123 protein-coding genes, 1 tRNA gene and 4 pseudogenes (1 of these 128 running past the window's edge) are annotated in these 115343 nt (G+C 35.2%); 69 read left to right on the plus strand and 59 right to left on the minus strand.

Annotation, left to right across the window (positions count from 1 at the left end; genetic code table 11):
* The first annotated feature begins 41 nt into the window (after window positions 1-41).
* Complete coding sequence (locus tag QW128_00005; GenBank protein MEM3831974.1) at window positions 42-209, plus strand: hypothetical protein; 168 nt, start codon at window positions 42-44, stop codon at window positions 207-209.
* Window positions 210-218: 9 nt separating this feature from the next.
* Here QW128_00005 and QW128_00010 read toward each other — a convergent pair.
* From QW128_00010 to QW128_00020, 3 genes and pseudogenes are all read right to left on the minus strand, one after another.
* Window positions 219-341 (minus strand): annotated as a pseudogene (locus QW128_00010) (macro domain-containing protein).
* A 181-nt stretch (window positions 342-522) separates the two neighbouring features.
* A complete protein-coding gene (locus QW128_00015) occupies window positions 523-1254 on the minus strand; it encodes a P-loop NTPase (GenBank protein ID MEM3831975.1) in 732 nt (243 codons plus the stop codon).
* A complete protein-coding gene (locus tag QW128_00020) occupies window positions 1251-1673 on the minus strand; it encodes a hydrogenase maturation nickel metallochaperone HypA (protein MEM3831976.1) in 423 nt (140 codons plus the stop codon). Before QW128_00020 ends, QW128_00015 begins: the two co-directional genes overlap by 4 nt.
* A 321-nt stretch (window positions 1674-1994) precedes the next feature.
* Here QW128_00020 and QW128_00025 point away from each other — a divergent pair, with 321 nt between their 5' ends.
* From QW128_00025 to QW128_00035, 3 genes are all read left to right on the plus strand, one after another.
* Entirely contained in the window at window positions 1995-2156 is a 162-nt protein-coding gene (locus QW128_00025; protein MEM3831977.1) for a hypothetical protein, read from the plus strand.
* Window positions 2157-2226: 70 nt separating this feature from the next.
* The gene (locus QW128_00030; GenBank protein ID MEM3831978.1) at window positions 2227-3402 is read left to right on the plus strand and encodes a TRC40/GET3/ArsA family transport-energizing ATPase; all 1176 of its coding nucleotides are present in this window, start codon (window positions 2227-2229) and stop codon (window positions 3400-3402) included.
* 1 nt (window position 3403) lies between these two features.
* The gene (locus tag QW128_00035; protein ID MEM3831979.1) at window positions 3404-3652 is read left to right on the plus strand and encodes a hypothetical protein; all 249 of its coding nucleotides are present in this window, start codon (window positions 3404-3406) and stop codon (window positions 3650-3652) included.
* A 54-nt stretch (window positions 3653-3706) separates the two neighbouring features.
* Here the strand turns inward: QW128_00035 and QW128_00040 are convergent, their stop codons facing one another.
* Together QW128_00040 and QW128_00045 are read right to left on the minus strand one after the other, a co-directional pair.
* Window positions 3707-4027, minus strand: a complete 321-nt coding sequence (locus QW128_00040) for a hypothetical protein (GenBank protein ID MEM3831980.1) — start codon at window positions 4025-4027, stop codon at window positions 3707-3709.
* Between the two features lie 25 nt (window positions 4028-4052).
* A complete protein-coding gene (locus tag QW128_00045; protein ID MEM3831981.1) occupies window positions 4053-6665 on the minus strand; it encodes a penicillin acylase family protein in 2613 nt (870 codons plus the stop codon).
* Between the two features lie 88 nt (window positions 6666-6753).
* Here QW128_00045 and QW128_00050 point away from each other — a divergent pair, with 88 nt between their 5' ends.
* Window positions 6754-8067, plus strand: coding sequence for a M20/M25/M40 family metallo-hydrolase (locus tag QW128_00050; protein MEM3831982.1), 1314 nt, complete (start codon window positions 6754-6756; stop codon window positions 8065-8067).
* 76 nt (window positions 8068-8143) lie between these two features.
* Here QW128_00050 and QW128_00055 read toward each other — a convergent pair whose 3' ends face one another.
* Window positions 8144-8836, minus strand: a complete 693-nt coding sequence (locus tag QW128_00055) for a hypothetical protein (GenBank protein ID MEM3831983.1) — start codon at window positions 8834-8836, stop codon at window positions 8144-8146.
* 85 nt (window positions 8837-8921) lie between these two features.
* Here QW128_00055 and QW128_00060 point away from each other — a divergent pair, with 85 nt between their 5' ends.
* On the plus strand, window positions 8922-9998 hold the full coding sequence (locus QW128_00060) for a nitric oxide response protein (GenBank protein ID MEM3831984.1): 1077 nt from the start codon (window positions 8922-8924) through the stop codon (window positions 9996-9998).
* A 5-nt stretch (window positions 9999-10003) separates the two neighbouring features.
* Window positions 10004-10648, plus strand: a complete 645-nt coding sequence (locus QW128_00065; GenBank protein MEM3831985.1) for a helix-turn-helix domain-containing protein — start codon at window positions 10004-10006, stop codon at window positions 10646-10648.
* 191 nt (window positions 10649-10839) lie between these two features.
* On the opposite strand, the gene QW128_00070 is transcribed toward QW128_00065, so the two are convergent.
* From QW128_00070 to QW128_00080, 3 genes are all read right to left on the minus strand, one after another.
* The gene (locus QW128_00070) at window positions 10840-11031 is read right to left on the minus strand and encodes a DUF2249 domain-containing protein (protein MEM3831986.1); all 192 of its coding nucleotides are present in this window, start codon (window positions 11029-11031) and stop codon (window positions 10840-10842) included.
* 324 nt (window positions 11032-11355) lie between these two features.
* Complete coding sequence (locus tag QW128_00075) at window positions 11356-12546, minus strand: thiolase family protein (protein MEM3831987.1); 1191 nt, start codon at window positions 12544-12546, stop codon at window positions 11356-11358.
* Between the two features lie 129 nt (window positions 12547-12675).
* Window positions 12676-13101 carry a DUF2258 domain-containing protein gene (locus QW128_00080; GenBank protein ID MEM3831988.1) on the minus strand — a complete coding sequence of 142 codons (426 nt, stop codon included), beginning with the start codon at window positions 13099-13101 and terminating at the stop codon, window positions 12676-12678.
* Window positions 13102-13277: 176 nt separating this feature from the next.
* Between QW128_00080 and QW128_00085 the strand changes: the two genes are divergently transcribed.
* Genes QW128_00085 through QW128_00095 form a run of 3 tightly spaced genes read left to right on the plus strand, consistent with a single transcriptional unit; the run spans window position 13278 to window position 14909 of the window.
* On the plus strand, window positions 13278-13748 hold the full coding sequence (locus QW128_00085; protein ID MEM3831989.1) for a DUF4430 domain-containing protein: 471 nt from the start codon (window positions 13278-13280) through the stop codon (window positions 13746-13748).
* A gap of 3 nt (window positions 13749-13751) precedes the next feature.
* Window positions 13752-14309 carry a hypothetical protein gene (locus QW128_00090; protein ID MEM3831990.1) on the plus strand — a complete coding sequence of 186 codons (558 nt, stop codon included), beginning with the start codon at window positions 13752-13754 and terminating at the stop codon, window positions 14307-14309.
* 45 nt (window positions 14310-14354) lie between these two features.
* Window positions 14355-14909 carry a TlpA disulfide reductase family protein gene (locus tag QW128_00095; protein ID MEM3831991.1) on the plus strand — a complete coding sequence of 185 codons (555 nt, stop codon included), beginning with the start codon at window positions 14355-14357 and terminating at the stop codon, window positions 14907-14909.
* 211 nt (window positions 14910-15120) lie between these two features.
* Here QW128_00095 and QW128_00100 read toward each other — a convergent pair whose 3' ends face one another.
* Both QW128_00100 and QW128_00105 read right to left on the minus strand, forming a co-directional pair.
* A complete protein-coding gene (locus tag QW128_00100) occupies window positions 15121-17619 on the minus strand; it encodes an SMC family ATPase (GenBank protein MEM3831992.1) in 2499 nt (832 codons plus the stop codon).
* A gap of 9 nt (window positions 17620-17628) precedes the next feature.
* Window positions 17629-18828, minus strand: coding sequence for an exonuclease SbcCD subunit D (locus QW128_00105; GenBank protein ID MEM3831993.1), 1200 nt, complete (start codon window positions 18826-18828; stop codon window positions 17629-17631).
* A 289-nt stretch (window positions 18829-19117) separates the two neighbouring features.
* Here QW128_00105 and hxlB point away from each other — a divergent pair, with 289 nt between their 5' ends.
* On the plus strand, window positions 19118-19720 hold the full coding sequence (gene hxlB, locus QW128_00110; protein ID MEM3831994.1) for a 6-phospho-3-hexuloisomerase: 603 nt from the start codon (window positions 19118-19120) through the stop codon (window positions 19718-19720).
* A gap of 116 nt (window positions 19721-19836) precedes the next feature.
* On the opposite strand, the gene pheA is transcribed toward hxlB, so the two are convergent.
* Entirely contained in the window at window positions 19837-20670 is an 834-nt protein-coding gene (pheA, locus tag QW128_00115) for a prephenate dehydratase (protein ID MEM3831995.1), read from the minus strand.
* A 522-nt stretch (window positions 20671-21192) separates the two neighbouring features.
* On the opposite strand from pheA, the gene QW128_00120 reads away from it, so the two are divergent.
* From QW128_00120 to QW128_00145, 6 genes and pseudogenes are all read left to right on the plus strand, one after another.
* Window positions 21193-22239 (plus strand): hydroxymethylglutaryl-CoA synthase, encoded by a 1047-nt coding sequence (locus tag QW128_00120; protein MEM3831996.1) that lies wholly within the window; start codon window positions 21193-21195, stop codon window positions 22237-22239.
* Between the two features lie 5 nt (window positions 22240-22244).
* Complete coding sequence (locus QW128_00125; protein MEM3831997.1) at window positions 22245-23396, plus strand: thiolase domain-containing protein; 1152 nt, start codon at window positions 22245-22247, stop codon at window positions 23394-23396.
* A pseudogene (locus QW128_00130) lies at window positions 23397-23513 on the plus strand (zinc ribbon domain-containing protein).
* Between the two features lie 6 nt (window positions 23514-23519).
* Window positions 23520-23804, plus strand: a complete 285-nt coding sequence (locus QW128_00135) for a Zn-ribbon domain-containing OB-fold protein (protein MEM3831998.1) — start codon at window positions 23520-23522, stop codon at window positions 23802-23804.
* An 81-nt stretch (window positions 23805-23885) separates the two neighbouring features.
* Window positions 23886-24815, plus strand: coding sequence for a pyridoxal phosphate-dependent aminotransferase (locus QW128_00140; protein MEM3831999.1), 930 nt, complete (start codon window positions 23886-23888; stop codon window positions 24813-24815).
* Between the two features lie 90 nt (window positions 24816-24905).
* A complete protein-coding gene (locus QW128_00145) occupies window positions 24906-25583 on the plus strand; it encodes a protein-L-isoaspartate(D-aspartate) O-methyltransferase (GenBank protein MEM3832000.1) in 678 nt (225 codons plus the stop codon).
* On the opposite strand, the gene QW128_00150 is transcribed toward QW128_00145, so the two are convergent.
* The 6 genes from QW128_00150 to QW128_00175 all read right to left on the minus strand — a co-directional run bounded on the left by QW128_00150 (window position 25569) and on the right by QW128_00175 (window position 29889).
* On the minus strand, window positions 25569-26867 hold the full coding sequence (locus QW128_00150) for an FAD-dependent oxidoreductase (GenBank protein MEM3832001.1): 1299 nt from the start codon (window positions 26865-26867) through the stop codon (window positions 25569-25571). The genes QW128_00145 and QW128_00150 overlap by 15 nt on opposite strands.
* 5 nt (window positions 26868-26872) lie before the next feature.
* Window positions 26873-27220, minus strand: coding sequence for a 4Fe-4S dicluster domain-containing protein (locus tag QW128_00155; protein ID MEM3832002.1), 348 nt, complete (start codon window positions 27218-27220; stop codon window positions 26873-26875).
* Window positions 27221-27283: 63 nt separating this feature from the next.
* Window positions 27284-27877, minus strand: coding sequence for a lysine exporter LysO family protein (locus QW128_00160; GenBank protein MEM3832003.1), 594 nt, complete (start codon window positions 27875-27877; stop codon window positions 27284-27286).
* Entirely contained in the window at window positions 27874-28146 is a 273-nt protein-coding gene (locus QW128_00165; protein MEM3832004.1) for a LysO family transporter, read from the minus strand. The genes QW128_00160 and QW128_00165 overlap by 4 nt, the downstream gene beginning before the upstream one ends.
* Window positions 28147-28236: 90 nt before the next feature.
* On the minus strand, window positions 28237-29466 hold the full coding sequence (locus QW128_00170; GenBank protein MEM3832005.1) for a M20 family metallo-hydrolase: 1230 nt from the start codon (window positions 29464-29466) through the stop codon (window positions 28237-28239).
* 84 nt (window positions 29467-29550) lie between these two features.
* Window positions 29551-29889 carry a hypothetical protein gene (locus QW128_00175; GenBank protein MEM3832006.1) on the minus strand — a complete coding sequence of 113 codons (339 nt, stop codon included), beginning with the start codon at window positions 29887-29889 and terminating at the stop codon, window positions 29551-29553.
* A 50-nt stretch (window positions 29890-29939) separates the two neighbouring features.
* On the opposite strand from QW128_00175, the gene QW128_00180 reads away from it, so the two are divergent.
* A complete protein-coding gene (locus QW128_00180; GenBank protein MEM3832007.1) occupies window positions 29940-30767 on the plus strand; it encodes a SagB/ThcOx family dehydrogenase in 828 nt (275 codons plus the stop codon).
* Window positions 30768-30924: 157 nt separating this feature from the next.
* Here the strand turns inward: QW128_00180 and QW128_00185 are convergent, their stop codons facing one another.
* Genes QW128_00185 through thrC form a run of 3 tightly spaced genes read right to left on the minus strand, consistent with a single transcriptional unit; the run spans window position 30925 to window position 33520 of the window.
* On the minus strand, window positions 30925-31977 hold the full coding sequence (locus tag QW128_00185; protein MEM3832008.1) for a HesA/MoeB/ThiF family protein: 1053 nt from the start codon (window positions 31975-31977) through the stop codon (window positions 30925-30927).
* A gap of 40 nt (window positions 31978-32017) precedes the next feature.
* Window positions 32018-32299: a MoaD/ThiS family protein gene (locus QW128_00190; GenBank protein ID MEM3832009.1), complete on the minus strand. Its 282-nt coding sequence runs from the start codon at window positions 32297-32299 to the stop codon at window positions 32018-32020.
* A 6-nt stretch (window positions 32300-32305) separates the two neighbouring features.
* Window positions 32306-33520: a threonine synthase gene (thrC, locus tag QW128_00195; GenBank protein ID MEM3832010.1), complete on the minus strand. Its 1215-nt coding sequence runs from the start codon at window positions 33518-33520 to the stop codon at window positions 32306-32308.
* Window positions 33521-33756: 236 nt separating this feature from the next.
* On the opposite strand from thrC, the gene QW128_00200 reads away from it, so the two are divergent.
* The 3 genes from QW128_00200 (at window position 33757) to QW128_00210 (ending at window position 35576) form a co-directional block, all read left to right on the plus strand.
* A complete protein-coding gene (locus tag QW128_00200) occupies window positions 33757-34341 on the plus strand; it encodes a CBS domain-containing protein (GenBank protein ID MEM3832011.1) in 585 nt (194 codons plus the stop codon).
* Between the two features lie 226 nt (window positions 34342-34567).
* Complete coding sequence (locus QW128_00205) at window positions 34568-35125, plus strand: AAA family ATPase (protein ID MEM3832012.1); 558 nt, start codon at window positions 34568-34570, stop codon at window positions 35123-35125.
* 1 nt (window position 35126) lies between these two features.
* The gene (locus QW128_00210) at window positions 35127-35576 is read left to right on the plus strand and encodes an RNA-binding domain-containing protein (protein MEM3832013.1); all 450 of its coding nucleotides are present in this window, start codon (window positions 35127-35129) and stop codon (window positions 35574-35576) included.
* Here QW128_00210 and rnz read toward each other — a convergent pair.
* The 6 genes and pseudogenes from rnz to QW128_00240 form a co-directional block, all read right to left on the minus strand.
* On the minus strand, window positions 35573-36475 hold the full coding sequence (gene rnz / locus QW128_00215; GenBank protein MEM3832014.1) for a ribonuclease Z: 903 nt from the start codon (window positions 36473-36475) through the stop codon (window positions 35573-35575). The genes QW128_00210 and rnz overlap by 4 nt on opposite strands.
* Entirely contained in the window at window positions 36472-37482 is a 1011-nt protein-coding gene (locus QW128_00220) for a hypothetical protein (protein MEM3832015.1), read from the minus strand. The genes rnz and QW128_00220 overlap by 4 nt, the downstream gene beginning before the upstream one ends.
* A 91-nt stretch (window positions 37483-37573) precedes the next feature.
* The gene (locus QW128_00225; protein ID MEM3832016.1) at window positions 37574-37780 is read right to left on the minus strand and encodes a hypothetical protein; all 207 of its coding nucleotides are present in this window, start codon (window positions 37778-37780) and stop codon (window positions 37574-37576) included.
* Between the two features lie 11 nt (window positions 37781-37791).
* Entirely contained in the window at window positions 37792-38238 is a 447-nt protein-coding gene (locus tag QW128_00230; GenBank protein MEM3832017.1) for a ribosomal protein L13e, read from the minus strand.
* A 13-nt stretch (window positions 38239-38251) separates the two neighbouring features.
* Window positions 38252-38701, minus strand: a pseudogene (locus tag QW128_00235) (50S ribosomal protein L15e).
* A 188-nt stretch (window positions 38702-38889) separates the two neighbouring features.
* Complete coding sequence (locus tag QW128_00240) at window positions 38890-39111, minus strand: hypothetical protein (GenBank protein MEM3832018.1); 222 nt, start codon at window positions 39109-39111, stop codon at window positions 38890-38892.
* 360 nt (window positions 39112-39471) lie between these two features.
* Between QW128_00240 and QW128_00245 the strand changes: the two genes are divergently transcribed.
* The 6 genes from QW128_00245 to QW128_00270 all read left to right on the plus strand — a co-directional run bounded on the left by QW128_00245 (window position 39472) and on the right by QW128_00270 (window position 44850).
* Window positions 39472-39837 carry a GNAT family N-acetyltransferase gene (locus QW128_00245; GenBank protein MEM3832019.1) on the plus strand — a complete coding sequence of 122 codons (366 nt, stop codon included), beginning with the start codon at window positions 39472-39474 and terminating at the stop codon, window positions 39835-39837.
* A gap of 376 nt (window positions 39838-40213) precedes the next feature.
* Window positions 40214-40771, plus strand: a complete 558-nt coding sequence (gene thpR / locus QW128_00250) for an RNA 2',3'-cyclic phosphodiesterase (protein ID MEM3832020.1) — start codon at window positions 40214-40216, stop codon at window positions 40769-40771.
* 8 nt (window positions 40772-40779) lie between these two features.
* On the plus strand, window positions 40780-42123 hold the full coding sequence (gene cca, locus QW128_00255) for a CCA tRNA nucleotidyltransferase (protein MEM3832021.1): 1344 nt from the start codon (window positions 40780-40782) through the stop codon (window positions 42121-42123).
* Window positions 42077-42886 carry a hypothetical protein gene (locus tag QW128_00260; protein MEM3832022.1) on the plus strand — a complete coding sequence of 270 codons (810 nt, stop codon included), beginning with the start codon at window positions 42077-42079 and terminating at the stop codon, window positions 42884-42886. The genes cca and QW128_00260 overlap by 47 nt, the downstream gene beginning before the upstream one ends.
* A gap of 110 nt (window positions 42887-42996) precedes the next feature.
* Window positions 42997-44337 (plus strand): adenylosuccinate lyase, encoded by a 1341-nt coding sequence (gene purB, locus QW128_00265; GenBank protein MEM3832023.1) that lies wholly within the window; start codon window positions 42997-42999, stop codon window positions 44335-44337.
* Between the two features lie 9 nt (window positions 44338-44346).
* Window positions 44347-44850, plus strand: coding sequence for a THUMP domain-containing protein (locus QW128_00270; GenBank protein ID MEM3832024.1), 504 nt, complete (start codon window positions 44347-44349; stop codon window positions 44848-44850).
* On the opposite strand, the gene QW128_00275 is transcribed toward QW128_00270, so the two are convergent.
* The 5 genes from QW128_00275 to QW128_00295 form a co-directional block, all read right to left on the minus strand.
* Window positions 44840-46999 carry a DEAD/DEAH box helicase gene (locus tag QW128_00275; GenBank protein MEM3832025.1) on the minus strand — a complete coding sequence of 720 codons (2160 nt, stop codon included), beginning with the start codon at window positions 46997-46999 and terminating at the stop codon, window positions 44840-44842. The two genes, QW128_00270 and QW128_00275, sit on opposite strands and share 11 nt — an antisense overlap.
* 19 nt (window positions 47000-47018) lie before the next feature.
* Window positions 47019-49061: a minichromosome maintenance protein MCM gene (locus tag QW128_00280; GenBank protein ID MEM3832026.1), complete on the minus strand. Its 2043-nt coding sequence runs from the start codon at window positions 49059-49061 to the stop codon at window positions 47019-47021.
* Window positions 49054-49602: a hypothetical protein gene (locus tag QW128_00285; GenBank protein MEM3832027.1), complete on the minus strand. Its 549-nt coding sequence runs from the start codon at window positions 49600-49602 to the stop codon at window positions 49054-49056. Before QW128_00285 ends, QW128_00280 begins: the two co-directional genes overlap by 8 nt.
* A gap of 90 nt (window positions 49603-49692) precedes the next feature.
* Complete coding sequence (locus QW128_00290) at window positions 49693-50991, minus strand: replication factor C large subunit (protein ID MEM3832028.1); 1299 nt, start codon at window positions 50989-50991, stop codon at window positions 49693-49695.
* Complete coding sequence (locus QW128_00295) at window positions 50991-52847, minus strand: replication factor C small subunit (protein MEM3832029.1); 1857 nt, start codon at window positions 52845-52847, stop codon at window positions 50991-50993. The genes QW128_00290 and QW128_00295 overlap by 1 nt, the downstream gene beginning before the upstream one ends.
* A gap of 55 nt (window positions 52848-52902) precedes the next feature.
* Between QW128_00295 and QW128_00300 the strand changes: the two genes are divergently transcribed.
* The 3 genes from QW128_00300 to QW128_00310 all read left to right on the plus strand — a co-directional run bounded on the left by QW128_00300 (window position 52903) and on the right by QW128_00310 (window position 55321).
* Window positions 52903-53679: a hypothetical protein gene (locus tag QW128_00300; protein MEM3832030.1), complete on the plus strand. Its 777-nt coding sequence runs from the start codon at window positions 52903-52905 to the stop codon at window positions 53677-53679.
* Between the two features lie 159 nt (window positions 53680-53838).
* Window positions 53839-55047: an ORC1-type DNA replication protein gene (locus tag QW128_00305; protein MEM3832031.1), complete on the plus strand. Its 1209-nt coding sequence runs from the start codon at window positions 53839-53841 to the stop codon at window positions 55045-55047.
* Window positions 55037-55321: a winged helix-turn-helix domain-containing protein gene (locus QW128_00310; GenBank protein MEM3832032.1), complete on the plus strand. Its 285-nt coding sequence runs from the start codon at window positions 55037-55039 to the stop codon at window positions 55319-55321. The genes QW128_00305 and QW128_00310 overlap by 11 nt, the downstream gene beginning before the upstream one ends.
* 15 nt (window positions 55322-55336) lie before the next feature.
* Here the strand turns inward: QW128_00310 and QW128_00315 are convergent, their stop codons facing one another.
* The 6 genes from QW128_00315 to QW128_00340 form a co-directional block, all read right to left on the minus strand.
* Window positions 55337-55534, minus strand: coding sequence for a hypothetical protein (locus QW128_00315; GenBank protein ID MEM3832033.1), 198 nt, complete (start codon window positions 55532-55534; stop codon window positions 55337-55339).
* A gap of 726 nt (window positions 55535-56260) precedes the next feature.
* Window positions 56261-58105 carry a beta-propeller domain-containing protein gene (locus QW128_00320; GenBank protein ID MEM3832034.1) on the minus strand — a complete coding sequence of 615 codons (1845 nt, stop codon included), beginning with the start codon at window positions 58103-58105 and terminating at the stop codon, window positions 56261-56263.
* A gap of 464 nt (window positions 58106-58569) precedes the next feature.
* Window positions 58570-58923: a hypothetical protein gene (locus QW128_00325; GenBank protein ID MEM3832035.1), complete on the minus strand. Its 354-nt coding sequence runs from the start codon at window positions 58921-58923 to the stop codon at window positions 58570-58572.
* A gap of 155 nt (window positions 58924-59078) precedes the next feature.
* Window positions 59079-60122 (minus strand): cysteine synthase family protein, encoded by a 1044-nt coding sequence (locus QW128_00330; GenBank protein ID MEM3832036.1) that lies wholly within the window; start codon window positions 60120-60122, stop codon window positions 59079-59081.
* Window positions 60123-60128: 6 nt separating this feature from the next.
* A complete protein-coding gene (locus QW128_00335; protein ID MEM3832037.1) occupies window positions 60129-60371 on the minus strand; it encodes a sulfurtransferase TusA family protein in 243 nt (80 codons plus the stop codon).
* Between the two features lie 12 nt (window positions 60372-60383).
* On the minus strand, window positions 60384-60773 hold the full coding sequence (locus tag QW128_00340) for a hypothetical protein (protein MEM3832038.1): 390 nt from the start codon (window positions 60771-60773) through the stop codon (window positions 60384-60386).
* 411 nt (window positions 60774-61184) lie between these two features.
* On the opposite strand from QW128_00340, the gene QW128_00345 reads away from it, so the two are divergent.
* From QW128_00345 to QW128_00355, 3 genes are all read left to right on the plus strand, one after another.
* Window positions 61185-61655, plus strand: a complete 471-nt coding sequence (locus tag QW128_00345) for a peroxiredoxin (protein ID MEM3832039.1) — start codon at window positions 61185-61187, stop codon at window positions 61653-61655.
* A 35-nt stretch (window positions 61656-61690) separates the two neighbouring features.
* Complete coding sequence (locus QW128_00350) at window positions 61691-62446, plus strand: SDR family oxidoreductase (protein ID MEM3832040.1); 756 nt, start codon at window positions 61691-61693, stop codon at window positions 62444-62446.
* Between the two features lie 352 nt (window positions 62447-62798).
* Complete coding sequence (locus tag QW128_00355; GenBank protein ID MEM3832041.1) at window positions 62799-63416, plus strand: 6-carboxytetrahydropterin synthase; 618 nt, start codon at window positions 62799-62801, stop codon at window positions 63414-63416.
* A gap of 224 nt (window positions 63417-63640) precedes the next feature.
* Here the strand turns inward: QW128_00355 and QW128_00360 are convergent, their stop codons facing one another.
* The gene (locus QW128_00360) at window positions 63641-65203 is read right to left on the minus strand and encodes a hydantoinase B/oxoprolinase family protein (GenBank protein ID MEM3832042.1); all 1563 of its coding nucleotides are present in this window, start codon (window positions 65201-65203) and stop codon (window positions 63641-63643) included.
* A gap of 5 nt (window positions 65204-65208) precedes the next feature.
* Window positions 65209-67173 carry a hydantoinase/oxoprolinase family protein gene (locus QW128_00365; GenBank protein ID MEM3832043.1) on the minus strand — a complete coding sequence of 655 codons (1965 nt, stop codon included), beginning with the start codon at window positions 67171-67173 and terminating at the stop codon, window positions 65209-65211.
* 116 nt (window positions 67174-67289) lie between these two features.
* Between QW128_00365 and QW128_00370 the strand changes: the two genes are divergently transcribed.
* Window positions 67290-67511, plus strand: a complete 222-nt coding sequence (locus QW128_00370; protein MEM3832044.1) for a hypothetical protein — start codon at window positions 67290-67292, stop codon at window positions 67509-67511.
* Between the two features lie 6 nt (window positions 67512-67517).
* Window positions 67518-69017 carry a sodium:solute symporter family protein gene (locus QW128_00375; GenBank protein MEM3832045.1) on the plus strand — a complete coding sequence of 500 codons (1500 nt, stop codon included), beginning with the start codon at window positions 67518-67520 and terminating at the stop codon, window positions 69015-69017.
* 254 nt (window positions 69018-69271) lie between these two features.
* On the opposite strand, the gene QW128_00380 is transcribed toward QW128_00375, so the two are convergent.
* A tRNA-Ser gene (locus QW128_00380) sits at window positions 69272-69362 on the minus strand.
* A 389-nt stretch (window positions 69363-69751) separates the two neighbouring features.
* Between QW128_00380 and QW128_00385 the strand changes: the two genes are divergently transcribed.
* The 7 genes from QW128_00385 to QW128_00415 all read left to right on the plus strand — a co-directional run bounded on the left by QW128_00385 (window position 69752) and on the right by QW128_00415 (window position 76968).
* On the plus strand, window positions 69752-71644 hold the full coding sequence (locus QW128_00385) for a helicase C-terminal domain-containing protein (protein ID MEM3832046.1): 1893 nt from the start codon (window positions 69752-69754) through the stop codon (window positions 71642-71644).
* 54 nt (window positions 71645-71698) lie between these two features.
* Window positions 71699-72367: an ERCC4 domain-containing protein gene (locus QW128_00390; GenBank protein MEM3832047.1), complete on the plus strand. Its 669-nt coding sequence runs from the start codon at window positions 71699-71701 to the stop codon at window positions 72365-72367.
* Window positions 72368-72705: 338 nt separating this feature from the next.
* Window positions 72706-72891: a helix-turn-helix domain-containing protein gene (locus tag QW128_00395; protein MEM3832048.1), complete on the plus strand. Its 186-nt coding sequence runs from the start codon at window positions 72706-72708 to the stop codon at window positions 72889-72891.
* Entirely contained in the window at window positions 72858-74006 is a 1149-nt protein-coding gene (locus tag QW128_00400; protein MEM3832049.1) for a transposase, read from the plus strand. The genes QW128_00395 and QW128_00400 overlap by 34 nt, the downstream gene beginning before the upstream one ends.
* Before the next feature lie 65 nt (window positions 74007-74071).
* Entirely contained in the window at window positions 74072-75433 is a 1362-nt protein-coding gene (locus QW128_00405) for a UbiD family decarboxylase (GenBank protein MEM3832050.1), read from the plus strand.
* Entirely contained in the window at window positions 75399-76568 is a 1170-nt protein-coding gene (locus QW128_00410) for an aconitase X catalytic domain-containing protein (GenBank protein ID MEM3832051.1), read from the plus strand. The genes QW128_00405 and QW128_00410 overlap by 35 nt, the downstream gene beginning before the upstream one ends.
* Window position 76569: 1 nt before the next feature.
* The gene (locus QW128_00415; protein ID MEM3832052.1) at window positions 76570-76968 is read left to right on the plus strand and encodes a DUF126 domain-containing protein; all 399 of its coding nucleotides are present in this window, start codon (window positions 76570-76572) and stop codon (window positions 76966-76968) included.
* Here QW128_00415 and QW128_00420 read toward each other — a convergent pair.
* A complete protein-coding gene (locus QW128_00420; protein MEM3832053.1) occupies window positions 76965-78230 on the minus strand; it encodes an HD domain-containing protein in 1266 nt (421 codons plus the stop codon). The genes QW128_00415 and QW128_00420 overlap by 4 nt on opposite strands.
* 39 nt (window positions 78231-78269) lie before the next feature.
* Entirely contained in the window at window positions 78270-78881 is a 612-nt protein-coding gene (tmk, locus tag QW128_00425) for a dTMP kinase (protein MEM3832054.1), read from the minus strand.
* 111 nt (window positions 78882-78992) lie between these two features.
* Here tmk and QW128_00430 point away from each other — a divergent pair, with 111 nt between their 5' ends.
* Window positions 78993-81311 carry a DEAD/DEAH box helicase gene (locus tag QW128_00430; GenBank protein ID MEM3832055.1) on the plus strand — a complete coding sequence of 773 codons (2319 nt, stop codon included), beginning with the start codon at window positions 78993-78995 and terminating at the stop codon, window positions 81309-81311.
* A 260-nt stretch (window positions 81312-81571) separates the two neighbouring features.
* On the opposite strand, the gene QW128_00435 is transcribed toward QW128_00430, so the two are convergent.
* Complete coding sequence (locus QW128_00435) at window positions 81572-81940, minus strand: Sjogren's syndrome/scleroderma autoantigen 1 family protein (protein ID MEM3832056.1); 369 nt, start codon at window positions 81938-81940, stop codon at window positions 81572-81574.
* Between the two features lie 68 nt (window positions 81941-82008).
* On the opposite strand from QW128_00435, the gene QW128_00440 reads away from it, so the two are divergent.
* From QW128_00440 to QW128_00455, 4 genes are all read left to right on the plus strand, one after another.
* Window positions 82009-82278 carry a UPF0147 family protein gene (locus tag QW128_00440; protein MEM3832057.1) on the plus strand — a complete coding sequence of 90 codons (270 nt, stop codon included), beginning with the start codon at window positions 82009-82011 and terminating at the stop codon, window positions 82276-82278.
* A gap of 72 nt (window positions 82279-82350) precedes the next feature.
* On the plus strand, window positions 82351-83739 hold the full coding sequence (locus tag QW128_00445; protein ID MEM3832058.1) for a DUF402 domain-containing protein: 1389 nt from the start codon (window positions 82351-82353) through the stop codon (window positions 83737-83739).
* 135 nt (window positions 83740-83874) lie between these two features.
* Window positions 83875-84288: a DsrE/DsrF/DrsH-like family protein gene (locus tag QW128_00450; GenBank protein ID MEM3832059.1), complete on the plus strand. Its 414-nt coding sequence runs from the start codon at window positions 83875-83877 to the stop codon at window positions 84286-84288.
* Between the two features lie 10 nt (window positions 84289-84298).
* On the plus strand, window positions 84299-84535 hold the full coding sequence (locus tag QW128_00455; GenBank protein MEM3832060.1) for a sulfurtransferase TusA family protein: 237 nt from the start codon (window positions 84299-84301) through the stop codon (window positions 84533-84535).
* 14 nt (window positions 84536-84549) lie between these two features.
* Here QW128_00455 and QW128_00460 read toward each other — a convergent pair whose 3' ends face one another.
* Window positions 84550-84861, minus strand: coding sequence for a hypothetical protein (locus QW128_00460; protein MEM3832061.1), 312 nt, complete (start codon window positions 84859-84861; stop codon window positions 84550-84552).
* A 649-nt stretch (window positions 84862-85510) separates the two neighbouring features.
* Here QW128_00460 and QW128_00465 point away from each other — a divergent pair.
* Together QW128_00465 and QW128_00470 are read left to right on the plus strand one after the other, a co-directional pair.
* Window positions 85511-85867: a helix-turn-helix domain-containing protein gene (locus tag QW128_00465; protein MEM3832062.1), complete on the plus strand. Its 357-nt coding sequence runs from the start codon at window positions 85511-85513 to the stop codon at window positions 85865-85867.
* Window positions 85851-86537, plus strand: a complete 687-nt coding sequence (locus tag QW128_00470; GenBank protein ID MEM3832063.1) for a transposase — start codon at window positions 85851-85853, stop codon at window positions 86535-86537. Before QW128_00465 ends, QW128_00470 begins: the two co-directional genes overlap by 17 nt.
* 175 nt (window positions 86538-86712) lie before the next feature.
* Here the strand turns inward: QW128_00470 and QW128_00475 are convergent, their stop codons facing one another.
* The 7 genes from QW128_00475 to QW128_00505 form a co-directional block, all read right to left on the minus strand.
* Window positions 86713-87597, minus strand: coding sequence for a hypothetical protein (locus tag QW128_00475; protein ID MEM3832064.1), 885 nt, complete (start codon window positions 87595-87597; stop codon window positions 86713-86715).
* A 371-nt stretch (window positions 87598-87968) separates the two neighbouring features.
* The gene (locus tag QW128_00480; protein ID MEM3832065.1) at window positions 87969-88622 is read right to left on the minus strand and encodes an NAD-binding protein; all 654 of its coding nucleotides are present in this window, start codon (window positions 88620-88622) and stop codon (window positions 87969-87971) included.
* A 269-nt stretch (window positions 88623-88891) separates the two neighbouring features.
* On the minus strand, window positions 88892-90325 hold the full coding sequence (locus QW128_00485; GenBank protein ID MEM3832066.1) for a TrkH family potassium uptake protein: 1434 nt from the start codon (window positions 90323-90325) through the stop codon (window positions 88892-88894).
* Between the two features lie 598 nt (window positions 90326-90923).
* Entirely contained in the window at window positions 90924-91601 is a 678-nt protein-coding gene (locus tag QW128_00490; GenBank protein MEM3832067.1) for a DUF1122 family protein, read from the minus strand.
* Window positions 91602-91678: 77 nt separating this feature from the next.
* Window positions 91679-93772, minus strand: coding sequence for a ferrous iron transport protein B (gene feoB, locus QW128_00495; GenBank protein ID MEM3832068.1), 2094 nt, complete (start codon window positions 93770-93772; stop codon window positions 91679-91681).
* Window positions 93769-93990 carry a FeoA family protein gene (locus tag QW128_00500; GenBank protein ID MEM3832069.1) on the minus strand — a complete coding sequence of 74 codons (222 nt, stop codon included), beginning with the start codon at window positions 93988-93990 and terminating at the stop codon, window positions 93769-93771. Before QW128_00500 ends, feoB begins: the two co-directional genes overlap by 4 nt.
* Complete coding sequence (locus QW128_00505) at window positions 93968-94231, minus strand: FeoC-like transcriptional regulator (GenBank protein MEM3832070.1); 264 nt, start codon at window positions 94229-94231, stop codon at window positions 93968-93970. The genes QW128_00500 and QW128_00505 overlap by 23 nt, the downstream gene beginning before the upstream one ends.
* A gap of 462 nt (window positions 94232-94693) precedes the next feature.
* Between QW128_00505 and QW128_00510 the strand changes: the two genes are divergently transcribed.
* Window positions 94694-95089, plus strand: a complete 396-nt coding sequence (locus tag QW128_00510) for a helix-turn-helix domain-containing protein (protein MEM3832071.1) — start codon at window positions 94694-94696, stop codon at window positions 95087-95089.
* A gap of 38 nt (window positions 95090-95127) precedes the next feature.
* Here QW128_00510 and QW128_00515 read toward each other — a convergent pair whose 3' ends face one another.
* Window positions 95128-95490 (minus strand): PadR family transcriptional regulator, encoded by a 363-nt coding sequence (locus QW128_00515; GenBank protein ID MEM3832072.1) that lies wholly within the window; start codon window positions 95488-95490, stop codon window positions 95128-95130.
* Window positions 95491-95572: 82 nt separating this feature from the next.
* On the opposite strand from QW128_00515, the gene QW128_00520 reads away from it, so the two are divergent.
* The 6 genes from QW128_00520 to QW128_00545 all read left to right on the plus strand — a co-directional run bounded on the left by QW128_00520 (window position 95573) and on the right by QW128_00545 (window position 99362).
* Window positions 95573-95755, plus strand: a complete 183-nt coding sequence (locus tag QW128_00520) for a hypothetical protein (GenBank protein MEM3832073.1) — start codon at window positions 95573-95575, stop codon at window positions 95753-95755.
* A gap of 129 nt (window positions 95756-95884) precedes the next feature.
* Entirely contained in the window at window positions 95885-96136 is a 252-nt protein-coding gene (locus tag QW128_00525; GenBank protein ID MEM3832074.1) for a 4Fe-4S binding protein, read from the plus strand.
* Window positions 96133-97278, plus strand: a complete 1146-nt coding sequence (locus tag QW128_00530; protein ID MEM3832075.1) for a 2-oxoacid:acceptor oxidoreductase subunit alpha — start codon at window positions 96133-96135, stop codon at window positions 97276-97278. The genes QW128_00525 and QW128_00530 overlap by 4 nt, the downstream gene beginning before the upstream one ends.
* Entirely contained in the window at window positions 97278-98120 is an 843-nt protein-coding gene (locus tag QW128_00535) for a thiamine pyrophosphate-dependent enzyme (protein ID MEM3832076.1), read from the plus strand. The genes QW128_00530 and QW128_00535 overlap by 1 nt, the downstream gene beginning before the upstream one ends.
* Window positions 98117-98662 (plus strand): 2-oxoacid:acceptor oxidoreductase family protein, encoded by a 546-nt coding sequence (locus tag QW128_00540; protein ID MEM3832077.1) that lies wholly within the window; start codon window positions 98117-98119, stop codon window positions 98660-98662. The genes QW128_00535 and QW128_00540 overlap by 4 nt, the downstream gene beginning before the upstream one ends.
* A 295-nt stretch (window positions 98663-98957) precedes the next feature.
* On the plus strand, window positions 98958-99362 hold the full coding sequence (locus QW128_00545; protein MEM3832078.1) for an EamA family transporter: 405 nt from the start codon (window positions 98958-98960) through the stop codon (window positions 99360-99362).
* Between the two features lie 31 nt (window positions 99363-99393).
* Here QW128_00545 and QW128_00550 read toward each other — a convergent pair whose 3' ends face one another.
* Window positions 99394-100776 carry a RuvB-like helicase gene (locus QW128_00550; protein MEM3832079.1) on the minus strand — a complete coding sequence of 461 codons (1383 nt, stop codon included), beginning with the start codon at window positions 100774-100776 and terminating at the stop codon, window positions 99394-99396.
* 107 nt (window positions 100777-100883) lie between these two features.
* Here QW128_00550 and QW128_00555 point away from each other — a divergent pair, with 107 nt between their 5' ends.
* The 4 genes from QW128_00555 (at window position 100884) to QW128_00570 (ending at window position 104763) form a co-directional block, all read left to right on the plus strand.
* Window positions 100884-101396 (plus strand): hypothetical protein, encoded by a 513-nt coding sequence (locus tag QW128_00555; protein MEM3832080.1) that lies wholly within the window; start codon window positions 100884-100886, stop codon window positions 101394-101396.
* Complete coding sequence (locus QW128_00560; GenBank protein MEM3832081.1) at window positions 101335-101976, plus strand: transposase; 642 nt, start codon at window positions 101335-101337, stop codon at window positions 101974-101976. Before QW128_00555 ends, QW128_00560 begins: the two co-directional genes overlap by 62 nt.
* Window positions 101977-102052: 76 nt before the next feature.
* Entirely contained in the window at window positions 102053-102652 is a 600-nt protein-coding gene (locus tag QW128_00565; protein ID MEM3832082.1) for a DUF429 domain-containing protein, read from the plus strand.
* A 365-nt stretch (window positions 102653-103017) separates the two neighbouring features.
* Window positions 103018-104763: a cation:proton antiporter gene (locus QW128_00570; GenBank protein ID MEM3832083.1), complete on the plus strand. Its 1746-nt coding sequence runs from the start codon at window positions 103018-103020 to the stop codon at window positions 104761-104763.
* 28 nt (window positions 104764-104791) lie between these two features.
* On the opposite strand, the gene dcd is transcribed toward QW128_00570, so the two are convergent.
* The gene (dcd, locus tag QW128_00575; GenBank protein ID MEM3832084.1) at window positions 104792-105328 is read right to left on the minus strand and encodes a dCTP deaminase; all 537 of its coding nucleotides are present in this window, start codon (window positions 105326-105328) and stop codon (window positions 104792-104794) included.
* 126 nt (window positions 105329-105454) lie between these two features.
* Between dcd and gcvT the strand changes: the two genes are divergently transcribed.
* Complete coding sequence (gene gcvT / locus QW128_00580; GenBank protein ID MEM3832085.1) at window positions 105455-106549, plus strand: glycine cleavage system aminomethyltransferase GcvT; 1095 nt, start codon at window positions 105455-105457, stop codon at window positions 106547-106549.
* Between the two features lie 2 nt (window positions 106550-106551).
* Window positions 106552-107502: a hypothetical protein gene (locus tag QW128_00585; GenBank protein ID MEM3832086.1), complete on the plus strand. Its 951-nt coding sequence runs from the start codon at window positions 106552-106554 to the stop codon at window positions 107500-107502.
* Window positions 107503-107579: 77 nt separating this feature from the next.
* Here QW128_00585 and tsaA read toward each other — a convergent pair whose 3' ends face one another.
* Window positions 107580-108077, minus strand: coding sequence for a tRNA (N6-threonylcarbamoyladenosine(37)-N6)-methyltransferase TrmO (gene tsaA / locus QW128_00590; GenBank protein ID MEM3832087.1), 498 nt, complete (start codon window positions 108075-108077; stop codon window positions 107580-107582).
* Window positions 108078-108239: 162 nt separating this feature from the next.
* A complete protein-coding gene (locus QW128_00595; GenBank protein ID MEM3832088.1) occupies window positions 108240-108860 on the minus strand; it encodes a helix-turn-helix domain-containing protein in 621 nt (206 codons plus the stop codon).
* Window positions 108861-108984: 124 nt separating this feature from the next.
* Between QW128_00595 and QW128_00600 the strand changes: the two genes are divergently transcribed.
* From QW128_00600 to QW128_00630, 7 genes and pseudogenes are all read left to right on the plus strand, one after another.
* Window positions 108985-110463 (plus strand): cytochrome ubiquinol oxidase subunit I, encoded by a 1479-nt coding sequence (locus tag QW128_00600; protein MEM3832089.1) that lies wholly within the window; start codon window positions 108985-108987, stop codon window positions 110461-110463.
* On the plus strand, window positions 110464-111609 hold the full coding sequence (locus QW128_00605; protein MEM3832090.1) for a cytochrome ubiquinol oxidase subunit I: 1146 nt from the start codon (window positions 110464-110466) through the stop codon (window positions 111607-111609). It abuts the gene before it with no gap.
* 142 nt (window positions 111610-111751) lie between these two features.
* Window positions 111752-112306, plus strand: coding sequence for a CoA pyrophosphatase (locus QW128_00610; GenBank protein ID MEM3832091.1), 555 nt, complete (start codon window positions 111752-111754; stop codon window positions 112304-112306).
* Window positions 112307-112524: 218 nt separating this feature from the next.
* Window positions 112525-112716: pseudogene (locus QW128_00615) on the plus strand (helix-turn-helix domain-containing protein).
* A gap of 34 nt (window positions 112717-112750) precedes the next feature.
* A complete protein-coding gene (locus tag QW128_00620; protein ID MEM3832092.1) occupies window positions 112751-113953 on the plus strand; it encodes a transposase in 1203 nt (400 codons plus the stop codon).
* A gap of 42 nt (window positions 113954-113995) precedes the next feature.
* On the plus strand, window positions 113996-114439 hold the full coding sequence (locus tag QW128_00625; GenBank protein MEM3832093.1) for a hypothetical protein: 444 nt from the start codon (window positions 113996-113998) through the stop codon (window positions 114437-114439).
* Window positions 114439-114765, plus strand: coding sequence for an ASCH domain-containing protein (locus QW128_00630; GenBank protein MEM3832094.1), 327 nt, complete (start codon window positions 114439-114441; stop codon window positions 114763-114765). Before QW128_00625 ends, QW128_00630 begins: the two co-directional genes overlap by 1 nt.
* 18 nt (window positions 114766-114783) lie before the next feature.
* Here the strand turns inward: QW128_00630 and QW128_00635 are convergent, their stop codons facing one another.
* Together QW128_00635 and QW128_00640 are read right to left on the minus strand one after the other, a co-directional pair.
* Complete coding sequence (locus QW128_00635; GenBank protein ID MEM3832095.1) at window positions 114784-114954, minus strand: ribbon-helix-helix domain-containing protein; 171 nt, start codon at window positions 114952-114954, stop codon at window positions 114784-114786.
* A 332-nt stretch (window positions 114955-115286) separates the two neighbouring features.
* On the minus strand, window positions 115287-115343 hold the end of the coding sequence (locus QW128_00640; protein MEM3832096.1) for a hypothetical protein. It continues 294 nt past the right edge of the window; the window shows 57 of its 351 coding nt (coding positions 295-351); its start codon lies off the right edge, out of view — the gene reads right to left on this strand; the stop codon is at window positions 115287-115289.

A 115343-nucleotide genomic window follows, 5' to 3' on the forward strand; every position in this document is an offset into this window, starting at 1 on the left:
CAGAGCAGATAGGTTTAAATATGGTTTGCTCATACGTTTTAGTGTCCCCTCTGCTCTGGAAGCATGACTTCCTATGGGGATGGGTGGGCTGGGGGTTGACCTTCAGATGTGGGGATGTCGGGTTTACCCCGAAAGCCCTCGATGAGCTAATCGAGAGGAAAGAGTTAAGTAGGAATAAAAGCAACAATTCACTATGCATTCCTACTTAACCCAGAACCCACACCACCACCCATAATTAAAAGACTGTTTGCCGGATTAACGATTGCATCGCAGGATTCTTCGGTAATATCACCTGAGACAATCTCTAAAACAATATTATGATTAAGAATTTTTGTATACATTTGAACTCATTAATTATATTATGCAAAATAATTATAAAGTTTATTTCATACAAACTGTGAATATGCTCTTCAATTTAAAACAGAGAGATAAACTGTTCTTAAAAATGATACCACATTTTTGATATTCCTTCTGTACTTAAGGATAAGGATGCCATACTTAATTCCAATGTATTTAAGATCGTCAAAGTAATGTGCTTAATTTTTTAATAATCTCACCATTGTATTCGTGAATTCTGCCGACAAAATCTTCTATATTTGGATCGATAGGTATTTCGATTAGACTAACATTATATCTTTCTGAAAGTTTTTTTGCGTATGTGCTATCGCCGAATGGTCTAATTATAGTGTTCTCATAGTTTATATAAGCCATGTTCACTACTAGGTATTTTGGTGTAACCTTTATGTCATTTAAGAATTGCAATAATTGTTCTACAGTTTTAATTGATACTTTTGATGGTGTTGTTACTATCATTGGATTATACTTAGTCACTCTATTCAATATTAGAATCTCATCGCTCAATCCTGGTGGCATATCAAATACCACATGCTCAGCATTTCTGAGGTCAGAATATGATATTAATGATTCCATCACATCTCCCCTATTACTTCCTGGTAGTATCACATACCTGTCTTTGACTATCCCATTCAGAGTTATGATTCCAAGACCTTGTATGTAAAATGGTGCTATACCATCCCTCGTTATATTATGAAGTTTATTCTCTATTCCAAATAATTTTGCTGAGGACATACCGTGTATGTCCAAATCTATTAATACTGTTTTCTCCCTCTTTGAATGAAGGACTGCAAATAGTGCAGAAATTAAACTTTTTCCTACACCGCCTTTTGCACTCATTACTGCAGTAACCTTCTTAGTTTTGAGCTTTTCTCGCGCCAAGATCGTTAGTGGATTCAACTTTTCTCCACCTCTATCTTATCTATTGTAATACTTTGGGATGAAACTTCTATATCATGAGATCCACAATAAGGACAAACCAAAAATGCCGGAACTAACGCTGGCATTAAATGTAATGGATATTCTTCCCCGAAATTTAATTTTATTTTTTCAATTTGATCACCAACGTCATTAACACTAAACGTACTATCACAGTTTTCACATTTAAACACAGGTTCCTTGATGTTTATTTCCAACAGTGTACCACTAAAAGAATATTCTCCTTTCATCATATCAAATGCCTCTCTTAACACATCCACATCAAGCATTGAGAAAGAAGGTACAGAAATCACCACCTTCTTAATCTCTATCACCCTATTTTTTGAACTCCATTGTACTAAGGTTCTAATAACCGATTCAGCAACAGACCACTCGTGCACGATAAGCACCACCACATTACATTTGAAAAACAAAGAAATAAACATTATGATTAAAGAACGAGAGAAATATTACATGTTTTTATACAGTTGAAGAGGTTATAAAATACTTAGCACAGATCACTTCAAGGTGTTAGAATTTTTAGCAACATTATCATACGGGCCTAGGAGCGCATCAAGATTAGAAAAACCGACAGATAGTTACTAAAGATTTTGAATTTGTATGCATAAAAGCATCAAAAATAGGATAATCAGTAGATTTAGTGCTTTAAATATGAAGATAAATTTATTTAGTGTTTTCGTATATAGTTAGAGGGAGAGGTAATGGTAGAATATGTTTGTGAGCGTTGTGGAAGAGTTTTAACGGAGGATGATCTCAAGGCAGTGTCTAGTGAGACTACAATGTATTATATGTGTCGATATTGTAATGGCAGAGTTCTCTACAAACCTAGAAGGCCAGTGGCGAAGGTTGTTAAAGCTATTTAATTTAGAATTGTCTAACTTGAATTCTTCATGCTCATCGTTAAGGTTAAATTAATTTCGATGGTGGTATGCGATGAGAGTCATATTTTTTACTGGTAAAGGTGGTGTTGGTAAATCTGTTATATCTAGTGCTACAGCATTAAGGTCTTCTGAATTAGGACATGAAACTTTGCTGGTCTCTACTGATCCCGCGCATACGTTGTCTGATATATTTGGTTTTAAAATCAATTCTCAAGAGACACAAGTGAAAGAACATTTAGATGCTATTCAAATAGACCCTGTCTATGAGGCTAGTAAACATTATTCCGCTCTGTTTGAATTTATTAGTGAGGTTCTAAAGGCACGCGGGGTTGATGAAATAATAGCCTATGAGATAGCAAATTTTCCAGGAGCTACTGGTGCTGCTGCATTATTAAAGCTTGTGAACTATGTTGAAGAAGGTAGGTATGATACAATAATACTAGATATGGTCCCATCCGGTGATGCATTAAGGTTGCTCTATCTGCCATATTTAATTGGTAAATTAAGTAGAAGATTCATGGGAATTGTTGCACCAATTGCAGATATTAGCAGAACTGTGGCATCTGTAGCGGGTGTTCCTGTTCCATCTAAAGATGTGATAAAAACCCAAATAAAACTTCTTAATTTACTTGAAGAGGTACATAATATTCTAGTGGATCATAGTCAAGTGAGTTTGAGATTGATCGTTAACCCTGATTTATTTAGCATAGAAAATGCAAAAAGAACATTTGTACAAGCATCAATATATGATATCAATACAGATTTAGTTATAATCAATAAAGTATTACCGAATACGATCAAAGACGAGTATCTAAAGAACTGGCTTGAGCTTCAGAATAATTATATAAGAAAATGTGAAGTAGACTTTCATCCTCTTCCATTAAGAAAAATATCGTTTTTAAAAGGTGAAGTCAGAGGTTTTAATGATTTACAGATGTTAAGCAGAGAACTCTATGGTGATAGCGATCCCACGACAATATACTTTAAGGGTGAAGGAATAAAGGTATTGAACAAAGAAAATGGTGTCGAGATAATATTACCTGCGCCCCTAGTTAAGAAAGAAGATCTAGAAATAGAAAGATTTGGTGATGAGTTAATAATTCATGTCGAGACCTTCATGGGCAGATCAACAATATTACTACCATTACCCTCAATTGCGTACAAGTATTCTCTGAAATCTGCAAAACTTATTAATAGCAAAATACATATATATTTCGAGGCTGATTAGCATGGAAGAAGAAAGGAAACCGCAATTTCCCTTTATTATCCTACCACTACCAATACCAGATTTGTATGAATTAATAATAAAATACTGGCCCAAGGGATCCGAAGAATCTCTCAAACATCTTATAAACGCAAACATCGAATTTCTGAAAGCAATAGAATCCATACTTAATAATAGCATTAAAAAACTAGAAACAATGAAAACAGAAATCGAGAAGAAAGAAGAAAAAAGGGAACGAACAAAAGTAGAATAAAAAAAGTATTTTTAGATAATTCTTATTGTAGTTAAACTCCATTCAAATAGAGACTCATCTCTTAGATATTAGATTTTTCACTATTGTAGTTACTAGACTTGAGAAACCAGCAACTAGTGAAGGTATGAAAATAAATATCATTATCAAAATTATTGAGGGTATATCAGCAACCTGACTTATCAATGATAACAATTTCTGGTTTTGATCTAACAAAACAACATACAATGTGCTTATTGTCCATGATATCAAAGTTCCGGCAAAACCTATAATAAACGATTTAAGTTTTTGAGAGAGAAATAGACCACTGATTATTCCAGCTACTATTACAAATCTCCAATTATTAGTTATTAATGGTAATGCATAGCTCAAGATCATGACAAATATTAAAAGAATAACACTTTTATATTTCATTTGCATCATCCCCAAGGAAAATAGATGCAGAGCTTTTTGGTAAAAGAGTTATGGTTTCTTCTATTATTTCTGATGGTATTTGTTCAGGATTATTCTCTAAGAGCAATCTATTATATTTATATGTAAGCCACTCATCAACGAAATCACTGTAATGATTGTTTACTGGGTTTTCGCTCTGTCCACCAGGATAAACTCCATACGCTACTGGTCCTGTTTTATTCATAACAACAATCATCCTCCAACTTGGACCATGTTTTACTGGACCGTAAAATATGTTAGAGAATGGTGCAGCCATCAAAGTGAAAGGATCACCATCCTCAGGTAAAGGACCGATACTAAGCGGTTTTAATTGCGAGATATGTTCAAGGTATAATGTATGATACCTACCCCAAGTCCAATTTTCACCTAACTTTGACCTTAATTCTTCAACAGCGTTAATTAAAGCTTGAGAAGCTTTTTTATAGAAATTACCATCAAACCATTGTGAATTAGGTTCATTGAGTGCAAGGTAAAGTACTGTACCTGGATATGGATATTGATTAACTCTAATTCCAATTTCTCTATATTTAGTAATAAACGTTATATTATAAAATGAAGATAACCAGAACCACCAAACTGATGGAGCTTCTAAATCTTTTAACATAGAGTAATTCCAATTCTTGAGCAGGTATACGGCTTTTTGCACATCAGGATTACTGGATGGATATTTCTCCATCGATTTCAGGATAAGAGGAACAAGCATTTGAGCATACCAATCATGAACACTACTCTGAGCTTTCATCATATCATTTAATGTCAATAAACCTGGTTTACCTAATATCATATTTATAGTTTGAGCTCTAGCACCAGGATCCCACCAACCACCAAGTATAAAGTACGGATAATACCTGCCTATACTCATTTGATTTGGTGCGGCTAAGTATCCTTGCTGCGGATTAATACTATGTGGCAGATCTTCAAACGGTATATAACCTGCCCACTCATAATTACCAGTACCGTTCAAGACACTTCTAGATCCAACAACCTTTACTGTATCTCCATTTGGTAGTTTAACTATTCTGAATGGGAACTTACCTGGTTCAATTACAGCAATAGTTCCATATGCATCAGCATACATAAAATTTTGCGAGGGAACATCCCATAATTGTAGCGCATTAAAGAATTGTGTTACATTTTGAGCTTTCATTACATTAATTATTGCTATAGCCTCGTATGTTGCTTTCATGCCTATCCATTCAGCTGATATTGTGAGACCTTTCTTAGTAAGAACTGGTCCATGTATAGTCTCGTTTACTGGTAATATGATCGTATGTGCATCTTTTACATTAATCACCTCTTTTATAACTTTAAAAGTGCGCCACGATCCATTATACCAGTATTCATTAGGATTTGATGGATTTGTTTTCTCTACATAAAAATCTAATACACTTATTTGAGTGTTAGTCAGCCCCCAAGCAATTTTATTATTAAAACCTATTATAATAGCAGGTATACCTACTAAGGTAACACCGTATGCACTAATATCTGGTGAATGAAGATCAGCTTCATACCATAATGATGGCAATTGGAGTTGTAAGTGTGGATCATCCGCAAGCATTGCAAGATTGTTTTCTGATTTTGATGGCGCTATAGCCCAATCGTTACTACCCATAGAATAAGCTAACATGTTATACAAATTATTTTCATACGATTGAACACCTTGTGATTGATTAGTGTATGGATCACCTGCGAGTGCAAGAATCGATTCAATAGCTTCAGTTAGTTTATCTTTGAATGCTGTATCATTAAAGTTGAGACCTGTAGCCCATTGGGAATACCAGTTAAGATTTAAAAGATAGTCAGGCGGCACGTTAATTTTCTTACCATTTATTGTCCCATTGCCCGGAACTACAGTAATATTTTCTTCATAGTATGGATATATTGGATAAAGTTTTAAGGTTTCTTTTGCCCCAATTTTTGTAGCTATTAATGAATATTTCAATGGTTCAAAATAATTTGTTAAGGACCATGCCATGAGCTTTGCAAAAGCAATCGAATCCGTTGGCGTCCATGGATCAGGCTCGTAGTTGAGCAATCTAAACATAAGCGGTAATTTTCCTGATTCTTTGGCTAATTGCATATATACATTAACACCATCAGCGTAAGCCTGATACAATTTATAATAACTTGGATATTCATTTCTAATATAGGACGCAGTTATATTTGCTGCTCTCCACAATCCTATAATTCTCATAAATATATCATTATTAATAGCATTCTTACCCACAATCTCTGCTAAACGTCCTTCTGCGGCTCTCCGCTGAATATCCATCTGCCACAATCGATCTCTTGCATGCATAAAACCTATGGCATAAAAAAGATCATAATCATCATTCGCATATATATGAGGAACCCCTCTCTTATCTATGATAATCTCGACATTACTATGAAGACCTTGAAGTACAAATTTATTCCCGCTCACAGGTGAAGTTGAACTCCAAACACCGTTAGAAATGCTCAACAAGCTCATGATTAAATTGATAGGTTCCAAAAATACTAAAAAAACAATTATTAATACCACGAAAATAGCAACAACAAGGTTCGTGAGTTTCCTGTAATTCATGAATAAAATAAATGAGTACAACGCATATAAGTTTTAAGGTGTCAGACACAAGTTTATAAATATTTTATAGTATAATTTAATGATAAACATGTCAAAAGTCATTGAGATTACTAAATTATTATCAGGCCTTTTAAAGATTGATACTACAAATCCTCCTGGTAATGAAACAGAAGCAGCAAAATATCTATCAGAATGGTTAGCTGAAAGAGGTATTAGATCAGAGATTATAGAATGTGATAAGAATAGAGGTAATCTTATAGCAAGAATACATGGAACAAAAGAGGGGCCTTCGTTATTATTACTTTCACATTTAGATGTCGTTCCTGCCGATCCATCACGATGGAGGGTTCATCCATTCTCTGGCGCAATTAAAGATGAATATGTTTGGGGACGAGGCGCATTAGACATGAAAAGTATGGTTGCGCTCGAAACTTATATTTTTGCAGAGTTAGCATCTATGAATAAACAACCAAAAGGTGACATAATATTTGCTGCAACCGCCGGTGAAGAACGGGGAGGGATTGGTGTTCAATGGCTTTTAAGCAATGCCAAAAATAAGATACTAGCGGACTATGTTATTAATGAAGGTGGAGGTGATGGAATCCAAACGAAAAATGGATGGCTTTTCAGCATACAAGTGGCTGAGAAAGGTGTTTTCTGGCATAGGATAAGGACCAAGGGAACACCGGCACACGGATCAATACCAACGCTGGGAATAAATGCGATAGAAAAAATGAACATCATACTCTCTAGATTATTATCGTTCAAACCAAGAATAGAGCTCACAGAACAATCCAAAAAATATATTGAAACATTACTAAAAATGGAGGAATTATTAGAGGACAATCTCACCGAAAACAATTTGGATTTATTGCTCAATAAATTGGCAGAAAAAGATAAAGGATTATCAGAATATCTAAGAGCGATGACAAGGATCACAATGACACCTACAATAATAAAGGGAGGAGTAAAAGAAAATGTGATACCACATGAATGTGAATTAATTATAGATTGTAGAGCAACACCAGGACATACAAGCGATAGCATTAGAAAAATCATACAAGATTTATATAGCGAACTTGAATATGATTTTGAGTTTATCCATGTATCAGAACCCACGTGGTCACCCATCAATACATCATTATTTAAGATACTTAAAAATTCAATTAAAAAATATGTAGCAGACGCTCAGGTTGCTCCGCTCATGGTCACAGGCGGAACAGATTCTAGATACTTTAGGACACTTGGAATTCCAGCTTATGGTTTCCAACCATTAATGATTGAAGGGTCATACTCAGAATGGGCAAAATTAATCCATGGTGACAATGAAAGAATTTCAATAAGAAACTTAGAGTTTGGATATAAAGTACTTAGCGATGCAATAAAAACATTCATGTATTAATATTCTTAATACCTTCAAGCATATAAACTCGATAGATAATTGTTGCGAATGTTCACCATTTAAATAGAGAAAAATATTAAAATCTAATCAATTGAGAAAATATTAGTATAATTAAAACAAGTGAATATTGTATACCGGTCTTTCTTCCTAGTTTCTTTATTTCTGACCCTGATTTTAACTTTTCACCAGGTTTAAAAAATCTGATAGTTGGTTCTATTAAACTCAAAATCAATATTGGTTGGAATGCTGAAAGAAAAATTAATACCAGTAATAAAGGAAACCACACATTTCTTACATAATTGGCGCTAATTGTTTTATAGGGAAGTTTATATTCAATATAAAGTGACTCTGTAAAAGAGTACGATACCCATATTGCAAATATAACAATATTAGTAAATTTTATCACACCCATTATCTCAACCCAAGGAAGATATAAGGAAGCTGATCCTGTTAAGGCTAACACATTTGACCATTCACGGACCTTCAAATAAGCCATAATGACAGATGCAATATAAAAAGCACCTGGTATGAAAAGAAATACGTTAAATAAGAAAATATAGGGTATCATATTAAGTAATATAAGAAACCAGTCTATTATATTAAGTTCATTATTCAGAACTTTACTGCGCAATTTATCAATAGTGATAGTGTGCAAAATCGATAAGAGAAATATAATTAGTGAATAGATCATTTTTGATGAAGAAATTAAAGCTAGCATGTAAGTCATTATAATTAGTAAGAGTACACCAGTAGACTTCACAACGTTCATATATCGTATAACATAATGTATTTTAAAATATTTAGCCCTTATACATAAGGGTCAAACATTTATGTGATAGTATGATTTATGATATGTGAGAACTGGGCTTATTCTAATGGTTTTAGGAGTTTTACTTTTACTACTTGGAGGTATTCCTGCAGTATTACGTTTCATATTTATACAAACTCTTAAAATGGACGTACAAATGTACACAAACATCTTAAATACACCATTATTCTATGGTCATTGGTTTCTAATGGTTTATGGATTCTTTATGTTATTAATAGGTAACGAGATACTCATAGCATTAAGTAGAGAATGGTCAGGAAAAATTGCCAGTAATGAATATATATTATTCTTTGGCATAATGGTAGTATTAGCAACACTACTTTACGATTTTTTAAGATTAGATATCATACCGTTTATTCTTGAGGTCATGGGACTTCTTATCCTTCTTAAATACTCAGCGATATACCTTACACCATCCAAAATTGGTCTTCGACCTATATTGTATAATTATTTGATAGTATCAACATTAATAATAACGATTTTTGTAATAATTTTCCAAATGTTTTATCGTATGCCACAGTTAGCAATAATATTTCCCACTGCAATGATTTTTGCTGTGATGTCGAGAGATATAGGATTAGTACTAGGAGGAAGTGTTGTTAATCAAAAAGAAATGAGCATTTCTTATATTTTTCTGGTAGTAGGAATTCTGCTTCATCCTTTCTATTTCTATCTAACCTCATTCTTCTTAATCTCAGCTTGGATCATTTCAGTTCATGCTACTAAGATTTACACATCACGAGGAATACGATATTCAAAAATTCATTTAGCCACCGCATGGATCTGGCTTTTAACTTCAGCAATTCTATCATGGAGCTATGATGCGTACATTCACACAATCACAATAGGATTTCTGTTCAACACAATATTCGGAGTTGACGTTGTTCTCATAGACCTACTTCTAGGAATATTAGATAGACGTCTTGTCATTAAACGTTCATATATACCATACTTATTAGTTAATGTGGGCACTATTATGAGAGTAGTATATGATTTAAACATAATGTCTCCACTACTATTGCTCGCGACTCCATTACAGGGCATTGGAATTTTATCATTTTACCTTCTAATGTTCTCACAAATATTTTTACAAAGGAGATGAAGGAAATGGTAAAAGAGAGAGCTCTAAAAGTAAGAGGACCTGTAGAAATTAAACTTAATATAGAAAGGCGAGACTGCCATATTACACAAGCTGTGGGAAGTCAAATAAATTCTATTGAAAAAATAATACCCGGAAAAGAAAACACAAACCATCTGATCAAGATTGAACTTACACGCTCTATACGATATAAACTAATGGAAAGTCCTGCAAAAATAATTAACCTAGGTAATAACTACGTGTGGGTAAAAACTCCAAGTTGTTCATCATGTAAATTTTTTAGTCAAAGTGATGTGCTAATTTTAGACGCAATACCAATCAACGAGTATGCGATAACATATAGAATTGTAGTACCATCATTTACAGTCTTAAAAAGTATGTTAAAATCCTTAAACGATCTAAATTTAAAACCGAAGGTTTTAAATAAAAAAGAGGTTACAATCAGTGACGAGACCAATAGATTAACTCCTAGACAACTTCAAGCACTAATTTTAGCTTATAAAAGAGGCTATTTCGATGTGGACAGGCAGATCACCCTAACTGAGATTTCAAAACTCATGAATATATCACCATCATCAGCGCAAGAAATACTACGTAGAGCACTAAAAAAAGTAGTTGAAAAATACTTATCCAAACTAAATAAGAGCACCTAGAATTACTTGAACCTATTAATAAAGAATTCATCAACTTCTTTAAAGTAATAAAACCTTTTATTTATTCAAAATCCTTGTAAAGGCTGTAATATTTTTGTAACCTGTTATTTACTTATCTTTTCTTTAAACGTGAAACTCATATTATATCACTCAACTGATAATGATTCATATGCTAATGCATCGAAATCAGGTCACTTCGTAACCAGTTCATAATAAAGAGGCTTTGGCTCATGATCATTAAACAAAATAATAGTGGAACCGCTCGATAATTCATTGAATTTGTTGAAAATGATTTCATGTCTCTTATAAGGCGCTATTCCGAGAACATCAATCATCACAAAATCTCTCTCAACCATTATGCTATCATAATAGTATGCTATCATAATAGTCTAACTCTTTTCACAAACATCATTATGAACATTCTCACCAACCTCCTTCTCAACGGGTCTTATAATGTGATTATGATTTCCCTCTGGCACTCTTTAACCAAACATCATCTTTACAGTATATGTGATCTAAAAGGACTCAAAACAAACTTGCTGATAAGAGTTTCATCATTAAACATTCTGAAAACTAACTCCTTGAGTTTAGGATGTTCATTCACAACATGCTGAAACCAGTCTTTTCAGCAATTTAATTCTTCCTTTCAGAGCTAAAGTTTTAGTTTCTCTTACCAAATTCCTGTAGATCCGAATTGATGAGGAGAATTAGAGTCTTTCTATCATCATAGAGAATGCCCCTCCTCCTCCGTGGCATATGCCTGCTAATCCGCGTTTAAGACCTTTTTGTTTGAGTGCGTAGATAAGTGTTGTTAATATTCGTGCACCACTAGCTCCTATTGGATGTCCTAGTGCTATTGCACCGCCATGAATGTTAATTTTTTCTAGTGGGATGTTTAGGTCTTTAGAGACTATTAGTGGTACAATTGCGAACGCTTCGTTAACTTCAACTAGATCTACGTCATTCGCTGTCATGTTGAGTTTTTTAAGCAGTTTTTGAATCGCTGGTACGGGAGCTTCTATGAAATTCACAAGATCTATAGCAGCAGAAGCATAACCTAATATCTTAGCTAATGGTTTTAATCCCATTGATTTAGCTTTTTCCATGCTAGTTACGATGACTGCTGATGCACCATCGGAAATTTGTGATGCATTACCTGCAGTGGTTATCCCGTCTGATGAGAAAAACGGTTTTAGTTTTGATAGCTTTTCTACAGAAGTATCATATCTAATACCTTCATCTCTGTCCAGCATAATTTTTTCTCCATCCTTGGTTATATCGATGGGCACCATTTCTTCTTTGAAATAGCCTTTAAGTGTTGCTTCACCAGCTTTTTTGTGACTTTCGTATGCGAAAGTATCAGCTTCTTCTCGTGTTATGCCCCGTTTTTTAGCTATTTGATCAGCAACTAAACCCATGGGATTGCCGTAATAATCCTCAAGTCCATCGTGAGTTAACGTATCTATCAGTGTGGGACCGCTTTTATACATAACTTTCCATCCCCATCTAACATTTGCTGGAACTAGAAATGGTGCATTACTCATGCTTTCTATTCCTCCGGCTACAATAACTTCTGCATCACCGGCTTTTATTGCTTGAGCAGCTAAAGCAACAGCTTTGAGTGATGATGCGCATACCTTATTTACTGTATAGCCTTCAGTATTTTCAGGTAGGCCTCCAAGGACACCTATAACTCTAGCTGGATTTTGACCAAGGCCAGCTCCCACAACATTTCCCATAATAATTTCATCAACCATTTTCGGATCAATGCCAGCTCTGTTAATTGCTTCTCTGACAACTATTACGCCAAGTTCCATTGCAGAAAGTTTAGCTAATGATTGACCGAATTTTCCGACAGGAGTTCTAACAGCACTCACAATAACAACATCATTGCTCATGTTAATACACAATATATTCCTCATAAATATTGAATATATTTCTATTGTAAAGAAAATTTTACTTATTAGATAACATTGGATAACAAAATCATCCCTCTAACAGGCTTAATTCTTGTTTATTGAGAACTGTTACATGCTTAATATTTCTTTTATTTTGTTCAATGTTTCTCTCAATTTTTGGTTTTCATTTCTGAGCTTTTCAACCTGGTTTTCAAGCTCCTTAATACGTGATTCGAAACTGGTAGTTATTTCATGTTGAGACACATAACGATCAATTCGAATGTTGCTAAAGGATACTTTGTTAGAATCCTTATCATACGTTGCTGTGAGTGTAATTCTGATAAGGTCACCTTTACCAAGCTTCATCTCTTCTACTAATTTACGGTATAATTCTTGGTTAAGTTCAGTAACATCTCTCATTATAACATCTTTAGGAACTTGTTTACCTAATAGAACGAATGCAGCTCGTCTCAATTTATTAGCATATATAGCAGTTGGAATAACTCCTGTCCTTAACTCAACACTAACTTGTTCACCTTCTTTAGAAACGGACATTAACCATCAAGTATATATTATGAAACCTCATATATAAACTTTTTATTATTTATAGAAAACATAAAACACGCTTGTCGTAGTCTTTTATTTACTTTAAAGAGGATATTGTTGTTTTTATTGATGTTATACAGTTAACTTTAAATGCTTGGTTGGATTATCCAGACTTGGTGAATAATATGAACATCTTAAGGATTTCGATAGTAGTTTTGTTTATATGGGCAATAATTTCAACAGCGTTTGCTATCAATTATTACTTTCTTTATCTGCAAGATGAATCTCTTATAAGTAGTATTAGGACTAAAGTGCCAACTGTAAGTGTTAATCTTTTAATAAAATTCGATAATGGTACTAAAAAATGGTACAATAATACAACAGTTTCATTGGGTTCTTCACTGTTCAATGTGACTAAAAAGGTTGCTAGTGTGAATTATACTCAGTATTCGTTCGGAGTATACGTGGTTGGAATAAACGGTGTGTTTGAAAATAAACAACAGAATAAATATTGGTTCTGGTGGTATTACTCAGGGAATTCTTGGTACATGGGTCCTGTCGCTGCAGATAGATATATTGTATCAAATAATGAAATATTAGCATGGGTGTATAGTCCAGTTAATGCAACAACATGGCAACCTCTAGTGAAACCGTAGGAAGTGGTTGTTATAAACAGATCTTTAAAAATTGCTACAATATCAATTTTAACAGCAACAGCAATAACTATTAGGATCACTAAAAATTGGACAATAGGAGCTTTCCAATTTATTAATATAGCGTTAATTTTTGGGTTTATCGGATCAATACTTTTAGATCCCTTAAGTGGAGGTCTTGTAGCGCTTCTTTCTCAATTAATTTCTGATCTGTTTATTTGGCCAGGACCATGGACACCAATAACATCATTCACAGCTTTTGCCACAGCTATGTTAGGTAGTTTGTCCAAACGTATAAAGTATGAAGAATTTCAAGTGATCATCCTTTATCTCTGTGTCTTTTTTTATGATATTATTACATCAACATTAACTTACCTTATTTCTGGGCTTTCGCCGATCAATTCTTTAGTTGTAGGTTTAATAGGACTTTTTCTACCTGTTGAAGGGGGTTGGATGTTTGGTGTTGGACCAATAACAGAATTCACCACATCATTTTTAACAGTAATGCTTATGAAAATATTAAAGAGAAATGGATTCAACACAATGCAATTTATTCAAAGTTAAATGTTTTAGTTAAATTTATCTAATTAAATTTCTATTTATACCAAAATGGTGAAGCCGAAAGGAAAAAATAGGAAAGAGAAAAATCAGAATTTCATTGGCTTTATTGCACTTTTATCCGTGGTTATCTTTCTTATAATCGTTATGTATATTATGCAAGTAATGAACACACAAAACACTCCAGTCATGGTTTCTAATAATATTTTGAGCATTCCTCTTGTTGGTACCGATGGCCGAATTTATACTCTCAGTAATTTTACTGGAAAAATTACGCTTATAGAATTTATGGCTACATGGTGTCCTCACTGTAAAAACATGATTCCTGTCCTTAAGCAAGTGTATTTTGAATTTAAGAATAAAATAAACATTGTCTCCATTGGACCGGATGCATCTGATAACCTAGATACATTAAGAACATATAAGAGTGAATATAACATAACATGGACAATACTTTGGGATAATGGTGGAGTACTTGCGAAAAAAGTGAATCTTCAAGCATATCCAACATTTATGATACTTAGTAAAAATGGTGAAGTATTATGGAGTAAGGTTGGTGAAATAAGTGCAGACGATCTAAAAGCAGTAATCTCATCGCATCTCTGAGAATCTTTAAAATAATTTAGCTTAACAGGAAATACTACAACATTAATTAATAAGATGAATGAATTATTTAATGCTTAAACATATTATGAATTATAGTCTGTCTCCGTGAAGGTGATGTTAACGTTATCATTTATTCTTTCTGTTTCTATTACGGAATTGGATAATATAAGATAGAAGAGCGATATATCGATGAAAGTGCTAGAGAGGTTAGCTAAAGCTCTTGAATTCTATTGTTTTCAATTTTTATTGTAGATTGTGAGTCGTTACGTTCGATTGTTACTATCATGTCAAAGATTGGAGCATCAGCCAACTCACCGATATGTGATATGACAACAACAGTGCTGAAATTTTCTTTAAGCTTCCCTAGTATATCTAAAAATGCGTTGCGTCTTTCTTCATCTAATGCACTTAGACCCTCATCTATGATTAGAAAATCTGGTCGACGTAATCCGTGTTGTTCTGCTACTGCACTCATGATTCCTAAACGTAGTGCAAAACCTATAGCTGTTCTTTCTCCCATTGATAGAGCCTCAAGTTTTCTTTGAATCATGCCTTCTTGGACGCTGGCATGTATACCACCAGAATCGATACTTAGTTTTAGCGTGAAACGATTACCTAAGAACAGGTTAACATATTCTTGGGCATAATATTCAACTCTTTTAACATAGTAAGATATTAATTTTGCAGGAAAATTACGTTCCATAAATACGTTATCTAATGCTCTGTGGATTTCTAATTCATGCTCTATTTCTTTTAATTTCATTTCCATCTTTTCATATTCTTTACGCTTTTGTGCTAATTCATTAAGTGCGTCGTTGATCCCTTTTATTTGACCATCGATTTCTCCAATTTTTCTGCTTTTCTCGTCTCGCTCTTTTCTTAGTTCATCTAGTTTTAATGTTAGTGAGTCTAATTCTTTCTTTAATACTTCATAATTTTTAGTATTGTTCTCAATATCTTGACACTCTTTATTGAGATTTTCAATTTCTCTCTTTTTCTCGTTTATTCTTTCCTTTAAAATTTTTAACTCGTTTTCTAATGTTGAACGTTCATTTAATTTTTCTCTTAACTTCTCTAATTCCATCTCATTACTTTTAATATACTGCTTAATAATTTGTGGATTTGTGATGGTAAGAGATTTAATTTCTTTTTGCAATGATTGGTTAATTTCAGAAATTTTCTTCTTAATTTCTTCGAGCTCCCTCTGTTTTTGTGTTATTTCTCTCTCAAGGTCTTCTAGGTTCTTTTTCTTTTCAATGAGGTCATTCAGTCTTTCCATTAAGAGATTTTTTGAACCAATCCTACGTGTTAATTCTTTTTTTATGTCTTCTAAACGCTTTATTTCTTGATTTTTTTCTTTTTGCTGTTCTTCAAGGTATTCTATATGATAGTTTAGCCCGTTAATTTCTTCTTCATATTTTTTAATCAGTTCATTTCTTTTTTGGATACTTAATTCTGATCCACATACAGGGCAATGAACCACAGTCTTTTCGTTGCCGGTCTTCATAAGTATGTTTTTGTGATTTAGTATATCGTTTAACTTTGACTTGTATTCACTGAGATTCTTAATTATAGTCATATTTTCATTGTTAAGTTCGTTATAACGTTTTTCTATATCAGTAAACACCTTCTCATCCTTTTCTATTTTGTCTAATTGATCCTTGATCTCATTAATTTTGTTTACTTCCTTCTTTATGTTATCGTGTTCCTTAATAGCTTGTTTTAATGAAGATTCCAAGAGTTCTCTCTTTCTTTCGAATTCTTGATATGTCTCATAGTGTTCACGCAAAATTTCTAATTCTTTAGTAATAATCTCAATTTTTTCATCAATATTCACAGTTTCTTCTAATTTTTTCTCTATTTCTCGTTTCTTTTCTTCACTACTGTTTATATCGTTCTTTAAGCTTTCTACCTTTCGTTTCTTATCATCAGCTTGTCTTCGAAGTTCTTCCTGTACTCCTACTTTAGATCTTAAATCTTTCTCATTCTGACTTAGTCTCTCATATATTGCTTCAACCTCCTCTAGCTCTTTTTCTTCTAGTTTTTTCTCTATTTCTAATTGCGATAATGTGTTTCGTAGAGTTGTTTCTTTTTCGAGTTCTCTTTTGATTAATAATAAATTAGAGGAGAGTTTCTCATTTTCTTTTTCCAATCTATCTTTCTCTTCTTTAATTCTCTCACGCAATGGATCAAAATTTATGTTAAATATATTTAGAAAAAGATTACGACGCTCACTTGAAGACGCTTCGCTAAGTATTTCGACTTCACCTTGTCTAATGACTACTGTAGAATGAAATGTCTTTTGATCCATCCCGAGTAATTCAATGATTTTACTATTAACTTCTTTAACAGTATCTGCCCTACGAACTTCTTTGTTATTGACGATCTCAGCCAATTCGGCCGTAGAACTCCCATCTTTAATGATACTACGTCTAATTATATATTTTGAAGATTGACCCTGGGGTGATTTATAGGTAAATGCTAATTCTACATAAGATTCTCTCATACCTTGGGATATTAATTCATCTCGTTTTCCTCTGTGGCTGATAGCATCAGGCCCGTACAATGCGAATGCAGGTACATCTACAAAAAGTGTTGTTTTCCCAGCACCATTCACTCCTCTACAAAAAATCATTCTATTACCTAAGAGGACTTCATGACTACCCTTAAATACTGTAAAATTTTTAATCCTTATATGCTCGATTCCCATGCTATCACCCTATATATATTCGAACTCTCTTAACAGCTTAAGACCTCTTTCAATAACTACATCCCTAATACTTGAATCAACAACATTTTTTACGTACTCCTTAAACATCTCTTCCAGATTACCTGCCTTAGGCGTCTCAGCAACGTTTGCATTCTCACTTAACATCTCATATTCTAACCTTGCATCATAGACGTTGAATGAATCTAAATACCTTAATATTGCTTCAGGTTTCATTTTCTCCTTTTCTTTGTTTCCAACTTTTAAAATTAATTTTACGAGTGAATCACGCAAATCCTTTTTCCTCCTTAGCTCATCACTAATATAATCTAATGAATGACCCCTGGCATCAATATAAATGACGTGCATGGGGCGTATGTCTAGTTCTATAGGTTTCCATTGTAAACCACCGTTCTCTTCTTTAATATCAATAAAGTATTTTTTCTCATTATATTCACTAAAATCAACACGTTCTATCGAACCAGAATATACAACGCTCACATCACCAATTTTGCGATCTTGGTGTTTATGAACATGGCCCATGGCAACATACGACACTAAACCATTTTTTACTAACATGTTCACAGGAAACCTTACCTCATTTTCAAGAAACGCTAATCTTCTCTCAGAACCATAAGTAAAACCTTCTAACGATAAGTGTGCTGCTATAACAGTATAATCAGAATCTGATTGAGCGTCTAACTCGTTCTTTAAACGATCCTCCACAGAATTTTTTAGCATTTCAACATCAGTACTGGGTTTACCTGTTACTCTTGGCCTTACATATGGTATACCAATGATTTTAATATTTTTCCCGCTCTTTCCCTTGACAGTTATCGACGAAATTCTTGGAAGATAATGGAAAAATTTTTTAACTGGAGCTTCACTCCCAAGAATCGTATCTAATGCATCAAGAAACGTTCTCTGTTCCGGTATCTGAGAGGCATCATGATTTCCTCTAATTGTTACAACATGAATTCCATTAGAAATTAAATCCCTAATGAACACTGAAAATTCATACATAACCTTATTTGTAGGACGTGGATGATGAAATACATCACCAGCTATAATAACAACATCTGAATTATTTTTTATTGCATACTCCTTTATTTTATTTAAGCTTCTGATGAAATCTTGTAATCTATCAGCCCTGAAATCACTCGGCTGGACACCTAGATGTAAATCCGCAGTATGAATTATTCTTGTGTTCACACTTTCTTAAAAACAGAAAATACTTAATAAAGTTTTATAGTGTTCCTAAAACATTCAATCGCACTGCGCACAAAATTTCATCTGGTATGTTTATCCATAATAAACTTAACAGAACATCATTAATCATTATACAAGAAGGGAGGCTATTAATTTCTAATTTATGGAATGAATCTAGATAACCTTATTTTCTGGAGCATTTTTTGTTTAATTGGTGAAAAAAAGTGACCCCCGATCAGGGGATACAGATTTATAAGTTACTCCCGAATCGGGAGTTTCTTAGGTGATTTCTATGGTCGAATGGACAAAAGCTGCAGTGAACGAAATTATTGAATTTGTTAAGAAATCTCAAGAGTTAATCGATTGGTCTCAAGTTAATGATATGATAACTCTTCTACTAAGGACGAAGATGAGGGATCGTTCTGTTCTTGTAATAGGTATGGGACGTTCGGGGTTTGTGGGTAAAGCCTTTGCCTTAAGGCTTATGCACTTAGGGTTCAGAGTATACGTATTTGGAGAAACTATAACACCAGCAATTGGAAAAGATGATGTAATTATTGCAATCTCAGGATCTGGAGAAACAAACGTTGTAATAAGAGCCGCAGAAGTTGCCAAGAGTATAGGTGCAACAGTAATTGCAATAACATCAAGACCTGAGTCGCCTCTAGCAAAAATATCTAATAAAATAGTAACCGTACCAGGTAGGACGAGATTAGCCAGCGAACAAGATTATTATGTTAGACAACTTATAGGAGAACACGAACCACTAGCTCCATTAGGAACACTTTTTGAAATAACAGCAATGATATTATTAGATGGCATGATAGCTGAACTAATGAAGAGACTTGGGTTAACAGAAGAAGAATTAAAAGCTAGACATGCAACTATCGAATAAAGAAGATCGTACTAGTTTTAAACTTCTTTTCTAGCTCCATGAATAGCTTGTCTTAGCTATTTTTGTTGCGATTCAATAATAGATCGCAAAATTCCTATCGTAAGTAATCCTTAACTCTATATGAAGCTGTTAGATGCAGGATAAGATCCTAGAATCTTTATAATGCTAGTAACTTGCTGTAATTCTTGGAGTGCTGATGAAACTTCTTTATCAAATCTGTGTCCCTCAAAATCCACATAAAATAAGTATTCCCATGGTTTTCTTTTTGATGGTCGTGATTCTATTCTTGTTAAGTTTATATTTCTTTTAGCAAAGGACTCTAGTGCTCTGTATAATGCTCCTGGAACATGATGCACTCCAAATATTATCGATGTTTTATCAGAACCAGTGGGATTTTTAATGTCCTCAGTTCCAATGATCAAAAATCTCGTATAATTGTTTATATTATTTTCAATACCTTCCATAAGAATAGCAAGACCATATATTTCAGCAGCCCTTTTAGATGCTATTACTGCAGAGTGTATATCATTCTTTTCCCTTAACAATTTTGCTGCCCCAGCAGTATCATAAACTGCAATCGGATTAAGCCTATAACGTGTAATAAATGAACTACACTGTATTAGTGCCTGTGGATGTGAATAAACATCTTTTATATCATCAAACATAACACCTGGTAATACTAAAAGATTGTGCTTTATTCTTAAAATAATCTCTCCTCTAACCATAAGTGGATACTCAAAAAGTAAGTCATGGACTTCACCTATCGCACCCTCTAAAGAATTCTCAATAGGAATCACAGCGAAATCACACTCATTCTTTTCTACAGCATCAAACACCTCTCTAAAACTCTTATAACCAATCGGTTCAGAATTAGGAAATCTACTAAGTAATGCCTCTTCACTGTATGCTCCGTGTTCACCTTGAAATCCTACCCTAATTTTATCACGCATTAAGCTTTAATAAATGATCACTAAATAAAAATTTTTCCGCACATTAGATGAAGGAAACTATAGTGAATGGAACTGCATAAATAATTATTCACGAGCATTTTGCTGCGATATTTTAGATTTATAACATAAAATCAATGAAAAATTTCACAAAACATATACTATCAGAAGTCTCTGTTTAAGTTCTGAGGTAAATATTGTCAATAGATTTAAATAATTGCATAACTTATTGAGCGAATCACTATCAAGCGATACTGAATTAGAAGGACTTTGCTCCTGAAGTGTTGATAGTTCCACATAGTTTTGCATGATTTGTTATTGAATTTAAGCCTATCGACAATCTATTTCACGGTTGAAAGCGTAGGCTTTCTTATTTCATGTAATTAAAAGTGGCAGATAATCGCTTAAGAAAAGAATTATTACTTTATATTTTTAAGATTAGTATTTAGTTTTATCTATTTTGGTTAATATTGATTATCATTTAAGATAAGCATATATTTTTGTAATAACTTCATAACTGTGGCGATGCTCATGGTATCGGATGTTGCAATAATAGGTTATGGGGTTTATATACCGATGTATAGAATACCTCACAAGGAAATCGCTGAAATTTGGGGTCGTGGTGGTCGAGGTATACCACCTAATGAGAAAGCCGTTGCAGGTCCTGATGAGGATACTGTGACTATTTCTGTAGAGGCTGCGATCAATGCACTTAATAGAGCTAAAATTGATCCACAAGATCTTGGCGCGGTTTATGTTGGCACGGAATCAAAACCTTATGCCGTTAAGCCAACTTCTACTATAGTTGCTGAAGCTATAGGTGCTACACCAAATCCATTAGCAGCAGATTTTGAGTTTGCATGTAAAGCAGGAACTGAAGCGTTCATAGCAGTTTTAGGGTTAGTTGCATCTAACAATATTAAAGCTGGGATGGCAATAGGAGCTGATATTGCGAGAGGAAGACCTTCAGACGAGCTAGAATACACTACTGGTTCTGGTGCTGCAGCATACATTTTAGCACAAAATGACAACGATGCGATAGCTAAAATTGAGGGTATGTATACATACGTTACTGATACGCCAGATTTTTGGAGACGTGAAGGGCAGTATTTTCCGATGCATACTTATAGGTTCACAGGTGATCCGGCATATTTTACACATATTGAGAATGCTGCAAAGGGTCTTATGAATAAATTAGGACTAAAACCGTCAGACTTTAGATTTGTCTCATTTCATCAACCTAACGTGAAATTTCCGTTACAGGCTGCTGAAGACCTTGGTTTCACGCTAGATCAAGTAAAACCAACACTTCTTAATCCTGTTATAGGCAATGCATACGCAGGATCATCACTTTTAGGCCTGGCAGCGGTATTAGATATTTCTAAACCTGGTGATAGGTTATTGGTGGTTTCTTTTGGTTCTGGGGCAGGGTCTGATGCTATTAGCATAATCGTAGAGGATGGTATTGAAACAAAGAGAGACTTAGCATTGAAAGTTACAGATTACATCTCCAGACGAGTGCAAATCAGTTATGGTCATTATGTTCGTTTCAGAGAGAAATTAAAGGAGTGAGCGAGATGAGAAACGTAATAATAAGCGGTACAGGATATGTACCCATAAGCGAGCACTGGTCAAAACCCCTTAGGACCTTAATGGCTGAAGCTGGTTTTTTAGCTCTCAATGAAGCAGGAATTTCAAGACCTGATCTAATAATCGTAAGTAGTGCATTTGCAAGCAGACTGCAAGAGCAATATCAATTAGGCTCATTAATAGCTAACTACATGGGATTGGGGGGCACACCAGCTATGAGTGTTGAGGCCGGAGATGCATCAGGTGGTGTTGCCTTTCACATAGGCTATATGGCTGTTCTATCAGGTCTCTATGATCATGTTCTCATAATAGGTGGTGATAAACTTAGCGATGAATTACCAGCAAAAATTGAGAGCGTGATAGCATCAATGGAAGATAGAGAGTACATCGCATATCAAGGAGCCACGTATGCAGGTTTAGCAGCACTTGTTTACAAAGAATATCTCAAAAAGTATGGAATAAAAAATGATGATGTGGCACTCATGGCAGTTCACGATCATTCTATGGCTGTAGGTGTTTCGCATGCACAGTACCCGTTCCCAGTAAAGCTTGATAAAGTACTCGCATCCCCTATTATAGCTGACCCAATAAGATTATTTGAAAGTTTTGGTTTTGGTGACGGTGCTGCTGCTGTAGTTCTTTCAGTATCGGATCAGGTGAAAAATGATACATTGGTAGCAGTAGAAAGCTCAGCAATGGCTACAGCTGATCAGTATAACATTGCACAACGAAATGACATTACATCATTTTACTCATCACTAAAAGCTGCTGAGCAAGCTTACGCTAAAGCAAAAATAACGCCTGAAAAAATTAACGTAGCCGAAATACATGATTCATACACGATATTAGGTATAATTGCTCTTGAAGATTTAGGGTTTGCAAAACACGGAGAAGCTACAAAATTACTTAAAGAAGATCAACTAACACCAGGAGGAAAAATACCTACTAATACTTTCGGAGGGCTTAAAGCTAGAGGGCATCCCTTTGGTGCCACAGGTCTCTATCAAATTATAGAAGTCACTAAACAGTTAAAGGGAGAAGCTATACATCAAATACCTAAAGCTGAATATGGTTTAGTTCATAGTGTTGCTGGTATAGGTGGTACAGCTACAGTAAGCATTTTAAGGAGGGTTAAATAGATGAGCGTTCCTAGGTATTGGGCTGAAAGAATTACGAGATATAGGATGATTGGTAACAAGTGCAAAAGCTGTAGTAAGGTATACTATCCTCCAAAATCCTCCTGCGATTGTGGTTCAGATGACATGGAGTCATACCAGTTACCAAGAAAAGGCGTACTGATCAATTATACATGGATTTATACAGTACCAGAGGAGCATAAAAAGCAAGAGCCATACCCCATTGGTCTTATCCAATTAACAGATGGCACAAAAATATTAGCACAACTAACAGACGTTGAACCAGAAAAACTTAAAGAGGGAATTGAGGTTGAGGCGGTATTCAGAAAGATGAGCGAGGATGGCAATAAGGGTATTATACAATATGGAATAAAGTTCAGACCAGCATTAAAATCCACGAATAAACATTAAGATTTTTTAAAAGTAATTGCCTAATGTCAAAATAAAGTTTAACTTTAATAATGTGTTATAAATAGTTATATAAGATGCATTATGGTTGATTTATTTGACTGGGAAGAACAAAAAGCTGAAATAAATCTATCGTGGAGTAGTATAGAAGGATTTGAAGAACTTAATAAATTGCCCAAGGATAATAATGAACCTGAAAAAATTCTTGCCGAATGGTATAATGTTTCATCTGAGAATATTGTAATCGTACATGGTGCTCAAGAAGGTATGTTTTTAACTTATCTTGCTTTGAAACCTAATAAAGTTGTTATACCGTTGCCAAGCTATCCTCCAATTTTTGAACAGGCCCAAGCATTAGGAATTAAAATTGAGTATTCAGAAATCAAACCTAAGGTAGAAAAATCTATTATTGCATTAGCTAACCCTAATAATCCTACAGGTTTATACTTAAATCCTGATGAGATCGTTTCCAACAATCTAGTAATAATAGACGAAATATTCAAATATTTCATCGATGATAAACCATACTTCCATGATAACGCTATAATAATATCAGGCACAAGTAAATTTTTTGCAATAAGAGGAAGAAAAGTTGGATGGATAATTGCCAAAAAGGAACTCGCAGAGAAAATAAAGAAAATAAAAGATCTAGTAACACCAGAACCTTTATACGAAAAAGAATTAATAAAGTATATATTCAAAAATTTTGACTTCTTTAAAGAACGAAGCATAAATATTATAAAGGAAAACATGAAGATACTCTATCAGTTCAGTGACACACGTTTTAAAATCATTCACAATCCCTACATGCCAGTGGCACTTCTCACAAAAGATGCTCTAAATTCTATGGACTTTTGTAGAAAACTCCTTAAAGAGACTGGAGTTCTATTTACACCTTCAAAATTTTTCGGTATCGATGGAGGTTTTAGAGTCTCGCTTGGTTCTAAAGATCCAAGCATACTCAAAGAAAGCCTGATCAGATTAAAAAATTTCAGCGATAAATTTTTTGGATAAACGTTTTTTGTGATTTTAATAGTGTTTGATGTTATTTTCATGTGTTAGAATATATATACTACTGGATGATAGTTTAAATTAGAGAGATAGATGTACAATAATTTACGTAAAAAAGCTGAAAAAGTAATTAAGGGTCTTTATGAGGAGGGGTTTATTAAACGGAAGATTGTACTTGAGGCTATGCTTAAAATTCCAAGGGAGGAATTCGTGCCTCCTCAGTACAAGGATTATGCATATGTTGACACACCGATTCCCATAGGAGAGGGGCAGACTGTATCTGCATTACATATGACTGCTATGATGTGTGAATATGCTGAGTTAAAACCTGGTATGAGAATCTTAGAAATAGGTACTGGTTCGGGTTACATGGCTTCTGTTTACTCAAGTATAGTATGTTCTCAGGAACCTGGAATCGTAATAACACTAGAGATTTCACCGTATTTAGCTAAAAGGGCTTGGAAAAACATAGTGAGGTTAGGCTATGGAATGTTTATTGATGTGATAGTTGCAGATGGAAGTATAGAGCCTCCTTTAAGGGGAAATTTTGATGCAATAATTGTTACTGCTGCGGCTTCTCATATTCCTGAAGAGCTTGTTGGAAAGTTAGAGAATGGTGGTAGACTAGTTATACCTGTTGGAACACCAGATTTTTATCAAGAGCTAATGTTAGTTCATAAGGATGCCGAGGGAAAAGTTCATATAAAAAGTTTAGGAGCTGTTGCTTTTGTCCCACTTAGAGGACTAAAAGGTATCTCATATGGAACCTAACGTAATTAATAGGTCTCTTATGAGATTTGATGTCGAGACGCCTTTCAAATGACGAAGTATTGTAGACATTAGCTTAGCTTTAGGATAAATTCCCACTGTTGTAAGGTCTCTGAGTATCTCAATAATAATCTCAGGATATTCTTTGTATAGACGTGGGTTTTCCATAATACGCCAAACTCCGGAGAACATATCAATTTCTTTTAGTGTTTCTTTCATTTTTTCCTGATATAAGGAAAGAGTTTCTGCATCAAATTTACCGATTTCTTTACCTTTGATCGCTGTTTCACCTGCAGCAATTCCTGAGGTAATTGCCAGGTCCATGCCTCGTAGGTTAAATACTGAGTTTATTATTAGACCAGCTGCATCGCCTACCACCATAACACCATTACCATAAAGTTTGGGTCTGTGAGATTTTGATAATTCTGGTATTAGTTTTGCTGAATATTCTACAACCTTACCACCTCTTAATAATCTTGATATTGGTGGCGTTGAGATAAATTTGTTCAGTACTTCATGGGAATCTATGGCTGAGCCCTCTGCTATTTTATTTATTGCTGAATCGAGTTTTATTGTTATTAAGACTGAAACAGTATCTTTGTTGGTGTATAATACACCGCCTCCAGCAATTCCATGAGTAAAATCACCAAAATAAAGTTGCGCTGCTCCGTCATCATCTCCAGTCAGTCCAAATCTTTCTTCAATAATGTTCTTTGGCAACTCTACAACCTGTTTTATTCCTAAGAGAAAATCGCTTGAGTCGTATGGTTTTCTTAAACCTGCCTGTTCTGTGAGTATTGATGAACAACCCTCGGCTATTATCACCATGTCCGATGGAACCTTATCACCACCAGATACTATACCTTTTACGAATCCATTTTCAATTATAAGGTTATCAACTCTTTGATCAGTTATTATTAGTGCCCCAGCCTTTTCTACTTCACTAGCAAACCATGCATCAAATTTAGCCCTCAGAACAGTATAACTATGTCTTTCATTAACTAGAGATTTATCAGAAAACTCAAAAGTAATTGTTGCATCCTTCCATATGAGGCCAAATAGTTCTTTGGTCACAGGCCTTTCTACGTTCGCTCCATCAGGAAAATTTGGAAAAATCTTTTTAATGCTGTGAGTGTATAGACGTCCACCGACCACATTTTTTGATCCAGGTTTATGTCCTCGTTCAACCACAAGTACGTTAAGACCAGCTTTAGCCATGACGTAAGCTGCAGATAAGCCAGCAACTCCAGCGCCAACAACTATGGCATCAAATTTCTCAAATCCCATTTCAATCACCCATACTTGTACATGATACCTTTTCCTCCGCGTGGAGGAACCCATTTAATGTTGCCATAGGGACAAATGTAAGGTGCAGCACCACATTCAATGCAATTTTCATAATTAAATGTTATTGTTCCATCATCTTTCGGTTCATAAACTTTAGCCGGACAGAGATGAATACACCATTTTGCTTTACATTTTTTACAGACTTCTAAATCTTTCACTTCGATATGTGATTTTGTGTCAATCTCATAAGTTACTAGCCCAAGTTTTTCTTCTACTTTAGCAATGAGATTTGATACTTCAGACAAATTAAACACCACAAATGAATAGCGCGATGTAGTATATATTTTTGACATAATGATTCATGCATTAAACAATAATTTATATAAATTTTAAACAAATTATATGAATACTTTAAATTAAAGCGATGCAAAAAATGGCACTAATAATGTAGCAAGAAATGTGAGTAAAGTTCCGCTTATTATTGATGGTAATGAATTTTCTATCCCAGAGTAGCGTATAACAAATGGAAGTGTTGTATCCATAGACGTAGCACCGCCACTCGCTATTATAGTGGTTGCTCCAAATTTTTTACCTAAAATAGGTGAAAGTATCATAGTGAAAAGTTCTCTAAAAAGGTTAGAAAGAAAACCTAGTATCCCAGCTTCAACACCGAGAAGTCTAAAGAGAACAGGGCCGGTAAATGTGTACCAACCAAATCCCGCTACAATAGAGAGTGCTACTTTTGGTTGAATCCCTAAAATATAACCTATAAGAAATCCGAACGTTAAAGTTCCTATGATTGATGATATAGGTGCTATTAAAGTTTCTAAGCTTAGTTCTTTAAATTTCTTTGACAGACTTTTATCAATACCTATACCAAGACCAATAATAAATATTAAACCATAAAGTGCTATTGTCTCTAAATTATCTATTAAAAAAGTGTCGCTGAAATGAATTAATCGTCCAATCAAAAATCCTATCATTAAAGATATGATGGCCACTTTAATCATTTTATATACCTCGTGATGATATACGCTACTATGGCGCTTCCTAAAATTGATACTAAAGCTAATACTAAAGATTCAAGTCCTAAGAGCGTAAGACTCTGAATAACCATTTCACTGTTGCCTAATTTAACACCTATAAGAAAAAGTAATGCAGCAACAAAAAATATTAGGTATTTATCGGCATTTATCTGTAAATGTGCATGCCTCATAATACGACCAACAACAAATCCTAAAAACAAGATCATGATTATGTTCAATACGAAATAATCCATAATCCTCACCTTTAATGTACGATTTATTTTTTATATTTAAAGTTGTATTTTTGAAATATTTTCATTCAACGTGCCCCTGTTTAGTTTAATTTATATTATCGATGCTAATGCAAAAACTTTGGCGTCTGCAACTATATTCCCAATTTTCGAGTATTCATTAGGTTGGTGTGCAACTTCATCTAATGTGCTCCATACTGCTGCAGGTATTCCTTGTTTTCTAAAGAATGCAGCTACAGTTCCCCCACCTATGCCCATAAGCTTTGGTTTAAAACCTCTAAGCATTTCTATGGCTGAACTTAATCTCTTTACAACATCACTATCACCAGGTGTTGGTGGAGCTGGATCGTTTCGTTGAACTATCTCGATATCAATCTTAACGTTATGTTTTTGTTCATATTCTACTTTGAGCTTATTCATTGTTAAGAGTACATCATCTATATTATATTCTGGTAAAATTCTGCAATCGAAATATATAACATCCGTTCCTGGTATCGTGTTAACATTATCCACGTTCTTCTCCTTCCTAGTAGGTTCAAAAGTTGATTCAGGTGGATCAAAAAGTTGATTTTTTGTGGTATATTTGTTATGAAATATTTCATCCAATTCTAGTGCATATTTCATCCCTATCCTGTGCGCATTAAGCCCTTTGTGAGGCATGCTTCCATGGGCTTGTCTTCCACGCGTTGTGATTTTGAACCAGAGTATACCTTTTTCTGCTACTTCTATCATGGAACCATCAGGACTCCCAGCATCAGGAACAATAACTATGCTTCCCTTATTAAATACATTATGCTCGATAAGATGCTGCACACCATAGACGCTTCCAGCTTCCTCATCAGATACGAATGCTAAGCCTAAATTTACTGATGGTTTTATATTAAGTTCTAAAAGAGTTTTTGTGGCAAGAAGAATTGATGCTATTGCTTGACCATTATCTTCTGCTCCCCTGCAAATAATTTTTCCATCCTTTATAATAGGTTTAAACGGATCGGCATCCCATAATGATCTATCACCTTCAGGTACAGTATCCATGTGTGCTAGTAACCAAAGAGTATGCGAAACATCATTACCTCTAATGCGCGCCACAATATTAGGTCTAATACCTTCTGTAACTCTCTCATCCTTGGCATCATATCGTTTTATCTCATCAAAATTATACTTTTCAAGAATTTTTTGAATAACTAATGCTCGCTCATATTCACCATTTCCTCCCATGGAAGGATTAACAGCTTTTATATTAAGTATTTGGATAAACTCCTCCAGTGTGGAATTTAATAAATCATTAATTTTCTTATCGATCTTTGTAATTACGTTGTTCAAACTAAACACCAAAACACGATAACAAAATACCTCTAAATAAACATAAAGGAAACACTTAAAGTTTAGGAAGATTAGCAAGAGGGCTCACAGCATGAAAATGAGTATTATCTGTATCATGAACATTAAACCTATTATTAACACAATCACTTCGCTAAGATCTAATAATAATTTATTTTTAATAAATCTGTGTAGCATTACATTAACACCTGCAACTGTATGAATTAAAGCAAGTATTGCAATTATAATTTGTAGTTCTTCTAAATGCAGTATGCTGCATATTTTTATATCCTCTAGCAATCCTAGTGTCAATTGTTTAACGATGTTGGTTTTTGTAAGACAATAACCTGATATAAGGATTAAATAAGCCCCTATAATTAATGGAAACGATGTGAGGTCTAGAATTGCCACGTATATTTTCCTCATGAGATTTTTATAGGTGCTAAGTTTATAAACTTGTTTACCCTATTAAATTTGTGGAAAAAAGAAGAACTCTTCTAAAACTTTTGTTACTTTCACCATTAAGTAGGTTTATTGGTTCAGTAATGATAGCTTTAGGTTTAGGTGCTTATACTGGAGCAAAAGTGTATTACAAAACTTATTATGTTTCAAGAAAAATTGAGAATACAAATAAAATTATATTACCATTTCCAACGTTGATTGGAATGATGAGTGTTGAGGAGGCCCTAGCTTCACGAAGATCCATTAGAGAGTATACTGGTGATCCAGTACCATTAGAAAAACTGTCCCAAATACTTTGGGCTGCTTATGGGATAAGCGAAGTAAGGTGGGGACTAAGAACAGCTCCGAGCGCAGGTGCATGCTATCCTCTAGAAATTTATGTAATGGTCTCTTCCAATGGTGTAATTTCTGATGATGAATACATAGCTGCTGGGATCTATCATTACAATGTGCAAACTCACGCACTTGAACTCATTAGACCAGGCGATTTTAGAGAGGATCTTTATAAAGCTGCGTTAGAACAAGAATGGGTAAGAAAAGCACCAATAAGCATTGTTATAACAGCTATTTATGAAAGAACAACACAACGATATGGTGAAAGAGGAAGAATTAGGTACGTCCACATGGATCTAGGACACGTAGGTCAGAATATTTATCTTCAGGCAACAGCGCTATCTCTAGGAACAGTTGCAATAGGTGCTTTTCATGATGACGATGTAAGAAAGATTATAGGATTGCCTGAGTATGAGGAACCATTATATATAATGCCATTGGGTGTTCCATTGTGGAGGCACAGATTATCACAAGAGGAACTTAAAAACTTTTATAGCAAACATCGATAAAAATTTGAAACAAATTTTTGCTTCGTAAATAAAATAATTAAAAATTAGTGCTTAATGCTGATCTAAAAGATGCTTCAACTGAAAATCTCGTTCTTTTAGGATGGAATAATAAATTATCAATAAGCTTAACATCATCTCTTGTGTAGGTGTTTTATTTTCAGACGTTGATGAGTCTTTTGTATGTTGTCAGTATTTTTTCCTTTGTTTGCTGGTCAACTTTTCTAACTTTTGCTATAAGTGTCCCACTTTTTAGTAATGTTACGTCAAAACCCTCTTCAACGTTGAATGTTATGCTTAAGTTACTAGTTAATAATGGTTTCCATCCCTCTTTGATCCCTCTTTCTTTTATTCTAGATAGGTCTACGTTTTTAATTATTTTATTTACGAAGTATACACCTGAACCATCTCGTGCACAACTTGCCTCAATTTCTTCTATTTTTATAGGCTCAGGTTTCTTTTCTGGGTTTATTCCGCACACAGGACATTTTTCGTTTCTGTTAATATTAAGCGTTACAAAATCCATTGTTCTTAGGTCAATGTACATGAGTTTGTTTTTTAGCATTGGTTCTTGGTTCATTATTATTCTCAAAGCTTCCGAGACTGCTATGCTTGCTACTATGAATGTTGTACTTGGGTGCACTCCTACGATTGCACATTTAGGCAATGTGCTCTCATCATAAATTCCACCGTAAAAACATTCTAAGCATGCTGTCTCTCCTGGGATTATAGTTGTGACATTTCCATACATTTCTAATGCTGCAGCAAATATGTATGGTTTTTTCAATTTTACTATCGTTCTGTTTATTATGTATCTTGCTCTTAAATTATCTAAACCATCTAGAACTACATCTACGTCTTTGATTATATTCTCGGCATTTTCTTCCGTAAGAGGCTCAGCTATTGCTTCTATTTCCATTCTTGGGTTCATCTCTTTTAATCTTTTTTCTGCTACTTCGACCTTTGGTCTATCTACGTCTTTTCTAGTATAGAGCGGTTGTCTGTGCAGATCTGTTTTTGAGACAACATCTCTATCTACAATTTTTAAATATCCTAACCCCATGGATGCTAGAAGTATTGCTGCTGGACTTCCTAACCCTCCAACTCCTATTAGTGCAATTTTTCCATTCTTTATCTTTTCTTGTCCAATTAAACCTATATCTTGTAATACGATTTGTCTTGAGTACTCATCAATTTCCTCGTCACTCAGCAAAGTTATTCCCCAGTTTATATGTTAAACTAGACTTATTTTTTTATCCACCTACTGCTATTGGTAATATGTAAACCTCATCATTCTCATTCAACTTTGTTTCAGTACCATTGAGTGTTTGGATATTTTTACCATTCACAAAAACACCGATTGTTGGTTTTATTTGTTGGTTTTCATCTAATATTAAGTCTCTTAGCGTCACACCGTAAAGATCTATTAATTTATTTATTACATCTTTAACTTTGTTTGCATCCATATTAATAATCATGCTTCCTTTCACCTTTTGTGCTATGATTGAGTAGAGTTTTACCCTTACATTAACCATCTAACGTCACCACTTTGCTATTCTGCTTTCAATAACTTGTAAATTAGCTTCTATCGGATTAGCTTTTAATTTCATTGCTTCTTGCTCGAAGATCTCAAGTGACTTAAACCCTGAACCTGTCATCAAGCAGACAACCTGTTCATCATACTCGATAATACCATTATTAATTAATTTTATTAATGCTGCTGTTGTTATTGCGCCAGCAGGTTCTGCGAACAAACCTTCATATTTTGCTAAGATTTTCATCGCGTTCACTATTTCTTCGTTAGTAACATCAACAGCTAGTCCCTCGCTTTCTTTAATAGCTCTTATTGCATACCGACCATCAGCCGGAATACCAATAGCCAAACTCTTAGCTATTGTCTTACAGTCACTAATACTAATCTGTCCAGTTTTGTAAGCCGAGACTATTGGTGAACAACCTTGAGGCTGAACACCTATTAGAGATACTTTTTTATTGTCAATGAGATTAAGTGATTTTAACTCATTTATCCCTTTCCATATCATGTAAAGAAGAGCCCCACTAGCCATTGGTACGATAATTTTATCTGGCAATGACCAATTAAGCTGTTCTGCGATTTCATATACCAATGTTTTTGATCCTTCTGTATAATAAGGCCTTAAATTTATGTTTGCTAATCCATAAAGCCCATTCTCTGCCAACTGCAATGTTAAAAAGTTTAATTCGTCATAGTTTCCGTTTACTAAAAGTACATTGGCTCCATAGGTTATCGCTTGGATTATCTTGCTCAGTTCAGTATCACTCGGAACTAAGACAAACGATGGTAATCCGACTCTACTTGATAATGCTGCGACTGCTGCTGCTAAGTTGCCTGTAGACGATGTTCCAATAGCTTTAAAATTAAATTCTAAGGACTTAATTACTGCAATTGATGCAGGTCTATCTTTGAACGAACCAGTGGGATTCAATGTATCGTTTTTGATGTAAAATTCCTTCAAGCCTATTAGCTGGTTTAATCTTGATGATTTATAAAGTGGAGTAAAACCTATATCGATAAATTGTTCTGGTATCGCCCTAACTGGTAAGAATTCTCTATATCTCCACATATTCTTTTCTCTATTTTTTAGATCATCAATCGAGAATTTTATATCCTTAAAATTGTATACTACTTCTAAAGGCCCTAAACATTTCTCACACACGAATCGCACTTCTGGTTCGTAAGTTGTTCCACACTCTCTACATTGTAATTTGAAACTCATTAAATCCACCTGATGTATTGCAATTAAATTAATGCTAATAATTTTGTTTGAAAAAAATATTCCGAAAAGAATAGCTCATGCTTGTTTCATCTAGATTTCAAATAATAATATTTAAGAATAATATAATAAAATAACATTCGCATAATGCATGGCTTAGTAATGAACATTGCCGATTTTTATATAAATAAAACATTTTTAAAATTAAGCTTAAATTTTGAGCCTAATAATAAATATCAATGTTACCAGAGCTTTTAGAAATCATAAAGCTTAGGAAAAAGTTGGGTTTAACTCAGAGAGAGTTAGCGAAATTATCTGGAGTAAGTCAATCGCTTATTGCAAAAATTGAATCCGGCAAGATTGTTCCATCATATTCGAAAGCAAAAATCATTTTCGATACGTTAGAAAATCTTGAAGAAAAAGTCTTTAAAGCAAACATTAAAGCCGGTGATATAATGAATAAGAAGGTTGTTGGTGTTAAATCTAATGATAAGGTTATCAAGGCATCTCAAATAATGTTAAAGCATGGTTTTTCACAGTTACCAGTCTTCAGTAAAGGACGTTTAGTCGGCAGTATATCTGAAAAGGATATAATGAACCTTTTATCAAAAGGTTTAAAAATGGAAGAGCTCTCTAACATCCGCGTTTGTGATGTGATGGATGAGCCTTTCCCACAAGTTCCAGTAAAAACCCCCTCATCGGTCATCAACACTCTTCTTCAAATGTTTAACGCAGTTTTAGTAGTGGATAAAGGTAAAATCGTGGGAATAATAACAAAGGCTGATGTACTAAAAGTTATGGAAATTAATTCTCTCCACAGTTGAAACTGGGATTCTTTATTCCTTGTCTTTAAAGCTTTATTATAATTCCACGTTCATTAATTTAAAAGTACTCAAGTACATTATACAGAAAAATTCGACGAAAAGCTTGACTTTTGCTTTCATTGAGTTTGTCTCGAATCTTTAGAGTAAGAAGAATGTCAAAAAGTCATAGCTCTTTTGTTGAGTGAAACTATTTTAGCACATACTGAGTTTTGATTTGTGGGCGCAAATGAAGAAACGTATTATAGCAATAACAGGTATGCCTCTAGCTGGTAAGACTGAGGTGTCTAAAGTTGCAGAACGATTGGGATTATCTGTAATTAGTATGGGAGAGGCTGTAAGACGTGAAGCGCTAAAGAGAGGTATAAAATTTGATGGAGAATCGATAGGTAAGTTTATGTTAAAGCTCAGAGAAGAAATGGGACCAGATGCTGTGGCGAAATTATGTTCAGAAACTATAGAAGAGATTGATGGTAATGTAGTAATTGTTGAAGGTGTTAGAAGCCTCTATGAAATTAATTATTTTAGATCACATTTCGGAAGTGTTCAAATAGTGGCGGTTCACGCGTCTCCAAAGATACGATTCCAGAGGGGATTATTGAGGGGAAGGCATGATGATCCGAAAACATTAAACGAATTTGAATTAAGAGATCTGAGAGAATTAGAGGTTGGAATTGGTTCTGTAATAGCTTTAGCAGATTACATGATAATAAATGAAGGACCTTTAGAAGATACGATAGAAATGGCTGAAAAAATTTTCATAAGACTTATAACGGAGGCTAATTAAGATGAAGATTACAGTAAAGGTTGAGGCCAGATTTACTGAAGATGAAAATAAAGTTTTAAAAGCATTGTACAATGTATTTACTCCTGAAAAAATTGATATAATAGAAGGCGAAAATGGAAAAATCATTATAGCTTTTGGTAGTGATATTAATAGTTTGCAGAAGCTTAAAGAACTCATAAGAAAATCATACATATTAGATGCTGCACGTAAAGTAATTAAATCGGCGTCAAAATTTAAGCAAGGCATTATAGAATTTTATCTTAACAAACAAGCAGCATACATGGGTAAGATCTCGTTTTCTGCACCTGAAAAAGAATCAGCATTAGGCCCAATTATTATAACAGTAGAAACTAATAATTCTTATGAGTTTTTAGATTGGATAGCACCAAAAAGCAGAGAATCACAACGACAAGAAGCAGAACTTGAACGAAAAATGCAAGAAAAATTTTAAGCTATGTGAAGTGTTAAGAAATCATTAGCTATTAACGTATTATAAAAGGTACTGCGAGCTTCATTAAGTATCAGACCCAGGTTTTGATAACGATTACTTATATGTGTCAAAATAAGCAATCCAACGTTAGCATTTAAGGCAATGTTTGCTGCTTGTTTCACGGTTGTATGATACGCAACCTTTGCCAGATTAGCATCATCTTCAATAAATGTAGCTTCATGGATTAAAATGTCAGCATTCATAGACGATTTAATAACATTCTCAGTAGGTAATGTATCGCCACTATATATAATCCTTGACCCGTGCAATGGCCTCCCGAGAACATCCTCAGGTCTTATGATCTTATTGCCAACTTTTACACTCTTTCCCTCTTTTAGCATTTTAAGCTCAGGTCCAGGCTTTAACCCCAAATTCAAAACTTTATTCATATCCAACTTGCCAGGTCTATCATTAGTTCTTAATATATAACCATAGGCTTCAACACCGTGATCTACAGAAATAGCCTCAATGGTATACTTCTTTTCGATTATAGAAGTGCCATGCGATACTTCATACACAAGAATCTTAAACTCAGACTCTAGAAGAGCGGGCTCAATAACCAAATTGATGTAAGATGCTATACCTTTAGGGCCATAAATTTCTAATGGTTGCTTTCTACCTAACATAGCCATAGTTCTAATTAAACCAGGTAGTCCTAATATATGATCACCGTGCATGTGAGTTATTAAAATTTTCATAACTTTTTGTAGACTTAAACCAGCATACAACATTTGACGCTGGGTACCTTCTCCAACATCCATTAATATTAGATTACCATCAATATTGAAAGCGATAGAAGGCAGCGATCTATCTTTAGCAGGAATACTAGCAGCAGTACCTAAAAACGTTAATATTATCATCCTGGCTCCACCACTCTTATATTACGTGTTAAACTTCTATGAATCCTTATCTCAAAAGAATCCTTACATACAAACTTAAGCTCATCCTCAATATCTTTAACGTTAGATCCTTTAAAAGATCCATAAACAATCTTACTAGCTGAAAAAGACTGCTTAAGCAATTCCCTTACCAAGTCTTGGTGCGATCTACCCATCGTAGAAGCATCCTTGCCATATGGTGGGTCAGTAACAATCTTTGAAAAGTATCTCAAAGGAATATAGGCAGCATCACCTCTAATAATATCAGCATTCCACAAACCATAAAAACGAATATTTCTTAATGAACCCTTACACATCTCCCAATTAAGATCAATGCCAATCATTCTAATATTCATCAAACATCCTTCAATGAGCAATCCTCCTGTTCCACAAAAAGGATCCACCACAATATCATCTTCCCTAGCTTCAGAAAGATTCATTAAGGATCTAGCAAGCCAAGTCTCCATAGCAGATGGATGGAAAAATGGTCTTTTACTAGGCCGTCGTTCCATAAACTTTCCACGGTCAACAGAACCTCTCTCCAGCAATAAAACAAATATATCACGACCAAATAATCCAACGAACTTATATTTGGGCTTATTCAAATCAACACTAAAACCCTTAGACGCGATTACAGATCCTAACATACTCTCTAATTTACCAACATCAACTTGGTTCCTAGGAACACCAACGCGTTTTATCCTAACTAAGAAACTGGAAACGGGTAACGATAAAGTAGTCTTTCTCATCATTTCAATTATTTCATTAACAATTGGTTTACTAATAAAAATTATGAGACCACCCAAACGAACCATAGATGCCCTTTTCACAACATAATCGATCAACTCGCTGCTTGATCTAATAATTACTATTCTATCATAAACACCAACAATGTTATATGAAAGACCACTGGAATTACACAACGCTTTGAGCTCGCCAAAAGGAATTCCATCATACCCATCAATCAAAAGAAATCCTATTAAACTCATTACTAGCTACTTAACTTTAAGATAAACTCTCTTTAATTTTTTTTCTAAATCAAACGATTACCAAATAACATATTCCATAGAATATGATTATCTAAAATCTAAGACGCTCAAGTCTTATTCGATCTCTGTTTATTTTTTTCCACTCTTTATAGTGTTCAGCACAAAGATAGACGCGTCTAGTACTGCCGTGCTCCACTTTAGAGATCATAGGACCAAGATTATTTATCGAAATTGATCTTACAGCTACATTTGCGCAACCTTTCACCATGCAATGAACACCATTATCAATCTTACCCATTGATTTCACCATCAACCATGATAGTACATCGAAGGAGTTTTCCTAGGTTTTCTAGCCATCTTCCATTTCCTTTTATGACTCTCTTTATATCTGGATTTTACAATTCCACGCGACTTTTTTCCTGCATGGGTCAATCCTCTGAAAACTCGTCCACTTTGAGGACTAGAATCCCTTAACTTTTTACGTGAAACAACTAAAACTTTACCTTCTTTATAGGCCTCAAGAAAACGTTTCAATGCATCAATATTTTCCTTATAAACACTTTTTCTTCTTACATCAATGTAAACTCCTAATAACATAGCCTGCTCCTTAGAAATCCCAGCTTCTTTAAGTTCACCAATACTAAATCCTCTACCGATCCTTTGTCTAGCTATATTATATTTGCCTTTCCAAACTAATGGAGTTAAAACAATTGGTTTAGGTGCTTCTGTCATGAGTTGAGCAGGTTCACTGCTCAACACCAACACCTCTCGATATCCAGTTTACATCTTTATCATTAATTATGGCCGGATGATATGGGTCAACCATTATTACTTCAAACCACTTATATCTGCCATCCTCACCAACCCAATAACTACCTAACACCTCCAAGTTTGGGAACTTTCTAGCAGCTTTCTCCTCAGCAATCCATTGTAAACTCTTTTTTACAGTCATTTTCACAGTACCCATACGCTTAGGTCTTCGGCCAGATTTAGGTCTCTCTTTTTCCATCTTTCCTTTTCTAACACGCACACGTACAACAACAAAACCTTGCTTAGCCTTATAACCAAGAGCCCGAGCTCTATTTATTCTAGTAGGCTTTTCGATACGAACGACTGTCGATTCACGCCTCCATAAGACTAATCTCTCACGATATGCTTCAGCTAACGGTCCCTCCTTAACTCTTTTCCATAACTTTGCTATCTGATGATACATGCCCATATTACTCTCACCAATTAAAGAAACACCTACAATTTAACCTTTACTAAAGCATCCCATAAAATACTCATCACATATGCATTACCATGCTTCTCTTAAGTATGATGATCATCATTTGTATCATCTAACTTCCCTCCCTGAAAAGTGGGGCTTTCCGTTGTAAATAAAATTTTTATATTCTTTGTATATTTTTAGATAGTTGGTGTGGTGGTTTGATTCCAGTCCACACTTAAAATAGGTGTTTTAGGTGCCGGTAAGCTAGGACAAGCTATAATAAAAGGTCTTATAAGAGCTGGAATTAATTCTACTGACATCATAGCATCAGTTAAAACATTAAAATCTGCAGAAAATGTTAAGAAATTGAATATTAATGTATTCTTAGATAATGAAAAGGTTATTAAAAATTCGGACATAATAATAATTGCTTTAAAACCTCGCACAATCATGAACACTCTACATTCATTAGCTGGGTTTTTTGAGAAAAAGATAGTAGTGTCTGTTGCAGCTCTGATACCCCTTAAAATATATTCGCATGTATTAAATGGTGCTGAAATTTATAACCTGAAAGCCTCGCCTCTTTAGGGCGGAGAGGAGGTCAGATGCTTCAAATGAATTAGATAAAGCACTTAAGAGTTTTAATCAATACTCAATTAAAGGTCATTCAATTAATAATGAATCATAAATAATTCTCTTAGTTTTCTTTTGTGTTTTGTTAAATGAGTAAAAAATATTTATATTTCACCAAAAAATAAAGCTATTTCGGTGATTTTATAATGTCGAAAAGTAGTGAGTTTAAGGTTGAGCAGACACATACTGTTTTCTATATACGGCTTCCCAATGGTTCAAAAGCTTACTTATCTTATGATATTAACGGTGATATTATGCGATTAATAGAAACTTATACGCCACCTGAGTACAGAGGCATGGGTTTAGCTAGAATGATGGTTGAACGGGCTACTCAGATCGCAGAAGAAAGAAATTTAAAGATAGAACCAATCTGTAGTTATTCAGTTTACTATTTTCTCAAGAATCCCGACAAACGTAGATTATTAGCAGATAAGTACAGATCAATGAATAATGTAGAACTTGAAGCATATTATAAGCAACGCTTAGAAAGTGAAAAAAACAAGAGCACCTAGCTATTTTATTGACTCTCTTCATTGCTGAATTTAAGGGGTTCTCTGTTGTTTCTGTTTGATGTTTTGTTATATTGGGTTCCAGACTGTGTCGAAACTAACCTCTGCTATGAGTGCATAACTTGTTCAATGTTTATTACATTAATCTTCAGTCTAGAAGTCCCGAGTTGTATCCTCCCTGACTCGTCAAAAATTTAATTTATTTTCTCAAACACTTAAAAGAAACATACATCTACTTAATAGGCAATCTATCCTAAAACCCTGATAATGGAGTTTTAAAGACAAGAGACAAAGAATCTTAGTCTCAGTTATGTGAAGAATCAATCAGGTTCAGCATTAGATATATTATGCCTTTTTTACTAAGATAATATGAACTATCATGTCGCAGCTAATAAGATGTTTTATTGCTGTGGATGTGAAGGATGAAGATGTATTAAATAAAATAAGTAAAATACAAGATTTACTACCTAATGGTTCATTAAAATTAGTTGAAAGAGAAAACATGCATTTTACGATTAGATTTCTCGGTGAAACTGAACAATCACTCGTTGGAGTTATTAAAAATTCGTTAAGATCAGTAAGCTTTAATCCTTTCAGCATTCATTTAAAAGGTGTTGGTGCCTTTCCATCATTTCATAAACCGAGAATAGTGTGGATAGGAGTTAGTGAGGGAGCTGAGAATCTGATGAAGCTACATTCAATGATAAATTCAGTTCTCAAAAATTTGCATATAAGATCAGAAGAGGAAGAATTCACTCCTCATTTGACTATTGCAAGAGTGAAGTATCCTAACAAAGAACTCCCTCACGTCTTAGATGAATTAAAGGATGAAGATTTTGGACAAATTATTGTTAAAGCCTTTCAGTTTAAACAAAGTATCTTAACACCTAAAGGGCCTATCTATAAGGATTTAGAAGTTTACCAAGCAGTATTATAGGGATTGTCATGGATATCGAAGATATAATAAAACATTTAAAGAATAAGGTAGCTCCTAATGAGGATGAAATTTTCCTTGTGAATACTACTATTAATAAAGTTGTCAACAAACTTAATGATGAGATTAAGCGAAGAAATATTAATGCAAAGGTTGAGGTGCATGGATCTATAGCACATGATACATGGTTGCCAGGTGACAGAGACATTGATGTTTTTATCTTATTTGATCCATCAGTTGGAAAGGAAAAGATAGTCACTGAGGGATTGGAGATTGCAAAATCTGCGTTTCCTAAGTATATAGAACGTTATGCGGAACATCCATTCATTACTGCACATGTTGATGGCTTTCTCGTTGATGTTGTACCTGCTGCAATGATAAGTGATGTAAGTAAACTAATTACTGCAGCCGATAGAACACCTTTACATTCAAGATATCTCTCATCTACATTGAATGATGAGTTAAAATTGCATGCGAGAATCTTGAAGTTATTCATGAAGAATATAGGTGTTTATGGCGCTGAAATTAAGGTGGAAGGGTTTAGTGGATACCTTGTTGAGCTGTTAACTGTATTCTATAATGGCTTTCCAAATTTCATTAAAAATGCTGCCGATTGGATACCTTACAAAACTGTTCTGCCTAAAGAATATGAAAACGTATTTAATGATCCATTAGTAGTGATCGATCCTGTTGATCCTAAAAGAAATGTTGCATCAGCCGTTAATCTAGAGAACATGTCAATTGTCATACAAGCTTCTAGAGAGCTATTAAAGAGACCATCTTTGAAATTTTTTATTCCTCCTAAACCAAGGATACTCAAGAAATCATTGATCACAAGCTTAAGGAAACGAGGTTCACATATTGTTGTCATTGTAGCAAACTGTCCTAAAGTACCACCAGATATACTCTGGGGAGAGCTAAAACATAGTATGAAAGGTATTGCACGTTTAATGGAGAACTATGAATTTAGGGTTGTTGATTCTACATGTTGGAGTGATGAGAACAAAATTATTGCATTATTTTATGAGGTTAAAGAGTTAAAATTACCCAAAATAAAAATTGTAAAAGGGCCACCAATCAGCATGCGTGATTCATGTGAACAGTTCATAGCATCTCATGAGAATGTGTGGATACGCGATAGTACACTGTATGCTTATTCACAGAGAAATGTAACAGACCTGTTAACTCTTTTGAAAAATAAAATCTTTGCCGCATCGTTAAGTAGACATATTGCAGAAGAATTAAAGAGAGGGTTTGAAATATACATAGATTATCAGGTACTAAATCTTAATGGGGGATTATTAATTCATGCAAAAAAATTCATTGACAAGAGTTTATGGTGGCTTAAAGATTGAGCCCTTAAGCTTTGATGATACACGCTTATTAAAGCTTATATGTTATCCATCTAATGAAAACTGTGACATCAGAACAAAAATTCTTGAACTAAAAGAGTTAGGTGTAAGACCCTGTATTGGTGGCCATGTAGAAATTCATGGTGGGCTACAAGTTTTAGGTAAAGGCACTACTAGTATTGTGACGTTTGGATTAATTAATAATACTGTAGTCGCATTAAAAATATTACGTTGTGATTCAAACAGAGACTCCTTAGAAAAAGAGGCGAAAATCTTGCAGCTAGTAAATAACGTTGGTGTGGGTCCTAAATTAATCTTGTATTCAAAGAATTTTCTTGCTGTTGAACTTGTAAAAGGGCGCCCTCTTGATGAAATTTTATTGAAGGGGTCTTTCACATGCATTTCAAGAACTCTTGAAAAATTGCTTTCACAATGTTTTAAATTGGATTTTATTGGAATTGATCATGGGGAGCTCTCTACACCAAAGAAACATGTCTATGTTTACAGATGCAATCCAACAATAATCGATTTTGAAACAGCAAGTTTTTCACGAAGGCCATCTAATTTAACTGCAATTATAGGACATGTATTCTTTAAAAAAACAGTAATGTCCGAGCGCATACGATCGTTATTTAAATTCAACAATCTAAGACTTCAAAAACTGAAGGAAAATTTGAAAATATATAAAAAGAAGCCCGAGTATGATCAGTTTTTAGTTATAAAAAATATAATATTTAATAACGAAATCAATCTTGAGAACACTTAATGAAATAATCTTTGTTCTCTTTGACAAGCTTATGTTTTGTAGTGAAGGAAGCACAATCTTAAAATGAGTACAGTTAAATAGACTTTAGTAATTGTTTTTATTGTGTAGGTATGGAGCATCCAATATTGTCACGGTATTCGTATCCTGAAATGCGATATGTATTTAGTGAGGAAGCAAAATTAGAAAGATGGTTAAAGGTTGAAGGAGCATTAGCAAAAGCACATGCGTTAGTTGGGAATATCCCCTTGGAGGCAGCTGAGATTATTATTTCGAAAGCTTCACTTAAGTATGTAAAACCTGATAGAGTGCGCGAACTTGAACATATTTATGAGCATGATCTTTTTGCAATGGTCGAAGCATTAGCAGAAGTGTGTAATGATGCAGGTAAGTATGTGCATTTAGGTGCAACGAGCTATGACATAGAAGATACAGCACTCGCTCTTGCATTACGTGATGCTTTATCTATAATAGAAGATGATCTGTTTTCTTTAAGAGATACATTAATTGATCTAGCAGTACGGCATAGGGACCTAGTTTGTATTGGACGAACACATGGACAACACGCCCTTCCTATTACTTATGGAATGAAGTTTGCATTATGGGCTGCTGAAATCCAGAGACATATAGAAAGGTTAAATGAGGTTCGAAAGAGAGCTGTTGTAGGTAAGATGAGTGGAGCTGTTGGTACTATGGCTGGATTCAGCCAACATGGTATTAAGATTCAGGAGTTAGTCATGAAGGAGTTAGGATTGAATTATGAGCCAATTTCTAATCAGGTCGTTCAAAGAGATAGGCATGCAGAAGTTATCATGTTGCTTGCATTAATAGCATCATCATTAGATAAAATCGCTAAGGAAATTAGGAATCTTCAAAGAACTGAAGTTGCTGAAGTTTTTGAACCATTTGAAGAGAAACAAGCTGGTTCATCCACAATGCCTCATAAAAGAAATCCAAATAAAAGCGAAAGAATTTGTAGCTTAGCAAGATATGTAAAGGCTCTTGTCATTCCTTCGCTTGAAAATATTTCACTTGAACATGAGAGAGATTTAACGAACTCAGCTAATGAAAGAATAATCATTCCTGATGCCTTTATGATCGTGGATTACATGTTACGTCAAATGAACAACATTCTTAAAAAACTTGAAATAAACGAGAAAAATATAAAGCGTAACTTGGAACTTACCGACGGATTAATAATGGCCGAACGTATAATGCTTGAATTAGTCCGAAAAGGCGTTCCCAGACAGGAAGCTTATAAAATCGTCAGAAATCTCAGTTTTAAATCGATAAAAGAGGGTAAATTGTTTAGAGAAGTACTTGAAAGTGATCCAACAATTTCAAAGTTAATAGATAAGAGCAGCCTAGAAGTGCTGATCAATCCATATACTTATATTGGAAATAGCAGGGAAATTGTCAGTAATGTAGTAACTATGCTTAAAAGTAAAAGATAGGGAAAATTAATGTTAATAGTTGTTACAAGCAAACCTGGCAAAGAAACACGAGCATTCAATGAAATAATGGATTTATTTTTATCATACGAAATTACGGCATCAAGGTCATCGATATTCAGTTCAAGCGGTGTTTTTGTAATAGACGCAGATTGTGACATATATACGCTAGCTAAACATCTTAAAGGATATAAGAGGATTTATTCGCTGAAAGTAATGCCCCTTCAGCTTATAGTTAATAATACGTTAGAGGATCTAGCTAATGGAGTGCGTAATTTAATGAAAGATTATAAAGGTACATTTGCTGTTCGTGCAGTAAAAAGAGGTAAAATCAGTGCAAAAACTATAGAAGATTATTTAGGAACAATAATTGTTAAGGAACTAGGTCTGAGTGTGAATTTGCGTAATCCTAATCATATAGTAATCGTTGAAGGATTGGGTTCTAAGGCCGGTCTTAGCATTTTTAACCCTGAGTTATATCTGTTGTTTGCTAGAAAAAAAGGACTTAGTTTATGAGTTCTTTTTGCTCAAAGAATTTTCTAATAGAACGTAATGTTTCTGGACCTATGCCTGGTATTTTTAAGATCTCAGAATCTTTTGCGCTTGCTAATTTTTCTAATGACGTGAAACCATAATTATAGAGGAGTCTAGCCTTTACTCTGCCGATTCCAGGCATTCTGACTAGCTCTAATAATTCCTCTTTTACGCCATCCGCTAAACGTTTATAGAGTTTGTTTAACATTTTAGCGTGGTCCATTTTATCAAGAAGTTTCATAAGTTCATAGGCTGCATAACCTATCCAGTGTGCTGTTTGAGTATAACTGTATATATCACCTGAACCTACATTATACATATCTATTATATCCTCCTCTCTAACCTCATTTATCCAGTCGTTTAGCATTAAAGCTGTTTTCAGTTCATAAGCTATTAATTTAGCATCATCCTCATCATATATATCGTAACTGAGTCTTACTGGTAATTCATCAATATATGGTTCAGCTTTCTCCATTATAACTCTCAGTTCTCTCTTATTTACTGATAATTTTGGCATGTCATCAGTAAGAACAATAGTATAGAGATAACCGAACGCCGTCAGACTCTCATGTTTTAATAATATACTAATTATTGTGTGAGCTGAGCTTGGATCAATGTAGAGTTCTGCGACACGTTTTCCTAAAGCGGTTGCAGTAAATTTCCTCTCTTTTTCTTCTAAAAATCCTGACGACACTAAATATCGTAAAATCCTATTAGCAACCAGTTGTACATGCTGCGAACCTACAGCATGCGCATAAAATGTTTTTGAGAGAAACTTATGCATGGACTGAGTATCTGAAACAACATCTGTTGCAAAGAGCGAAAGAATATGAGATCTCATAGCAGATTCATTATCGAGTTTTGAACTTATATCCTCTATACTACCATTTACATATTCATCCAGTAATCTTTTTACGTGCAGTCTACCTGGTGCAACTATAATAGCTTCACCGTATTCATCATATTTTGGCCTTCCAGCTCTACCTGCAAGTTGTTTATATTCCATAATAGGAATCTCTTCAGATACACCTTCTCTCATATTGAACCTGTACAATTCTGCAACTATTACCCGTCTAGCGGGAACATTCACACCAGCAGCCAATGTAGGTGTTGCACAAATAACTTTTAAAATCCTATCCCTGAATAACTTTTCTATGATACTTCTGGCGTGGTGAGAAAGGCCAGCATGGTGAAAAGCTGCACCATTTTTTATAAGATTTGCTAAGTCTAATGTAATTTTATCTTCAGAAATCTTAGTCAGCGCTTCAGCGGCTTCTAGTAATATTCTCTTCTCGTCATTGGTAAGAAATTTGGGTACCGCATCTTCATGTCTGTGTGCATACCTAACAGCTGACTGCCTTGTACTAGTGAAAACAAGTGCTTGTCCACCATGTCTTAAAGTATCTATTGACAAATTAACCACGCCAGACTCATGAATAATAGGTATTTTCTTCTCATCACCGTCATCGTAATATATTGTTCCATCATAATATACACCCTCTCTAAGAGGAACAGGTCTCCAATCACTTTCTATGCAGTTCGCACTAAGCCACTCAGCTATCTCTTTAGCATTACCAATAGTTGCACTTAACGCCATAATTTGTGCTTCTGGTAATTCTGTTCTTAACCTGGTTAAAAGAAATTCCAATGTTGGTCCTCTCTCAATAGAATCTAACAAATGTATTTCATCAGCTACTATTAATCCTACATCATGTAACCACGATGCGTGATGTCTTAAAAGACTATCAGCTTTTTCATTGGTCGTAACTATAATATCATAATCTTTAAGCCATGGATCTGAACTATCATAATCGCCAGTGGATATGGCAACACGAATGCCCCCTTTTTCGTACATCTTTAAATCTTCATATTTTTCTGAAGCTATAGCGCGGAGAGGTGTTAAATAAAGTGTTTTTAAACCCTTTTCATGGAAGAGCTTAAATGCTGCAAGCAATGCAATCAACGTCTTTCCTGATGCAGTAGGACTAGCGAGAACTAAATTTTTTCCATCTAGAGCTCCCCCTTTAATTGCCTTAACTTGTGGTGGGTATAGTTCATTAATTTGATTTGATTTTAATATCTCAATAATTTTTTCAGGTATGCCGTAAATCTTTAGTTCATCAACCTTCATCTCTTTTACCTCATAACAATTAGCTTAACTTAAGGTAACCTGGTTTTGATTCGTAAACTGTACCTTCAGATTTCAGTTTCTTTAACATATCTTCAGCTTGCTCTCTAGGTATACGCTCGTTTTCTAATTTACTTAAAATCTGATCCTCCTCCATCTCACCACCAGCATCTTTTATTATTTTGATTATATATGATATAAGATCTCTTTTACTTTTTGGCATTCCAGTATAGATAATATCAATATCATACATACCAGTTGTTCTATCGTATAATGTCTCCTCTAACATCTTCTTTATTAGATTTATTGCAGCCTGAGCATCCTCAGCAGTAACCACGTTACTTAGTCTCATTTTAGCTCTTGCCTCACTTAATCTAATAATAGCTTCTAATTGTCTTGCAGTTATAGGTATTGGACCGCCAGAAAAAGCTCTAGTCCTCAAATTCTGATAAAAGTTTTTAATTAATTCTTTTGCTTCGCTGGTTATTTTTGGCTTTATATAGCGTCTAGCATATATTATGTATTTTCTGAGTAAATCGGAAGAAATGATAGAACCTAATTTGCTTTCAGGATTTTGGTGAAGAGATAGTATGTGTTCAGAGAGAGCTTCGTCTTGCTCAGGACTAGGTATATCTCTGATTGGCCAAATTAAGTCAAACCTGCTAAGTAGCGTTTCGGGTAAGTTAATATTCTCAGCTATAGTTTTATTAATATCAAACCTACCCAAATAGGGATTTGCTGCAGCCAGTACAGAGGTCCTTGCATTTAATGTTGCAACAATTCCAGCTTTTGCAATGCTCACGGTTTGTTGCTCCAATGCTTCATGCATCGCTGAGCGATCTTCAGTTTTCATCTTGTCAATTTCATCTATACATGCTATACCACCGTCTGCTAAGACTAATGCTCCAGCTTCAAGATAAAATTCATTGGTTGCCTTATCACGAACAACAGCTGCCGTAAGTCCTGCTGCAGTTGAGCCTTTCCCTGAAGTATACAACCCTCTTGGTACAAGGCTTGCTACATAACGCAGTATCTGTGTTTTTCCTGTGCCTGGATCTCCTACTAGTAAAATGTTTATGTCACCCCGTATTCTTGTGCCATCTGCTGTGGTTTTTGGTACACCGCCGAAAAGTTGATATGCAATGCTTTCCTTTACGTGTCTATAGCCATAAATACTTGGTGTGATACTGTCGATAATCTTGTCTATTATTAGAGGATCCTTTGCCAGTTTCAAAATATTTTCCTCGTCTTCTTTTAAAATTTCAATATCTTCTATGCTTTTTTCTCTTATTTCTATGCTATTTGCTTCTATATAACTATAATATAAATCTTGACTCATGCGTTCTTTATCTATCCTAATTATACCCACAGCTATCACTCTATTACCTGGTTGTGCAACATCAACCAAATCCTCCGCTAACAACACTTCTATACTTCTGGGTAATTGTCCTGGTAACAAATCCTCTGGTTTTTCTTGTATAAACATACGCTGTATATCCATTAGTGTTGATTTTTCCTTCACCAATATCATTCTTCCTTCGTATTCACAATCTGGGTTTGGACATTTTCCTGAGGTTCTGATTTTTCCATCCTCGTCACGTAATACTTTGAACTCTGTTTTGCATATTGGGCATCTTAAGTTACCTTCGATTATTACATGCCTTACTGTACTGACTTTTGATACAACACCTTCGACAGCTATTAGTTTGTTTACATGTCTTGCCCTGATGTTACGGACATCAACATAACTCTCTTCTGGTAACCCTTTGAACCTTGGATAAAATTTTCTTATACTCTTTGCATAATCTTCATCATAAGTAGCGATTATTCGTTTTATAGCTTCACTTGCTTCTTCTATATGTTTATCGGGATTTTCTAGAAGGTCATGTGAAAGTTCTCTATCATAGTTAAGCAAGTCAATAAAGTCTATTGTTAGCGAGATCTCGTTCTTTGCTGGCATTGCCTCAATTCGTTCTCTGTATTTATATTTTTCACCTACTTGAAAATATCTAAAAAAGTCTTCATATTTTTGTGATAAAATAATGAGACCATCTTTGCTAGTCATCTAATTCGCCCCCGCTCATTAAATTAATGCGCCATTGATTGATCATTTTCACGAGTTTATTGTAGAAGTTTTGTTCCTCTACAGTTAATCTATCAGTTATTTGTGGGGCCTCTTTTAGAGGGATTAACGTTAAGATCTTTCTTAATCGTCTCTCTTCTAGATCTGTTAAGAGTTGCTTATATCTTCTTATATCATGCTCTGAACTCTTTATATATCCTTTTTCCATTAGTGAAAGAATCCACTTGGTTTTTTGATAGAAATATGGGTCTAATTTTTTAAGTTCTTTGGTCTTTTCTTCTGCAAAAACTATTTTATTGAGGGCGTCTAAGGTTATTTCGGGTTGAGTAAGCTCGCAGTATCCATCTTTCAGGAGAGCATCGGCTATAATTCTTGGCACTTCAATAACTTCACCTGGGTTAGCAGGATTAATTGAAATACCACCAAATTCAAGTTTACACGTGGGTTTAGTAATCTTAACTTTAATAGGATATAGGTCGAACTCTAGCTTTGCTTGCAAAAACGTATCCTCAATTGAACTCATTTTATTTCTAAATAATTAACTACAAGTAGAGTTAAAAGTTTTTGCTTTTCCTAGGATTTAAAGAATTTGTTAGTGTCCTAATGATTTATTTTAAGTTATGTGTTTTTGTATGGATTTTGCATATTCTTCAAGGAAGGATACCGTTTTTTCATCCAAACGTAACCATGAAGAGATTGATTTCAGATTCTTAGGATTACTTGCTATAATAACTAAGTAGGGCAAGTATTCATTATTGATTTTTGACGTAGAGGCATGTAATCTCTTGCTAAGTAATTCTAAGAATTTTTGTTTGGTTGCTCGTTTTTCTTTTAATTGGCTAGCTAATTTAAGGCTTTTAGGATAGTTGTAGATTGATTTTGCAGGTCTATTTTTTACTGAGAGAGCGACTCCGGCTGATATAAGTTCTAAGTAATAGCTAAGAAGCTTCCAGTATCTTTTCTGTTCAGATGCATTTTTAAATATGTCAGCTAATGAAAGCACATCGTATGCTGCTGCGAGGTCTCTGATGTCTGTGTAAATATATGGTAAATTAGCTGAGATCCATGCGGAAATAATTTCTGGATCTTGTGTTGTTTCGTTGAGAGCATCCCTTGCTGATGATGCTGTTCTTGCATAGAAAATTTTTCTTAATACCGTAAATACATCATATATGCGATCTCTGCTACTGGCTACATTGGCTAATGCTGGAGTTATGTTTTTGTCAACTGACATTGATGCTGCCAATTGTAGATCAAGTATAGAACCTCTCATGTCACCATTATTTCTTTCTGCTATTATATGTAGAGCTTGATCTTGACACATAAGTTTTTCTATCGAACAGATTTTTTTGAGGTAAAGAATAACATCTCTAATCCCAAGTCTTTTAAATTCGATGAGTTGACACTTTGATCTAAGCATAGCTATGTTAGGGTTCCACGCATCATTTGCTATCAATACAACAGGATACTGTGATGTGTAAATTATTTCCAATATTGCATTTATGATGTCTGGTGCCTTTGATCCTTCAATACTATCTACTTCATCAAAAAGTATTAGACGTTTTGATCTAGATTCTCTACTTAGCTGTGCAAAATCTAATATGTTTTCGTTTATACTTGCAAAACCAGCCACCCTTTTAACTGATTCTGCGTTCGCTAGATCTCCAGCATTCATTTCAACTAAATCAATATTATACTGTTCACAGGCAACCTCTACTAACAATGTTTTTCCAACACCTGGCGGTCCGTATAGCATTACGGATTTCTGTTTTGATTGCCTTCCCTCTATCCACGGCTTAAGCCACATGAGAAAAACTTGTTTTGATTCGTTATTCCCCACGATCTCTTCTACAGTCTTAGGTCTATGTTTTATAGTCCAAGGTAATCCAAGTCTAAATTGCGTACTCGACATCACGGCTTCTCCTTCTGAGCAATTTTTGATTCATATCCTATTAATGCTATTTGTGCTAGCAGGGAACTAAGTTGGATCTCCTCATTAGAACCCTCCATTAATCGGTATTCATAATCACCTAATGTTCTTAGTATTTTTATTTTTACAGGTTCATCAACGTTTAATCTGAATACCTCTCTGTGTATTTGTGATATGATATCATTTCCTGACAATCCATAGTTATACAATAATTCATACAATTTATCACGAGCATCTGAGAGCTTGCCTATTAAGGCTAGGTTAAGCACTTCTCTAACTTCTTTAGGTCTCGTCATTCCTGCCACTTTATAGATAATGTCTCCAGTAACTTTACTGCTTAATGCTGATGCGCTTTGCAATATATTTATTGCTTTTCTCATATCACCAGCCGAAACATCCCATATAGCTTCATAACAATCTTCTGAAGCATCAACATTCTCACGTTGAGCAATGAATTTTAATCTCTCTATTACCTCATTTTTAGGAAGCGGACTAAATCTAAACACTACGGTCCTAGATTGTATAGGTTCTATAATCTTGTTACTGTAATTGCATGTTAATATGAACCTGACGTTTCTGGCAAAAAGTTCCATTACCCTTCTTAATGCAGTTTGAGCATCCGCTGTCATTGCATCGCTCTCATCTAAAATTATAAGCTTAAAAGGTACATCACCTACAGGCAATGTTCGTGCAAATCTCTCCTTAATCGTTTCTCTAACAGTATCAATACCTCTCTCATCAGAATTATGCAATAAAATCGGAAATGATCCAGCAAAGAACTTTTCATTCCCAGGCACAGACACATCATAAACATAATCATCATAATCTATCGTTTCTATCTTCATTATTCTCACAACATACAAATCCGAATTTATAAGAGCCATCAACTTGTTATACTCTTTTATTTCATTATCAAGTAACGAACTTACATCAACAGACAATAACAATCTTTCCAATAAATCCTTTGAAGCAGCTCCTCCATCATGTAACGGATGCCTTAATGCATCCTTCCAGTCTATCTTCATTCTCTCATTTATCCTTTCAAAGAATTTTACAAACGGTATAATTGGTAATAAATTTGTCTCGGAATCTTTTCTCCATTTTATTTTTACTTTTTCTTCAAACGCTAGTCCTTTCGTATCGTATACATCTCTTAGCAATTCGTTCATTTTTAATCCCTGTACCAAGAATGATCCGCTATTACTACTTAATGCTGAATATCCTACATCAGTTTCATTAATGTTAGGATTCGTTCTAAATGCAAAAGATATAAGATAATTTTTTTCCTTTAATTCGCACGCATGTTTAGTAGTAATATCCCCACTTTCATCAATAATCATTACAGAGTGATTACCAGTTAATTTTAACTCTCCGTTTTCGAATTTTATTCTAAGTATTTTATTTGCTCTATGCCTAATTATATACTTAACTTTTTCCCAAACTATTCTTTTATTCTCTTCAGTTAAAACTTCCAAGTCATTAACCTTAACATATTCTGCATGTTCATGGCTGCTACCTTTATTAAAATAATTTTTATCTAAATCTTCGAATGTTAAATATTCTATTCTCCCACTAATCCTCACTAATAATGGGGTATCCTTGGAGACTGATGCATTTAATTCTAAAGTGTTTTCTCTCCAACTTTCACCATATAATTCTCTAGCAAAGGCAATAGCTGTAGCTGTTTTTCCAACACCTGCGGGACCGGCAAATAACATGTGAGGTACACTTTTTTCCTTAACAAAGGATTTGAGTGCTCTTATTATATCATCTTGATTTATTATATCATCTAATCTCTTTGGTCTGTATTTCTCAACCCACATTAGTTCTTCTTCCATGCTAACACCTAAAGCTAAAATATCACAAAACTAAATATACTTTAGGTATACCATAATGTATTGGGCTCTAAAATTATTTTATGATGGTATAGCGTTTCATGGCTCACAAATCCAGCCAAATCTAAGAACAGTACAGGGAGAACTCACAAAAACCTTGAATGAACTAAAATATGTAAAAGGACCTGTTAAATTTTGTTGCAGGACTGATGCTGGTGTAAGTGCTTTAAGCCAAATTGTCACAGCAGATTTCACCCGAAGACCAATCATAGGAGAGATAAACAGTAAACTACCTAGGGACATGTTAGTTTGGGCGTCTTCAGAACTTACAACAGAATTTTCTATTAAAAAATTAATTGAATGGAAATTGTACAGATATTACCTTCCAGCACTAGAGAGTGTGAATATAGATAAAATGATTGAAGCGTCCGAATTAATAAAAGGACGTAAAGAACTAGGTGGACTTTCAAAAAGTGGACGAGGAGGATTAATTGATGAAATAAGAATAGAGCAAAAAGACAAAATATTAGTAATTGATTTTAAGGGGAAATACTTTTCATGGAATCTTATAAGAAGAAGTGTAACAGCATTGTACATGATAGGGGTTGGAGAGTTAACCATTAACCAATTTATAAACATACTAAATAATCATAAATTGGGTGTTCATCCAGCTCCTTCATGGAACTTAATACTTTTAGACGTCGGTTGTAAACTTAATTTCATAGTTGATCAACGCGCATTATATAGGTTAAAATCGTTTGCAACCAATTTATCACTTATGATGAAAGCTCGAAGTATGATGATGAATGACATAGTACAATTTCTCAAATCATAAAAACTTTCATTCAAAACTTAAACACCATATAAGGGATACTTTAACCAGTTCTCAGAATTAAAAAGATAAATCTCGCTTTTGGTGTTCTGTTTCAATAAAAATAACTTTCAGAGAAAGTTATATAGTGTTATTGATAAATATTTTAAGGGCTGTTCAAATATGTCGTTTGAGGAAGAATTTGAAAAGAAAGGCATATTTAAAGATGAAAGTAAACTTTCATCAGATTACGTTCCTGAGAGTTTACCTTTTAGGGATTCTCATATACGTCAACTCGTTTCATTCTTTAAAGGTATGGTTGAAACACCTGGTGGTACTTTCTATAAAGCTGTAGCTTATGGGCCAGTAGGAACAGGCAAGACAGCAGTCTCAAAACGATTTGGTAGTTTATTAGTGGAGTATGCATTAAAAAAAGGGATAAACATAAAGTATGTTCACATAAACTGCTACCAAAATAGAACATTATTTATGGTCGTAAAAAGAATGGCAGATATTCTCATACCAAACCTCCCTTCAAGAGGTCTATCAGCACAAGAATTACTCGATATAGTATGGAATTATTTAGAAGAAAAAGACGTTTACATTTTTGCAGTTGTCGATGAATTAGACTACTTAGCCAGATCATCACCGGACACTCTCTACATGCTAACAAGACTCTCAGATACTTACCTCAATACAAAACAAAGGATCAGCATATTATTCATAGGTAGAAACCTAGCCTTTTTGCCGCTCATAGACCAAAGTGTCGCAAGTACACTATCAAGAAACATGATTAAGTTCGAACCATACAAAGCGTTCCAGATTCTAAAAATATTAGAAGAGAGAGAAGAAGAAGCATTCGAGCCATCAGCAGTAAGCCATGACATACTAACCTTAGTCGCAGAGACGTCTGGTGTCGATACTGGAGGCAACGGAGATGCTAGGTATGCTCTAGAATTACTTTGGAGATCAGGTAAAATAGCTGAACAACAGGGTCTTCAAAAAATACTGCCAGACCACGTACGCATAGCAAAAAGTGAAACACATCCATTCGTACGAGAAGAAATACTACTAAGCCTTACAAACCACGAACTACTACTATTGCAAAGCATTGCATCAATACTCAAAAAGAACTACAGCATACACGCCACCTTTAGTGACGTAGAAGAAGAATACAACCTACTATGCGAAACAAAAAACATTGAACCGCGCAGGCACACACAACTATGGGAATACCTCCAAAGCCTAAAAAATACTGGTCTCATCCATGCACGAACAGTAAACAAAGCCAATAGAGGAAGAACAACAATCATCAGCCTACAAGACATCCCGGCGGACATACTAGAACAGAAAGTTAAATCAATACTAGAGGAAAGAATCAATGAAAAATGAGACAGAAACCATCGAAAAAATGCTAGGCTCAAAAAGCAAAATAAGAATTCTAGCAACATTAGTCAAATACAGAGAAATCAACATAGCAAGCCTCGTAAAAATATGTGGTTCAGGATATACTGCAGTAGAAAGAAGCCTAAAAGACCTCGAAAAAATAGGCATAATTACTGAAAAAAGATTCGGAAGAATAAGAATAATCAAACTAACAGAAAACGACAAAAGAGTACAAGCTCTCATAAAACTCTTCGAAACACTTAACAAAACCAAAAACTAAAACAAACACAAAAACTTATATTTTCAACCGCTTTATATACTTCAGCGATGATCGATCTAACCCCAATGACGGGCTCTTGAAAAGCCCGAATGAAATGGATCTTGAGTGCTGAGCTACTTCTTTGGCACTCTCCACGGCTAAGGCCGGGAGGTTCTTGCTTCTAAGGTTTTCATCGGCTCTGTTTTTCATTGCCCTTCTAGGCTCCCACGTCATCCCACTCCACCTTAGAGGCGAGGGGTGTGCCACCACCCCGTTAACCTCGCCTACGGGTTCTGAGTTAAGTAGAGATTCATAGTGTTTTATCACCTCTACTCAACTCTTCCCTCTCGATTAGCTCATCGAGGGCTTTCGGGGTAAACCCGACATCCCCACATCCGAAGGTCAACCCCCAGCCCACCATCCCCATAGGAAGTCATGCTTCCAGAGTAGAGGGAACACTAAAACGTATGAGCAAACCATATTTAAACCTATCTGCTCTGAAAATACTGACAAAGGCAGCTAAATGCTGCCTCTTTGAGAGCGTAAAGCTTCTCTATCAAGAAGATATTATGGCTTATCTCTATTTAACTCCATCTATTTTGAAACTGTTTTTTACGGCGTCCCTTCGGTAGCTCCACACAAATCGAGAATCTGTCGAAGCATATAAACATATCAACAATTCATCCCAGAACTGAAGTTCTAGGCTTTCTTGTCGAATTATTTGTAAGGTTGCGAGCTGAATTTGGCGAGGAGGTTCCAGCAGGCGGCCTATGGATTATACGTCCGTGGTAGGGGCTGGTTTTGCAAATTCCAGAACCCAGTACAATGAAGGTTATAAGCCTAAAGAACCGAGAATCTTCTGACTTTAGTCGCAGAAAACGTCAACTCCTCAAGTTATGGATACTATTAAAAACAATTGAATATATCCATTAAAAACAACTAGTTAAAATAACAAAAAAATTAAAGGATTATCTTATTCAATTCTGACATATCTTTTATGTTGTTCATTTTTATCATTTTATCAGAGATTGTATATAATACATCATTTATATAAAGAATCCGCTTAACAAAGTACTTCCCCTCATAAAACAAATTAGAGGCAAGATCCATGGTAGTATTTAAATGAGAAATTTTACCTATTAGCACAAATCCTTTCTCTAATGATACATTAAAAATATATGCACCTTGCCAAACAGGTTTTCCATATTCATATGGCGGTGAACTTGGATCTTTTACTGCAACAAGGACAGGCATTGCTAAAAGTTTTCTTTTATAATCAAATAGCAATGCTTTATGATCATTGAGTATTGGAGATCCTGAACCTCTATCTCCTATAACATATTTTGCGATTTCCTTTGGATTTTTAGGATCAGATACATCAAATAATGATATCTTTATTCCTTGATACCACGCAAAATCACTATGGGCGTCTTCAATAGTATCCTTGCCTATACCGATTATATGAGTCTCGTCATATGGATGTAGATAATTCGAATATCCAGGTATTTTTAACCATCCTAATACTTTTGGATAAACTGGATTACTTAAGTCAATTACAAATAGTGGATCAGTCTTTTTAAAAGTCACTAAATAACCTCTATCATCAATAAACCTTGCTGAATAAATCCATTCACCAGGGGCCAAATCTGTAACATTACTTATTGTTTTCATATCATTCACACTAAGAATGTATACATCATTCTTTGGTTTCATGTCCCATCTAGTTGTTGCAACCCTAAGATAACCATTATGCTCATCCATTGAAAACTGATTTAGCACTGTACCTGGAACTCTACCGCTAGCCTCATATTTAATATTACCACCATTAATACTAAATCTATAAATTAGCGTCTCTTCATAGAGATTTCTGACTATAATTCGCATGTTACTAAAAGAAGGTGTTACCTTCCATTTTGCAGATGTTATATAAAGATTATGCAATGACATATAAAGGGTGTGTGCATCACCAAGTAAAAACGCACTAATAGTCGGGTTTTCATGACCACTCACGTTAAGAGCAACAATTATAGTATATTCGTAATAAGTTTCATTCGACTCTGGTAGATAAAATATTTGATTAGCAGGTATATTAATTACCGCATCATTAATTTTGATCATCGGAAATTTAATAGATTCAAAAATATCTGAGTCAGGGGCTCTCCAAAGAAATGTTTTATAAGACTTAATAATTGGTTCCTTCACAATAAGATAGACGTAGTCACCTATAGTTCTTGATGCGAAATAGTATCCATTAACAGAGAAATTGGTCATCAATTTTGGCATACTCCTATCTTCTATGTCATATATTTTTATGTTAATTTCATAATTATCACCTGAATCTTCATTTACAACCACAGCAAGTCTGTCAGCAAACAAGAACATACCAATGACTTCATTATTAAGCATGATCCTAGACACTATATTACTATCTTCTGGAGGATATGCCATGATTATATAAACTGTGTTATTTGAAGCAACATAGATGTATTTGCCATCGGTCTTCACAATATCTAACTCATCAACACCCTCAACCTGAACATTAGTTTTAGAGTAATAATAACTAGATTGTTCAGACTTTGCCACTCCAAATACAGGAACAATGTCATATGATAAATGCTTAGAGATAAAAACTTTTAATTCATTGTAAGATGAAAAACTTTTAATTCCTTCAGCTCCAGTAATATCAATAGCTTTAATAAATCTATTATTGTCAAAGTTCCCGTTGTAATGAATTATTGTCGCTACTGATAATAGTATTAACAGCAATGCAACAAAGCCAAAAACTTTCTCTGAACTATGATTCATGTTCTGCACCATCATATTTATATATTATGAGAATAATAATACTACATTTAAGAACAATATTGTCCAAAAAATAGAACAATCATACGTACCTAAGCTTATTGACAATTTATCCCACAGTTAAAACTGTAGGCTTTCTTGCTGAGTTTCATGTAATACTGCATTGGACCTATAGAGAAATTGATAAAGTTTAAACATGTTGCATAATTAGCGCGCTTCACATCTAAAGACAGGAGATTCTCAGTTCTTCAGTCTAGGTCTCTAAGTTTAGTGTGTCAAAGCAGCTACTACTATGAACGTATATAGCTCATAATCCGCTTGAGAACAGCTCGTCCAAAAATGTTATCCAAACACTAATAAGCCTATCAGTAATTCATTCCAGAACTAAAACTTTAGGTTTTCTAACATTCATCTTTATGATATGATAATATTTTTATTCTTAAATGATCATTTGTTATAGGTTTGTGCTATTCACTTAGTTTTTTAAGTATTTTGCGAATGTCTGCTGGGTTTGTGTTGAGTATTTTTGCTATATCTTCTATTGTTAGTGAAGGGTCCGCTGTTAGCAGTGATTTTACTTTGTTTTCAAGTCTTTGTTCTTCACTACCTTCGTCGAAGAAGTTAATTTGTGCTAAAACCGAACCGCTTACAAATACTCTGGGTATTCTATTTCCTTTTTCGTATGCTTCTTCTAGTATGATACTGTTGTCTTGTGGATTGAATATGGCTAGTCTTCCAACTATTACACGTCCGTCGAGAGTTCTGATTTCTACGATCGTTCCTATTTTATCCTTAACCTTGCTGTATATTGAGTTACTCACACACTACACCACTAATAAATTATACGATTAGATTAAAAAGTTTAAGCTATGCTCGTCTAAGAATGTACGGTTAGCATTGTTTTATAAAACGAAATCTACCATTTAAAAACGTTCCTTAATCTGTCAACATATAATCAGAAAATTTTAAATCGTGTTTAAAAAAGTTTGAACGGTAGATTGTCTATTAATTTTTTGATGGTGTTTAGATGTTTGGTATCTAGAATGTTGAATTTTGAGTAAAGACTCAGGTACTTCGTTGCGTCGTCTGCAAATACTAAGACTGCTGTTCCTTTGACACCTTCATCACTAAGTTTTAATGCTGCTGCCAGTGCAGCACCTGAAGAAGGCCCTATTAAAATGTTTTCTTTTTCTGCGGCTAGTGAGATGGCATGGAATGCTTCCTCATCGTTTATTCTTATCCATCTATCAATGATTTTAATTCTTTTTGAAAACACTGGTGGTATGCCTGATTCTTCAAAGTTTCGTAGTCCTTGTATGTGATGATTTTTTTGTGGTTCGACGGCTATTATTTCAACACTCCCACGTTCTTTTAAGTATGTACCTGCGCCTGATATTGTACCTCCCGTTCCAACACCTGCTATGAAGTGTGTAATTTCTCCCCCGGTCTCTTTCCATATTTCTGGCCCTGTACTTTCATAATGTGCTAGGAAGTTGGCCTCATTTTCATATTGATTTGGCATGAAATATTGATCAGGATAACTCTCAACTATGGATTTGGCTAGTGCAATACTTTGATCTGTTCCTTTACCGACTCTAGGGCATAAGTCATCTGGTGTTTCAAAGATTTCTCCTCCTATTTTCTTTATTAATAATTTTGTTTCATCGCTTATTGCCTGAGGGACTACTGCATAAAACTGATATCCTAATGCTCTAGATATGCATGCTAGAGCTATTCCCGTATTACCTGATGTTGGCTCTATTATTTTCTTATCCAGGGAAAGTAATCCTTCTTCTTCAGCCATTTTAATCATCCAATACGCTGCTCTATCTTTTAGAGAGCCGAATGGATTTGCCCACTCTAATTTTGCATATAGTTTAAGTTTACCATTTTCTAAGTTGCTGAGCCGTAGTAAGGGAGTATTGCCAACCTTTAGTTTATCACGTGTTAACAACCCTTTACTAGCTAAGTTTATGTTGTTAATCCAATATCCTATAGCGTTAATGTTTAGTTTGTACATACCGCCTCAACCTACCGTGACTTTGATGATATAATTATCATTATTATTGGTTACTGTGAATTTATAACCTCCGTTTGTCAACGTAGTGATAAGTGATCTCAATGTTGCCTCGGATTTATCACATATTACTTCAATGCTTCCTTTCTTCTCTATACTCTTCATTTCGTTTAATTTTTTAATAGTTAAGAAGGATGGATATGGGCATACTAAGCCCCTGACATCAAGAATATATTTCTTCTCTTTACTCATGGTGATTTCCCCTCATATAAATAGAACTATTCCTCCATTTCTTGCTGCTTTGAGAGCATTGTTTAAGAATGTTATCGCCTCTTCTATTTCTACACCCGGATAAAGCGTCTGTTCATTTATCCCCATTTTTTCCAGCATCTCTTTAGATGGAGCACACGCACAAATGTGAGCACCTACTGATAACGCGTTTTTTAAGTATTCTTCGACTGGAGGCATTCCTGGCATATAAATCTTGTTCATAGTATCTTTACGTATTACATCCAAACCTTTCATCGTTGCATATAGATGCGCGTTTACACCTAAACTACTAGCTGCCAAGATTAAAGTCAATGCTGGATATACACGTTCTGGTTCGTTCGAAACTAAAACTATATGCAATTCTTGTTTATCACTCATATACATCGATATAACATATGTTATAGCCAATATATAAACTTGATGAAAGATATATCTGTTTTTATGAACATTTATTATAACAACTCTGTTGTTTCTTGATGTATGTTATTAATATATCTATATACATAAAAATTACAAGTAAAAATCTTGCTTTCAGGGCGAAAATGACAAAAAGCTTAAGGGTGTATAGTTTTTATTATAGAACTGAGGATTCTAAGTATATTCAATATGGAAAGAGCTCATGATATGCTCTGCTACCCTGCAGATGAAAAATGTAAACCCGAATAAATACAGATAGTAAAATCCTTGATCTCAGGCAAAGGGAAATTAGATATTCATGAAAGTATTTCATGTTATTTTTATATGTTTTTCTTAAAGTTTATTTTTGTATAAAAATTACTTGAGACGGTGAATAAGATGTCAGTTAATGTGGGACAAAAAGCTCCTAATTTTACACTATTAGATGTGAACTTTAAACCTAGGAGTTTACAAGAGTTTATTGGTTCTCAGAATATAGTATTAGTGTTCTTTCCAGCGGCATTCAGTTCTGTGTGTACCAAAGAGTTGTGTACTTTTAGAGATAGTATGATAAAATTAAATTCGCTTAAAGCTAATGTAATAGGAATTAGTGTTGATACTCCGTTTGTACAGAAAGCATTCGCTGATTTTAATAAGCTTAATTTTACGCTTTTGAGCGATTTCAATAAGGAAGTAATAAAACTTTATGGTGTTGTTCTCCAAGATCTATTGGGATTAAAGGAACTTGCAAAGAGAGCTGTTTTCATAATAGATAAGGAAGGCATCATTAGATATAAATGGGTTTCGGATGATCCGAGAGTCGAACCTAATTATAATGAAATAATAAAGGAATTAGAGCGTATTGAATAAATAATATTTTTGATATTTCTTTATCGGTGATTTTTTTGAAATTAAAGGGCGAGGTTGCTGTTATAACTGGATCTAGTAGGGGCATTGGCAAGTCTATAGCATTAGAATTTGCTAAAGAAGGAGCGAAAGTTGCAGTCAATTATTCTAAATCCAGGAATGAAGCTATGAAAGTGGTTAAGGAGGTTCAGGAATTAGGTTCCGAGGCTATAGAAATTCAGGCAGATGTTTCGTCTGAAAATGATGTAAAAAGGCTCTTTAACGAGGTTGTGAAAAATTATGGATATGTTAGTATACTAGTTAATAATGCAGGTCATGGCTCGAAATCTTACTGGAACATGGGTCTTTGGGACATAAATAAAAGTGTATGGGATGATGTATTTTCTGTTGATCTCTGGGGGGCTTTCCTTTGCTCCAAGGAAGCATCTAGAATTATGCTCAATCATGGTCATGGTAGTATAGTGAATATAACCTCTACACCTGGTATTGCTGGTGGTAGTGATGGAATTGTTTATGCAATCGCAAAATCTGGTGTTATAGGGTTAACAAGAACACTTGCTAATGTATTAGCACCAAAAATAAGGGTCAACGCTGTAGCGCTTGGAAGCATTAAGACTGATTGGTTACAGTGGATTAGTAGTAAAGATATCGAGGAACTTATTAATCGTATTCCGTTAAAAAGATTTGGGGAACCAGAAGAAGTAGCAAAAGTAGTATTGTTTCTTGCATCACAGGACTCAAGTTATATAACCGGGCAGATAATTATTATCGACGGAGGTGTAGTGACTTGTTGACACTCTCCACGGCTGAAGCCGGGAGATTCTCGGTTTGTCGTGGGGCTTCCACTCATTCTACCGAGTTCGGGCTGTGTCAAACCAGCCCCTGCCATGAGCATATAGCCCATAGCCCGCTCGCTGGAACCACCCCCGCCTTTCTCGGTTCGGAGCCTTATTCCAGCTTTCGGACGTCCGAACTACATGCGAGCGACCCGCTCAAGGAGATGGTGGAATTGGAGGAATATAAACTTAACGGCGATTCATCTCCACGACCGAAGTCGGAAGCCTTCTCGCCGAAAGAATGGGTTGGTGAGCAGTTTTTGAATAGATAGATTTTTATAGACGTTTTGAGTTGATTTTTTATGCCGATATGGGTCCTGCTTCCAATGCGAATAGGACGACAGGCAGGCGGGGGAACTTCCAATGTGCCGTCCTTCACCGTTGGCGGCGAAGGCCCTCGAAAGCGTTTGCCGATAGAGGGAAGGGACGAAAATCCATGAATACCACAACGGTAAGAGCTAAGATAAAAAAAGATAGTCCAGGGATATTCGTAGAGGCCGATTTCGATTACTCACATTTCATACCTGAACATCGAAAATGTTACCCCCTACATGGACACACATCCAAAGTAATAGTTTATCTTTATGGAAAACTAGTTGAATTAGACATGGTGCTAGATTTTGCTGAAGCAAAGAAGCTAGTTAAAGATGCAATAAGTATTATTGACCATAAACTAGTGACAGGAAAAAAGTACGTAATCCAAGAATCCGATGATATAGTGACTATAAAATACGGTAAATTTCGATTTGAACTACCAAAGGATAATGTATTCATAATAGATGGAGAAGCAACATCAGAGAACGTAGCAAAAGCAATAGCAAACTACATAATGACCAAAGCTCCAGAAAATATACATGAGGTTCAAGTTCAAGTATATGAGGGAGTTAATAAAGGAGCTGTAGCAACAATCTCAAGGAACTCAATTTGACATCATCCCCTACTTCAAAAAGACAATCTTTTTCTAAAAGTCTCAATAACTCTAAACACTCGTAATTCATTGAGACTCACTCCCTGGACTTATTTCAGAAGATCCACCAATTCGCTTTTCAGTATTATGGATATTCTGGTTGGGCATACTGCAACACTCCTGAGAGTGTCAAACTTAAAAAGCTTATAAAAGGGAAGTTTAAGAGAGTTAAGATTATCATGAGCTTATTGAGCATCTTGACCCCATCCTCCCCCTCCTGGTGTTTCTATTATTACTTCATCTTCAGGGTTTAGATCTATTGTGAATTTGCTAGGCATCTCCTCTATTCTACCATTTACTCTCTTAATTATTACTCTTCCTGGTTTTCCCGGCTCCCCACCTCTTAGTCCGTATGGTCTTCTTCTAAACCTATCTGCAAGTATTGATAGTCTTGCTGGTTTTAGCACTTTAAATGCTCTTATTATACCGTCTCCTCCTCTATATAATCCTTTTCCTCCACTATCATCTCTCATCATGTACATAGTGTACATTATTGGATAGCTTCTCTCAGCCACCTCTATGGGGGTGTTTAGAGTGTTAGTCATGTTTACGTGAACTCCACTTACACCATTCTTTCCGGGTCTTCCACCAGTTCCTCCACCTATAGTCTCATAGTAGGCCCAGTAATCTCTCTCCTTATCATAGCCTCCTATCATAACATTCATCATAGTCCCAGAGCCTGCTGCGGGAATTCTATCAGGAACTAATTCTGCTAGAGCTCTTAGAACTACATCAGCTATTCTCTGGCTAGTCTCAACATTACCACCAGCTACTGGGGCTGGCTTAATAGGATTTACTATAGTACTCTCTGGGGCTATAACTTCAATTATACTATAGAATCCTTCATTAATAGGTACATCAACACTCATGGCAACCCTTATAGCATATGATGTAGCTGAGAATGTAACCCCATAGACAGCATTTAAAGGCGCATCTACCTGTCTAGACGATCCTGTATAGTCAGCTTTTATACCATCATCTCTAACCTCTAATAATACTCTTATAGTGATATCTTCATCACCCAACTCTATATAATCCTCAGCTTTAGAATACCCTTTCATCCAGTTTTTTAAATCAAGAAGTGATAAGCTTCTACCATACTCTATAGCCTTAGACCACCCCTTAGTAACCTCTTCTAGACCGTACTTACCTATAAGCTCTAAAACTCTTCTAATCCCCATCCTATTAGCTGCTATTTGTGCATTCAAATCTCCAAGAGTTACTTTAGGAGTTTTACTATTCTCTACTATAAGCCTCATAACATCACTATCTACTTTACTTTCTCTTACGAGCTTAACAGGAGGAATTATTAAACCCTCCTCATATATAGTTCTAGCATTTGGATTCATACTACCTGGTATGGGTCCTCCTACATCTACTTGATGCGCTTTATTAACTACGTATGCTATAATCTCTCCCTTATAGTAGATTGGAGCTAACATCATAACATCATTCAGGTGAGTTCCAGAGATATAGGGATCATTGAGTACAATCATGTCTCCTTCATCAAGGCTAACACTATTATCCTTAAGCCATCTTAAAACGTTTGAGACTCCAACTCTAAATGATCCTAGATGTACAGGTATATGCTCAGCTTGAGCAACTATAAGCCCTCTAGAGTCTAAGACTGCACAGCTGTGATCCATTCTCTCCTTAATATTAGGTGAGAACGCTGATCTCTTAAGAGCTACACCCATCTCCTCCGCTATGAATACTGAAGCTTTATATACAATCTCCCATGAGACCACAGAGTTCACCTCTCAATTCTAAGCTCTCCAAACTCCCCAACAGTAAGCCTCCATCCATCTAGTAGTACCGTTGTTGAGTCATATTCTTCAATTAAAGCTGGACCTTCTATTACAGCCCCTACTGGTATATCATCCCTCCAGTATACAGGAACCTCTATCATCTCATCGCGGAGATGCATAAGCCTACTACCTCTAGCCTTAAACTCTCCTAAATGCTTTGGAGGCTCTATTTTAGGCTTAACCCTCGTGATTACTGCAAATACTCTAGCCACTACAACTTCAATATCTCTGTCTAGATTGAATCCGAATGTTGCTAGATGTTTTTCCTCGAAAGCTCTCCTAACATCATCTATTACAGCAGGCCTACCCACAGGGACTGTAAGCTCCCACCCTTGGCCCTCATATCTAACATCAGCATATCTAACATAGTAGTCTACTTTTCTAATCTTCTTAGCCAACTTATCTTCAAGGGCACTGTAAGCATCCTCTAGGTTAGCAGGGAAAGCCGTTCTAGCCTCAAACCTCCAATCGGCCATGAGTAAGCCTAGGGCGCTAAAAACACCTGGATGAGGTGATATTATCACTCTTCTTATGCCAAGCTCCTCAGCAATATCTAGAGCATGCTGAGGTCCAGCGCCACCAAATGCTATAAGAATGAACCCTTCGAGATCTAAGCCTCTCTCTACAGTAACGAGCCTTATAGCTCTAGCCATTTCAAGATTAGCTAAGCTTATAGCTTCTCTCGATACATCATAGGGATCTCCAAGTTTAGATAATGCTTTAATAGATGCTTCTCTCTCAAGCCTCATAGACCCTCCTAGAAGATACTCCCCAAGTCTTCCAAGTACTAGATTAGCGTCTGTTAATGTAGGCTCAACGCCACCTCTACCATAACATACGGGGCCTGGATCAGCTCCAGCACTAATAGGTCCTACTTTTAAGGCTCCAACCTCATCTCTCCATATTATTGTTCCGCCACCAGCTGAAACCTCAGCTAAATCTATGAATGGAAACCTAACAGGGTACCCTGAACCCTTAACTATTCTACCATGGTGAGACTCTCCCCCAACCTCATACTCACTTGTAATTTCAAACTCAAAGTTAACAACAGTACCTGCCTTGGCCGTCGTACCACCCATATCAAAGCTTATCACGTTAGGCTCTCTAAGCATTTTAGCAAGCTCAGCTGACGCCACAACTCCAGCTGCAGGTCCACTTTCAATAAATTGAACAGGTCTATCAATAACCTCATTAACGTCTATTAAGCCACCAGAGCTAGACATGAGGTGAACTCTTTCAACACCAAGACTCTTAAGGCCATCGCTAAGCCTACTAATATATCTGGATACTAGAGGTGTTAGTGCAGCATTAACTACGGTTGTTGAAACCCTCTCATACTCTCTAGGTTCAGGCACTACACGATGTGATAGAGAGATGAAGCTTATCATCTTACTCAGCACACTACCAGCTATAACTTCATAAATAGGGTTAATATATGAGTGAAGGAAGGTCACAGCAACACTCTCAACACCAAGCTCTTGAAGCTTTAAACCTAAAGCCTCAAGTTCATCAACACTAAGAGGTTTCACAATACCGCCTCTATAGTCGATCCTCACATCAACTTCAAACCTTAAACTTCTAGGCACTAAAGGCTTAGGCTTCTCAAAGAAAGGATCATATAGTCTAGGCCTATTCTGCCTACCAATCTCAAGAACATCGCGAAAACCTTTAGTCGTAATAAGTGCGACCCTAGGAAGCTCTAAGCCAACCTGACCTCTTAAAGCATTAGTAGCTATGGTAGATGCGTGGATAACCTCCCTAACATCACCAATAAACTTTAAACCCTCAATAACAGCAACCTCAGGGCTCCTAGGAGTTGAAAGAACCTTAAAATAACCTAGAGATCCATCACTCTTAACATATATAAAGTCCGTAAAAGTCCCCCCAACGTCTACAGCAACAATGCTCAATAGTATCACCTAGCTTTAACATTTACTTGAGGGTTTTAAATTTTTAAAAGTTCTCTGAAGAGTAAAAATTATATATTTTATCTGTCGCTAACATATTTAGATAAGGTGACATGCATATGAGCTTAGAGGAGGAGCTTAGAATAAGTTTTAAGAACCCTCTATCTCTAATTCTCACTGTAATAGCTGCATTAGTTTATATACTCTTACTTGCCATATACCAGTTTAATAAACCTGACCCTATAGCATTCGGGATGAGCGCTCCTCTAGTCTATGCGCTCACTCTGTGGATTATACTAGTTATTATTGTAATAGTATCCGCAATTAAGGTGTGGGGGTGATAAAGTTTGGTTGAAGCATGGCAGATAACTACTAGCATTCTCTTCCTCTACGTGATATTTATGATACTTATAAGTTACTATTCAACAAAGATCTTAAGAAAGTCTCTAGAAGACTTTTACCTTTTAAGTAGGAGAGCTGGATTAATAGTCCTTTTCTTAGCAATAGCCTCTACATACCATAGTGCTTTTGCGTTCCTTACTAGTGTTGCTACCTTTGCTACTACTGGAGTAACCTTCTGGATTGGATCGTTTGCTTGGACCATTCTTGCCGGTATAGTAAGTTACATCATTGGGAAGAGGGTATATATTCTAGGTAAAAATAGAGGGTATATATCACCCTCAGATCTTCTAGCTGATAGGTATAATAGTGAACTTCTCAGAGTCATAACAGCTATAGTATGGGCAATATTCGTAATAGGATACATTACAGTTCAAGCTATAGGTTTGGGAATAATAATGAGTATCGGGAGTGGTGGTAGAATATCCTATGAGATTGGTGCATTAATATTTACATTAGCAACAGCGTTATATGTAGCTATAGGAGGTCTTAGAGCAGCATACTGGACTGATGTAGCTCAAGGTATATGGATGTACCTAGGGGTATGGCTTGCTGGTTTAATAATAATGTATAAGTTCTTCCCAGGAGTCTCTGACTTATTTATAGCAGTTAGGGAGGTTAAACCCGAACTCCTAACATTGAATTGGCCTTGGCAGCTACTAGCTGGAAATATTATAGTCTTCGGAGTTGGTGTTATGATTCTCCCACACTTATGGATTAAGTTTTACGCTGCAAGAGACACATATACTCTTAAATGGTCTTCAGCTCTAACAGGTCTCTACCTTAGCAGCTATTACATACCAGCAATGTTTGTAGGTTTAACAGCTGCAGTATTAAATGTTAAAGGCGTTCCAGGAATTCTCGAGCCCGGTTTTATAAGCACGCTTACTAAAGCTTATGGATCTGCTGATGCTGTTATGGCTTACATGATATATACTCTCACACATCCAATAGTAGCTGGATTCTTACTTGCGGGAGCTGCTGCGGCAGCTATGAGCACATTAGATAGCTTTATAGGGAGCATATCAATGATACTAACGAGAGATATATACCAGAAGATTAATCCTAAAGCTAGCGAATCCTCTTTAGTTCTTATCTCAAGAATACTAATAATATTATTCGCTCTAATAGGCTGGGCTCTAGCAGTTCAGAAACCAGGCTTAATATTTGATATAACAGCTATAGCTGCAGGAGGCGGTCTCCAAGTTCTACCAGCCCTGCTACAGGCAATAATACCAAGTAAGAGACAATGGATAAATAAGTACGGAGCTATAACTGGTCTAGTAATAGGGGCTCTCACAGTGCTAATGTTTACAGTTCAAACTGCGAAATACTTTGGTATACCATCTGCGTGGGCTAAACCAGCTGGAGAAATCTCACTATATGCTCTCATAGTAAACTTCATAGTAGCAGCAATAGTATCACAAATAACCAGGAAATCTTCTTAACACGTGTCAATCTTAGCCTGAATACGTAAGATGGGTGCTCAGATTAGTAGTAGCGGCTACAATAAGTTAAGACCTCCTAATTTATCTTTAAACAACATATCTCTTACTTCTACGCTTATCTTCAGATGCCGTTTCTGAAGCGGAAAATTGTGTTCTTGATGTAAACGTTTTTCCTTATTATCTTGGTCTTGTTAATAGCTATTTCTTCTGTATTTACCAATATTTAAACATATCTATTTTGAAATCGTTAACAATGGCGCTGGGGGCGGGATTCGAACCCGCGCGACGGTTTTACCGTCACCGGCTTAGCAAGCCGGCGCCTTAACCAGACTTGGCTACCCCAGCGTACCTTCATCTTATTCATCTATAGAGGAAGTATTTAAAGTTAAATTAATAATACTTAGAAAGAAGCTACATGGGCTCATCTTTTTAGGCTCTCACTTCGTCTCATCTTAGGAGTAAAAGGATATCAGTTTTCAGTGAAGTAGCAGTTGAGCATCCCTCTAAGTCATCAAAGGATTTATAACTTGCAGGTCTTAAGAGCCAGATGTATGCAGTATAAAGTTAAGTCTCAGGCTGTTGTGCATAGAGGTTTTTTTAACCTTTAGATAAGGTATGAAGCTCCAAACCAATAAGTACCTAGAACTATCGTTCTCCAGGATGGGGAGGAGGTTCGTGAAATAAGGAGTATTTTTAAGTGAGTTTTTAATATAATTCTATTGTAGGGGCTGGTCTTGCAGATAGAAAAGTATTTTCCTTATTCATCGTTTAGAAGGGGACAGAAGGAAATTGCGGTTTCAGTGTATCAGACTATAGAAGAGAGGGGTCATTTGATAATTGAAGGGCCAAGTGGACTAGGTAAGACTGCTGCAGTGTTGGCTGGTGCTTTACCTCATGTTATAGAAAACAATGTTAGGCTTCTTTTCTTGGCTAGAACTCATCGGGAGCTTGAGAGGATTATTGATGAATTGAGATTAGTAAGCACTAAGGTTCCTGTATCAGGTGTATCATTGAGAGGTAAGCTTGAGATGTGCACGAATCTTCAAGTTATAGAGAGCAGTTTTGATCATCGATCGCATATAGAGCTTTGCAATTTGGCTGTGAAGAGTGGTAGATGTGAGTATTATACTCATACTTATGAGAAGAGTGTAGTAGATGATTTTGTTCGTAGAGCAACCGAGTTTCCTGTAAAGGCTTCTGATGCTTATGAAATGGGTAAGTTGCAAAATGCATGTCCGTATGAATTAATCAGAATTTTGTTACCGAGTAGTAAGATTATTGCTGTTAGTTATATGTATCTTGTGAGCCCAATTGTGATAAAGAATTTCATAAAAAATTTGGGTCAGGACCTCGGTAATTTTGTTGTAGTCATTGATGAGGCACACAATTTGCCAGATTTTTCACTATCCGTATTAAGTGATGTTTTGTCGATGAGAAGTTTAAGGGAAGCTATTAATGAAGCAGAACGATATAATCAAAGAGAGCTGAAAGAGTATCTGCAGTTTATTACTAATTTTCTTGAGAGTATAAGCAATAAAAATGATGAAGAATTGTTTAATACAAAATTATTCATGGATGAGGTTTATGCAGAGTTTGGGCTTCCACTTAATGTTATAGCTGATCAATGTAGAATGTATGGTGAGGAGATTAAGTATCAGTTATTAATTAGTGGGAAACATCCAAGGTCGTATATGCATCGTGTTGGTGAGTTTTTGTTGAAATTGTATGATACTGTTGATCAAAAAAATTATATCCATATTATTAATGGAAAGGCTGAAAAAAGAGCAATTGAGATCACAGCATTAGACCCAAGAGAAGCTGTTGAGCATATTTTTAAGGAAGCATTAGCCACAATAAGCATGTCAGGAACAATGAAACCTTTAGAAGCGTACACAAGTGTGGTCGGTATACCTAAAGGCATAAAATTTGTTGAAGCACCATCGCCATTTCCAGAGGAACAAGTATTAACTATCATAATAAAGGATGTCACAACTAAATATGAACTGAGGGAGACTGAAATGTATGAAAGAATGTCACGATTGATTGCTCAGATTGCTATTAATACTCCTGGTAATACTGGAGTTTTTGCAGCTTCATACGAAGTCCAGCAAGGCCTTTTAGATGGAGGATTAAGGAGTTTTCTTTCTAAACCATTATTTATAGAATTGCAAGAAATGAGTTCTAAAGATAATGATAGAATGTTGCAAGAATTTAAAATGATGGGAGATAGGGGTGGGGCTGTACTGCTTAGTGTTCAAGGCGGCCGTAATTCAGAGGGGGAGGATTATCCTGGTAGTCAAATGGACACTGTTATTGTAGTTGGAGTCCCCTTCGCTAAACCAAGCATTAAGTTAAAAGCACAGATTGATTACTATGATGGATTATTTCCAGGTAAGGGAAAATCGTTGGCATATCTTTATCCTGCAATAAGAAAAGCTGCCCAAGCTGCTGGAAGACCCTTTAGATTACTCAGTGATAGAGGAGTGATCATACTTATGGACTCAAGGTTTCTTTGGAAAGAAATCAAAGAGAATATGCCAAGTTGGATTATGAAAAACGCGAAAATAGTCAGCGCTTTATCTGAGGAGAAAATAACTCGCATGGTCAGATCATTCTATAAAGATTAAAATTTCTTCTATAATAATATAAGCACGCATACCATTATTAGTATAGGAGAATCTATGGTTGTGGTAATTGCAGATAGTAGGGAGCGCAATAGCGGCGTTCCTGAAATATTATCTAGTATGAACATTACAGTTGCCTTTAAACAATTAGACGTGGCTGATTATATAATTTCTGATGCAGTGGCGATAGAAAGAAAGAGCGCTTCTGATTTTATTTCTTCAATATTTGATGGAAGACTTTTTGATCAAGCATACCGGCTATCTAATACTTATGAACGTGCAATTATAATAGTTGAAAAAGAATTAGCAGGATTAGAAACTTTAGTAAAAAATCCTCAAATCATACGTGGTGCAATAATTTCACTTACAATTAGACATGGTGTCAATGTGATCTTTTCAAAATCGATAGAAGAAACTGCAGAGCTCATCAAATTAGCTGCAGAACATGAACAGAAAACTGGAAAAAAAATCATAATTAAGCATAAACCAAAACTATCAACAACTAAAGATTGGCAGATAAATATAATTGGAAGTTTACCAGGAATAGGGCCAAAATTAGCAGAGAGACTACTATTAAAATTTACTACTGTAAGATCAGTATTCCAAGCAAAATCCTCCGAGTTAGAAGCAATATTGGGAAGTGAACGAACAAAGAAAATATTAGAAATCATAGATGCACCATACACATCAGAATTAGGATTAAACAAAAAACTTTTAGAATTATAGTGAGCTACCTCACAGCTGAAGCGGGAGTGCTTCCAGTGTCCAGGGCAGAGCTTTAGTCTTAACTCCTCATCTGCTGGTTTTGGGAGATTCACTATCTCCTATATCACGACCCTCATTAAGGCATGGACTATGTTTATACATGCGTTCAAATCTCTGTTTTCTGCATGAGAACCCGAATTTAGCAAGCGAGTTTCACATTTAAACTTTGCCCGTTCATCCCAGCAAAGCTCTAGGTTTTCTGGACATCCATTAGATAAAGAGCAAACTTGACCATTGCCGTGGTCAACAGTTTTGGGATAGATAGGTTTAAATATTTGTTTAACTCTATTAACTCTTTGATGGAAGAAGAACTACTTAGACCAAAGGATGTTGCAAAGAAGTTCGGTATCTCAGTTAAAACGCTTTGGAAGTGGCAAAGGAAAGGCATTATTAGAGCAGTTAGGCTCCCAACTGGCAAGCTCCGCTATCCTAAGAGCGAGGTTGAGAGATTATGGAGGCAGTTAAAAGCTACAGGATCCCAGTAGAGATTCCGAAGGATTTAATCGAAGAATACTTCAAAGTTAAGCAGAAGGCTTTAGACGCAATATTCTCGCACGTTAAAATTTCCAAGAAGGCTCACCTCGAATTCGATAGAGAGGATAGGAGAGAGCTTAGAGATGAATTGCTACGGGAGTGGAAATACTCAAAGCATTACGTTGATTCAACAATGAACTCTGTCGTAGGACTTGTTAAAGGCTGGATAACATTATATAACAAGGGGAAAGCTGAAGGTAAGCCTGAGATAACTAAGAGGACAGTCTACATTAAGAGCACGCTCTTCAGCTTCAGAAACGGCATATTGAGGGTAAGCGTAGAACCTAGTAAGCGGTATCTTGAGGTTGACTTGAGTAAGTGTTCGTGGATTCCGAGAGACTTTGATAAAGTCGGTGGACTACTTATGACTGAGAGGGAGCTTATAGTAACGGTTAAGAAGAGGGTTGAGCCGAAGGCGGAAAAGTGGGCATCATTTGACGTTAACTTAACGAACATAACGGCGTTCATAGGTGGCGAAATCAAGCGCTATGACTTAAGAGAGCTCTACCATATTCACAGAGTCTATGAAACTAAGCTGCAGAGGATACAAAAGTTATCTAAGATTAAGCCCAATACATCAAAGAGACTATTAGAGAAGTACTCTAGACGTGAGGGGAGTAGAGCCAAGGACTTCATGCACAAACTAACCACGCAGGTTGCGGGGGAGCTCAAGGAGAAGAGCTGCGGAGCAATACTTGAAAACCTGAAAGGTGTAAAGAGGCGAATCCTCAACAAGTCTAAAGACATGAACAGAAAGCTCTCGAAGTGGAGCGCAAGGACGTTTCAGCTCATGCTTGAATATAAGCTGAAGTGGCTTAACCTACCAGTAAAATACGTTAACCCAGCCAACTCATCTAAAACTTGCCCAGCCTGCTCAGGAAGCATGGCTTCCTATCTGGGCAGGATGATGAAATGCGAAGAATGCGGGTTAACAATGGATAGAGATATCATAGCGGTGTTGAACCTTCAGATGCGGGGAGAAGGGTTCCCCCAGAGAGACCCCGATGAGCTAATCGAGGGGGAAGGGTTAAGTAGGAATAAAAGCAACATATGCATTCCTACTTAATCCAGAACCCATGAGGCAGAGAATTTTATACCTTGTTTTTATTAAGATGGTGTGGTGTAATAACAATGCATCATACATTCAGAGATTTTATAACAGAAAACAGGAAAAGAGGTGAGGTAATTGACATTGAAAATCGTATTTCAAGAGATTATGAGGCTGCTGCTATATTAAAAAAACTAGATGGTGGTCCAATAGTATTTTTTCATAATCTAGATGGATATAAGGCAGTTGGTAATGTTGTAAGTACACGAGAAAGGTTATATAGATCAATAGGGGTAAATGAAGAAAATTATCATAAAAAATTAAGTGACGCTATGGATTCACCGATTTCTCCTGAAGTTACGGGGAAGCCAAACGAATTATCTTTAAGAAACATTACTCTTAGGGATTTACCAGTGTTGAGACATTTTAAGGAGGATGCTGGATACTATATAACATCTGGAGTTGTTACTGCAAAAAGTGTGAAACATGGTTTTCTTAATTCATCGATACACAGGCTTCTCATACTCGATGAGAAACGAATGGCAATTAGAGTTGTTCCTAGGCATCTTTATACTATGATTAATGAAGCTAGAGAAAAAAATCAGAAATTACCTATATCAGTGGTTATTGGTGTTCATCCAGCAGTAATGATAGCTGCCAGTTCATCCCCTTCTTATGGTATAGATCATTTCAGTGTTGCTAATAAATTATTGAACGGAATGTTAAAGGTTTTTGAGTTGCCTAATGGTTCTAGAGCACCAATTGATTCTGAAATTGTTATTGAAGGTTATATAGATCCAAATGAAGTTGTTGACGAGGGTCCTTTTACTGATCTTACTGGAACGCCAGACATCGTTAGGAAACAACCAGTTGTTTACGTTACATCTATTTACACAAGAGACGATCCATGGTATTATGCATTAGTACCTAGTAGTCGTGATCATATGTTTTTTATGGGTTTTTCAAGAGAAGCACAAATTAAGAATTATATAGAAAAAATTGTACCAAGCGTAAAGAAGGTAAGACTTACTGAGGGAGGATGCGGCTGGTTAATTTGCGTGGCATCAATAATTAAAATTCGTGAAGGTGATGGAAAAAATGTTTTAATGGCTTGTTTTGCTGCTCATCCATCATTGAAGATAGCTATAGTTGTTGATGATGATATTGATCCTGATGATCCAAAACAGGTTGAATGGGCGTTAGCTACACGTTTACAACCATCAACAGGAACTATAGTAATTCCTTCAGCCACAGTCTCGTCTCTGGATCCTTCAAGTAATCAAGAACAGTCAGTAGGTAGCAAGTTAGGTCTGGATGCTACAAGGACATTATTAAAACCTAAAGAGAAATTTATGAGGTCTACAATACCTATAAATGATGAACAACTTAATAAATTAATAGGTGATAGTATTGTATCTTACAAAAGAAGAAGAGAGCATACTTAACGGTGAAAAAGGTGAAGGATTACGCAAAATGATGAAACTAGTTATCGGACTGGCAACTGTAGCAGGCGCTGAAAGATTAATTAAAATAGAAAGTGCGCATGTCTCAGGTATATCTTATGAGAACATTGGTGATGAAGGACTGTCATTTTTGGAATGGCTTATGAAAGAAAATGTCCACGTATCGGTTCCTACTACAATAAATCCAGGCGCCATCGATCTACAACAATGGAAATCTACTGGTGTTAGTGAAGATTATTATGAGAAACAAAAAAGAATTGTAGATGCATATATAAAATTGGGTGCGAAACCTACATTAAGCTGTACACCGTATTTTTTGGATAATGTGCCGTCCCCTGGTTCTCATTTAGCTTGGGCTGAATCGTCGGCAGTGATCTATGCAAACACGTTCCTTAATGTTTACACTAATAAAGAGAGTGGGCTTTCAGCTCTTGCTGCAGCCGTAATTGGCAAGACTGGATATTATGGACTTCATTTAGATGAGAACAGAAAACCGAAAGTTATCGTTAAGGTCAAAGTTGATCTTTCCTCTTCACTTGATTTTGGTATTTTAGGTTATAGAATAGGTGAATTGGTTGGCGATAGCATTCCTGCCATAATAGGAGCAATGCCTAAGTCAATTTCTGATCAAAAACAATTTTCTGCTGGGCTTTCCGCATCAGGAACTATAGGTATGGTTAAGTTTTTAGATAATACGGTGGAAGCTGAGGATAAAATTGAAATTGATGAGAAAGAGATGATGAATGTTAGAGCTAGGTTTACTTCGTTAGATATTGACGCTGTGTATCTTGGTTGTCCACATTTATCGCTTCTGGAGCTAAGAGAACTAGCAAGTTTGTTGGGTAAAAGAAGAGTAAAACAAGGAAAATCACTACTATTATATACATCGATTTCTGCCTATAAGATCGCTTATGAAGAAGGTTTTATAAAAGTTATAGAAAAGAGTGGAGCAAAGGTTTTTGCAGGAGCTTGTCCTGTTTTTAATCCGAAAAAATCAAATGGTGTTATAGGAACTGATGCAATAAAGACAGCACACTATCTTAACGTATCAAAAGGTGCACGGATATGTATCACGGAGAATATGTCTCTTATCGAATCAGTGACTGAAGTGATATAAAATGATTTTGAAAGGTAGAGTAATAAATTCTGGTAATGCTGAAGGCCTTGCATTAGTCTCTCAGAAGCCTATTTCATTTTTAGGCGACGTAAATAAGGAAAATGGGTTTGTGGTTAACAAAGAAAGTGATATTTATGGTGAGATGCTAAAAGATAGGGTTTTAGTTGTTCCACTAGGACGAGGTTCTACTGTTGGATCATGGATAATTTATGCGTTAAAGAAAAAGGGATTAGCGCCAAGTGCAATACTGATGGAGAGATCGGATTTAATAATTGCGTCAGGATGCATAGTATCGGATATTCCATTGCTTGATAATTTTAACATACCAATACACAAAATTATTAGGACTGGTGATAGACTACGAATATTAGATGATGGAACTGTTATTGTGAATCCTTAAACGGATATCCTACCTGATACTGTTGGTGATCCGAACAACTTTGAACATGCTTGATGCACCGCTTCTCTATTTTCTTTATCAGTGTATACTCTTAAGATATTTAAGTACCCTTTTAAAACATCTATTACACGAGAAACTTCTGAAACATAGTATGTGCGTAATTCACCGTCAGTTTTTACAATAGGGATTTCAGTTGGATCGGCTTCAAAACTGCCATGATAAGGTACTGATGGAAGTGAAGGAGCATCAATATAAATGGATTCCGGGCTCACACCTGCCATGCTTGATATTTCTTCTGTAGTTTTGCGCATAATATTTTCGTTAGACAGTATTTTTACTATGAACTCGTCCCCTATTATGTACTTCTTTTCATATGCCATTTTTATCAAATCTCTAGACTGAATCCTTTTTAGCATCTGACCCCCTTTGGTGCTTTCTGAAATTATAGACCATAATGTGTAATCATCCAACTTAAGATATTCTTCTGGCATATCAAATTTTAAAAGTCCATTTTCCTCCACAGCCATTTCTAGTGCTCGTATGAACATTAACTGGGCACCTCTAATAGTCTTGTGATAATAAATAGATTCAAATGATTTTACTCTTGATATTATAACCATCTCAAGCACTGAAAGAGCTGTCATATTCACTGCTAATTTATCATCAATTATCTCCATAGTATAAATAAGGCGTTCAACATCTATGCTACCATAACCTGCGCCTGTATGGTAGTTATCTCTTCTTATAAAATCAAGTTTATCAGCGTCCACGGCGCTTCTTATGATTTGTTTCATATAAGCTGGTTTATTACTCTTACCTCTTAGTGCTAATCCTGCAATCTCTTTTGGATCATATCCTAATTTCGATATTATGTCGGCTAATTCAGACTTTAGTATAATCCATTCACCAATATTTTCGTGATCTTTTTTTAAGTATTTTTCCAAGTAGTGCTCAAAAAGATGGGAAAACGGACCATGCCCGATATCATGTAAAAGTGCAGAATATCTTATCAGGGAGCCATCATCCTTAGACACTTCAATAGGTAAGTTTTTAGCAATTTCAGTAGCCACATGCATGACTCCTAAAGAATGCTCGAATCGTGTGTGAACTGCTCCAGGATATACTATATCTGCTAAAGAAAGCTGCTTTAACCTTCTTAATCTTTGAACTGGAAAACTATCAATGAGAAGCCTATCCTCGTTAGTAATTTTGATATAACCCCATATCGGATCTTTTATATAACTCCAATAATCTCTAACCATTCTAATCAATAATTCTAATATTTTTAGCCACAAATAAATTTATTTTAAGATATAACCTCTCTGTTCCAAAAGAAGTTTGATCAAGTTAACTATTCTATTGTGTGATTCCTCCACGCTATCACCTGTATATATAACTGGGTATCCTTTCTCTATAGCTCTTTCTAATAATTTTCTACGTACTTTCTTAAGAAAATTCTTCGTTTCATAACGATCTGTAAGATTGGGTTTTCTAGTAAGCGAAATTTCTGGTTCTACATCAAGAATTATAGTTAGGTCAGGTTCTATAGCATATTTATTTAAAATATGAATCCATTTTTGACTTAATCCTTGCGCTGACTGATAGGCCATGCTTGATTCTTTGTATCTATCTGAAACAACAAAGATACCATCGTTAAGAGCAGGCATTATCATATCGTAAACATGTTCAACACGATCTGCGGCAAATAGTAATGCATCGACTGCCGGGTGAGAAACAGTGGGTGATTTAAGTTTTTTCTTTATAAGGACTCCTATTTCACCTGTTGTTGGTTCTTTGGTTAGTAGTACTCGAAACCCCTGTTTCTCAAGCCATTGTGCTAAAAGATTAGACTGGGTCGTGTTACCAGCACCATCAATACCTTCAAACACAATAAATAATCCTTTTCGAGACATGAACTAATCCCATTACAAAGTATTTTGTAATGCTTTTAAATCCTTCCTTAAGAATAGTGAAACGTAAGAATATTCAATGTTATATAGTTTTTCGCATATATTATTTGTGGTGTGAAAACACTACAAAGTATTTATGATTCTAGATTATTGAGGTCTGAGCTTATCGAGCGTAGATTATATCAAGAAAACATAGCACAAACATGTATCAATCACGATACTTTAGTCATACTACCTACTGGGTTAGGAAAAACGTTAATAGCAGTCTTAATTGCGGCAAGGATTCTTGAAGAAAATCCCGAATCACAAATCTTAATTATGGCTCCAACTAAACCTTTGGTTGAACAGCACGCACGAGTTTTTAGTGATTTGCTGAAGATTGATTGGAAAAAAATAGTCGTGATGACTGGTGAGGTTCTTCCAGAAAAACGTTCCAAAATGTGGCGAAATGCTGTAATAATTTCAGCAACACCTCAGGTCGTTCAAAATGATGTAATTGCTGGTAGATGTGATGTGAGACGCTTGTCTTTAGTAGTTTTTGATGAAGCTCACAGGGCGCTCGGAGACTATCCTTATGTTTTTATTGCTAAGTACATTCGCTCAAGGAATCCTAAAGCACGCCTAGTTGGTTTAACAGCATCACCGGGATCTACAAAGGAACAAATACTAGAGGTTATGAATAACCTTATTATAAATCGAATAGAAGCACGAAGTGAACGTGATCCTGACGTTTTACCTTACGTTAAGCCTGTAGATATAGAATGGCTAACGTGTGAAATGACCCCAATAATGCAGAAAGCTAGAACATTAATTTTAAACATGATGAACGAATTAAGAGAAAAACTCCTGTCATTGGGCATAACACTTCCACCAGCCTCTGAACTAAAAAAGCGTGAACTGTTAGAATTAAAAACTAAAGTGATTGAACATGAAAACGAATTAGGAGAGAATATAAAGTTAGTTTATGCTATCGTTAATAATTTAATTAGGCTTGAACACATGCTAGAGTTATTAGAAATACAGGGTATAAAACCTCTTAGAGAATTTATAGTAAACATAGAAACATTAGCTTCTAGAAGTGGTGCAACAGGAGCCATAAAAATGTTAGTCAAAAATAGGAATTGGATGGAACTCTCTAATTTGGTTAAATTACCTGGCAATGAAGAGCATCCTAAGGTTAATTTATTAAAAAATCTGCTTAAGGAAATATACACATCAAATCCAAACGTACGAGGTATTGTGTTTACTACGATCAGAAGTGGTGTTAAAATGATTCTGGATGCTATCTCAGATATTCTCAACATTAAGGCTGAACGATTTGTAGGACAAGCTGATAAACTAGATAAGGGAATGAGCCAAAAAGAACAAATAAGAGTATTAGAGGAATTTAAAAATGGAGAAATAAATTTACTCATAGCGACAAACGTAGGTGAAGAAGGATTAGACGTGTCTGAATGTAACTTTGTCATTTTCTATGATAACCCTCCAAGTGCCATAAGAATAGTTCAACGTATGGGCCGCACGGGGAGAAAATTTCCAGGCAGAGTTTACGTACTCCTAACTAAAGGTACACGCGATGAACGTTACTATTGGGCTGGATTACAAAGAAAACGCACAATGAGAACTCTTATAAGAGAGCTTAGTAATAATAAAAATGTAATTATGGGAAAAATTGAGCAAACAAACATTGAAAAAACTAAAACCACGAGCCAAGAGCTTATCCGAGCTACACAACCTCAGACTACAATACAATCTAAGGTTTCTTTGCAAACTCAGTCACAGGAAGAACAACTTACCATATATGTGGATAACAGAGAACTACAATCAGATATAGCTAAAGAATTGATACTACGCGGTGTTGATGTGAGACCTGTAAATCTTGAAATAGGTGATTATGTATTATCAGATGAAGTTGTGGTTGAAAGAAAAACAGCTGAAGATTTCGCGAAATCAATAATAGATAAAAGAATTTTTAACCAAATAATCAATATGCGTGATGCGTATTCAAAACCGGTATTATTAATTGAGGGGTCAACATTATACGCTCCTATCATAAACGCTGAGGCTGTAAGAGGAGCCATTGCGAGTATAATTGTCGATTTCGGTGTACCAGTTATAAATGTAAAAGATGCCAATGAAGCCGCATCATTGTTCATTTCAATAGCCAAGCGTGAACAGATGGAAAAGCGCAAACAACCAACGATCAAAAGTGGAAAAAGACCAATCACACTAAAAGAACAACAAGAAACAGTTGTAGCTAGCTTACCCAATATAGACCTTACATTAGCAAAACGACTTTTAAAAAGATTCAGATCTGTAATAAACGTTTTTAATGCTTCAAAAGAAGAGCTTATGAAAGTTGAAGGGATAGGTGAGAAGATTTCCAATAAGATCAGAGAAGTCTTGGATTCAGAATACAAAAATGAAGATTAAAGATAAAAACGTTCATGCTTTATTAATACTCTCTGCTAAAGTGGGGAGATTCTCGGTTTTCAATCTAGTGTTTCATCATACCGGTCATGCATACTGTTGAAGATGGCACCTGCTATGGAGGTAAGCACGATATTCCGCTTACACGTGTTCTATCTCCATTTATTGAGTGACACGCTTAAATTAAGAAACACCAAGAGTTGATTAAGCTTATCAACAATTCATCTACTAAAGGACTAAGCTTTCAGAAATAAAGCTTCTTATTAACTTTTTTTCGATGATAATTTTTCTAATCTTTCCAAAGCTTCTAATAGTGCAAGAAGAAGCTTAGTTTCTTCATAAAGTTGATTAGTATCTTGTTCCATAGATATTGATATATTCAATTGTGATAATTTGGATGTTATTGTTTTCCTGAGGTTCTCTAAGGTTATCATAGTCTCTACTACATATTCTTCACCTTCTTTTACATAGAAGGCTCGCTTATTGCAAGAGGGACATATTATTTGTCCATCTCTTAATTTAAATAATGGTACGTGACAATCTGGACAATAATCATTAAGCATTATAGCTCCAGCCTTTAGTAACTCCGCCATACGTTTGCTCAAAACATCTGAACTCTTTTTTATACTCATGATTTTCACCCTAGATACTTATATATAAGATATTAGATGTAGCAAAAATAGTTAGCGGGGTGTAAAAAATGGCGATAACTGCAAACGAAGAAAGAATAAAACTTGCTATAACATATTTAACTCAAGTTGCAAATGATACTGATGTTCCTAGAAATATTAGAGAAGCTTGCAAAAGAGCCATCAGTTCATTAAATGACAAGAAGATTCCGTCACTAGCTGCAAGAGCTGCGAACGCTATAAATACTCTTGATGAATTGATGCAAGAACCAACAATGCCTATTTTCGCTCGTACTACAATATGGAAAGCGATATCACTACTAGAACAAATTAGAGATTAAAGGGGAATAAAGTGTACAACGTTTGCAAAAGTATAAGAAAAAGGTGAACTAGTCTAAAGTAGGTGAGAAAAAATGAAAGTCTTAACAAGAGGCATCTACTCCACAGCCCTCGCTAAATTTCTACTTGATAATGGATTTGTGCTCACACAACCATCTAAAAGAATTATAGAACGTCTCAAGATCGAAGCAATAAAAGAACCATGGGATGTAGCGATTGAGGCAAGACCATGGATCTATGGCATCACAGTATATGGTACAAAGGAAGGAGTAGAAAGAATCATAGAATCATTTCAAAAATTAGGTAAAATAACAATAAATCCCTCCATAATTCCGATCGGATCAGTATATTCTGGAGAAGTCATTGAGGCTAATTACAATACATCGATAGTTAACATAGGTTCTCATAAAGTATTTTTAAGAGGAAAGAAAAACGTCGGAGAACGTGTAATCGTTTCAATCATAAAGCCGGTCTATTCTGGTATGCCAGAAGCAACAGAAGGTATAGCTATAGCTGGAAAAACTATAATCATTTCAAAAAACTTGACTGCTGACGTATGGGGTTATGTAGAACCGCATGTTAAAGAGAACCTACTAAACTTTGTAAAAAACATAACAAAAAGTGGTTGGGGAATACTTTTACTAGATCTAGCACAATATGTAGAACCCATTTCTATACTTGAAGAATATAACTCATTAGTACGCGAAGGCAACACACTCCTCGAAAAAAGTCTCTCATTAACTCAAAAGGTTGGACAAATAAGGGATGGAATACATATCGCAAAAGTTAATTTCTCTTATGATGTAAAACAAACATTAGATAAAATCCGAAGCTCAGTGCTCCCAACAGTTTCAGGTCATCATTACATGAGGTCATTAGGCAAAGACACCCAATTGCTTGTAGACTTTGCAGAGAACTTAGTTACTAATGGTTATAATCCAGAAGATATTGGTGCGCATATGATAAAATCGTTCATAATGAACCGATTTTCAATAGGTAGTCTAGTGAAAATTAGACACTATAAACCAAACGGTGAAAGAATAGAACTTACACCCGGAAAAGTGATAAATATAGACGCAGGGAACTTTGAGGTATCCATTAGACGACAATTTTCAGAAAGTGAAGGCATATATGATGGAATTGGCGCACCAAAAGAAAAAGGAGATTATGCAATATCAACATATAAAATGGGCAGCATGATCTCTAGACATACTTATTATAATCGCAGCGGTGTAATGAAGGGTATATACATCAATATTTCAACACCTATAGAATTCACATGGGATGGAATACAATATATAGATTTGTTAGTAGATATTGTAAGAAACTATGCAGATCAGGTGGAAATAATTGATGTAAATGAGCTTAAAAAATATGTAGAAAGCGGCTATGTAAGCAAATCTTTGGCAGAGGAAGTTCTCAAAATAGCAAAAGAACAAGCCGAATTATTAAAAATAAAATAAACCTAATTAAAGATATTTATAGAAATTCATAATATTGAACTTTAATAAATATTATTGTATTGCACGTTCATATTACTGATTTGTATAATTTAGAAAAGTATATATCTATCTAAAAGATATACATACTGAGGCAAAATGACTGGAAAACTTTCAATAATAGTTTTCTCTGGAACTGTAGATAAATTACTACCAGTAGGAGTCTTGGCAACAGCTGCTGCAGCATCAGGATATGAAGTGAACTTATTCTTTACATTCTGGGGTTTGAACGCAATCAGAAAAGATATGATGAAAACTCCGCCAAGAATAAGCAAAGACTTTGAAGATATGGGTCAAATGATGATGAAAATGATGTCGGAAAAGAAAGTTCCATCATGGTATGAAATGGTACTACAGGCACGTGAAATAGGTAATGTTAAGATTTATGCATGCTCGCAAACAATGGATATAATGAACCTAAAAAAGGAAGATCTAATAGATGCAGTTGATGACGTAGTAGGCGCAGTAACATTTCTAGAAATAGCTCAGGGTGGAATCACACTTTTTATTTAGGTGATGAGACATGGAAATAAAAGCTGATAGAGTTGTTGACGCACGAGGCACGGCATGTCCAGGACCCTTAATGGAGGCGGTTCGTGTAATTAAAAAAATGAATATAGGAGAAATTGTTGAAATCCTCTCTACGGATCCTGGTTCAAAAAATGATATACCAGCATGGGCTAAAAAAGCAGGACAAGAGGTAGTAGGAATCATAGAAGAACATGGTTATTGGAGAATATTCTTAAAGAAAGTAAAATAACAACATTCCTCTAATTAAATTATTTTTTTCCATAATATTACTGCAGTGGGATCTATCTTTCTAATTTCTTCAACAATGTCTGGACCTTTTACCTCAACCACATCCGTGGGTATGTGCTCAATTTGCTCAGGTATAATCTCGATAGGATAGAGTTTTTCTTTAGGTATCTTCTTCCAAACATATATTCTAATACATTTAATTTCTGAATAGACTTTACCATTCTTAATTTTAGGCTGAAGTGTCCGACTCCAACCCACTACGTATGGTTGTCTATCCACAGCAGCTTTAAGTACAAGCCAGGTTGGATCAATATCACTATCACTCATGATCATCACCATAACTCTTATAAAAATATGAAAAATAAAGTTATTGTTGTGAAATTGACACTCTCCGCGATTAAAGTCAGGAGATTCTTAGTCGAATCATCCGATCACCTCAAGGAAACCCACGAGCTTCAGATAACATATATATCACCTTGTTTATAATGATATTCAACTCTATATTGTTTGGGATTGCTTTTAATTAGAAAATACTGAGTTAAATCTAGTTTTACGAAAAACATAAGAAGAGGAAGTTTAAAGAACTCAAGAAACTGTCGACTATAAACTTTTAATGTTTTCCTTTGATGAGTATTAACTTCGATGACATATATTTCTCCATTCTTTTTAGCTAAGCAGTCGAAATAGAAATTTTTAGTTGGTCTAAAAACTTCTTTAAACCCGAGACTAGGTAAAATTTTCTCGATTACTAAATTTTCAGCAAGTTGAGAAGCATTAGAAACCTCGTTTGCATGCCAAAATTGTCGTTCTTTCTCGTAAATCTTTCTCTTATATTCCTGAAGTTTATCTTTATGTTTGATTCGGTATTCCTGCTTCCATCTTTTGATTCTTTCTTTATGCTTTTGATAATATTGCCGTGGTCAACAGTTTTGAGATAGATAGGTTTAAATATTTGTTTAACTCTATTAACTCTTTGATGGAAGAAGAACTACTTAGACCAAAGGATGTTGCTAAGAAGTTCGGTATCTCAGTTAAAACGCTTTGGAGGTGGCAGAGGAAAGGCATTATTAGAGCAGTTAAACTTCCGACTGGCAAGCTGAGATATCCCAAGAGCGAAGTTGAGAGGCTATGGAAGCAATTAATTAAGAGCACGCTTTTCAGCTTCAGAGATGGCATACTGAGGGTAAGCGTAGAACCAAATAAGCGGTATCTTGAGGTTGACTTAAGTAAGTGTTCGTGGATTCCAAAAGACTTTGATAAAGTCGGTGGACTACTTATGACTGAAAGTGAGTTGATAATTACAGTTAAGAAGAGGGTTGAGCCCAAAAGCTGATAAGTGGGCATCATTTGATGTGAACTTAACGAACGTGATGGCGTTCATAGGTGGCGAGATCAAGCGCTATGACTTAAGAGAGCTCTACCACATTCACAGAGTTTATGAGGTTAAAAGACAGAGGATGCAAAAGTTATCTAAAATTAAGCCCAATACATCAAAGAGACTATTAGAGAAGTACTCTAAGCGTGAGAAGAATAGGGCTAAAGACTTCATGCACAAGTTAACCACGCAGATCGCGGGGGAGTTCAGGGAGAAGAACTGCGGAGCGATACTTGAAAACCTGAAAGGTGTAAAGAGGCGAATCCTCAACAAGTCTAAAGACATGAACAGAAAGCTCTCAAAGTGGAACGCAAGAACATTCCAACTCATGCTTGAATACAAGCTGAAGTGGCTTAATTTACCAACAAAATACGTTAGCCCAGCTAACTCATCTAAAACCTGCCCAGCCTGCTCTGGAAGCATGGCTTCCTATCTGGGCAGGATAATGAGATGCGAAGAATGCGGGTTAACAATGGATAGAGATATCATAGCGGTGTTGAACCTTCAGATGCGGGGAATTGGGTTCTCCCCGAGAGCCCTCAACGAATTAATCGAGGGGGAAGGGTTAAGTAGGAATAAAAGCAACAATTCACTATGTATTCCTACTCAACTCAGAACCCGTGGGTAGTTGACCTATAAATCTATTGACAATTCATTCCACAGTTGAAACTGTAAGCTTTCTTGCCAAGTTTTTATGTAATTTTGTTGTTTTATTTGAAAATATCTGATTTTTAGCTATTAAATTGTATCTGTAAAATATCTGTAAAATAACTTTTAACAGTTTCTCAATACAATTATGAAGGTTAATCGAGTACTTCTATTGATATAGCGTTTTCTGGAAATCGTTGGAATATTTCTTTTATTAGTTTATAGATGTCAATCTTTCTTAGTGGTATCTGGTGTGGTATTAATTTTACTGTGAATGTTACTGAATCTTTACTGATGCTTTTTAGTATTGTTGATTGTTCATCTATTCTAAATTGTGAGGTTGATAGCGTTTGGGAGAGTATTCGCTGTATTATATAATAAATATCATAGGAGTAGAGCGTAGTATCTGCTGGAAGATCTTTAATTGATTTAAATATTTCACTATTGTTTAGAATCTCTTTTGGTATTATGGTTATTTTTAATTGTATGTTGGGTCTGTATTCTCGTATTAATGAATGTAGTAAAATAGAGTTAGCTATGAGCATTTTGTTTCCGTAAATGTCCTCTATTATTGATGAGAAAGGTTGCACTTCAATTATCTTGCCTCTTATTACATTGTTTGAATTTGGTGGATAAATTTCTATCCATGTTTTCAATGCTCGTCTTTCAAGTTGCAGAGCTATAAACGCAGTAAACTCTTTGATCTCATAATAGAACAAAACAAATACAAAAAGGCCTATGGCTAGAGCTATGATGTACTGAGTGAGCTCAGCTGTTATTATTTGGACTGTTACTATCGTTATAGATATGATAATAACTGTATCGAAAATTCGTGTAATCAATGCTCTCGTTGTAATAGTTATGATATTACGTTTTTCAAGTGTATGCAAGAATCTGATAAAAAGATATCTTATAACTATAGCTATCAATATTACAATTGCAATAAGTATAATTGTTTCTATCCTTATTTGTAATAATGAAGTAAATATATTAGATTGAGCTGTTGGTTTGTAGCTCATAACACTCCCTCTTTGTATCATTATATTGAAGTAGTGAATATTTCATTTTATAAGCCTCACAAATTCTCTTAAGCGATAGTTCATTCATAAACAAATCACACTCATCAGTTATCCTTATCATGTTAATGTGGTTAAAACATCCTAATAAAGATATTCTTACCTAAAGTTTAATTCTTAGGAATTTGACTCTCTCCACGATCAAGGTCAAGGATTTTCAGTTCGTTTACTTGAGGTTTCATCCTATCGGGTTCTGGGATGCAGTGTTAATATACTTCTGCCCTATGGAAAGCTTTCACACCTCTTTAATATAGTGGAAATTTTCTTGAGAAAAGTTCATAAAAGGAGTATTAGTACAGGTTTATATCTTTGGAAGTTTAAAAGCAACAGTAACTTTAACCTTTCAGTATTTTTGTTATTTCTTCTACATCAGTGTGTTCTGATAGAATTAATAGCTGATATCCATTGTTCAATATGTCGCTAGGTGAGGGGGCTTTTATAGTATTTCCATCAAATATGAGCAGAATCTTTACATCATCCGGTAATCCTAGTTCGTCGATTCGTTTACCTATGGCTCTATCAATGCCTATTAATGTTAACCAATATAGTTTCATATTGTTAAATGCAGCTACAAGATTTGCTTCTCTTAATGAATCAATGAAATATTTTATCATAGTACTGAACATTAAAGAGAACGTAAAAGGAATGCCTAGATCAAGCTTGGTCATTAATTCTGCGATACTAGTATTTTTAACTCTTGCTAATCTAAAGGGAATGTTGTACAATTTTGCGATTGTTAGAACAAACGTATTTACTTCGTCTTTGTCTGTTAGCGCAATGACAGCATCTAATATTGTCATATCTATATCTTTTGTGTAAACGGTTACATCTGTTGCATCTTTATTTATAACTAACACATCATATTTTTCGCTTATTTCAGAGCATCTACTTTGATCTTTTTCGACGATTATGACCTCATGTTGTTTAAGATCAATAATGTTCAATAATTCTTTAGTAACAACACCACCACCGACTATTAAAATTTTCAAACTATACACCTCCCTTATTCAATAAGGAGTGCCAGCACTAATATTTTTTAGATAACATGTTTTATTAAGCGATGTAATTATATCAGGATCATTTTTATTGATGCGATTGTTCATAAAGGTCTCCTAATTAGATTTTAGTGATAACTCTATATAACGTTTATTATGATCAAATTAGTAATACTGATTGTTTTATTCCTAGATGCAAATCTTAATGTTAACTAATTAAAAATTTCTTATTGAAGCTATTTCAAGTTTATAACTCTTTTATGTTATTTTCTTTTTATTATTTTTTCTCTGAACATTAACGATAAGGCTAGGAAAAGTGGTAGGTATTCTAGTCTTCCAAGTATCATGAGAATTATCAATGTTATTTTTACTGTGAATGGGTCTGTCATAGAAACTATGCCAGAGCTCAATCCTACATTGCTTGCTGCTGAGGTCGCTTCAAATAACGAATCTGTGAAATTGTTGCCGTATGCCGATACTATTAATGCTCCAATGATAATCATTAGTGCATGCATTATGATTATAAAAAGAACTTGAGAAAACTCTGCCTCACTTACTGTCTTCTCGTCGAATTTTACAGGTTTAATTACAGAGGAAGGTAACACTATAGATTGGGCATAATGCTTTATTTTCTTTAAAAATAGAAGTAAACGGAAAGTTTTAATTCCACCTGCTGTAGAGAACGACATACCACCTATAAACATTGAGATAACTAAGAGGATTTTTGTTGTATCCCTTAGTTTCGAAATTAAACCTAAATTAAATCCCGTTGTCGTATATCCTGAAATTGTGTTGAATAGTGCAAATGGGATAACATTGTCAGTCTTTATGTTATCTACAAATAGATATGATAGATATACTAATGATGAAAGTATCATTAGCATTATCAAGTAAAACATAAATTCCTCTGATTTCAATAACTCTTTAAATTTTCCTGTGACTAAATTGTTAAGATCCTGAAAGTTCATTCCTCCTAGTATCATGAATATGACCATTGGAATATAAGTAAAAGGTGCGCGAAGGAATATTAATTGGTATCCTTGATCATATATTGACATACCGCCTGTCGCTATTGTTGTCATAATGTGATTTATGGCTTCAAATCCAGACATACCAGTTATGATATATGCTACAGCGCCTATAAACGTGAGAGAACCATAAATTATTAATAAACGAATAGCTGTTTTATAAAATGTGATCTCGATTTTTACAGGTCTTTCTACACCGTATACTTCTCTGGCTACATAATAGAAATAGGGAAGTATTAAAATGGCAAATACAGTAAACCCAAGTTCGCCAATCCATTGCATGAGAGATCTCCATAAAATAATAGAGTATTTCATATTTTTTAACACAAACACTGAGAAACCAGTTCCAGTAAACCCGCTCACTGATTCAAATAAAGTATCTATAAACGCATATTTAGTTTCGATACACATATCTATCGCACTTATTACAGACATCATTATCCATGAGATCACAGCAACAACTGCAGCCTCAAAAGATGTAAGAGACTGTGTTTTCATCCTAGATAAGAGATATCCAATCACTATGAGCACTAATCCAGAGAATAAAAATGAAAAACTTATCGTATCATCGTATATTAAATCAACTAACGGAACAATTAGCATGAACATACCAACGACAGTACCTACACCGAAAGTTGCTCGTAATATACCACGAAGATTTAATGTCACAGTGATTAGTTATTTTTAGTATAATTTATATTTTTACGCAAACCTTGTTAATATCTTTCTCACCATACAGAGCATTTTTCTCTCAAGATTTGATAAGTATTCATAGGTTTTAAACCTAAACGTTATGAGCATAGTGTCCATCGCAAACTTACGCAATCGTGCTTAAAGTATTGATGATGCACGGGATTTATCCTTTCTCATCGCTAATCCTTATAATCTTTCAGGAATAATTTTGATGTCTGAATCTATGTGGATTCTGTTCAAACGATGAAATGATTTTCAGAAATTTAAGTCCCATACTGTTAAAACTCGAAAGAAAAGCGGTAACCACTGCGAGATTCAATAGTTTTCATCTATTCCCTCTATCGATTTTTGAGGGTTTTCACTGCTCAACAGTGAAGAACAACACAGTGAGAGTTTTAATCCGTCGCCTGATGAGCTCGTATCGAACATCCAACAGTATCAGAATCAAAACATCAATAAAAATCCATTTCCAGAAACTGTAGAACAATCCACTAAGCTGAGACTAAGTCTTTATCGATTCTGTGTCTCAAATAATAGAATGAGACTAGAAGAATAAGCAGTCATTCTTCAAAGTTTAGTTTTTTATATGACTTCCAATTTTAGAGAGATTGTCAATAATATTTTTTGCTCTTTCTATAGCGTTAATAATGTACCATTCTTTTTTAAAACTTTCTATCCTTTTAATGAATATAATAATTTCTTCATACATTTTTGTTAGTTGCATAGCTTTAACATTGTCATTTATAGGTTTTTCAGCTTGAAGTTTCACATTTCCTTCCATGAATCCTTCTGGAAAATACCAATTTTTAAACCATGAAAAACCTAAAGCGAATAACTTGTATCCAAGACGAGAAACAGCAGGAGGAAAATCCAAATCAAGTTGCTTTTTAGTTTCTATATCACTGTAGTATTCCACATAAATGCTTTCACCGTTTTCTAACATGTGTGAAAAAGTTAAAAGCATAGTATTTTCAAGATTAGAGTTAAAATAAACGATTTTTTCATTATTAATTTTTGGCTCATTGTTGATGTTGAAAACTTCTATCCACGGTCGATAGTAAGGTTTTCGTCCATGAAAGACTTTTACTGATAAAAGGAATGCTTCTTGATCGTGTTTCTTTAAATAAAAATCAAGATTCATCTCCTCAGAAAACCTGCCCTTAGTAATGTTTTTAGCATAAATGCAAAAATCATTGATATAGACACCATTGATTATCTTTAGAACGGCATCCTTTAAGATAATTCTCACCATTTTTTAATACTCAGTGAATAATAAATTTCTTTTTAATCGTGAATCGAAAACATGTAAGAATTATGTTAACTTTTGTTTCAGAGAAAAGTTATGAGCGCATAAATAAAATATGCGGATAGGAGTGCTATAGAGAGTTGCATTGTTAAATTTATCAAAACAAATTTTAGACTTTTTGTTTCTGAATAGATTGCTGATAGTGTTGCAATACATGGTGTGTAAAGCATTATGAATGTAAGTATTGAAAGTGCTTGAGGTATTGTTAAATTTAATGCTTTAACTGCTTCTAAGGGATTTTCAGTAGTAAAAGCGATAGCTAACGTCTCTATTACAATTTCTTTTGCCATGATTCCTGCCAGGAGTGCTAGACCTATTTCCCAGCTATTAATTCCGACTGGGTTAAAGAATTTAGTTATCACATTCCCAATCATATATCCAAATGATTTCTCTGGGGTTTGCGTGTAGCCATTTAATCCCACATGCATTGCCATCCAAATTACTATGCTTGCTGGGAGGATTATTTTCCATGTCTTTGTTATAAAATGTTTACTTCTTTCCCAAGATGTCCACGAAATGACTCTCAGACTAGGAATGTGATATGGTGGCAATTCTAGTATAAGCTCCTGGTCTTGACCTTTAAAAGCTCCCATATTAGAGAGTACTTTTGAGGAGAGTAAAAACATTGCGATAGATAATCCGTAAAGAAGTAGAACAGTTCCTGTTTGAATGATAGGTGATATGAAAAATGCTGAGAGAAGGAACATCATTACTATTAATCTAGCTTGACAAATGATGAATGGCAGTGTTAAAATTACTTTGTATCGTTCTTTGTCGTCTTCTAAAATTCTAGTCGCTAATACTCCTGGGACGTTGCAAGCAAGACCTATTCCTAATGGAAAGAACGATTTACCAGTAAGTCCAGCAAATCGTGTAACTTTATTAAAAATCACAGCCATTCTAGCCATAAACCCACTATCTTCTATAGAAGACATGGCTACGTTCACTATGAATATTAATGGCAAAAAGCTTAGCACTGTACTTATACCAGATATTATACCGTTAACTGTTAAATCAGTAAGCCATGCAGGAGCATTAGCGTCTTCCATAAGAATTTGGACTATGTTAGAAACTATTGAAAATGCTGTGGAAATTATTCCTCCAAGACTGTAATTTTCTATTAAGTTAGCTAATTCTGATAAACCAAAACTTCTGAAGATCAGATTTAGAGGAAAACCAGTATTTATCGTGAACGATATAAAGAGTGCTGCCAACATAATAGATAATGATATGACTGCGCCGATAGCCCAATTATTTAATATCACCTTATCAATTTTTTCTTCAAAACTTTTTTCTGCAACGTTTACTTTAGTGATAACATCTTGCATAAGTTCTTCGACAACCTTATAACGAGACATTGCAATTAACTCCTCAGGTTGGAAGCCATATTTTTCTCTGATTTCGTTCCTGATTTTTACAACTTCTTCTTTTTCTTCTTTGCCTAGTATTTCAAGCAAATAATTATCACCTTCGAGAATACGAACAGCTAATCCTCTATTTTTAACAATTTTCTGAGCACGTTCTATGTACTCCTCAAGCGACCCATAATTTATCCTTAAGGTATACTCATCTTTACCTTTTTTCTCAATAATATCCATAACTCTGTCCATAAGTGGTCCAATACCAATCTTTTTTAATGCGCTTATAGTAACAATGGGGGCGCCCAGTTTTGCCTCAAGTTTAGCAACATTTATATGGATACCCCTCTTTTCAGCAACATCAAATTTATTTATAGCAACGACCACCTTACTTGTTAGTTCAAGAATCTGTAGGACGAAATACAGAGATCTATAAAGGGACTCAGCATTAACCAATAGTATTATTGCATCAAACTTCTTTTCCAATATGAATTCTTTCGTTAATGTCTCCTCCTTACTCAATGTATGAAGACTTTGGATGCCCGGTAAATCTATTATACTCAACTTCTTTCCATGATGTTCAATGTTTCCTGAAAATATTTCAACAGTCTTTCCAGGCCAGTTGGCAACATACCCCCTTGCATTAGTCAATGTATTGAATAATGTTGTCTTGCCCGCGTTGGGTTGCGCAACCAAGCCTACAACGTAACCTCCATTATCATTCAAAGAATTAAAACTTTTATAATCATGACAGCTCATAACACCTCCTCCACTAATATCTTTTTAGCCACACCCCTACCTATAACAATAGTAGAATCCCCAAACTTAACAATTATAGGACCCTGATTATTAACGATAAAAAGTTCAATACCTATAGTAAGACCAATACGTAATAACCTCCTAACCAGCCCATGTCCCCCGAGTATTTTTGTAATTTTCACTTTCTTACCCTCCTCAATCTCTGCTAAACTTTTCATTACTCTTCACCTTGTAAAACCTTGTCCCTGAATTAACGAACGGACAGGATTTATTTATTGGACATGTATCACATAACTTTAATGAACAGTTGTTAGATGCGTACTCTAAATATCCCAATTCAATAAGTTGTTGCAAGATAAGCTCAATCTTATCAAGTGGTTCATTAAATGCTTTAGAAATTTCTCTCACATTAACATACCCCTTTTTTCTAACGAAAATAAGCACATCATCATGCAACATGCTCTCACACATACGTATTCAAATGAGATATATTTTAAGATATTTATATTCTTTATCACTTAAGTTATAATGTAATAACAACAGAGAATAAAATTATTCAAAAGACTCAGTATAATAACTATATAAATATTAAAGAAACAAGTATTTAGATATAGATAAAATATTAATAAAACTTTACCTAAATCCAATAGAAAATCTTAAGGTTTTAACTTGTCGGATGAATCGTCAATGAGCTTAAATACAAATTATTTTGAACTGTAATGAATATGCCTCCACGGAAGCAAGACCAACGAGACAGTGACACACCTCTTACCTCTAAGATGGAATGGGATGGTGAAAGTAGAAGCTTCATGAACAGCTAGCTGATGAGAGTTTTAGAAGCAAGAATCTACTGACTTCAGCTGCAGAGAGTGTTAACAATAAATATAAATTATTGTTAAAGTAATTATTTAGTGAAGAATTATGAGCATTGAAGGTTTAAAGACCCTTTTTGCATTATTGGAACTTCGACCTGGTGATGTAGTAAAATGTATAATGGGATTGGAAAGTGCTGAGTTAGAAGCATATTATATACTATTGAGAGATGGTCCAGCTACTGTTAAAATTATGACCGAAAAATTAAGGAAGAGTAGGCCGGCTGTACAAAAGATTCTTCATGATCTAGTGATTAAAGGACTTGCAGTTAGAACTGAACGTTTTATCGGTAAGGGAGGATATATGTATGAATATAAAGCTGTTCCACCTGATGTATTGCGCAACACACTTAAGCAGAGATTAACTCAATGGTATGAAGCTGTTCAAAAGCTTTTAGATAGCATGCCTGAAGATATAATTAAGGAGATCACTAAGAAACAATAAATTTTCTCAAAATTAATATTGAAAGTCCTTACTCATTACTAAGTATCGAGATTATTCATATTCTTTAGCAGATAATCTATTATTTGTTTTATGGAAGTAATGGATTTTAGCCTTAATATTAAATATTCCCTACCATCATCAGTTAGTTTGTAAATTTTTCTGGCTGGGCCACTTGTGGTCATCTCCCAAGTATATGTTACTAATCCTCTCATTTCTAATCTTCTAAGTAATCCGTATATAAAACCCTCTGGTATTTGGCGACCTAAAATTTTCGATAGATCTTCCTCAAGCTGATAGCCGTGTCTAGGCTTATCATACAACATGCGAAGAACTAGTAGTGGTAAAAGGCCGCCTACGGGCATCATCCAGTGATGGAATTTGTGGTGCATGGAGTTTGGCATGTTTTATATAATTTTTGGAGTCTAATATTTTTATGTTAGGGTATCAAAGATACCTTTATATATTAGATACCTGTATAAGTATGTGGCGATAAAAATGTGGTGGCATGGATACTGGCATCATGGCCCGTGGTATTATCACAAACACTATTTAACTGCTGAAGAGGAACTCGAAATTCTTAAGGACTACAAAAAACACTTAGAACTCGAACTACAATATATTAACGAGAAAATAGCAGAGCTCGAGAAAGAGCTTAGAAAGCAATAGAGTGTTATCTTTAAATCATATATTTTTATTTTTTGTATAATAGTTATATAATTAAGAGTATGTTAATATGAGTTATTATAATTTTCGATAAATTTAAAACTGTTAGGATTATTATTGACATTGGTAATAATGATTTTGCAATCAGAAATTTTTCAGTCTGGAAAGCAGGTTTTTGACGTTGTAGTAATTAGAGATCGGTGTAAAGAATGTGGCCTTTGTATAGAATTGTGTCCAACAAAGGTTTTGGATAGAGAGAATACATATAATGTCTATGGATATCGGCCCACATATTTAAAAGATAGAGCACGTTGTATAGGATGTAAGATTTGTGAAAATATTTGTCCTGAGTTTGCGATTTTTGTGAGGAGGGTAGGTAAATGATAGATGAAAATAAAGTTCTTTTTACTCACGGTAATCAGGCTGTTGTTGAAGGTGCTTTGGTTGCAGGTTGCAGGTTTTACGCAGGATACCCGATCACACCATCATCAGAGATAGCAGAGGAGATGTCGAGAAGATTGCCTAGGCTTGGTGGTATTTATGTTCAAGGTGAGGATGAACTAGCTTCTATAAACATGATTATTGGTGCTTCAATGGCTGGGATGAAATCCATGACAGCTACTTCTGGGCCTGGATACAGTCTTATGCAAGAAGGGATAGGTCTTGCTGTAGCTACAGAAACTCCAATAGTTATAGTGAATGTCATGAGAGCAGGTCCCAGTACTGGAATTGCCAGTAAGCCTTGGCAGGGTGATATAATGCAGACTAAATTTGGTTCTCATTCTGATTATGAGATTATTACTCTTTATCCGTGGAGTGTTCAGGAGGCTTTTGATCTCACTATAGAAGCTTTTAATCTAGCAGAGAAGTACATGACACCTGTTATTTTATTGAGTGATGGTATGTTAGCCAGAATGCGAGAACGCTTGTATGTAAAATCACCTGATGAAGTTGAAATCATAGAACGCCGAAAGCCTACAGTGCCGCCAGAAGTATACAGACCGTATTCACGTGATGAAAATTTGATTCCAACAATAGCTTCGTTTGGTGACGGTTATTTCATTATAAGGGATAGTCTATCTCACGACGAACGTGGATATTATCTTGAAAAACCTGAGGTTCAGGCTCTTTATGTTTGGGTTTTAAATGAAAAAATTAGGCGGAATACGGATAAAATTCAAAAATGGGATGAAAAGTTTACTGATGATTCAGAGGTTGTTTTTGTGGCTGCAGGTCCCATAGCCAGAATTGTTTTATCGATGGTAAGGGAAGCTCGTAAAGAAGGACTGAAGTGGGGTTTCTTTAGACCTATTACTATCTGGCCTTTTCCAGAAAATCAACTTAACAAGGCTATAAAGCATGCTTCTCATGTGATCGTTGTTGAGATGAGTTATGGAAAATTAATCTACCCTGTGCGTTGGAGTGTTAAAAGTAATGTAGAAATTGGACATATACCATGGCTAAGTTATGTTGCCCCCTCACCTAATGATATCAGACAAATAGCTGAAAGGGAGGTGCTAGTTTAATGCAAGAAGCAGTGTTGCATCCACTTGAACAATACTTAAGAAGTGATAGGCTTCCTCATACTTGGTGTCCTGGTTGTGGAATAGGGACTGTAATGCAAGCATTTTTAAGAGCAGTTGATGAGCTTAAAATAGATTCTAAAAAAATAGCTGCTATAAGCGGAATAGGTTGCAGTGGTAGAATACCATTGTATCTGAAGTTTGATGGGGCACATGTACTACATGGCAGAGCAATTCCAGTAGCTCTTGGCATTAAATTAGCAAGACCAGATTTAAAAGTTGTAGTATTTGGAGGTGATGGGGATATAGTATCTATTGGGGGTAATCATCTAATACATGCAGCAAGAAGAAATGCGGATATAACTGTCATTATGATTAATAACTTTATTTACGGTTTAACTGGTGGACAAGTTGCACCAACAACACCAAAAGAAGTCTTCACTTACACATCGCCTTACAATCCTGATAGCAAACCATTTAACGTTGTACAACTAGTTGCGGCATCTGGAGCAACGTATGTTGCTAGATGGTCAACAGCATATCCTGTTCTTTTAAAGGAGAGCATTAAAAAAGCATTGTTACATCGCGGTTTTTCATTCATAGAAGTTATTTCACAATGTCCTGAAATTTTTGGCAGATTAAATGAATTCAAGACACCTTATGATCTTCTTAAGAAAATTAAGGATGTGGGAAGAATTAGAAAAGACATTGGACCTTTTGAAGCTAAGTATGACTGGAATAGTGAAATTACCCTGGGTGAGTTTGTCAACAGGGATGAGCCAACATATTTAGATCAGTTAAATCAAATTAGGGAAAAAGCAAAAGGTCAGGGTGATAAGAAATGAGGACCGAAATTTTAATTGCTGGAAGAGGAGGACAAGGTATACAGCTAATGGGTTATCTGTTAGGATATGCTTTTACAAAATATGGTGAGAAATATGCAGTTCAAACTGAAGAATACGGAGCATCCACGCGAGGTGGAGAATCCTATGCAGAACTGATCGTAAGTGATAGTCAAGATGAACTGGAGTATTTTAAAGTTCGCAAAGCCGATATAGCAATATTCATGTTTCAACAGGCATGGGATTCTTTAATAAATAAAATAAATGAAAACACTATAATTATTTTTGATAGCACGCTGGTAAAACCTTCAAAAGGTATCAAGTATGGAATAGCTGCAAGTGATATTGCAAGGAATGAATTCAAAATATCCACAGTAGCAAACATGATAATGTTAGGTGCGTTTTCAGCAATAACAAAACTTATTACGCCTGATGTCCTTGAAAAAGTAATAGATTTAGAGGTAAATCCAAGATGGCGTGAAATAAATAAAAAAGCATTACGCAAAGGTTATGAAATAAGTTATACTAAAAGTCCTACTCCTTAGGATTAATGAGAACTTTACAATCGAAGGCCTCTTGGTCCTTCAGGACGGGGAAGACGTCAGAAAAATAAAACTTTCATGAATGGAAGTTTCTCTACTTAAATTTATGTAATTGTTTCTAGATTAACGTTTTATAAAAAGTGGAGAAAGATAAGAAAGTCAATGAAACTTTTAGGGAATTCTTGTTCTTTAAAATTGTGAGAAAATCCACTTATTATTCTTCAAATTGAGTACCTCGCAAGAATGTATCAAGAAAAGTTAAATAAGTCTAATTTTTTATTGAACGTGGTGTTTGGAAGTGTGGCAGGTTGTCGCAATATTATCTTTAATTATGTGGGGACTTTGGGGTTTTATTTTAAAATTTGTTTCAAAGAATGTAGAATGGCATCAAATATATGTTATAGGAAGTTTAATCACTATAGTAATTTCAAGCCTTACTGCAATGATTTATAAAGATCGTTTATTAGTAAGTCAAAGAGATGCTTTTATAATCTTAGTCTCAAGTACTGCTGGAGCTTTAGGGTACATATTTTTCATAATGGCTCTTAAGGATGGAAAAGCATCAATTGTTGTTCCGTTAACGGCGCTATATCCTGCCATCGCTGTAGTACTTTCATATATTATATTGCATGAAGAGATAACACCATTGCAGTTGATAGGCATTATATTAGGAATCATTGCTGCAGTTTTGTTGTCTACATGATTTTAAAATGGTTTAAAATAGTGAAGTACGACTACTTTAGTAATTTTTCTTCATATTCTTTAATGTATTTTACCGAATGTGTGATATCGAAGAATAAATTCTTTACATAATCTACATCGTCTCCAGACACAGAATCTCTACCTTTTGACTTAGCTGCTATATTTGCTGGAGTAATAAGTTGTACAGCATAGCGCAAGCTCATCTCTGCACCAATTTTAGTTAATTTTTCAAGAGCATCTTCACTTAATTTTACGTTCTCCTCTTTAGCTCTGATTTTTAATATTTCTCTTACCTCATCTGGTTGATACTGTCTTGTTGAGATTATGAGCAATCTATCTAAAAGGTCTAGTGGCAGACCGTGTGGAGCTTCTAGATCGGTTCCTCTTATTTTCGTCATTCCTCTATTTGTTGCCAGTATTACTATTGGTGAAAATTCACTCTCAATAGTTCTGCTCATAAAACTTAATGCTTCTATATCTAACATATGAACATCATCTATAAAAAGAACACCAGGTAAAAGTTCACCCTTACCTTCCTCGATTAATTTCTTTACCTCTTCATCAACCTTTTGCCTGACATCTGATGATATCTCTCTTTCTACCGTGCCAAAGAATATACTGATTAAGCCTCCTCCTCTTTGTGCATAGTACTCATCTAAGTCATGAAGTGTTAACGTATAAACAAATTCTTTATCCTTGTATATAGGACCGGCTGGAACTTCTACTCTTTTGGTAGAGGTCACATCATAATCTTCACCTATTGGAATTTCTACTGAAGTGTCCTTAGCTCTGCCTACCTTAGTCACTCTTCCAGTCTCCGCATCCAACCATATCACATCACCAATTTCAACACCTTTGGTTACTAATTCTTCAGCAATCTCAGGACCAACTCTCAACGCACGCTCTTCGGACTTTGTTTTTAATGTTATTCTAGCACCTTTAGGCACCTGTTGGTACGGATTATAAGGATTAGTACCCATCTGAAAATCGAGATGCTTGACTACACCTTCATAGATTTTACGCATTTCTTTTATCCTAATACCAATTGCCTTTCTCGTAGCTTGCATTAAAACTTCAGTCTTTTTCATCTCGGTAGAATAGATTTCAGAACCATTAAGTATCATGAAAGGCACATCAGATCCGAGTTCTCTGGCTATAGCTACAGCTATAGCTGTCTTACCTGTTCCACTAGGACCTATAATCAATACTCCCCTTCCAGCCATTTTTCCCTCTTTAACTAATTTTACGATAAAACCGGCGGCTTCCCTAGCCTCAGTTTGACCAACCATACCATCTGCTACTTTTAACGCCTTACCATTGGAATCTAAGCCTAAACCTTTAATATGACTATGCGCGCCTATACGCTCAAAACGTTTTACACCGGCGGGCTCAATAGGCACTATTGATGCAGACATGATTATTCACCCGATAGCATTAATGTCAAAGTAAAATATAGCTTTTTCTTACAGGAGTAAGCAGAGAAAGCCCATATTTTTAAATATGGGATGAATGCTATATATAATTGAGCGAGTCGCTCATGAAGGCTAAGAAAACCATTAAGGCAAAGATTCTTGAACTACGCAAAGGCAAGGAAGAGCTTCTTAGAAGGGAATACGAGAATTGGCAACGCTATTTGCATGGAGACAAGTTTGTTCCACTTTATTCTGCTACTCGACAGCAAGCCGATAGACTTCTGAGGCGAATTGGCAAGCCAAAGGAAGGAAAAGAATACCCGCTAATCCTGAGGAGAGATGTCTATAGGGCTGACACCAAGCTGACGCCTTATTGGCTCAAGATTCCAATTTATGGGGTTAGAGGCGGAATAAACGTCCCTATAAAGACCCATGAACCAATAACTGATGACATGGTTTGCAAAGAAGCTAAAATCGTAAAGAAAGGTAATGAGTGGTTCATCTACATAACTGTCGAGAGGGAAGTCAAGGAGAGAAACCCTAAGTCGGCTTTAGCTATAGATGGGGATACGATGGATAGCCACAACAGTCAACTCAAGCAATCCAAAACCGAAGTTCTATGAGAGGGAGCTTAGGAGGGTTAAGGGGCATTTCTTCTGGCTTAGGAGAACCTTAGCCCTGAAGAAGTCATATAAAGCGATAAAGAAGATTGGGCGTAAAGAGAGAAGAGTTGTCAACGATATTCTCCATAAGATCAGCAGAGCCATAGTAAACGAAGCTTTGGCGAACGACTCCATGATAGTTCTTGGAAAACTCAAGGGCATAAGACGAAACGGCGAGAGCAGGACTTTCAAAAGAAAGCTCAACAACGGATTCCCATACCATAGGCTAAGCCAATTCATAGAGTATAAGGCGAGATGGCACGGAATCAAAGTTGTTAAGATAAGCGAAAGAAACACTTCAAAACTGTGCCATAAATGCGGTCACATGAGCATCCGAGTCGGAAGCCTGTTCAAATGTCAAAACTGCGGAATCCAATGCAACGCAGACTATAATGGAGCAACGAACATCCTTAAGCGGGCTATGGGCTACATGTCCATGGCAGGGACTGGTTTGACACAGCCCGGAACTCGGTATGATGAAGGCTTAAGCCTGAGGAACCGAGAATCTCCCGGCTTTAGTCGAGGAGAGTGTCAATTTTAATCGCTTAAATATAATATAAAATCTTGATTTATCACAACAGAAATTTCTATATACAGGATTGTGCATAACTAAAGTAATGAAATATTACCTGGGCATTGATTTGGCAGGCAGTCCTAAAAGACCAACAGGAATATGTATACTAGATGATAACATGATCGCTAAAGCATTCATAGTGTACTCTGATGATGATATTATTAGATTAGTTAAGAAAATTAAACCAACAGTCATAGCCATAGACGCACCACTTTTCTTGCCTAAAGAAAGGAAAAGTTTGGATACAAAAGAACCTGTTCATTTGCGGGAATGTGATAAAGAATTATTAAGAATGGGTATTAAATTCTTTCCAATAACTTTAGGTCCAATGAGAATACTAACAAAAAGGGGAATAAAACTACGAACAATATTAGAAACGTCAGGATATAAAGTAATAGAAACATATCCAGGTGCGGCGCAAGACATATTAAACATTCCTAGGAGAAAAGATCTTATAGGTTTGAAAAATGGATTAATAAAAATTGGTGTAAAAATAAATTCGAAAAAATTGAGTAAAGATGAACTTGATGCAATAACTTGTGCATTAGTTGCAAAAATGTATTCTGAAAATAACTACAGCGCGTTAGGAACAAGTAGCGAAGGTTACATGATACTACCTCCAGTACAACGTCCTCAGTCTTGAAAATTGACACTCTCCACGGCTGAAGCCGGGAGATTCTCGGTTTGTCGTGGGGCCTCCACTCATTCTACCGAGTTCTGGGCTGTGTCAAGGCAGCCCCTGCCATGAGCATATAGCCCATGGCCCGCTTGCTGGAACCACCCCCACCCGTCTTGGATGGGAGTCTTACTCCAGCTTTCGGGCGTCCCATCCACATCCGAGCGACCCGCTCAAGGAGCTGATGGAATTGGATGAATATAAAGTTAACGGCGATTCATCTCCACGACTGAGGTCGGATGCCTTCTCGCCGAAAGAGTGGTAAAACTCAATTGTAAAAGTTTAATTTATGCAAAGATACTATTTATAAGCTAGAAATTGTTTTAGCTTTTATGGATGGGATGGGCACTGATAGTATTTTATTTCAATTGGGTATTTTAGTAGGTTTTTCAGGACTATTTGCGTATATTTTAAAGAAGATTCGTATGCCAAGCATAATAGGGTACATAGTTGGGGGCATCATACTCGGGCCTCTTACTGGGATTATTAATCCGAAGTCTGATTTTATATCATTTATGGCTGAGTTAGGTATTATATTGATTATTTTTGAGATAGGTGTATCGATAAAAGTTAAGTTTTTAAGAAGAGAGGTTTTAAGTGTCAGTTCAATACTTATCACGGAGTTAATCGTAGTAATATTACTCTCATATCTGGCGGGATTAATAATTAATTTATCTTGGGCAAATACTGTTATCTTAGCTTTAATAGCCATTAATACGAGTACTGCAATGTCTTTTAAAATAATGGAAGAAACTGGTATTAGCAAAAAATATCCCAACGAAGTTAGAACATTATTAGGTGTGGCTACACTTGAGGATTTATTAGCTATAATTAGTCTTGCTATTTTGCCAGCATTATTATCTACCCATGAGATACTAATTTATGATCTTTTCAAAATAATTCTACGTGTTATTATAGTAATGATTGCAGTGATTGGACTTGGTTTAATCTTTGTTAAACAATTTATTGATAAGCTTTACATATTTAGTGAAGAACTTGTATTATTAATTGGATTGGCCACTGCTATGATATTTTCATGGTTAGGTGCTGAGCTAGAATTATCAGATACCTTAGGAGCATTTATAGGAGGTTTAATTTTTGCCGAAACAAAAATAGGGGAAGAATTTATAACAAAAGGTAAGTGGATGCGTGATCTTTTTGCTTTTATGTTTTTTTCATCAATAGGATTAATGTTCCCAGTTAATGTTAATCTTGAACTAGTCATAATAGGAGTATTAATTAGCATAATAATAGTTTTCATTAAGTTTATTGCGTTCTCATTTGCGTTCTGGAGTAATGGTATTACAACATTAGAAAATGCCATAAACTTTGGATTTTACATGATTACGATCAGCGAATTCTCAGTAATCATATCAAATAAAGGTGTTGCATTAGGTATTATAGGTAATGAAATGTTAGTTGTCAGCATCATCGTAATGATAATCTCCTCTTTAATCTCGTCGATATTGACTGCATACAGTAGCACTATAACCCCTAAATTAATCTCAATAATTCCAAAAGCATTTGTGCAAAATTTAGAATACATCTTTAACATTTTGAGACGTACATCAGCAAGTAGTAAATATCAATCTAAAAATGTGCGAAAAATAATAACAGATTTAATAATATATGCTTCATTAATTTTTATCGCATCGACATTAACAATCTCTGCGTTGAGCTACTTGATCACGCTTAGTATTTCGAGTTTCTTATTATATTTAACGATTTATTTAGTAATAGCGGGCTTTCTTACTTTTATGATATCAGCTTTAAGTCTTTTACGTAAAGATATTGAGAATATCATGACAGAAATATTTAATGAATTACATATTAAAATTACTCGATCATTATCACGAACACTTATCAACATGATATACACCATAATTGTCTTGATTATCATTTTATTTATTTTGACGCAAATATATTTTATGGTGTTGAAGGTTTTTGAGAGCATACTATCAATAAGTATTGTATTTAGAGCTTATGCAGCATTAACGATAGTACTAATAGTCATCATGCTTTACAGATATGTGAAAAAGTTCATAATTACATTTCAAAATATTATCAAAGGTGCTTAGGAAGTATTTTTAGTATTTTGTTATCTATTTACTTTAAAGGGTGCAAATCTGGTTTTGGTAATGTAACGCCTCGCTGTCCTTGATACTTTCCAGAATATGGTTTTTCAACCGGACTAGTAAGTTTGGCAAAGATTAAATGTAAAAATCTTTCGCTGGCATAGAGTTTAACTGGGAATGGCCCTCCTATAAGTTCTATAGTAAGTTGTCCTTTAAAATTAGCATCCACTATAGTTGGTGGTATAAAAAGTCCAAGTCTAGCGAATGTGCTCCTTAACTCAACGAAAGCCATTACATCCGTGGGTAACTCTAAATACTCCATTGTAACAGTAAGAACGTGTTCATATGGGTTTATTATAAAGCTTTCAGCGTTTTCTACTACATAATAATCACTAATATTGCTTGGATGTTTAGTATCAAATGGTACGTGAACATTTTTCATCCGTGCTAGTTGATTACCTAATCTAAGATCGAGACCGTTTTCTCTAATGATCTCAGGTACAAACGGTTCTATAATAATTCGTTTAGACATTATGTAATTCCTTAAATCGAAATCACTGAGGATCATGGTGTCTCAATACTAATCACGCAATAGAGTATATAAGAATTGCTGAGTTTGCATGATTCTTTAAAATGATTATGAAAACCATAAATATTAATTACTGTTTTTATATTTAATTAAATGGTGAGGTAATTGTTAGGATTTGATGTACCATTAATTCATGTTCACAAAAGTTTAGGTGCTGTCATTGGAGATTTTGCAGGCTGGAATGTAGCTATGAACTATGGAAGCGTTATTAATGAACATAAATTAGTAAGATCTCGTGTAGGGCTTTTTGATATAAGCCACATGGGTAGAATATTAGTGCAAGGAAAAGATGCCGCCGTATTTCTTGATAGATTAATCGCAAAAAATGTTATGAAACTGAAGCCCGGGAAAGCTATAATGCCTACTGCAATGCTAAATGAGCATGGAGGTTTTATCGATGATGTAACAGTATATATGATAGACCAATTTAATTATCTTATAGTATGCAATGCTATAAATAGGGATAAAGTCATAAAATGGATGAAAGATCATAGTAATGGATTTAATATTAATATTAACGACATCACGTTTGATACAGTAATGCTAGCCATACAGGGACCGAAAGCACCAGAATTCATGTCAAAGTATATTAGTAATATAGAAAAACTTGGCATAGGAGACTTTATACTGAATATAAACATGCTGGGCACCGAAGTTTTTATGTTATCAGGTGGTGGATGGACTGGTGAAAAAGGTTATGAACTCATAATAAAGAAAGAGCATAGTGAAAAATTGTATATGTTACTGATTAATGAAGGATTAAATCCTGTCGGTATCATTTCGAGAGACACGTTAAGACTAGAAGCTGGGTTCTTACTCTATGGTTCTGATATAGATGAAAACACAACACCACTTGAGGCTAGATACTGGGTTTTCACTCTTAAAAAACCTGATTACATAGGAAAGCAAGCGCTTGAAAAGCAATTAAAAAATGGTGTACAAAAAATTAGGGTGGGTCTAATTATGAAAGATAAAGGTCCAATACCTAGACACGGGTCTAAGGTACTAGTCAGCGATGTAGAAGTAGGTTATGTAACGAGTGGAGGATATTCACCTATACTAGATAAAAACATTGCAATGGCATACATGAAGCCTACCCATGCATTAATAGGAGGCACTGCTGATATTGAGATACGTGAAAAAACATTTGAGGCAAAAATAGTAGATTTTCCATTTGTTCGTGGAAGCTTATTCCAGTAAACATGGAACTGTTAGACGGATACGCAGTAATGGATGGCTTAGATATCATTTATTATGTAGTAGGTTTACCTAAAAATAATGGAATATGGGCATATCCAAAATATATTCCTGATCCGTTTGGAGACCGCATAATTAATAATAGAAAATATAAAAAACTTCCAAACCCCATAATCGCCATCGATCACTTAAGGAAACTAAAACCAGATGTTATCGAAAAAATTGGAGAAACAGAATTCCCGCTATTAAAATATAATGATATAAAACATATTTTTAATCCAAAAACAACATTGCAGGATATGATAAAAAGAGACCCAGTAATTAAGGAATTAGTTTATTTAATCTCAGGTAACGATAATAGGATACTCCAAAATCTGGGCATCACAGGATCAAGATTACTTAATGCAAATACGATTGATTCTGACATTGATCTCATATTTTATGGTGATCATGAAACCTCGAAACGTATATATCAACACCTTAAGGAGCTAAGAAAAAATAATCTCACAAAGCCAGTTTATGGGGAAAAAATCAAAGAACTATGGAAAGAAAGAAGTGACACACCCATAAACTACAAATTATTCAAATTAATCGAACAAAGAAAAATTGTACAAGGAATGTTTAAAAGATACATGTACTCAATAAAATTATTTGATTATACCGCATGGAGCCTGGGATTACCATTGGGCAGAACTAGATTTAAAGGCATAATATTGGACGATTCAACATCTATGCTTTTTCCACCAAGTTACATAATAAAACCAACAAAAATAATAGAAGGCCCACTAGAATTACATACACCAATCAAAGTAATTTCATACCGCTCGAGATTCTGGGAAATAGCCTCAAAAGGATCACTGATAAAAGTGCAAGGAATTTTACAAAATATAAACAACAACAAGCTAGTAATAATAAATTATAAGTATGGTAATATTATACCGTTGTTGAATTCATAGACATTCATCACTTCCTTCTCATCTATTGTTAGAGGTTCATGAAGGAATTTCACTGTCAACGATATATAAGTATAATTTTAAACACTTTCACCTAGTATTTTCTTAACACACTCATGCAATTTAACATACCATGGAGGCAATTTGATTTCTCTTACAATTCTGTCCGACGAATATGGTTTAATATCTAGCACAGGAGTCCCATTGAATAAGTCTAAATTTTTAACATAAAGGAACCTATCCTCCCGTTTAATTAGCTGAACGATAGTCAAAGCTATTGGATTAGGACGATGCGGAGAATCACTACAAAAAACACCCACTTCAGGTAGATCATTAATAGGTATCCCAAGTTTCTGAAATCTACGATGCCTAATTTTTAGAACACTCCTATCCTCACTTGTAACCTTATGCAAGTATGCAATCAAAATTATATGAGAAAATCCGTCAATGCCGATTAAACCTTCAGCATATTCGGGAAAGATTTCTATAATGCCATCAACACCTTTGAACGCATTTTTTATCATATCGTCAGATAGAGTGGTATGAACAATACCTATTGGATTAAGTTTGATCTCCATATAAACTCCTCATCTAAAAACACTGTATCATCTTATATCTTTTTTGTAAAATTCATTCGTTGAACCTTTACTTATATAAGAATTCATGAGAGATGGATGGAGTATGATAACAAGCTAACTGACTTTTAAGATGATGAAGAGGTCATTTTAGTTAACGCTTCACTATTTTTCTATTACTAAATTCTTGTAGTAATCGCTTAATATTCGTTTTAGTCCTCTTCGAATTATCTCTGAAACTGTAGATGGTGATAAATCAAGTTTTTGTGCAATTTCATTCACTGATATTCTGCGTGGATAATCAAAGAGTCCACTTTCCAAAGCATATTTAATAATCATCTTCTGTTTCATTGTTATTCTCCCATCATTGTTTTTATGTTCAATAGCGTATAAAGATTTTATCATTACATTTACATTATTCTTCTTTAACTTTTCCACCAATGGTTTCAGCGGATGTTTGCTATCAATTACCAAAGTGATTTGAAGCTTTCCATCATTGCTTATTCTTGCTTTTAAAATATGATATCTTAACAATCCTACAATTCTACAGGTACATTTTTTGGACTCTATAATACCATATAATGTATTTTCATTGATCCGAAAAAGTTCAACATTTTTTACTGATGGATTTTCATGTATCTGACGGATAATGTCCTCCATATTGTCACACTTCACCTCTACCAACGCTTCAGCGCCCATACTATCCTTAGGATATATGCAACTGTATATTTTCACATCAGCCCTCGATTTTATAACAGGTATAGCCCATGGACATGGAGGATTCATTAGGAGTGTTACTATCCTCATAACATATTAAGATATGTATCAGCTCTCTTATATTATTTTCCTTCAAACCCCGTATAAATACGGGATTAATTTTATATACTTTAACCTGGAAATCCTTAACGAGATGATTGAGTTGGATAGTTTAGTGAATGCAAATGCTGCTATACCTATGACGATTTTAGGAATATATATTCATGGGTTCTTCTTAATACTTGCAGTAGGTTTACCATACCTAGTACTTATTTATGAAGCACTGGGAATATTACGTAAAGATAAAGAATATATGGAGGCTGCAAAAAGAACCTCAATTGTCTGGGCCATCTCATTCGGTTTCGGAGCTGTAACTGGTACATTAGTTGAGTTTGGTCTTGTACAGATATGGTCAGGAACAATTTTAGCGATCGGAAGTTTCTTCTTCATACCGTTATATTTTGAATTGTTCGCTTTTCTAATCGAGGTTACTTTTCTAGCAGCATACCTATACACATGGAATAAATTTAAAAATCCATGGACACATTGGGCTTTAGGACTTGGCATTCTTATTGGCTCCAATGCATCAGCATGGCTAATACTTACAGTTAATTCATGGATGCAAACGCCATGGGGAACTGGCGCATTAGTTCAAAACATCTTACCATGGATGCCAGAATTAGGCCCCTCTAAAGTAAACGCGACAGCGTTAGTCACGATATATAATGTGTTACCAAAGACAGGGTCTATAGTTCTTGCAGATCCGAAGACAATTCAAGCTTTAGGTTACTTACTTTATGATCCATCTATCGTCTTATTTAACCCAAATGCTCTTGCAACAGTTATTCACACAATACTTGCAACCATAATAATAGCAGCATTTGAAACTGCTAGTATATATTCATTCTTTTATCTGAGAGGTTCTAGGATCGATCTCAAGAATTTCTACTTCAAAGCTGCAAAAATAGCTTATGGTGTTGGGGGTGTCGTATCAATAATTATGCCACTAGCTGGAGATTTCATGGCTAGAATTGTATACGGATTCCAGTATGTAAAGTTCTTGGCTATGGAAGGATTTAATGGTGGTAGAGACCCATTAATAGGATTCTTAACAGAATTTAATCCGTCGTATAATTTCCCAGGGTTTAAAGATCTTATGACATTTACTAACAAGTCTATCGATCCTAATGCTGTTATTCAAACTATTACAGAAGCACAACAAATGCAACCGTTACTCACCCTATTCTATTATTCCATGGTTATTTCTGGTATTATTTTATTCCTATTTGGTATAGCGTTCTTCGGAGCATACAGTAAAAAGATAGACAAACTTGTTAGAACAATCACCAGAATGTCTACAGAGAAGTTCATTGTTTATAGTTCATTTATTGCAATGTTCCTTGGGTTAGTAGCAGCTTCTGCAGGATGGGCTGTTAGAGAAATTGGGAGACATCCATGGACGATTTATGGTCTCATTCAATATCAACAGGTTATAACACCTAATCCAATCACTCCTGAATTCAGCTTGATGATAATAATTATTGAAATATTAATTCTCATTGGCGGTCTAATAGCACTATATTATGTGCCCACTAAGTCTCTTAATGAAATTGAAATTGTGAGGGGAGGTTAGATGGATACCTTCACACCTGTGACATGGATGAGTTTTATGTTACTTGGGATTTCAGTACTAGTTCACGTAACTCTAGTAAATCTTGTGCTTGGTTTTTCAGTTATTATACCCTTCGTTGAATATCTGTCTTATAAGAGGAAGGATAAAGAATTAGAGGATGTTGCAAAACGTCTTTTTAGGTATTTAGTGATTTCAGATCTAGTGGCTGGTGTGTGGGGTACATGGATTACTGTCGTACTAGCTGGTCTTTGGCCAACTTTAACGTACATTGCTACAACAGTGTTGTTTATTCCAATAACGATCGCTATCATTGGGATCTTGATTTCAATACCTACAATTGCTGTATATTGGTATACATGGGGTAAAATTTCTCAAAAAGTACACTTAACACTAGGCGTACTGATGGCGATAGGAGCATTAATGGTACCTGCTGGTTTTAGAATGATATTCTCATTTATAAACAACCCAGTAGGATTAAATGAAGCACTGGCGGGCAATTTATATGCAGTTTTTAATAATCCGATATACCCAGCGATACTTTTGAAAAGTTGGTTTGGCGGACTGACAATGTCCGCGTTAATGGCTGCAGGAATATACTCATTAAAAAATAGTAAAAAACTTGAAGTCAAAGAAAGCATGAAAGCTGCAAAAATAATGATAAAGTTTGGGATCGTATTCTTACTTGTTCAATCAATTTTTGGCGTCTACTATTTCTATGTACTAAATCAGGATGCACCTTATATTTATTCTGCAATAGTAGGAAATACAAACATAGCTCATTATAATTTCTTACCATTATTCTTAGCACATATAGGGCTAGTTGTTTTCATGTGGATTTCAGCTTTGATACTTTTTGTTCAATTACGTTCAGGGTCATCATCTAGATTTCTCTCTCTCGTTTTAATATCTGCAACATTTTTTGCCCTTCCAATAGGTGAAGCCATGAATGATGCATCAAGAGCACCATACATGGTTATTAGTGGAGCTAGCGGATTACCGGCTAATAACTTTGCGAACACTATGTTTCCAATATCCTGGTCAATCGCATACTTAGCAGTTATAGTTGCCGTAATAGTAATGGTAATATTTGCAGGATCACTCTACGTAATTTATTTTGGAAGACCTGTAGAGCAGCCTTCTGGATGAAACAAACCGGTGATAAATTGAGAATAATCTTTTTTATAATACTTTTTGTTTCTTTAATGTATGAGTTTAAGAAGAATGTTTATAAGTGAACACAAAGTATAAAGTATGTTAGTAATTGTATGTCTTTTTGGGAGGTTAGTTCATGATAACCCAAAATTGGGTTAAGAGGTTAAGGTCAAGGCTCAGCTTAAAAATAGAACCTGTAGATGAAAATTGTAAGTGTGCTGCTGTAAGTGTTATGTTGACCGGCGATAATGATATAGAGACTCTTATGATTAAAAGACTTGTTAAGCATGATGATCCATGGTCTGGTCAAATAGCTTTTCCTGGTGGCCGTTTTAAAGCTGGTGATGGAAACTTGCTCTCAACAATGATCAGGGAAGTCTACGAAGAACTTGGAATAAACTTAGCAGGACAAGGAGAGATAATTGGTTCTCTTAGTATAGTATCTCCAGGAAATGTGCCTGATTTGAAAGTTACTCCTTACGTAGTTGCATTAAAGAAAAAGCCTATGATAATACCTTCCCATGAGGAAGTTGAGAAAGCGTTTTGGGTAAAACTAAATGAGTTAAGACCAGGTGAATCTGAAGTTATCACAGTTTTAGGTCCTCGAGTGGTCTCAGGCTTTTTTTATAAAAATTATTTTATATGGGGAATGACCAGTAGAATTCTGAAAGAATTGCTCGCATTGTTATAAATATATTACATTAACCTTATTTAACCTGTATTCTTATGAATATTGATGATAACGGAAGTATTGGAAAAATCCTAATGAGGCGGTAGATTTTTCTCTTCGTTTGTAAGTTGAACTGGTTCGGAATTAAGCAGTAATGTATCATACAGCCATTGTTCAACAGGATCGCCTTAAGAGCAGTTTCAAAATAGATGTGTTTAAATATTGGTGGGTATAGAAGAATGTTGATGTCTGAAAAGCTCTATACGATCAAGGAGGCGAAGAAGCTTCTTGGAGTCACCACCTGGACCATTCAGCAATGGGATAGGCAGGGCAAGATTAGGTGTGTTAAAACCCTTAGAGGACGCAGGAGGATCCCTGAAAGTGAAATAAAACGAATTCTCGGTTTAAGAGAGGAAAGAATTATCGTAGGCATGAGAAGCCGTAAGTATAGGGAGGTTGTCGAAGGTGTCAAGAAGCTTGTTGGTTAAGGCATACTCAATACCGCATAACCTTGAGGTAAACGAGCTTATAGAGGATTACATGCGTGTCCTCAACGCTATCTTGGAGGATCTATGGAGGAACATGGTATGGGAGAGGAGGGGCAAGAGGCTTATACCGTTTCCTAGGAAGGACAAGGCTTTTAGGAAGGAGCTTAGGGACAAGTACCTTAAAGGTTGGGTTTACTCCAAGCATTACGTGGACTCAGCGATAAAACAGGCTTATTCCGTGCTCGAGTCCTGGAGGAAAAGATATCTACGTGGGCGGGCTGGAAGAAATAGGCCTGAGTTGAAGAGGAAGTTCGTCAGGGTCAAGGAAACCCTCTACAGTTACAGGGACGGGGTTCTCAGGATTTCAGTGAAACCTTACGAAGAAAACTTAACCGTAGATTTGAGGAAGACGTGGTGCTGGGATAGGATAAGGGGATTGGAGCTCGGCGAGCTCATACTCAAGCAGGACAAGCTTACGGTAACCGTTAGAAAGGATGTGGAACTGAAGATTAAAGACCCGATAGCATGGGACGTAAACCTCTTGACTTTGGACGGCTTTGATGGTGAAAAGCATTACTCGATAAGCTTGAAGGAAATTTACACTATCCACAGGACGTACGAGCTGAAGAGGAGGGTCATTCAGAAGCTCCCAGAGAAAACGAGGAAGAAACTCCTGAAGAAGTACGGTTCAAGGGAGAAGAACAGGGTTAACGATGCATTACATAAACTTGCAAAACAGTTATCGGATAGGACAAATGTGTTCGAGGATTTAAGAAACTTCAAGGAAAGAATAGCTAGGACAAAGAGTAGGAGCATGAACAGGCAGAACAGCAAGCACAATTACATCAAACTACAAAAGTACGTGGAATACAAATCTGCGTGGAACGGTTATGCTACCATATATGTGAAAGCGAAGGGCACTTCGAAGACCTGCTCCAGATGCGGGTACTACAACAAAGACCTAAGAGGAGGGGTCTTCAAATGTCCCAGATGCGGTTTTATAATCGATAGGCAGAGGAATGCATCAATAAACATATGGAACGAATTCCTTAGGATGTGGGGATTCATGGGTTCACCCCGAAAGGAGCTAACCCCGATGTGCCCTCCAATGAACCCTGAGGAGGACGAGAGGGATGAAGCTCAAGGACTAAGTATGGATTCCATACGTATTCACACTTAGTTCAGAACCCCTACACCAAATCTCACCTCAGGAGAACATAGTGTGCTAGTTGTAAAGCCTATAAGCGAGAAAGTTTTGAAAATAATAACAAAAGTTAATACAGACTTCAGATTAAGGATGATAGAGACATTACATGACATCTATTTTGAATTAAACCCAAGATTAGCTTACATGCTCATTTCCCAAGGATTAGAGAGTGTGAAGATCACTCTATCAAAATCACAGGCAATTCGGTTAAAAGGTTTTATAGAAGGAAGGTTAACTTACGAAGTCTCCGCTGACGCAATAAGTACGTTTTTCAAACTTTTTCTGTTAGACAAATCATCAGATAAACCAAGCCTGGATATAAACGATGGCGCTTTACTAGTAGCAAAAACATTACAAGGAAAACCATGGAAACAGATTGAGAATGAGACAAAAATTAATAAACCTAAAGACCATGTGAGAACTTTAATAAGAAAATTAGCATCATATTATGAAATATAGTGGTGGTCATAACAATCCAAAAGTCATTAAAATTTAGGTCAGAATTTAAGGATCAAATAATTTCTGGAAAAAAGACAACAACAATAAGACTAAATAAAGACTTTAACGAAGGTGATGAAGTTAATATAATAGTAGGTAATGAAATCATAGGAAAAGCAATGATAACCAAAATAATAAGTACAACACTCGATAAAATAACAGATGCAGATGCAATAAAGGATGGCCTTAGAAATAAAACAGAACTAGTACATATTTTGAAGGAAATTTATGGTAATAAAATAAATGATCGTACATTATATATCATAGAGTACCTTATTAAAAAATAAAAATATCCTTCACAAATTTTACGCAACTTTCTCAGCTTCTGGTTTTAACACTCCCTCTTCAATTAACTTCTTCTCAAGGAGTTCTAATGCTTGCTCAATAGTTTTCGTGTTACTGATTTTTAATGCTGCAGATACTCTCTGCAACCTCTCCCATGCTTTCTTATTAAAGTAAAATGTCGTACGTGGCATTTACATCATCTTATAATTATAAACACTTATATAAATACTTTTCGTAACCTCCTTTTATAAAGATGAGTACTCAGAAAGCTTAGAGCTTTATTGGGATGAATGAGCAAAGTTTAAACATAATGTTAGCCTATTAAATTTGTTCCAGTAAACATAGGTCCATAGGGTAATGAGCTCTATGAGATAGTGGAGCTGCGAGCACCTCAAACCAACAAATGAGGGAACGAGCGTAAAACCTTATCCTAAACGCTGGAAACCCCTCTTCAGCTGTGGAGCAGCTCACAGCATATAGAGCATTTTAAATTAGAACGTTTTTAAATCCACAATAAAAATTTCTAAGATGTTAATGCGTATTGAATGAATCTTTTTGCAAATTCATCGGCATACTTTTC

Source organism: Thermoprotei archaeon (assembly GCA_038881895.1).
Classification (GTDB): Archaea; Thermoproteota; Thermoprotei; order Gearchaeales; family WAQG01; genus JAVZOV01.

What these genes read in the sequence shown, in the direction of transcription:
- QW128_00025 (MEM3831977.1), top strand. Translation starts at nt 1,995, where the DNA reads ATGGTAGAATATGTTTGTGAGCGTTGTGGAAGAGTTTTAACGGAGGAT.
- QW128_00030 (MEM3831978.1), top strand. Translation starts at nt 2,227, where the DNA reads ATGAGAGTCATATTTTTTACTGGTAAAGGTGGTGTTGGTAAATCTGTT.
- QW128_00035 (MEM3831979.1), top strand. Translation starts at nt 3,404, where the DNA reads ATGGAAGAAGAAAGGAAACCGCAATTTCCCTTTATTATCCTACCACTA.
- QW128_00040 (MEM3831980.1), bottom strand. Translation starts at nt 4,027, where the DNA reads ATGATCTTGAGCTATGCATTACCATTAATAACTAATAATTGGAGATTT.
- QW128_00045 (MEM3831981.1), bottom strand. Translation starts at nt 6,665, where the DNA reads ATGAATTACAGGAAACTCACGAACCTTGTTGTTGCTATTTTCGTGGTA.
- QW128_00050 (MEM3831982.1), top strand. Translation starts at nt 6,754, where the DNA reads ATGTCAAAAGTCATTGAGATTACTAAATTATTATCAGGCCTTTTAAAG.
- QW128_00055 (MEM3831983.1), bottom strand. Translation starts at nt 8,836, where the DNA reads ATGAACGTTGTGAAGTCTACTGGTGTACTCTTACTAATTATAATGACT.
- QW128_00065 (MEM3831985.1), top strand. Translation starts at nt 10,004, where the DNA reads ATGGTAAAAGAGAGAGCTCTAAAAGTAAGAGGACCTGTAGAAATTAAA.
- QW128_00070 (MEM3831986.1), bottom strand. Translation starts at nt 11,031, where the DNA reads ATGATAGCATACTATTATGATAGCATAATGGTTGAGAGAGATTTTGTG.
- QW128_00075 (MEM3831987.1), bottom strand. Translation starts at nt 12,546, where the DNA reads ATGAGCAATGATGTTGTTATTGTGAGTGCTGTTAGAACTCCTGTCGGA.
- QW128_00080 (MEM3831988.1), bottom strand. Translation starts at nt 13,101, where the DNA reads ATGTCCGTTTCTAAAGAAGGTGAACAAGTTAGTGTTGAGTTAAGGACA.
- QW128_00085 (MEM3831989.1), top strand. Translation starts at nt 13,278, where the DNA reads ATGAACATCTTAAGGATTTCGATAGTAGTTTTGTTTATATGGGCAATA.
- QW128_00095 (MEM3831991.1), top strand. Translation starts at nt 14,355, where the DNA reads ATGGTGAAGCCGAAAGGAAAAAATAGGAAAGAGAAAAATCAGAATTTC.
- QW128_00100 (MEM3831992.1), bottom strand. Translation starts at nt 17,619, where the DNA reads ATGGGAATCGAGCATATAAGGATTAAAAATTTTACAGTATTTAAGGGT.
- hxlB (MEM3831994.1), top strand. Translation starts at nt 19,118, where the DNA reads ATGGTCGAATGGACAAAAGCTGCAGTGAACGAAATTATTGAATTTGTT.
- pheA (MEM3831995.1), bottom strand. Translation starts at nt 20,670, where the DNA reads ATGCGTGATAAAATTAGGGTAGGATTTCAAGGTGAACACGGAGCATAC.
- QW128_00120 (MEM3831996.1), top strand. Translation starts at nt 21,193, where the DNA reads ATGCTCATGGTATCGGATGTTGCAATAATAGGTTATGGGGTTTATATA.
- QW128_00125 (MEM3831997.1), top strand. Translation starts at nt 22,245, where the DNA reads ATGAGAAACGTAATAATAAGCGGTACAGGATATGTACCCATAAGCGAG.
- QW128_00135 (MEM3831998.1), top strand. Translation starts at nt 23,520, where the DNA reads ATGGAGTCATACCAGTTACCAAGAAAAGGCGTACTGATCAATTATACA.
- QW128_00140 (MEM3831999.1), top strand. Translation starts at nt 23,886, where the DNA reads ATGGTTGATTTATTTGACTGGGAAGAACAAAAAGCTGAAATAAATCTA.
- QW128_00145 (MEM3832000.1), top strand. Translation starts at nt 24,906, where the DNA reads ATGTACAATAATTTACGTAAAAAAGCTGAAAAAGTAATTAAGGGTCTT.
- QW128_00150 (MEM3832001.1), bottom strand. Translation starts at nt 26,867, where the DNA reads ATGGGATTTGAGAAATTTGATGCCATAGTTGTTGGCGCTGGAGTTGCT.
- QW128_00155 (MEM3832002.1), bottom strand. Translation starts at nt 27,220, where the DNA reads ATGTCAAAAATATATACTACATCGCGCTATTCATTTGTGGTGTTTAAT.
- QW128_00160 (MEM3832003.1), bottom strand. Translation starts at nt 27,877, where the DNA reads ATGATTAAAGTGGCCATCATATCTTTAATGATAGGATTTTTGATTGGA.
- QW128_00165 (MEM3832004.1), bottom strand. Translation starts at nt 28,146, where the DNA reads ATGGATTATTTCGTATTGAACATAATCATGATCTTGTTTTTAGGATTT.
- QW128_00175 (MEM3832006.1), bottom strand. Translation starts at nt 29,889, where the DNA reads ATGAGGAAAATATACGTGGCAATTCTAGACCTCACATCGTTTCCATTA.
- QW128_00190 (MEM3832009.1), bottom strand. Translation starts at nt 32,299, where the DNA reads ATGGTTAATGTAAGGGTAAAACTCTACTCAATCATAGCACAAAAGGTG.
- thrC (MEM3832010.1), bottom strand. Translation starts at nt 33,520, where the DNA reads ATGAGTTTCAAATTACAATGTAGAGAGTGTGGAACAACTTACGAACCA.
- QW128_00200 (MEM3832011.1), top strand. Translation starts at nt 33,757, where the DNA reads ATGTTACCAGAGCTTTTAGAAATCATAAAGCTTAGGAAAAAGTTGGGT.
- QW128_00205 (MEM3832012.1), top strand. Translation starts at nt 34,568, where the DNA reads ATGAAGAAACGTATTATAGCAATAACAGGTATGCCTCTAGCTGGTAAG.
- QW128_00210 (MEM3832013.1), top strand. Translation starts at nt 35,127, where the DNA reads ATGAAGATTACAGTAAAGGTTGAGGCCAGATTTACTGAAGATGAAAAT.
- rnz (MEM3832014.1), bottom strand. Translation starts at nt 36,475, where the DNA reads ATGATAATATTAACGTTTTTAGGTACTGCTGCTAGTATTCCTGCTAAA.
- QW128_00220 (MEM3832015.1), bottom strand. Translation starts at nt 37,482, where the DNA reads ATGAGTTTAATAGGATTTCTTTTGATTGATGGGTATGATGGAATTCCT.
- QW128_00225 (MEM3832016.1), bottom strand. Translation starts at nt 37,780, where the DNA reads ATGGGTAAGATTGATAATGGTGTTCATTGCATGGTGAAAGGTTGCGCA.
- QW128_00240 (MEM3832018.1), bottom strand. Translation starts at nt 39,111, where the DNA reads ATGTCCGAATTTTTAATAACCTTTTCATTATCTAAGAATACATTAATA.
- QW128_00245 (MEM3832019.1), top strand. Translation starts at nt 39,472, where the DNA reads ATGTCGAAAAGTAGTGAGTTTAAGGTTGAGCAGACACATACTGTTTTC.
- thpR (MEM3832020.1), top strand. Translation starts at nt 40,214, where the DNA reads ATGTCGCAGCTAATAAGATGTTTTATTGCTGTGGATGTGAAGGATGAA.
- cca (MEM3832021.1), top strand. Translation starts at nt 40,780, where the DNA reads ATGGATATCGAAGATATAATAAAACATTTAAAGAATAAGGTAGCTCCT.
- QW128_00260 (MEM3832022.1), top strand. Translation starts at nt 42,077, where the DNA reads ATGCAAAAAAATTCATTGACAAGAGTTTATGGTGGCTTAAAGATTGAG.
- purB (MEM3832023.1), top strand. Translation starts at nt 42,997, where the DNA reads ATGGAGCATCCAATATTGTCACGGTATTCGTATCCTGAAATGCGATAT.
- QW128_00270 (MEM3832024.1), top strand. Translation starts at nt 44,347, where the DNA reads ATGTTAATAGTTGTTACAAGCAAACCTGGCAAAGAAACACGAGCATTC.
- QW128_00275 (MEM3832025.1), bottom strand. Translation starts at nt 46,999, where the DNA reads ATGAAGGTTGATGAACTAAAGATTTACGGCATACCTGAAAAAATTATT.
- QW128_00280 (MEM3832026.1), bottom strand. Translation starts at nt 49,061, where the DNA reads ATGACTAGCAAAGATGGTCTCATTATTTTATCACAAAAATATGAAGAC.
- QW128_00285 (MEM3832027.1), bottom strand. Translation starts at nt 49,602, where the DNA reads ATGAGTTCAATTGAGGATACGTTTTTGCAAGCAAAGCTAGAGTTCGAC.
- QW128_00290 (MEM3832028.1), bottom strand. Translation starts at nt 50,991, where the DNA reads ATGTCGAGTACGCAATTTAGACTTGGATTACCTTGGACTATAAAACAT.
- QW128_00295 (MEM3832029.1), bottom strand. Translation starts at nt 52,847, where the DNA reads ATGGAAGAAGAACTAATGTGGGTTGAGAAATACAGACCAAAGAGATTA.
- QW128_00300 (MEM3832030.1), top strand. Translation starts at nt 52,903, where the DNA reads ATGTATTGGGCTCTAAAATTATTTTATGATGGTATAGCGTTTCATGGC.
- QW128_00305 (MEM3832031.1), top strand. Translation starts at nt 53,839, where the DNA reads ATGTCGTTTGAGGAAGAATTTGAAAAGAAAGGCATATTTAAAGATGAA.
- QW128_00310 (MEM3832032.1), top strand. Translation starts at nt 55,037, where the DNA reads ATGAAAAATGAGACAGAAACCATCGAAAAAATGCTAGGCTCAAAAAGC.
- QW128_00315 (MEM3832033.1), bottom strand. Translation starts at nt 55,534, where the DNA reads ATGACGTGGGAGCCTAGAAGGGCAATGAAAAACAGAGCCGATGAAAAC.
- QW128_00320 (MEM3832034.1), bottom strand. Translation starts at nt 58,105, where the DNA reads ATGAATCATAGTTCAGAGAAAGTTTTTGGCTTTGTTGCATTGCTGTTA.
- QW128_00330 (MEM3832036.1), bottom strand. Translation starts at nt 60,122, where the DNA reads ATGTACAAACTAAACATTAACGCTATAGGATATTGGATTAACAACATA.
- QW128_00335 (MEM3832037.1), bottom strand. Translation starts at nt 60,371, where the DNA reads ATGAGTAAAGAGAAGAAATATATTCTTGATGTCAGGGGCTTAGTATGC.
- QW128_00340 (MEM3832038.1), bottom strand. Translation starts at nt 60,773, where the DNA reads ATGTATATGAGTGATAAACAAGAATTGCATATAGTTTTAGTTTCGAAC.
- QW128_00345 (MEM3832039.1), top strand. Translation starts at nt 61,185, where the DNA reads ATGTCAGTTAATGTGGGACAAAAAGCTCCTAATTTTACACTATTAGAT.
- QW128_00355 (MEM3832041.1), top strand. Translation starts at nt 62,799, where the DNA reads ATGGGTCCTGCTTCCAATGCGAATAGGACGACAGGCAGGCGGGGGAAC.
- QW128_00370 (MEM3832044.1), top strand. Translation starts at nt 67,290, where the DNA reads ATGAGCTTAGAGGAGGAGCTTAGAATAAGTTTTAAGAACCCTCTATCT.
- QW128_00390 (MEM3832047.1), top strand. Translation starts at nt 71,699, where the DNA reads ATGGTTGTGGTAATTGCAGATAGTAGGGAGCGCAATAGCGGCGTTCCT.
- QW128_00395 (MEM3832048.1), top strand. Translation starts at nt 72,706, where the DNA reads ATGGAAGAAGAACTACTTAGACCAAAGGATGTTGCAAAGAAGTTCGGT.
- QW128_00400 (MEM3832049.1), top strand. Translation starts at nt 72,858, where the DNA reads ATGGAGGCAGTTAAAAGCTACAGGATCCCAGTAGAGATTCCGAAGGAT.
- QW128_00405 (MEM3832050.1), top strand. Translation starts at nt 74,072, where the DNA reads ATGCATCATACATTCAGAGATTTTATAACAGAAAACAGGAAAAGAGGT.
- QW128_00415 (MEM3832052.1), top strand. Translation starts at nt 76,570, where the DNA reads ATGATTTTGAAAGGTAGAGTAATAAATTCTGGTAATGCTGAAGGCCTT.
- QW128_00420 (MEM3832053.1), bottom strand. Translation starts at nt 78,230, where the DNA reads ATGGTTAGAGATTATTGGAGTTATATAAAAGATCCGATATGGGGTTAT.
- tmk (MEM3832054.1), bottom strand. Translation starts at nt 78,881, where the DNA reads ATGTCTCGAAAAGGATTATTTATTGTGTTTGAAGGTATTGATGGTGCT.
- QW128_00435 (MEM3832056.1), bottom strand. Translation starts at nt 81,940, where the DNA reads ATGAGTATAAAAAAGAGTTCAGATGTTTTGAGCAAACGTATGGCGGAG.
- QW128_00440 (MEM3832057.1), top strand. Translation starts at nt 82,009, where the DNA reads ATGGCGATAACTGCAAACGAAGAAAGAATAAAACTTGCTATAACATAT.
- QW128_00445 (MEM3832058.1), top strand. Translation starts at nt 82,351, where the DNA reads ATGAAAGTCTTAACAAGAGGCATCTACTCCACAGCCCTCGCTAAATTT.
- QW128_00450 (MEM3832059.1), top strand. Translation starts at nt 83,875, where the DNA reads ATGACTGGAAAACTTTCAATAATAGTTTTCTCTGGAACTGTAGATAAA.
- QW128_00455 (MEM3832060.1), top strand. Translation starts at nt 84,299, where the DNA reads ATGGAAATAAAAGCTGATAGAGTTGTTGACGCACGAGGCACGGCATGT.
- QW128_00460 (MEM3832061.1), bottom strand. Translation starts at nt 84,861, where the DNA reads ATGAGTGATAGTGATATTGATCCAACCTGGCTTGTACTTAAAGCTGCT.
- QW128_00465 (MEM3832062.1), top strand. Translation starts at nt 85,511, where the DNA reads ATGGAAGAAGAACTACTTAGACCAAAGGATGTTGCTAAGAAGTTCGGT.
- QW128_00475 (MEM3832064.1), bottom strand. Translation starts at nt 87,597, where the DNA reads ATGATACAAAGAGGGAGTGTTATGAGCTACAAACCAACAGCTCAATCT.
- QW128_00490 (MEM3832067.1), bottom strand. Translation starts at nt 91,601, where the DNA reads ATGGTGAGAATTATCTTAAAGGATGCCGTTCTAAAGATAATCAATGGT.
- feoB (MEM3832068.1), bottom strand. Translation starts at nt 93,772, where the DNA reads ATGAGCTGTCATGATTATAAAAGTTTTAATTCTTTGAATGATAATGGA.
- QW128_00500 (MEM3832069.1), bottom strand. Translation starts at nt 93,990, where the DNA reads ATGAAAAGTTTAGCAGAGATTGAGGAGGGTAAGAAAGTGAAAATTACA.
- QW128_00505 (MEM3832070.1), bottom strand. Translation starts at nt 94,231, where the DNA reads ATGTTGCATGATGATGTGCTTATTTTCGTTAGAAAAAAGGGGTATGTT.
- QW128_00510 (MEM3832071.1), top strand. Translation starts at nt 94,694, where the DNA reads ATGAGCATTGAAGGTTTAAAGACCCTTTTTGCATTATTGGAACTTCGA.
- QW128_00515 (MEM3832072.1), bottom strand. Translation starts at nt 95,490, where the DNA reads ATGCCAAACTCCATGCACCACAAATTCCATCACTGGATGATGCCCGTA.
- QW128_00525 (MEM3832074.1), top strand. Translation starts at nt 95,885, where the DNA reads ATGATTTTGCAATCAGAAATTTTTCAGTCTGGAAAGCAGGTTTTTGAC.
- QW128_00530 (MEM3832075.1), top strand. Translation starts at nt 96,133, where the DNA reads ATGATAGATGAAAATAAAGTTCTTTTTACTCACGGTAATCAGGCTGTT.
- QW128_00535 (MEM3832076.1), top strand. Translation starts at nt 97,278, where the DNA reads ATGCAAGAAGCAGTGTTGCATCCACTTGAACAATACTTAAGAAGTGAT.
- QW128_00540 (MEM3832077.1), top strand. Translation starts at nt 98,117, where the DNA reads ATGAGGACCGAAATTTTAATTGCTGGAAGAGGAGGACAAGGTATACAG.
- QW128_00550 (MEM3832079.1), bottom strand. Translation starts at nt 100,776, where the DNA reads ATGTCTGCATCAATAGTGCCTATTGAGCCCGCCGGTGTAAAACGTTTT.
- QW128_00560 (MEM3832081.1), top strand. Translation starts at nt 101,335, where the DNA reads ATGGGGATACGATGGATAGCCACAACAGTCAACTCAAGCAATCCAAAA.
- QW128_00565 (MEM3832082.1), top strand. Translation starts at nt 102,053, where the DNA reads ATGAAATATTACCTGGGCATTGATTTGGCAGGCAGTCCTAAAAGACCA.
- QW128_00570 (MEM3832083.1), top strand. Translation starts at nt 103,018, where the DNA reads ATGGATGGGATGGGCACTGATAGTATTTTATTTCAATTGGGTATTTTA.
- dcd (MEM3832084.1), bottom strand. Translation starts at nt 105,328, where the DNA reads ATGATCCTCAGTGATTTCGATTTAAGGAATTACATAATGTCTAAACGA.
- QW128_00585 (MEM3832086.1), top strand. Translation starts at nt 106,552, where the DNA reads ATGGAACTGTTAGACGGATACGCAGTAATGGATGGCTTAGATATCATT.
- tsaA (MEM3832087.1), bottom strand. Translation starts at nt 108,077, where the DNA reads ATGGAGATCAAACTTAATCCAATAGGTATTGTTCATACCACTCTATCT.
- QW128_00595 (MEM3832088.1), bottom strand. Translation starts at nt 108,860, where the DNA reads ATGAATCCTCCATGTCCATGGGCTATACCTGTTATAAAATCGAGGGCT.
- QW128_00600 (MEM3832089.1), top strand. Translation starts at nt 108,985, where the DNA reads ATGATTGAGTTGGATAGTTTAGTGAATGCAAATGCTGCTATACCTATG.
- QW128_00605 (MEM3832090.1), top strand. Translation starts at nt 110,464, where the DNA reads ATGGATACCTTCACACCTGTGACATGGATGAGTTTTATGTTACTTGGG.
- QW128_00610 (MEM3832091.1), top strand. Translation starts at nt 111,752, where the DNA reads ATGATAACCCAAAATTGGGTTAAGAGGTTAAGGTCAAGGCTCAGCTTA.
- QW128_00635 (MEM3832095.1), bottom strand. Translation starts at nt 114,954, where the DNA reads ATGCCACGTACGACATTTTACTTTAATAAGAAAGCATGGGAGAGGTTG.